Annotated in this window: 94 protein-coding genes, 2 pseudogenes and 1 riboswitch (1 of these 97 running past the window's edge); of the genes and pseudogenes, 40 read left to right on the top strand and 56 right to left on the bottom strand. The window is 51.8% G+C overall.

Going from position 1 to position 99,461, the window contains the following annotated elements; all coding sequences use genetic code 11:
- The 20 genes and pseudogenes from OGY10_RS16360 to OGY10_RS16265 form a co-directional block, all read right to left on the bottom strand.
- Window positions 1-524 (bottom strand): formylglycine-generating enzyme family protein (locus OGY10_RS16360; RefSeq protein WP_286577038.1); only part of this gene is annotated, 524 nt, incomplete at its 3' end.
- A gap of 14 nt (window positions 525-538) precedes the next feature.
- The gene (locus OGY10_RS16355; RefSeq protein WP_188110111.1) at window positions 539-859 is read right to left on the bottom strand and encodes a hypothetical protein; all 321 of its coding nucleotides are present in this window, start codon (window positions 857-859) and stop codon (window positions 539-541) included.
- A 223-nt stretch (window positions 860-1,082) separates the two neighbouring features.
- Window positions 1,083-1,835, bottom strand: coding sequence for a hypothetical protein (locus tag OGY10_RS16350; RefSeq protein WP_191226779.1), 753 nt, complete (start codon window positions 1,833-1,835; stop codon window positions 1,083-1,085).
- Window positions 1,832-2,266, bottom strand: a complete 435-nt coding sequence (locus tag OGY10_RS16345; protein WP_149608020.1) for a hypothetical protein — start codon at window positions 2,264-2,266, stop codon at window positions 1,832-1,834. The genes OGY10_RS16350 and OGY10_RS16345 overlap by 4 nt, the downstream gene beginning before the upstream one ends.
- Before the next feature lie 175 nt (window positions 2,267-2,441).
- Window positions 2,442-2,678 (bottom strand): annotated as a pseudogene (locus tag OGY10_RS16340) (hypothetical protein); the annotation flags it as partial.
- Complete coding sequence (locus OGY10_RS16335; protein WP_191226778.1) at window positions 2,675-3,556, bottom strand: formylglycine-generating enzyme family protein; 882 nt, start codon at window positions 3,554-3,556, stop codon at window positions 2,675-2,677. The pseudogene OGY10_RS16340 and the gene OGY10_RS16335, both read right to left, overlap by 4 nt.
- Window positions 3,557-3,570: 14 nt before the next feature.
- On the bottom strand, window positions 3,571-5,850 hold the full coding sequence (locus tag OGY10_RS16330) for a hypothetical protein (RefSeq protein ID WP_249418640.1): 2,280 nt from the start codon (window positions 5,848-5,850) through the stop codon (window positions 3,571-3,573).
- Window positions 5,851-5,878: 28 nt separating this feature from the next.
- Window positions 5,879-8,389, bottom strand: coding sequence for a type VI secretion system Vgr family protein (locus tag OGY10_RS16325; protein ID WP_191227198.1), 2,511 nt, complete (start codon window positions 8,387-8,389; stop codon window positions 5,879-5,881).
- 53 nt (window positions 8,390-8,442) lie between these two features.
- Window positions 8,443-8,844, bottom strand: coding sequence for a hypothetical protein (locus OGY10_RS16320; RefSeq protein ID WP_191226777.1), 402 nt, complete (start codon window positions 8,842-8,844; stop codon window positions 8,443-8,445).
- Window positions 8,845-8,850: 6 nt separating this feature from the next.
- The gene (locus tag OGY10_RS16315; RefSeq protein WP_149608066.1) at window positions 8,851-9,543 is read right to left on the bottom strand and encodes a hypothetical protein; all 693 of its coding nucleotides are present in this window, start codon (window positions 9,541-9,543) and stop codon (window positions 8,851-8,853) included.
- Window positions 9,544-10,035: 492 nt separating this feature from the next.
- Window positions 10,036-10,683 carry an Ssp6 family T6SS pore-forming effector gene (locus OGY10_RS16310; RefSeq protein ID WP_286577030.1) on the bottom strand — a complete coding sequence of 216 codons (648 nt, stop codon included), beginning with the start codon at window positions 10,681-10,683 and terminating at the stop codon, window positions 10,036-10,038.
- A gap of 76 nt (window positions 10,684-10,759) precedes the next feature.
- Window positions 10,760-13,384: a type VI secretion system ATPase TssH gene (gene tssH / locus OGY10_RS16305; protein ID WP_286577028.1), complete on the bottom strand. Its 2,625-nt coding sequence runs from the start codon at window positions 13,382-13,384 to the stop codon at window positions 10,760-10,762.
- 161 nt (window positions 13,385-13,545) lie between these two features.
- A complete protein-coding gene (gene tssD, locus OGY10_RS16300; RefSeq protein WP_003024437.1) occupies window positions 13,546-14,037 on the bottom strand; it encodes a type VI secretion system tube protein TssD in 492 nt (163 codons plus the stop codon).
- Window positions 14,038-14,053: 16 nt separating this feature from the next.
- Window positions 14,054-15,718, bottom strand: a complete 1,665-nt coding sequence (locus tag OGY10_RS16295) for an OmpA family protein (RefSeq protein WP_286577026.1) — start codon at window positions 15,716-15,718, stop codon at window positions 14,054-14,056.
- A gap of 3 nt (window positions 15,719-15,721) precedes the next feature.
- Entirely contained in the window at window positions 15,722-16,363 is a 642-nt protein-coding gene (gene tssL, locus OGY10_RS16290) for a type VI secretion system protein TssL, short form (protein ID WP_003828335.1), read from the bottom strand.
- Window positions 16,364-16,368: 5 nt separating this feature from the next.
- Complete coding sequence (tssK, locus tag OGY10_RS16285) at window positions 16,369-17,706, bottom strand: type VI secretion system baseplate subunit TssK (RefSeq protein WP_079934133.1); 1,338 nt, start codon at window positions 17,704-17,706, stop codon at window positions 16,369-16,371.
- 23 nt (window positions 17,707-17,729) lie between these two features.
- Window positions 17,730-19,259, bottom strand: coding sequence for a type VI secretion system contractile sheath large subunit (gene tssC / locus OGY10_RS16280; protein ID WP_048225521.1), 1,530 nt, complete (start codon window positions 19,257-19,259; stop codon window positions 17,730-17,732).
- 65 nt (window positions 19,260-19,324) lie between these two features.
- Window positions 19,325-19,822 (bottom strand): type VI secretion system contractile sheath small subunit, encoded by a 498-nt coding sequence (gene tssB, locus OGY10_RS16275; RefSeq protein ID WP_267454941.1) that lies wholly within the window; start codon window positions 19,820-19,822, stop codon window positions 19,325-19,327.
- Window positions 19,823-20,289: 467 nt separating this feature from the next.
- Complete coding sequence (gss, locus tag OGY10_RS16270) at window positions 20,290-22,152, bottom strand: bifunctional glutathionylspermidine amidase/synthase (protein WP_286577022.1); 1,863 nt, start codon at window positions 22,150-22,152, stop codon at window positions 20,290-20,292.
- A gap of 153 nt (window positions 22,153-22,305) precedes the next feature.
- The gene (locus tag OGY10_RS16265; protein ID WP_286577020.1) at window positions 22,306-24,594 is read right to left on the bottom strand and encodes an FdhF/YdeP family oxidoreductase; all 2,289 of its coding nucleotides are present in this window, start codon (window positions 24,592-24,594) and stop codon (window positions 22,306-22,308) included.
- Window positions 24,595-24,812: 218 nt separating this feature from the next.
- On the opposite strand from OGY10_RS16265, the gene yghU reads away from it, so the two are divergent.
- On the top strand, window positions 24,813-25,679 hold the full coding sequence (yghU, locus tag OGY10_RS16260; RefSeq protein ID WP_286577018.1) for a glutathione-dependent disulfide-bond oxidoreductase: 867 nt from the start codon (window positions 24,813-24,815) through the stop codon (window positions 25,677-25,679).
- Window positions 25,680-25,773: 94 nt separating this feature from the next.
- Here yghU and hybG read toward each other — a convergent pair whose 3' ends face one another.
- The 11 genes from hybG to yghX form a co-directional block, all read right to left on the bottom strand.
- Complete coding sequence (gene hybG, locus OGY10_RS16255; RefSeq protein WP_003024459.1) at window positions 25,774-26,022, bottom strand: hydrogenase maturation factor HybG; 249 nt, start codon at window positions 26,020-26,022, stop codon at window positions 25,774-25,776.
- 30 nt (window positions 26,023-26,052) lie between these two features.
- Window positions 26,053-26,394 carry a hydrogenase maturation nickel metallochaperone HypA gene (gene hypA, locus OGY10_RS16250; RefSeq protein WP_003828349.1) on the bottom strand — a complete coding sequence of 114 codons (342 nt, stop codon included), beginning with the start codon at window positions 26,392-26,394 and terminating at the stop codon, window positions 26,053-26,055.
- Window positions 26,387-26,875, bottom strand: a complete 489-nt coding sequence (gene hybE / locus OGY10_RS16245; RefSeq protein WP_008785804.1) for a hydrogenase-2 assembly chaperone — start codon at window positions 26,873-26,875, stop codon at window positions 26,387-26,389. The genes hypA and hybE overlap by 8 nt, the downstream gene beginning before the upstream one ends.
- The gene (locus OGY10_RS16240) at window positions 26,868-27,362 is read right to left on the bottom strand and encodes a HyaD/HybD family hydrogenase maturation endopeptidase (protein WP_008785805.1); all 495 of its coding nucleotides are present in this window, start codon (window positions 27,360-27,362) and stop codon (window positions 26,868-26,870) included. Before OGY10_RS16240 ends, hybE begins: the two co-directional genes overlap by 8 nt.
- A complete protein-coding gene (gene hybC / locus OGY10_RS16235) occupies window positions 27,362-29,065 on the bottom strand; it encodes a hydrogenase 2 large subunit (RefSeq protein WP_003828353.1) in 1,704 nt (567 codons plus the stop codon). Before hybC ends, OGY10_RS16240 begins: the two co-directional genes overlap by 1 nt.
- Complete coding sequence (gene hybB, locus OGY10_RS16230) at window positions 29,062-30,240, bottom strand: Ni/Fe-hydrogenase cytochrome b subunit (protein WP_003828354.1); 1,179 nt, start codon at window positions 30,238-30,240, stop codon at window positions 29,062-29,064. The genes hybC and hybB overlap by 4 nt, the downstream gene beginning before the upstream one ends.
- The gene (gene hybA, locus OGY10_RS16225) at window positions 30,230-31,216 is read right to left on the bottom strand and encodes a hydrogenase 2 operon protein HybA (protein WP_003828357.1); all 987 of its coding nucleotides are present in this window, start codon (window positions 31,214-31,216) and stop codon (window positions 30,230-30,232) included. Before hybA ends, hybB begins: the two co-directional genes overlap by 11 nt.
- 2 nt (window positions 31,217-31,218) lie before the next feature.
- Window positions 31,219-32,337, bottom strand: coding sequence for a hydrogenase 2 small subunit (hybO, locus tag OGY10_RS16220; RefSeq protein WP_003024486.1), 1,119 nt, complete (start codon window positions 32,335-32,337; stop codon window positions 31,219-31,221).
- Window positions 32,338-32,525: 188 nt separating this feature from the next.
- Window positions 32,526-32,813: a DUF2623 family protein gene (locus OGY10_RS16215; RefSeq protein WP_003024490.1), complete on the bottom strand. Its 288-nt coding sequence runs from the start codon at window positions 32,811-32,813 to the stop codon at window positions 32,526-32,528.
- Window positions 32,814-32,897: 84 nt separating this feature from the next.
- Window positions 32,898-34,538, bottom strand: a complete 1,641-nt coding sequence (locus OGY10_RS16210; RefSeq protein WP_191226768.1) for a methyl-accepting chemotaxis protein — start codon at window positions 34,536-34,538, stop codon at window positions 32,898-32,900.
- 215 nt (window positions 34,539-34,753) lie between these two features.
- Window positions 34,754-35,641, bottom strand: coding sequence for a YghX family hydrolase (gene yghX, locus OGY10_RS16205; RefSeq protein WP_111464937.1), 888 nt, complete (start codon window positions 35,639-35,641; stop codon window positions 34,754-34,756).
- A 155-nt stretch (window positions 35,642-35,796) separates the two neighbouring features.
- Here yghX and OGY10_RS16200 point away from each other — a divergent pair, with 155 nt between their 5' ends.
- Window positions 35,797-36,837 carry an aldo/keto reductase gene (locus tag OGY10_RS16200; RefSeq protein ID WP_048215540.1) on the top strand — a complete coding sequence of 347 codons (1,041 nt, stop codon included), beginning with the start codon at window positions 35,797-35,799 and terminating at the stop codon, window positions 36,835-36,837.
- 68 nt (window positions 36,838-36,905) lie between these two features.
- On the opposite strand, the gene OGY10_RS16195 is transcribed toward OGY10_RS16200, so the two are convergent.
- The gene (locus tag OGY10_RS16195; protein WP_008785809.1) at window positions 36,906-37,409 is read right to left on the bottom strand and encodes an ESA_00282 family adhesion-associated protein; all 504 of its coding nucleotides are present in this window, start codon (window positions 37,407-37,409) and stop codon (window positions 36,906-36,908) included.
- A 104-nt stretch (window positions 37,410-37,513) separates the two neighbouring features.
- Between OGY10_RS16195 and OGY10_RS16190 the strand changes: the two genes are divergently transcribed.
- Entirely contained in the window at window positions 37,514-37,918 is a 405-nt protein-coding gene (locus OGY10_RS16190; RefSeq protein ID WP_008785810.1) for a hypothetical protein, read from the top strand.
- A gap of 1 nt (window position 37,919) precedes the next feature.
- Entirely contained in the window at window positions 37,920-38,327 is a 408-nt protein-coding gene (locus OGY10_RS16185) for a hypothetical protein (RefSeq protein WP_008785811.1), read from the top strand.
- A 77-nt stretch (window positions 38,328-38,404) separates the two neighbouring features.
- Here OGY10_RS16185 and exbD read toward each other — a convergent pair whose 3' ends face one another.
- Window positions 38,405-38,830 (bottom strand): TonB system transport protein ExbD, encoded by a 426-nt coding sequence (gene exbD / locus OGY10_RS16180; RefSeq protein ID WP_008785812.1) that lies wholly within the window; start codon window positions 38,828-38,830, stop codon window positions 38,405-38,407.
- Between the two features lie 6 nt (window positions 38,831-38,836).
- The gene (exbB, locus tag OGY10_RS16175) at window positions 38,837-39,571 is read right to left on the bottom strand and encodes a tol-pal system-associated acyl-CoA thioesterase (RefSeq protein WP_003024507.1); all 735 of its coding nucleotides are present in this window, start codon (window positions 39,569-39,571) and stop codon (window positions 38,837-38,839) included.
- 250 nt (window positions 39,572-39,821) lie between these two features.
- Here exbB and metC point away from each other — a divergent pair, with 250 nt between their 5' ends.
- Entirely contained in the window at window positions 39,822-41,009 is a 1,188-nt protein-coding gene (gene metC, locus OGY10_RS16170; RefSeq protein WP_008785813.1) for a cystathionine beta-lyase, read from the top strand.
- A 131-nt stretch (window positions 41,010-41,140) separates the two neighbouring features.
- Window positions 41,141-41,800, top strand: a complete 660-nt coding sequence (yghB, locus tag OGY10_RS16165) for a DedA family general envelope maintenance protein YghB (protein WP_003024510.1) — start codon at window positions 41,141-41,143, stop codon at window positions 41,798-41,800.
- 70 nt (window positions 41,801-41,870) lie between these two features.
- On the opposite strand, the gene OGY10_RS16160 is transcribed toward yghB, so the two are convergent.
- Window positions 41,871-42,770, bottom strand: coding sequence for an AraC family transcriptional regulator (locus tag OGY10_RS16160; RefSeq protein WP_071445531.1), 900 nt, complete (start codon window positions 42,768-42,770; stop codon window positions 41,871-41,873).
- Between the two features lie 194 nt (window positions 42,771-42,964).
- Here OGY10_RS16160 and yqhD point away from each other — a divergent pair, with 194 nt between their 5' ends.
- The 4 genes from yqhD to OGY10_RS16140 all read left to right on the top strand — a co-directional run bounded on the left by yqhD (window position 42,965) and on the right by OGY10_RS16140 (window position 47,323).
- Complete coding sequence (yqhD, locus tag OGY10_RS16155; protein WP_191227197.1) at window positions 42,965-44,128, top strand: alcohol dehydrogenase; 1,164 nt, start codon at window positions 42,965-42,967, stop codon at window positions 44,126-44,128.
- 224 nt (window positions 44,129-44,352) lie between these two features.
- A complete protein-coding gene (dkgA, locus tag OGY10_RS16150; RefSeq protein ID WP_032945014.1) occupies window positions 44,353-45,180 on the top strand; it encodes a 2,5-didehydrogluconate reductase DkgA in 828 nt (275 codons plus the stop codon).
- 188 nt (window positions 45,181-45,368) lie between these two features.
- On the top strand, window positions 45,369-46,823 hold the full coding sequence (locus OGY10_RS16145) for a DASS family sodium-coupled anion symporter (protein WP_003828381.1): 1,455 nt from the start codon (window positions 45,369-45,371) through the stop codon (window positions 46,821-46,823).
- A 44-nt stretch (window positions 46,824-46,867) separates the two neighbouring features.
- A complete protein-coding gene (locus OGY10_RS16140) occupies window positions 46,868-47,323 on the top strand; it encodes an HIT family protein (protein WP_008785817.1) in 456 nt (151 codons plus the stop codon).
- A 103-nt stretch (window positions 47,324-47,426) separates the two neighbouring features.
- Here OGY10_RS16140 and OGY10_RS16135 read toward each other — a convergent pair whose 3' ends face one another.
- Window positions 47,427-49,598 carry a YgiQ family radical SAM protein gene (locus tag OGY10_RS16135; RefSeq protein WP_111464931.1) on the bottom strand — a complete coding sequence of 724 codons (2,172 nt, stop codon included), beginning with the start codon at window positions 49,596-49,598 and terminating at the stop codon, window positions 47,427-47,429.
- A 199-nt stretch (window positions 49,599-49,797) separates the two neighbouring features.
- Between OGY10_RS16135 and OGY10_RS16130 the strand changes: the two genes are divergently transcribed.
- Window positions 49,798-51,273 carry a TrkH family potassium uptake protein gene (locus OGY10_RS16130; protein WP_020996330.1) on the top strand — a complete coding sequence of 492 codons (1,476 nt, stop codon included), beginning with the start codon at window positions 49,798-49,800 and terminating at the stop codon, window positions 51,271-51,273.
- Window positions 51,274-51,289: 16 nt separating this feature from the next.
- Here OGY10_RS16130 and ftsP read toward each other — a convergent pair whose 3' ends face one another.
- The 4 genes from ftsP to OGY10_RS16110 form a co-directional block, all read right to left on the bottom strand.
- Entirely contained in the window at window positions 51,290-52,702 is a 1,413-nt protein-coding gene (gene ftsP, locus OGY10_RS16125) for a cell division protein FtsP (protein ID WP_008785819.1), read from the bottom strand.
- A 71-nt stretch (window positions 52,703-52,773) separates the two neighbouring features.
- Complete coding sequence (plsC, locus tag OGY10_RS16120) at window positions 52,774-53,511, bottom strand: 1-acylglycerol-3-phosphate O-acyltransferase (RefSeq protein ID WP_003024540.1); 738 nt, start codon at window positions 53,509-53,511, stop codon at window positions 52,774-52,776.
- A 195-nt stretch (window positions 53,512-53,706) separates the two neighbouring features.
- On the bottom strand, window positions 53,707-55,965 hold the full coding sequence (gene parC, locus OGY10_RS16115) for a DNA topoisomerase IV subunit A (RefSeq protein ID WP_191226767.1): 2,259 nt from the start codon (window positions 55,963-55,965) through the stop codon (window positions 53,707-53,709).
- A gap of 118 nt (window positions 55,966-56,083) precedes the next feature.
- Window positions 56,084-56,482, bottom strand: coding sequence for a YgiW/YdeI family stress tolerance OB fold protein (locus OGY10_RS16110; protein ID WP_003024544.1), 399 nt, complete (start codon window positions 56,480-56,482; stop codon window positions 56,084-56,086).
- Window positions 56,483-56,632: 150 nt separating this feature from the next.
- Here OGY10_RS16110 and qseB point away from each other — a divergent pair, with 150 nt between their 5' ends.
- The 4 genes from qseB to OGY10_RS16090 all read left to right on the top strand — a co-directional run bounded on the left by qseB (window position 56,633) and on the right by OGY10_RS16090 (window position 59,674).
- Window positions 56,633-57,292: a quorum sensing response regulator transcription factor QseB gene (qseB, locus tag OGY10_RS16105; protein ID WP_003828394.1), complete on the top strand. Its 660-nt coding sequence runs from the start codon at window positions 56,633-56,635 to the stop codon at window positions 57,290-57,292.
- A complete protein-coding gene (gene qseC / locus OGY10_RS16100; protein WP_191226766.1) occupies window positions 57,289-58,638 on the top strand; it encodes a quorum sensing histidine kinase QseC in 1,350 nt (449 codons plus the stop codon). The genes qseB and qseC overlap by 4 nt, the downstream gene beginning before the upstream one ends.
- A gap of 109 nt (window positions 58,639-58,747) precedes the next feature.
- Window positions 58,748-59,329, top strand: coding sequence for an NAD(P)H-dependent oxidoreductase (locus OGY10_RS16095; protein WP_003828397.1), 582 nt, complete (start codon window positions 58,748-58,750; stop codon window positions 59,327-59,329).
- Window positions 59,330-59,359: 30 nt separating this feature from the next.
- The gene (locus OGY10_RS16090) at window positions 59,360-59,674 is read left to right on the top strand and encodes a putative quinol monooxygenase (RefSeq protein ID WP_003024557.1); all 315 of its coding nucleotides are present in this window, start codon (window positions 59,360-59,362) and stop codon (window positions 59,672-59,674) included.
- Window positions 59,675-59,780: 106 nt separating this feature from the next.
- On the opposite strand, the gene parE is transcribed toward OGY10_RS16090, so the two are convergent.
- The 5 genes from parE to nudF are packed head-to-tail and all read right to left on the bottom strand — an operon-like array spanning window position 59,781 to window position 64,186.
- On the bottom strand, window positions 59,781-61,673 hold the full coding sequence (gene parE / locus OGY10_RS16085; protein ID WP_003024571.1) for a DNA topoisomerase IV subunit B: 1,893 nt from the start codon (window positions 61,671-61,673) through the stop codon (window positions 59,781-59,783).
- A 28-nt stretch (window positions 61,674-61,701) separates the two neighbouring features.
- Window positions 61,702-62,283, bottom strand: coding sequence for an esterase YqiA (gene yqiA / locus OGY10_RS16080; protein WP_003024575.1), 582 nt, complete (start codon window positions 62,281-62,283; stop codon window positions 61,702-61,704).
- Entirely contained in the window at window positions 62,283-63,110 is an 828-nt protein-coding gene (gene cpdA / locus OGY10_RS16075) for a 3',5'-cyclic-AMP phosphodiesterase (protein WP_008785825.1), read from the bottom strand. Before cpdA ends, yqiA begins: the two co-directional genes overlap by 1 nt.
- A 24-nt stretch (window positions 63,111-63,134) precedes the next feature.
- Entirely contained in the window at window positions 63,135-63,557 is a 423-nt protein-coding gene (locus OGY10_RS16070; protein ID WP_003024582.1) for a DUF1249 family protein, read from the bottom strand.
- Window positions 63,554-64,186: an ADP-ribose diphosphatase gene (gene nudF / locus OGY10_RS16065; protein WP_032945031.1), complete on the bottom strand. Its 633-nt coding sequence runs from the start codon at window positions 64,184-64,186 to the stop codon at window positions 63,554-63,556. Before nudF ends, OGY10_RS16070 begins: the two co-directional genes overlap by 4 nt.
- Window positions 64,187-64,385: 199 nt before the next feature.
- Between nudF and tolC the strand changes: the two genes are divergently transcribed.
- From tolC to OGY10_RS16050, 3 genes are all read left to right on the top strand, one after another.
- Complete coding sequence (tolC, locus tag OGY10_RS16060) at window positions 64,386-65,864, top strand: outer membrane channel protein TolC (RefSeq protein WP_100247260.1); 1,479 nt, start codon at window positions 64,386-64,388, stop codon at window positions 65,862-65,864.
- Window positions 65,865-66,011: 147 nt separating this feature from the next.
- Window positions 66,012-66,689 carry a DUF1190 family protein gene (locus OGY10_RS16055; protein ID WP_003024591.1) on the top strand — a complete coding sequence of 226 codons (678 nt, stop codon included), beginning with the start codon at window positions 66,012-66,014 and terminating at the stop codon, window positions 66,687-66,689.
- A 5-nt stretch (window positions 66,690-66,694) separates the two neighbouring features.
- On the top strand, window positions 66,695-67,855 hold the full coding sequence (locus OGY10_RS16050; RefSeq protein ID WP_079934119.1) for a glutathionylspermidine synthase family protein: 1,161 nt from the start codon (window positions 66,695-66,697) through the stop codon (window positions 67,853-67,855).
- An 85-nt stretch (window positions 67,856-67,940) separates the two neighbouring features.
- Here OGY10_RS16050 and ygiD read toward each other — a convergent pair whose 3' ends face one another.
- A complete protein-coding gene (ygiD, locus tag OGY10_RS16045) occupies window positions 67,941-68,729 on the bottom strand; it encodes a 4,5-DOPA-extradiol-dioxygenase (RefSeq protein ID WP_032945034.1) in 789 nt (262 codons plus the stop codon).
- 147 nt (window positions 68,730-68,876) lie between these two features.
- Between ygiD and zupT the strand changes: the two genes are divergently transcribed.
- Entirely contained in the window at window positions 68,877-69,650 is a 774-nt protein-coding gene (zupT, locus tag OGY10_RS16040) for a zinc transporter ZupT (RefSeq protein ID WP_003024600.1), read from the top strand.
- Window positions 69,651-69,715: 65 nt separating this feature from the next.
- Here zupT and OGY10_RS16035 read toward each other — a convergent pair whose 3' ends face one another.
- Window positions 69,716-69,892, bottom strand: a complete 177-nt coding sequence (locus OGY10_RS16035; RefSeq protein WP_071446370.1) for a hypothetical protein — start codon at window positions 69,890-69,892, stop codon at window positions 69,716-69,718.
- Between the two features lie 396 nt (window positions 69,893-70,288).
- Between OGY10_RS16035 and assT the strand changes: the two genes are divergently transcribed.
- Genes assT through dsbI form a run of 3 tightly spaced genes read left to right on the top strand, consistent with a single transcriptional unit; the run spans window position 70,289 to window position 73,469 of the window.
- Window positions 70,289-72,085: an arylsulfate sulfotransferase AssT gene (gene assT, locus OGY10_RS16030; protein WP_008785832.1), complete on the top strand. Its 1,797-nt coding sequence runs from the start codon at window positions 70,289-70,291 to the stop codon at window positions 72,083-72,085.
- Window positions 72,086-72,108: 23 nt separating this feature from the next.
- A complete protein-coding gene (locus OGY10_RS16025) occupies window positions 72,109-72,777 on the top strand; it encodes a thiol:disulfide interchange protein DsbA/DsbL (protein ID WP_008785833.1) in 669 nt (222 codons plus the stop codon).
- A 14-nt stretch (window positions 72,778-72,791) separates the two neighbouring features.
- A complete protein-coding gene (dsbI, locus tag OGY10_RS16020; RefSeq protein ID WP_048236780.1) occupies window positions 72,792-73,469 on the top strand; it encodes a protein-disulfide oxidoreductase DsbI in 678 nt (225 codons plus the stop codon).
- A gap of 84 nt (window positions 73,470-73,553) precedes the next feature.
- On the opposite strand, the gene ribB is transcribed toward dsbI, so the two are convergent.
- Window positions 73,554-74,207, bottom strand: coding sequence for a 3,4-dihydroxy-2-butanone-4-phosphate synthase (gene ribB, locus OGY10_RS16015; RefSeq protein ID WP_003828424.1), 654 nt, complete (start codon window positions 74,205-74,207; stop codon window positions 73,554-73,556).
- A 106-nt stretch (window positions 74,208-74,313) separates the two neighbouring features.
- A riboswitch (FMN riboswitch) is annotated at window positions 74,314-74,463 on the bottom strand.
- Window positions 74,464-74,595: 132 nt separating this feature from the next.
- On the opposite strand from ribB, the gene ubiK reads away from it, so the two are divergent.
- A complete protein-coding gene (gene ubiK, locus OGY10_RS16010; protein ID WP_020996337.1) occupies window positions 74,596-74,892 on the top strand; it encodes a ubiquinone biosynthesis accessory factor UbiK in 297 nt (98 codons plus the stop codon).
- A 33-nt stretch (window positions 74,893-74,925) separates the two neighbouring features.
- Here ubiK and glgS read toward each other — a convergent pair whose 3' ends face one another.
- Window positions 74,926-75,132: a cell surface composition regulator GlgS gene (gene glgS / locus OGY10_RS16005; protein WP_008785836.1), complete on the bottom strand. Its 207-nt coding sequence runs from the start codon at window positions 75,130-75,132 to the stop codon at window positions 74,926-74,928.
- A 128-nt stretch (window positions 75,133-75,260) separates the two neighbouring features.
- Between glgS and OGY10_RS16000 the strand changes: the two are divergent.
- Window positions 75,261-75,389: pseudogene (locus OGY10_RS16000) on the top strand (hypothetical protein); the annotation flags it as partial.
- Between the two features lie 111 nt (window positions 75,390-75,500).
- Here OGY10_RS16000 and hldE read toward each other — a convergent pair.
- The 3 genes from hldE to OGY10_RS15985 all read right to left on the bottom strand — a co-directional run bounded on the left by hldE (window position 75,501) and on the right by OGY10_RS15985 (window position 81,262).
- Window positions 75,501-76,934 (bottom strand): bifunctional D-glycero-beta-D-manno-heptose-7-phosphate kinase/D-glycero-beta-D-manno-heptose 1-phosphate adenylyltransferase HldE, encoded by a 1,434-nt coding sequence (gene hldE / locus OGY10_RS15995; RefSeq protein WP_048215525.1) that lies wholly within the window; start codon window positions 76,932-76,934, stop codon window positions 75,501-75,503.
- A 59-nt stretch (window positions 76,935-76,993) separates the two neighbouring features.
- A complete protein-coding gene (gene glnE / locus OGY10_RS15990; protein ID WP_191226764.1) occupies window positions 76,994-79,834 on the bottom strand; it encodes a bifunctional [glutamate--ammonia ligase]-adenylyl-L-tyrosine phosphorylase/[glutamate--ammonia-ligase] adenylyltransferase in 2,841 nt (946 codons plus the stop codon).
- A gap of 126 nt (window positions 79,835-79,960) precedes the next feature.
- Window positions 79,961-81,262 carry a CYTH domain-containing protein gene (locus tag OGY10_RS15985; RefSeq protein WP_191226763.1) on the bottom strand — a complete coding sequence of 434 codons (1,302 nt, stop codon included), beginning with the start codon at window positions 81,260-81,262 and terminating at the stop codon, window positions 79,961-79,963.
- Window positions 81,263-81,504: 242 nt separating this feature from the next.
- Between OGY10_RS15985 and OGY10_RS15980 the strand changes: the two genes are divergently transcribed.
- Together OGY10_RS15980 and OGY10_RS15975 are read left to right on the top strand one after the other, a co-directional pair.
- Window positions 81,505-82,125 (top strand): TIGR04211 family SH3 domain-containing protein, encoded by a 621-nt coding sequence (locus tag OGY10_RS15980; protein ID WP_003828434.1) that lies wholly within the window; start codon window positions 81,505-81,507, stop codon window positions 82,123-82,125.
- Between the two features lie 62 nt (window positions 82,126-82,187).
- Complete coding sequence (locus OGY10_RS15975; protein ID WP_286577010.1) at window positions 82,188-83,423, top strand: multifunctional CCA addition/repair protein; 1,236 nt, start codon at window positions 82,188-82,190, stop codon at window positions 83,421-83,423.
- A gap of 109 nt (window positions 83,424-83,532) precedes the next feature.
- Here OGY10_RS15975 and bacA read toward each other — a convergent pair whose 3' ends face one another.
- Both bacA and folB read right to left on the bottom strand, forming a co-directional pair.
- The gene (gene bacA, locus OGY10_RS15970) at window positions 83,533-84,351 is read right to left on the bottom strand and encodes an undecaprenyl-diphosphate phosphatase (RefSeq protein ID WP_048236785.1); all 819 of its coding nucleotides are present in this window, start codon (window positions 84,349-84,351) and stop codon (window positions 83,533-83,535) included.
- 86 nt (window positions 84,352-84,437) lie between these two features.
- Window positions 84,438-84,806 (bottom strand): bifunctional dihydroneopterin aldolase/7,8-dihydroneopterin epimerase, encoded by a 369-nt coding sequence (gene folB, locus OGY10_RS15965; protein WP_003024659.1) that lies wholly within the window; start codon window positions 84,804-84,806, stop codon window positions 84,438-84,440.
- 106 nt (window positions 84,807-84,912) lie between these two features.
- On the opposite strand from folB, the gene plsY reads away from it, so the two are divergent.
- Window positions 84,913-85,530: a glycerol-3-phosphate 1-O-acyltransferase PlsY gene (gene plsY / locus OGY10_RS15960; RefSeq protein WP_003828443.1), complete on the top strand. Its 618-nt coding sequence runs from the start codon at window positions 84,913-84,915 to the stop codon at window positions 85,528-85,530.
- Window positions 85,531-85,561: 31 nt separating this feature from the next.
- Here plsY and ttdR read toward each other — a convergent pair whose 3' ends face one another.
- Window positions 85,562-86,503 (bottom strand): L-tartrate utilization transcriptional activator TtdR, encoded by a 942-nt coding sequence (ttdR, locus tag OGY10_RS15955; RefSeq protein ID WP_286577008.1) that lies wholly within the window; start codon window positions 86,501-86,503, stop codon window positions 85,562-85,564.
- Window positions 86,504-86,716: 213 nt separating this feature from the next.
- On the opposite strand from ttdR, the gene ttdA reads away from it, so the two are divergent.
- The 10 genes from ttdA (at window position 86,717) to ureG (ending at window position 94,792) form a co-directional block, all read left to right on the top strand.
- On the top strand, window positions 86,717-87,625 hold the full coding sequence (ttdA, locus tag OGY10_RS15950) for a L(+)-tartrate dehydratase subunit alpha (RefSeq protein ID WP_003828445.1): 909 nt from the start codon (window positions 86,717-86,719) through the stop codon (window positions 87,623-87,625).
- Window positions 87,622-88,227, top strand: a complete 606-nt coding sequence (ttdB, locus tag OGY10_RS15945) for a L(+)-tartrate dehydratase subunit beta (protein WP_003828447.1) — start codon at window positions 87,622-87,624, stop codon at window positions 88,225-88,227. The genes ttdA and ttdB overlap by 4 nt, the downstream gene beginning before the upstream one ends.
- A 48-nt stretch (window positions 88,228-88,275) precedes the next feature.
- Window positions 88,276-89,739 carry an anion permease gene (locus OGY10_RS15940; protein WP_008785842.1) on the top strand — a complete coding sequence of 488 codons (1,464 nt, stop codon included), beginning with the start codon at window positions 88,276-88,278 and terminating at the stop codon, window positions 89,737-89,739.
- 123 nt (window positions 89,740-89,862) lie between these two features.
- Complete coding sequence (locus tag OGY10_RS15935; protein WP_286577096.1) at window positions 89,863-90,687, top strand: urease accessory protein UreD; 825 nt, start codon at window positions 89,863-89,865, stop codon at window positions 90,685-90,687.
- A 10-nt stretch (window positions 90,688-90,697) separates the two neighbouring features.
- Window positions 90,698-91,000, top strand: a complete 303-nt coding sequence (locus OGY10_RS15930) for an urease subunit gamma (RefSeq protein WP_286577006.1) — start codon at window positions 90,698-90,700, stop codon at window positions 90,998-91,000.
- Between the two features lie 9 nt (window positions 91,001-91,009).
- Window positions 91,010-91,330: an urease subunit beta gene (locus OGY10_RS15925; RefSeq protein ID WP_003828455.1), complete on the top strand. Its 321-nt coding sequence runs from the start codon at window positions 91,010-91,012 to the stop codon at window positions 91,328-91,330.
- Window positions 91,323-93,026, top strand: a complete 1,704-nt coding sequence (gene ureC, locus OGY10_RS15920) for an urease subunit alpha (RefSeq protein ID WP_286577004.1) — start codon at window positions 91,323-91,325, stop codon at window positions 93,024-93,026. Before OGY10_RS15925 ends, ureC begins: the two co-directional genes overlap by 8 nt.
- 9 nt (window positions 93,027-93,035) lie before the next feature.
- Window positions 93,036-93,494 carry an urease accessory protein UreE gene (gene ureE, locus OGY10_RS15915; protein WP_048236793.1) on the top strand — a complete coding sequence of 153 codons (459 nt, stop codon included), beginning with the start codon at window positions 93,036-93,038 and terminating at the stop codon, window positions 93,492-93,494.
- A complete protein-coding gene (locus OGY10_RS15910) occupies window positions 93,494-94,165 on the top strand; it encodes an urease accessory protein UreF (RefSeq protein WP_003828461.1) in 672 nt (223 codons plus the stop codon). The genes ureE and OGY10_RS15910 overlap by 1 nt, the downstream gene beginning before the upstream one ends.
- Before the next feature lie 9 nt (window positions 94,166-94,174).
- Window positions 94,175-94,792, top strand: a complete 618-nt coding sequence (gene ureG, locus OGY10_RS15905; RefSeq protein ID WP_128611677.1) for an urease accessory protein UreG — start codon at window positions 94,175-94,177, stop codon at window positions 94,790-94,792.
- Between the two features lie 48 nt (window positions 94,793-94,840).
- Here the strand turns inward: ureG and tsaD are convergent, their stop codons facing one another.
- The gene (tsaD, locus tag OGY10_RS15900) at window positions 94,841-95,854 is read right to left on the bottom strand and encodes a tRNA (adenosine(37)-N6)-threonylcarbamoyltransferase complex transferase subunit TsaD (protein WP_003024694.1); all 1,014 of its coding nucleotides are present in this window, start codon (window positions 95,852-95,854) and stop codon (window positions 94,841-94,843) included.
- A gap of 236 nt (window positions 95,855-96,090) precedes the next feature.
- Between tsaD and rpsU the strand changes: the two genes are divergently transcribed.
- The 3 genes from rpsU to rpoD all read left to right on the top strand — a co-directional run.
- Window positions 96,091-96,306 carry a 30S ribosomal protein S21 gene (rpsU, locus tag OGY10_RS15895; protein ID WP_001144069.1) on the top strand — a complete coding sequence of 72 codons (216 nt, stop codon included), beginning with the start codon at window positions 96,091-96,093 and terminating at the stop codon, window positions 96,304-96,306.
- Between the two features lie 237 nt (window positions 96,307-96,543).
- Window positions 96,544-98,289 (top strand): DNA primase, encoded by a 1,746-nt coding sequence (gene dnaG, locus OGY10_RS15890; protein WP_286577002.1) that lies wholly within the window; start codon window positions 96,544-96,546, stop codon window positions 98,287-98,289.
- A 164-nt stretch (window positions 98,290-98,453) separates the two neighbouring features.
- Window positions 98,454-99,461, top strand: partial view of an RNA polymerase sigma factor RpoD gene (rpoD, locus tag OGY10_RS15885; RefSeq protein WP_003024699.1) — the 5' portion only. 840 nt of this gene lie beyond the right edge of the window; 1,008 of the gene's 1,848 nt are visible here — the first part of the coding sequence; it begins with the start codon at window positions 98,454-98,456; the stop codon falls past the right edge of the window.

Below are 99,461 nucleotides of genomic sequence, written 5' to 3'. Positions count from 1 at the left end.
ACTCCGCGCTCTATTTTTCCGTTACTGGTGGCATAGGGCAAATACTGTCCCCGGGAGCGGGCCGCGTATTCCCACTGCGCCTCGGTGGGTAAATCCACCCGTTTACCCGACATTTTACCCAGCCACAGGCAGTAGTCTTTGGCCATCTGCCAGGGGACACTGACGGGAACGTCATCCGCCAGTAATTTTCCACCAAATACATACGTAAGCTTTTTGCTATGGGTGATTTTTATATACTCATTATAATCTTTATGCGTGACCTTATATTTGCCAATCATAAAGTCACTCAGCCTGACCTTATGCAGGTATTTATCATCCTGGTTCGAGCTGAAGGGCAGTTTTTCCCAAATCAGCGGACCGAAGTCCCCCATTAAAAACTCACCGCCCGCGACCGGGACCATATTATCCAGCGAACGCTTCACCAGCGCCTGGGTGAGCTGCTGGCTTTCCGCACTGGTGCCGTTATCACAGCCATTACAAAATGCTATTATTACTAATAGCACGGCGCAGTATTGCCTATTCATTATGATATCCTTAATTAAGCCGTTCTGGTCTGTCCATCATCACTCATGGGGTCATATGTCTGTTGCTGGTCAATCAACGCTAAATACTGGTCCATTAATTTATCGGGAATAGGCTTGAACGGTTCCTCTGGTGAAACCCTCTCCGGAAGATTGTTATATAACTCAGGTAGCTTCTTACCGTAATGGGTAAAAAACACAGAATCATTCTCACCGTCGGAAAGGAATGTAATTACCGTCTGCTCATTTTTAATGCGGTCACCTTTCACCTTTCCAGGACTTTCAGTAATATGCTGCATAACATTGTCGTAATCGGCTTTGCTTTGTACCCATTTCAACGACCACCGTGCCCAATTGAGTATCTTCTGGGAGAGATAATGTCCAGTTCCGCTCTGAAACGCAGCCCGATAACATTACCAGCGGTGCGAAAAAATATGTCCATATCATATACCAATCCCTCGACAAAGTTTTTAATCCATGAACAACTAGTTAACCTAAATCAGTTGAAATGAATAAAGAGATTTGTATTTATAATAATATGAGCGATTGCTCTGTCCTTCATCACTTTATAAATTTCTTCAATACGTCAATATCAGGAAAGGCTTCAGTTATCGGAATCGTCGTACCATCAGGATAAATCAACGTCCTATGAGCTCCTTTCTCTTTCTTTTTCGGGCCTATGCTCTTTATTAATTTATCTGAATGCAATAGGGGATAAAATGTAATCGAATTTATATTTAACGCAGAGTACCGCTCGTCCATTTTTCCATTATATATCCATATAATTTTTTCATAACCACCAATAAAATCCTCAGTTAAATATGGAAAATAATCTTTTGAAATCAAGCCATCTCTGTTGATTCTTTGATGCCAACCACCTTGATTCGCCGCAAGGTAATCAAATTCCAGCCTGATGCTACTTTCTACCGACTCTGTACCCTGACCAAACTGTAGGGTATTTTTGTATTGCAACCGTATATCAGCCACAGACAGATGCCATTGACAACGCCCTCCGCCTTGCCGGGCAAGTTTCACATCATAGAAATTCTTTGTACTATCTTTTTGGGATACTGGAAATTCCATTGAGTTATACCCGGGAACTTCATAAGCTTCCCCGGACGAATTATGCCGAGTGCGTTTACATATTTCTGAACGATAAATTACCGCCAAAGGAAGCACCATAAGTTCTTCAGGGACATTGACTCCTACTGTGACCCATTGGGTATCCTCTGGAGGAGATAATGTTCGATTCCGCTCTGAAACGCAGCCCGATAACATAATCACCAGGGTTAAAATAAAGCATTTTTCAATCATAGCTCAAACTCCTCAAAGTTAAGTGGCTTTATATATTCCAAGGCTTCATTTCCTCCCTTAACTCCACGCGTCATATCCAGCGTCGATGCGACTACATCATGAATCTCAATGAAAGCACTATTTCTTGTAAACTCTTCCACCGGGGAACTACTCTCATACGTTTTCATTTGCTTTAAAAATTTCTCTCTGTTGATTCTCCTCATCATGGTCAATGTTGGCTGAGTACATTCTTTTAGTTGGTTATTAAGATAACTCAAATATTGATCTGGCATGGAATGCCTGCCAACGTTCGTCGCATGATCTAAATCAGGGTTAGTATAAGGAGGAAACCAGTCTTCTTTATCCATCTTTGTTAATAATTGAGTGAATCTTTTTTGTGCTTCATTCGCCTTTTGACTGGCCTCTAAAATAAGTTCAGGAACCAAATACAATCTGGTCTCGATGGGAAGCCGTTTACGAATCCTGCGGCATGAAGAAGGACTGTTAGGTACCTTACACTCTTTCCATTCCGTCGTTTGGGTGGTGTTAAAAAATACGGCAATACTTCCATGATGCCAAAAACATTCCAAGAACTTCAATTCTAGCGCCTAAGGCATGAGTTCTACTGACCTTATGCAGGTATTTATCATCCTGGTTCGAGCTGAAGGGCAGTTTTTCCCAAATCAGCGGGCCGAAGTCCCCCATTAAAAACTCACCGCCCGCGACCGGGACCATATTATCCAGCGAACGCTTCACCAGCGCCTGGGTGAGCTGCTGGTTTTCCGCACTGGTGCTGTTATCACAACCGGTCAGCGCCAGAAAAAATATTCCCGGGGTAAGAAGTTTCAGAATATGCGCCGTCATCCGTTATTCACCACACAGCGAAAGCCAAAATTGGGAGGAAATTGGTCATCTTCTGCTTTATGCCCGTCAAAAAGTGGGGAAGGGAGGTTCGACTTGCGAAACATGGTCAGGGCATACTGATAATCTCCTCCTGAATATCCCCTCATAACCTTCCTGTCGCCGGTCCCCGGTCCCTGCGGGTTATCAACCGGCGAGTGTGCATAGTAGTCCGCCGCATACCAGTCATTAGCCCATTCATCACCGCTTAGTCCCATGTCATACAACCCCAGTGGATTGGGGGGATATTTCCCGACCGGGTAAATCGATATCCCTACACCATTCATTTTTGCTCTTTCATCAAAGGTGGGAACGTTGACTCCGCGCTCTATTTTTCCGTTACTGGTGGCATAGGGCAAATACTGTCCCCGGGAGCGGGCCGCGTATTCCCACTGCGCTTCGGTGGGTAAATCCACCCGTTTACTCGACATTTTACCCAACCACAGGCAGTAGTCTTTGGCCATCTGCCAGGGGACGCTGACGGGAACGTCATCCGCCAGTAACTTCCCACCAAATACATAGGTAAGCTTCTTTCCATGGGTGATTTTAATATACTCATTATAATCTTTATGCGTGACCTTATATTTGCCGATCATAAAGTCACTCAGCCTGACCTTATGCAGGTATTTATCATCCTGGTTCATGCTGAAGGGCAGTTTTTCCCAAATCAGCGGACCAAAGTCCCCCATTAAAAACTCACCGCCCGCGACCGGGACCATATTATCCAGCGAGTGCTTCACCAGCGCCTGGGTGAGCTGCTGGTGTTCAGTACTGGTGCTGCTATCACAGCCATTACAAAAACTGATTGTTACTAATAGCGCGGCGCAGTATTGCTTATTCATTATGACATCCTTAATTAAACCGTTCTGGTCTGTCCGTCATCACTCATGGGGTCATATGTCTGTTGCTGGTCAATCAACGCTAAATACTGATCCATTAATTTATCGGGAATAGGCTTGAACGGTTCCACTGGTGAAACCCTCTCCGGAAGATTGTTATATAACTCAGGTAGCTTCTTACCGTAATGGGTAAAAAATATAGAATCATTCTCACCATCAGAGAGGAATGTAATCACTGCTTGTTCATTTTTATTACGGTCACCTTTTGTCGCCCCCGGATTTTCAGTAATATGCTGCATAACATTGTCGTAATCCGCTTTACTCTGCACCCATTTCAACGCCAGGAAGATGGCCTGCTTACGGCGTTTCATTGGCCCTAACTTCCAGGAGTTAAACGTGAGCGGGTTATTATTTTGGTTTCGCGGGTCGAGAGGGTCCGCCCAACTGATATCCATTAGCTGCGCAATCAGCGCGCCTTTGGTTTCCGGTGGCGAGTATTTAAACTGTTCCGGATTATTCAGCACACTTTCCATCAGCTTAACCCGGTTATTTTCATGTTTTAAATCATACGCTAATTGAGCAATGATATCCTTTGTCTCTTCGACCATAGCGACCGCCGCATGGACGCCACGGGCCGCCATAATTAAGGGGATCGCGCACAATGCCTGAAAGGCATCTAGTTCCATCATGTCGGCTAACTTCTGATAATCAACGTTGCGCAGCATATACATAAAGCTTTTCATAAAGGCTAAATAGCAGCCGCCATCAACCTCAAACCCCAGACTCCCCTTTGCACCGACTCCCCAGCAAAATGCCGCTTTGCAATAAATACGAAAACGCCCCTGGATGTAGGTGACGTAGAAAACCGCGCTTCCCCCGGCACCCGCCTGTAGCGATACCCCCATTTCCAGCTTCGCAATTGCCGCAAATTTCCGTTCTTTACTGACGATGGTTTTATCGTCCGTCTTCCCGACGTTAGCGGGAGGCGTGTCGTCAGGATGCGGGTCGAACCATTCTATGGCGCCGCTGATATTGCCCCCGAACTGGGCACCCACAAAAGCGCCAATTTCTCCTCCGCCCTGTGCTTCAGGTGTTTCCGGAGTATGTAAATTAATTGTTCGTTTGCCCGGTAGCGGCGGGGGAGGAAGCTCCGCTGGACGGCCTTTAATACCGTAACCTTTGCCCATTTCACCGCTCCAGTCGAGCGTTGCGCCAACCTCAACTGCCACACTGGCTCCGACACTGCCGGACAACACCATTTTCAGGGCAAAACGCAGCGCCCCCATATTACAGATACCGCCTGGCGTTTGCGGGGTATCGGCTTTTGCCGGAAACAGCAGACTGATGCCTAGCCTGTCCGGAACATATAAAGTGCTTTCTGCTTTCGCTTCACCTAACGCAAAACTGGCGTGCCCCTCTAATTTCCCTTCAACCTTACCCTTTAGTGGATTAAATTCCGCGGATATCCCTGCGCCATGGCTAAATCGCATGAGCTGGGCCTGAGCGCTAATATCAACATACTGATGATAGACGGACTCATCAGCATTCCCCCCCTTCGGCCAGGACAGCGATTTATTCATCTCTTTTGCCCAATCGCTGACAATAATGTTGCTATCTTCACAAATATCAAACTTGAACTTAACAGAGGCTTCTTTCAGCTGTTTTTTTAGCTCCTGGGGGTCTATTTTCGCCTGACGTACAGTTTTATTAACAGTTTTACCATTTTCATCTTGCACGGAAATGTTTTTGTCATGGTACTTAATAAAGCTGGCTTCGCCTGTTTTTTTGTCAACATTGCTAAGCTTATATCTACGCCAATCTTCTTTGATCTTTTCAGAACGAATATAAGTTTTTTTGAATCCAGTGACAGAGTTTTTATTAAGGGGAATTAACTCCATAATGCCAATAGCACTCTCCTTCATTTTTTCATCCAAAAGTTCCCCTTCAGGGACATTGGCCGTGAGAGTCATTAATTCCTGGCGAAATGCTTTATTGGCTTTATTGAGTGCGGCGTATGCTTCTGTTACCTTACTCTGAAGCTGTCTTTCTGGTACAGTATCAGCCTGTAAAATTGCCGCATAATTGGCTTCATCAAGATCTTTCTGTGCCTTTAGCTGTTTTTCCAGTAACCCTGATAAAAAGTAATGCTCCTCCTTAATTGTTTTTTCAGCAGTTGCATCAACACAAAGTACTGTCGCGCTGCCAGGGTGGAGATAAATTTCTGGATCGTGTTTACCTTTAACAACTTTTCCTGAGCCTTGCGCAGACGTTTTAGTTTTCTCTTCACCTGTTGCCATAAATACCTCCCTGTTTAAAATTAAAAAATCAAAGTAATTCGATATCTAAAGATTCAGGCTGTGCGGTATATACGGTAATGGTTTTACCTTCAGCATCCGTTACCCCCTCATATACGTTTCCCTCTCCTGTTTTAATTCGATAAGGTACGAAAGGCATAATCTCCCCAGAATCCTCATCTTTGGCGATAAAGAAATCATTAAATCCTTTCGGTAGCTCTGGCTTTGGCAGATCATAATCAGCAGCCATTAATTTCTGCACGCTGATAGATTTGAGCAGAATATTTTTCGGACAGCCTATCTCCACATTACCTCCGCTGAGTTTGATATAGGCTCCTCCGCAGTTCAGCACCAGTTCGTCGGCTGCCGTCACTAACACTTTGCCCTCCACGCTTGTGATGGTAATGTCCTTTTTCGCCACGGTATCTATCCCGTCATCCTGGGCCTGGATTTCAACCTTCCCCTTTGCGGCAAATAAACGTATACCCAGCTTCAGGGCCAGCAGACTGATGGCTTCCCCCGCCACGGCAGTAAATTTCTTCATCACGCTGATATCTGTATTACCACCCGCGACCAGCCCCACGCTTTCACTGCCTGAGGACAGACGCACCGACTTCGGACTACTGATGCTTATGTGCTCCGGTGCATTGAGCACAATCCCTGGCTGAGTAAGATTGTTTAACGCTGTATTCAGTGCCTTTGCTGTATCTGAGTCTGCCGGCCACGCCTGTGCGATATCGGCAGCATTCGCCAGGGCATCACTCACAGACAGCGCCTGAACCATTTGCGCGGCAGCATTTTTCATCTCCAGCATCCTGTCCGAAGCTTCACTCTGCCTGTCCGAAGTGATAAAAACCCCTTTACCGCCGCGTACCGCCACCCAGTCGTCTGTGCGCAGCTCGGCCCCCTCTCCCCGCAGCGCACGCCCCGCATCCACGTTATGCCCCAGGTTCAGCTGCGTTTTCCCGCCATACTCGGTACTGAGCTTGACGTGCTCCTCACCTCGTTTGTCCTCCATGCGCAGCTTGTTGTTCGCAGGCGTGCGGATGACGTTGCGGGTATGGTTTGCCTGTGTCACGTGGTCCGGATGCCGGGAGTCATGCAGCGCATGGGCGATATAGGGCCGGTCCGGGTCCCCTTCATGGAACGCCACCGCCACTTCTGTGCCCTGTATCAGCGGGAAGTGAATACCATAAGTGTCGCCGCCGTAGGGTTTGGCAAGGCGTACCGGCATACTTTCGTAGCCCTGTTGTTTTTCATCGCGATCCGCATCAAACTTAACCCAATAAAGCCCGCTCTGATTTAAATGAGCATATTCATCATTCTTTTTCGGGCTTGAAACACGTGCCATTAGTGTGCCGCTAATCACTGGTCGCGGTTTGAGTGGAGGTCTCCAACAGCGCGTTTCACTGTAAATGGTCGCCATCAACACCACTTGTAGCGCTTCCTTTCGGCTTGCGCTGAATGAAACCGCCGTAACCAGCAAGCTGTTACGCACACTGGCAGGAAGCGTTGGGACAGGTGTGGATTCCGTAATATTCAGGACCTGAGCCGGGCTGAGGCTTACATCGGTTGATAATCCAGAGATTGTCGCTTGTGAGGAGAGATAACGCTCATGTTCCAGACGCGCCCAAAAATTCCCTGTCTCAGGCGCCGGCGAAACCTTATCACCCGTTTCAAGATGGCGTGGGCGATAGTGGTAAACATCCCCGTAAGTCACCTCGTCACCTTCACCGTAAGTCATATCGGTTTGTGCAGAAAATAATATTTTCTGAGCCTGGCGATGGTTATAATCCCCGGCAGTAACCGATGCCTGCACCGCAGACTGTTGGAACTGAATATCCCAGACTGAGTCGATGCCATTGTCATTCATTCCGGAGGGACTATTCAGCGGTAATGTTTTGCCAAACTCCCATGCGCTTTGTTTGTCAGCAAAATAGATCACCTCAGTGCCAGCATCAGGCTGAAGCCTAAAGAAGAAGAAAATCCCAACTTCAGAGAGCAGGCGTTCAATAAAAACCAGATCACTCTCCTGATACTGATTAATTTGCTCTCTTTTGGGATATTCCATTACTAAATCAAAATTATATTCCCAGTCTTTTAAACCATGCTCTTGTAAAATTTGAGTAACAACTTCCGGAACTGACATATTAATAAAGAAACGGTGTGTACGAAATTGGTTTTTCAGCAACGCGACAAAGGGTTCAATGATTATCTGATAAATTGTCTGGTCTTTTGAACCACTGATACGATGGAAAGATGTCACAATACCATGTACCATTTTACGGGCAGTTAACTCACTTAACTTCCCCATTCCCATAGTCAATGTCGTTGATTTTCTAAGTATTGATTCGGCCGCAATATCTTTATCCTGGCTGGAAAAGTGTACTACGTATCGATACAGCGAACTCATTTCCTCTGTACCATTAAAGTTAATAACATCCAGTATCGATTTACATGAAGGGATATACAATTGATAGCGATTCAGCGTATTTTCAGATATAAATGACATCCCACCGTCAAGTGATTCACTCATTCCCATATATTTACCCCCTGTAATATTATAAAGAGTCACTTCTAGAACAAAACCTACCTTCAACGCATTGTTTTTATTAAACTGACCAAATCTTTTTTCTTGTTAGTGACAATAGAAAAAGTAAATCGACGATTATCATTTGATATCCAAAGTTCTTCTCTTCCATTATCACTATAATCATAAAGATGAAAACCAAGACATGTTAGATAATCACGAATAATTCCCACATCACCACCGTAAAAAACAACAAGGTTTGTTTCCCGTGTACTTCCATCAGGAGAAATATATTCAAAGCGATAATTATTTGATATCCTTGGAGTCTGTTTGATATCAACATCAGTATAGAAATAGTAGTCAAAAAGATCGCTTTCCCGATATTCTAATTTATCTGGCCAGGGTATTAACAGCGGTGACAAGAAAATCAAAATAATCATCACCAGTATTATTTTATAGTAGCTCATTACCATTCACCTCGACAAAAATGAATAATAACCGCCATCCCCGGGGATAATTTCTACCCGACCAGAAGTGAAATCACTCCACGGTTGCACCCATGTCATAAATGAAGGCAGTTGCCCTTTATAGGGTTTATGGACAGCACAGTTATCCTTGGGGGCTGGAAACAGTAATGGTAAAAATCCTTTATTTTTATAATTGCCTATCGGCCCATAATAATCCCATCTACTCAGGGCCTGCTCTTTACTGACAAGCCTCAGTCTTGACTGATAGTCTGAAGGAAGGATTGCCCGGTAGAAGCCTAAAAGATCGGAGGTAAGATCCTCACCGCTAAACCCACTGTCGGTATACCAACTAAAACACCAATTAGATTGCAAACTTTCAAACAAGCGTGCCGTCGTCGTCATCATGGCTAACGCAACGCTATTTTTCTCACATGCAGATAAACCTTGTTTGATACGCCACTTAACAAACTTTCCTGTACCAAACTGGCGATGATATACAAACATCTTTTGGCTATAGGTGACGTCATAATAACCATCACGACTTGATTCACCTCGTTTTATATCTGACAGTAGGTTTTTAATATCACTTCCCTGTGCATGGCCTATATCTATCCATCCCAATATTTCGCTGTAAACAAGCCCTGTTTTACGATCCGATGTCCACTCGGAAGGTTCAATAATATCGTTACGTTTACTCATCATTAAACTCCAGAGTCATTCGCTCTTCATAACTCAAACTCAATACTACTGATGAAACGGACTGAATAATGGTAGAGAACACTTAACTGCTCCAGTCCCTCAAAACGCAACACATCCAGTGCATACGGGCATGAAGAGATCGTTAAGCTGTAGCGGTTAAGCGTAGGCCCTGATATTGTTAGTTCCATATTCATGGAGTTAACGCTATTTAATAAACTATATTTACGCGCTTATGAAATAATAATAAAAACTGATCGACACAGTTTTCCATTAAATAAAAAAATTACAGATAATCATCCCAATTACTACGCACATGAGGCCAGCCAAATTTCATCACAAAATACCCTAAAACAATCAATAAAAAATTACCCATGCCCCATAAATATCTAAACTCATCGTCTGAAATGAAGAAAAACCAAATAGAAAAGGCAATACCAAACATGCATAAGATATTACCTAGAAGATATGAAAAACAATACATTAAATATATAGCTATTTCTCTAAACTTCCCAAGCCGTCCAGAAAACATTGGCAAACCTCATTAAAAAACACTTCATTTGCATTGTGAAGTTCAATTGCTTTTTCAAAAGGTGAAACAAGATCTTCTATCAGAAAATAAAGCAAATCCAGATCCCACATATCTTTCAATTTCTGATAACAACCCGGACTCCTTGCAGCCAGATAGCGAGATGTATAGATTGCTCTGGATACTTCCGCTCCCAACGTAAGAAGCGAGCCTATAAGAGCACCTGAAAAAAATGCTGTGACTAACCGATTAGAAATAACAGCCCCAATTTTAACGCCAGTTAGCTCTGAGAAAATTATCCTTCCAGCACTACTCCCAACAATTTTCTCCGTCATTAAAGCAACGTCCAGTCGCGAAGAAAAATCTCTAATAAAGATATCAATAACCTGACCTATCAACTCCTTATTTAGCTTTGCTTTATTAAGAAGCCTGGCAAACCTGTATTTATCATCTTCATTCGTTCTGCGATGTTCTGTATCCATAAAATCGTAGGCCAGATATCCCATACTCACAGGAAATGATATAAGCCCTTTAGCCAAAGCAGCTATAAACCCAGAATCATCAACGTTAATAGCTTCGAGCATATCTTTTGCAAGATCTTTAGCACCATCCATATTTAGTCCTTTAGCGCAAAGCATATCCCGATACAAAGTAAAACCCAGCGCTAGTATTATCACTGAGTTTTATTTTTCACTCGCTATCAATTATCAGTTCAATTCCCTCTTCATCACTCCAACTTAAAGTGAGTTGCTGAGGTTTTTGCTGCCGGGAAAGATACGTTAACAACTGCTGGCTAAGCACAGGCAAGATTTGTTGGTTGAGCAGACTATCAATATTCCTTGCCCCCGTATCCGGTAGCAGGCAAGCGGCGGTCAGGGCATCAAAAAGGCTCTCGGATATCGTCGTGGTGATGCCGTAGTGACGCAGTAATCGCTGGCTAACCTGATCCAGTTTCATTTGTACAATCGTACGTAGCGCAGATTCACTGAGCGGATGGTAGATAATCGTCTGGAAGCGGGCCAGTAGCGCTGGCTGGAAGTGTTCGCGCAAAAGTGGGCGCAGCAGTTCGTGCAACTCAGACTCTGTGGTTTCCGGTTGTTCTTCCAGCATCTGCATTACAGCGTCGCCGCCAAGATTGGAGGTCATCAAAATAACGGTATTGCGAAAATCAATTTCACGACCTTCGCCGTCACGCATGAAACCACGGTCAAATACCTGGTAAAACAGATTCATGACGTCGCGATGCGCTTTTTCTACTTCGTCCAACAGTACCACGCTATAGGGGCGTTTTCGCACCGCCTCGGTCAGGATCCCTCCCTGACCATAACCCACATATCCCGGAGGTGAGCCTTTTAGCTGGCTCACAGTGTGCGGCTCCTGATATTCAGACAGATTAATCGTGATCAGCGATTTTTCACCACCAAACAGAATGTCAGCCAGGGCCAGCGCCGTCTCCGTTTTGCCGGTTCCACTTGGTCCAGTAAGCAGGAACACACCCTGTGGGCCGTTTTCCGGCGTCAGTCCTGTTTTTGATGCCCGCAACCGCTGTGCGATCGCATTCAGCGCGTAATCCTGGCCGACAACCCGGTTTCCCATCTGGGTTTCAAGCGTCAGTAAGTCTGCCTGGGAGTCCTTCATTAATGAAGACAATGGTATACCGGTCCAGTCGGCGATCACCGTAGCCACGGTGCGCGCATCTACATCCGGAAACAGTAACGGATGGTCCTGCTGAAGCACACTAAGCTGCTGCTGCAATTCAACCGTTTCCGCCTGACGAGAAATATCACGGCGGCTGGCCAGCAGTTGCTCTGTGAGCGCTAATTCCTGACCATACTGAGTTTCTCGTTCATCCAGTTCGACAAGCAGAAGATTTTCACGCTGTTCAATGGTGGCCAGCCTTTCACCATGCTGACCATTTCCTACCGTGAGGTCTGCAAGCAATGCCTGCTTTTCCATTTCAAGCGCGGTGATCTCCGACTTCAAACGCGTCAGTGATTCCGGAACGGTATCAAGGCTCATCCGCACTCTTGCACCTGCGGTGTCCAGCAGATCGACGGCTTTGTCGGGTAATTGTCGCCCGGTAAGATAGCGGCGAGAGAGCGTAACAGCAGTTTTAACCGCTTCGTCGGTGATGTGAACGCCATGGTGTTCTGCATAGCGTGATTTCAGACCACGCAGCATTAAACAGGCAGTGTCATCATCCGGCTCATCCACTTTAACCATCTGAAAACGCCGCTCCAGCGCAGCATCACGCTCAAAATACTGTTTATATTCACTCCATGTGGTCGCCGCGATAGTTCGTAATTCACCTCTGGCCAGAGCGGGTTTTAGCAGATTGGCTGCATCAGCGCCTCCCGCCTGATTACCGGCCCCAATGATGGTGTGTGCTTCATCGATAAAGAGCAGAACAGGCGTTGGCGATTGTTGAACGGCATCAATGATATTTTTCAACCGCTGCTCAAACTCACCTTTCACCCCGGCACCTGCTTGTAACAGCCCAAGATCCAGCGTGCGTAATGTTACTGATTTCAGGCTATCCGGCACATTACCTTCAGCAATACGCAGCGCCAGACCTTCCACCAGAGCGGTTTTGCCGACACCGGGTTCCCCGACCAGAATGGGATTATTTTTTCGCCGACGGGACAACACATCCACCATTTGCCGGATTTCATTATCGCGACCAAATACCGGGTCGATATCGCCGGCACGCGCTTTCGCGGTCACGTCCAGCGTAAATTTATCGAGCACGCCTTGTAATGCTGGCGATAACGTCGATTCAGCCAGGCCAGGACGCGGTTCATCATCAGGAGAAACCTGTGCCAGAGCGGCTTCTTGCTGTCTCTCAGGACGTTCATCCGACTGGACATTTAATAGCGGCAGGAGGCGTTCCAGTTGAGTATGTCCGGCGCTCAGAAGAGGCCACAGGCCATCACACTTCAGTAGCGAAGGCTTTCCCACCAGGGCCATCAGTAGATGCACACCACGTATCTGCGAATTTTCATCCGTTGCGGCACACAACCACGCTTGTTGCATTACAGAAAGGAGCGCATCAGACAACTGGGGGCGGCTTTTCACGGAACGCGGCTGAACATCCAGATGCGCCAGCAGTGACTGCCAGAGATTATCGATATCCCATTCATAACGACGAGCAATGACAGTAATATCGCCCTCCCCCTGCTCCAACAGCTTCAGCAACCAGTGTTCTGGAGTGATTTCTGCATGCGCGCGCGTCTGACATAACGATGCCGCTGCTTCAAGCGCCTGAGCACAATAGGGGTTGAGACGTCGTAATAGCACTGCTGAATGGTGTTCCATTTGCTTCCTGACTCCCTGTATTCAGGCACGCTACCGCCCGTAGCCGTAATCCAATGCCCATAAGGTAATAGTGATGTTGATACTCTCTGCTTAACCCCCGCCCCGGAAGCTCAGCAGAGGGCATAAAAAAACGGATGAGGAAATCCTCATCCGTTAGCGCATTACGCGGTGGTACGCTCGTTCCAGGCGTCAGAATGGATAATGTTGCCATCCTTATACGTCCAGACGATCTTCTCGTAGCGCAGTTCAATTTGTTCCAGGTGGTTATGCTTCTCTTTTGCGGGATCTTTGATGTCGTACATCACAGGGTTTACTTTCACCACTTTCACGTTGTGTAACGTGGTGTTGAAGTATTCCACTTCCTGACCCGCGTCATTGATGCGATACCATTTGAACTCTGCCTGGCGCAGGGTCTGACCGGTGGTTACAGCCTTGTACAGATATGGACTGGAGGCATCGATTTCCTTAGTGAAAAGGAACGGGGTATGGATGCGCGTACCGGTCAACTTACCTGTATTGTTATCGGTAGGGATGTACAGGTTATGTTCCTGTGCCACCACTTCGATACTGCCTACACGGTCTTTTACGTCAACAGAACCTTTAATATCCGCGCCGCCATCATCTTTCAGCCAAAGGTAGACTGGAATTGCCATAACTCTTTCTCCATTTTTACTTCGCTAATGCGTCACCACCTTGCGGTGACGGTTCCTTCATGCCCGGCAGCCGACAGGCATCAGCCTGCGGTACCAGACTGATCTCTACACGGCGGTTGGCAGCCCGACCCTCCGGCGTATCGTTGTTTTTGTAGGGGCGTAATTCGCCGTAGCCCTGAACGGCAAAACAGCTCTCCGCGACATCACCGGTATCTCGCATCCAGTCACGAACAGATTCCGCGCGTTTGAGAGAGAGCAGCTGATTAGATTTATCGTCACCCACATCATCGGTATGTCCGGCGATGACTATCAGCCACCCGGGTTTGGCTTTGATATTGACCAAAGCCCCAATGAGTACTTTTGTTGAACCCGCTTTTAGCGCCCACTTACCCGTATCAAACAGCGACATACTGTCGAGACGTACAGTTTGCGGGGCAGTCACTTTCGGTTTTTCGGGTGACCCCCAGTCACTTATGGCAACCTGCAAAGGGGGGATCAATCTCATTCCTTGATACAATCCCATTGAAAGAGAAAGTGGTTCGCCACGCTGATACCAGCGCTCAAGGAGTTGTGCATCACGACGAAGTTGATCCTGGGCCAGGATCTTTGGCTCGGCAGGATTACCGCTAAGTTGGCGGTATAGCATCAGGTGATCGTTTGTGATCCTGATGAGATGTTGGTTATTGATAAAGCTGCATGCCATCGCCATTCCGATGAAAATGCCGCATAGCAGACCACTTACGCCCACCGTCCGTTGAAATGCTGTCAACGCCCGACGGCGGGATAAGAATGGCAATGCTAAATCTGGAAAAGGCAGCAGTGCGGGCGCTACTGACGCCGCAGGGGAAAGCGTTGTTTGAGCAACGATATGCCGTTGCCAGAGGTTATTTTCGCAGACCGCTGATGAGGTGAAACACACAACCCGTAATGCAAAGAAAACAGGCAGAGCATGGTGTTCAGTATCGCCTTGTACCTTCTTCAGCCAGCCCAGTAAATTATCTAACCACACTGCATGTGTAAGATGAGAATGGCGGGCTGGGCTCTCTTGCGAAGAGAAAGGAGCAAAGTCGTCTAATCCCGTAGCCGACTGCACTTCTGCATCCTGAGGGGTTCGAATAAACCAGCGTACAGCCTCATTACATTGAGGAGAATTCAGCCAACAGCACAACCAAAACGGCGGTACACCTGATAACCAACGCCGACTCTGGGTCACCACTCGCCGCCAACTGAGCAGTATGTGCTTAAGCGCATCTTCATCAGTATGCCGTTCCGGAGTTAATGCCAGCATTACGGAGACGCGCATAAGAAGCCCAGGACGCTGAGCAGCTATCTGACGAACCAGAGCAATGTAATGCTCAGGGGACTGGACAGATAAATACCAGCCCTGCGAGCTCTCGCAAGAACCGCTGCGTCCGGCAAACAAGGGGGCATTATCGCCACACACGAGCACAACTGGCCCACTGAAACTCTCCGGAGGGAGCGGAACTTCATGCTCGGAATGCGCTGATCTCAACTGGCCATATTGACGCCAGCCGTAAACGATCCCTGGAATGGAAAACAATAAAATAAAGACGGTCAGGCCGCCCCGGACACCCGTACTTAACGGACTGAATCCCCAAACCAGCAACAAAGCCAGGACAGCTGTCAGCACATAGTTAACGATCCCTCGCAACTGAGCCATGTTTTAGCCCTGCCCAATAAGCTGAGCAACCAGCCCTTGTAAGACATGAGAAAATGTTAACCATAAAGCCCCCAACGCCACCGCGCCGACAATCCATGCCTGCCACCAGCGACGCTTACTGCCAGAGAAACCGGACGCCTGCATGATTACGGGCGCATCGTGCGTTAACTTAAAAGGCTTCGCCTGAGCCGCCAGCGCCTCAAGAACATCTTCACGACGTTCGTCACCTTGCTCACGATAGCGCCCAACAAAACCGAGCGTGATTGCGCGATAAAAGCAGGTTATTACGGCGGTATCAGGAACGGGCTCACGCAGCACAGACCGGATGCGTTCCCAGAACTCTTCCCCTGCGTTGGTGGTATTGAAATAACGGGCCTGTAAGGGTGTCGCAAGCCAGGTGATATAACCGCTATCCTGCCGGTTGCGGTTCAACACGCTTTCATCCAGTAACGCACATTGCGTGTAGAGCATATGTTCAACGCTGTGTTCGCTGTACCCCATATCACGCAATGCCTCACGTGCAGATTCAACCCATTGGCTGGCCCGACGATAAAGAACAGCTCCGTCGTCGACTTCTGCCCCGTCACGTAGCTGGCTTACAGCAAGCCATGTTGGCCAGAAAACCTGATCAATTTCCTTATTCATTTATTTCAATCCCTTAATACTGCAAACAGCTCAAGTTGAATCTCTCCCAGCGTTCCCGGCACATAGAAAGCACAATTACCGGCGTCCAACATGGCCTGGGCTGCTGGATGATTAATTTCAAGAGCAAAGTATTGATTTTCCAGTCGTAACGGGATGGCTGCGGGTACATGTGTCAGCGGTTTTAATGGAATACCGCTGAGTGCCACATTGACGACATCTGACACATCCGCCCGGCTCCCTGCTTTACAGAGCTGTGGAAATTGCGCCAGGAGGACATGTGCGGGGAGACCCGAGCGAACGGACAGGTAAAAATCAGCACCTTCACGCAGTCGGGCATCCGACAGAGCGCCATACCAGAACTGTCGCTCCTGCGTCAGTTCAATAGCGACAACACGAGACGGCAGGCTGGCTTCCAGCAGTTCCACCAGCAGAGCAAACAGCGGCGGGAATACCTGCTGCGGATTTGCATGCTGATATGGAGGTACAACGCTGACATCATTTTCTAACGAGAAGGTCAGCAGGCTGCCCGCTAACCGCGCCAGCTCACGCCACAAAAGTTCGGGATGACGGCCTGGGTTTTGCAGCATTTCTTTCAGAACAGGTTCCGAACTATTAAGCGCATTCAGCAGCCAAAACAACGAAACATCTGCTACTGCAAAATCCGCCATTCGTTCGTTACTTTCTCGGCGCAAGGACATCAGGCGGCGACAACGAGCCTGGATACGATGCACCAAATCACTGAGCGAGTTGATTAATAAGGGGCTGGCTGAGAGTGAAAGCGAGGGGGGTAAAAAATCACGTCCCAGCTCCCATTGCCCCTGAGCATTACGAATAAGGCAAGCTACCGGACAAGTCAGGTAAGCGCTGTTATCGTCATGGGCATACCGGAGGGTGATAGCATGCCGCAGCACTGCCATATCAGTCCGTTCCTGACCGGAGAGATCCTGAACTGGCAGCCATTCCTGCTGCCAGCGACACGGACGGCTGACACCGTTGCCTGATGAAAGATTGCCGCCATTAGCTGAAAGCAGCGGCAATGCCAGCACGATATCAACGCTGTTGTAGCCAGTAAGATGCGATAAATCACACGCTGGAGGCAGGTTATCTGAAATACCTGTATCCACTAACGTACCGTCAGGAAAGCGCACAACCAGATTAACGGGATTCAAACGGGAAACCGTTAGCGCACTTTCATCAAACTCCGCGCTGATGACGCCCCACGGTGATGAAAGTGACATGTGAGCAACAACGTCAGCAACGTAAGCATCCCAACGTGTCTGTTGCTGAAACTGTTGGGGAGCCAGAAAAGCCCCCTCGCTCCATAACGGACGATAGATCTTCATCGCACCTCCTGTGCATTACGCCGTTAAGATTTCGACTTAGGCATCTGTGAAACTAACGACAAGCTGACATCCATACCTTCAACCTGGAAATGCGGGATGGCGTACAGGCGCACGCGGAAGAAACCCGGGTTATCCTCAATGTCCTCCACCACGACACGCCCATCACGAAGCGGATGTGAAGCCTGCAAATCATCGCCAGGATCGGTCATTTCGGTTACCAGACTGCGTAACCAGTTGTTTAGTTCAAGCTCAAGCAGGCGGCGATCTTTGGTCGTACCAATGTTTTCTCGCTGCAAGATTTTCAGGTAATGAGCAATACGAGAAAGCAGGAAGATATACGGCAAACGCGAGTTAATCCGGCTGTTAGCTGTTGCTTCCGGGGTATCAAACTGCGCAGGTTTTTGAGCCGAGTTAGCAGAGAAGAAGCAGGCATAATCACGATTCTTATAATAAGAAAGCGGAATAAAACCAAGGTTGGCGAATTCAAATTCACGAGTTTCCGGGATCATCACTTCAGACGGGATTTTCACCTGATTACCCGTCCCCAGATCGTACAAATGGATAGGTAAATCTTTAACCGCGCCACCCGCCTGTGGTCCACGGATCTGGACGCACCAACCATTCTTGATAAAACTTTTCACCATATTCACAGCGAAAGAGAAAGATGCGCTGGTCCACAGATATTTTTCGTGATCCGGGCCCTTAACTTCTTCGACATAGTTAAAGCTGCGCACAGGAATGGTATCAGGGCCGTACGGCAAACGCCCCAGTACACGCGGCATAGTTAATCCGATATAGCGTGAATCATCACTATCACGAAATGCTTTCCATTTGATGTATTCAGCACGTTCGAAATAATCATTGATATCTTTTATGGCTGCGACCTCTTCCATATTTTCTTTCAGGAAGAATTTCGGCCCAACTGAACCAATAAATGGCATATGACAGGCTGCCGATACGCCAGAAATATTGCGCAGCAGCGCAATATCCTGCGGGCTGTTATCAAATTCGTACGCTGAAATCATTGCCGCAATAGGTTCGCCACCTGGCTGGTCATATTCTTCAATATAAACATGACGATATAACCCACTCTGGATAAGTTCCGGCGCGTCATCAAAATCATCACGCAGCGCATCCTTACTGACATCCATCATTTCGACACGGACATTTCGGCGAAAATCGATACCAGAGATCATTGAATGCAAACCACGCCAGAGCGATTCTTGTTTTTGAAATTCAGCATGATGCATAACTTCATTAACCTGATCGCTAATCTGCTTATCCAGACGAGCAATCTGCTCATCGAGTAGCGTTTTATCCAGGCGTTCTAAGGGTTGTGCGGCATCCGCCAGACATGAGACCAGAACCTGAATAGCAGCGGTCACACGCTCCGCCGGAGCGGCATCAGAAAGCGCTTCATCACTCTGCCACGCATCTACATTTTTTAATGACGCGACGGGGGAAAGATTAATTTTGTCAAAGAGGGACTGATAAACACTGCGTTCACTGGTCGTGGTGGTCGCGGCTGAAGAGGTATGTTCCTGAACAGACATCAACATATTCCTTTTATGTTCCTTTACTATTCCTGCCGATTTAGCGGAGGAAACCCTGTAGAGCGTTAAATCTCTTCTGGCATCATAGTTGCCAGCTCATTACGCAATTCCTGACTCAGGGCTGGATCCTTAAGGATTGTTTCCAGCTCGCGACGAAAAGCAGCGTTATCGAGTAAGTTAGATTTCAGGTCACGTAGTAAGTTACGCATAGCCAACAGAACACGTAATTGCGGGATATTTCGTGCGACCTGCTCAGGTTCAAAATCGCGGATATTCTTAAAGGTAAGGTTAATATCGTCCTTTCTGTCATCATCAGCTAACGTATTTTTAACACTTAAATTAACCGCTGGTGAAAACTTGGCCAACACATCGTTAAAATTATTTTTATTAATATCTATCTTTTCACGCTCAGATAATGGTCGCTGCTCTCTGCCATTACTGAAATCACCGACAGTTAGTAGTTTTAAAGGCAATTCAACTTTCTTTTGAACGCCTCCGGTGTGTAAATCTAACTTAATATTAACGCGTGCCGTCGGCACTTCATTCTGAAAACTGTCACCCATACGTCCCTCTCAGACCGGCGATTCCTGCCGGTATTTTGCGTTTCCTAATGGAGCACGTTCCAATCGCTCAACATGTTTCTTACAACGTCATTTCTGCAGGCAGTTAACAATGGCTGTTGATGACAATTAACTATTATAATTATCACGCTAATGCAATCCGATATATTCCATAGGTAAAAACATGATCAATGTCATTAATTAATCGAATAATACATTATGTTTTTATATTTAAAATGACAATCAAGAAAATATTTATCTAATACAAACAAAAATATTTATTTAATGATTAATGCATTCATTTAACGAATGCATTAATCATTAAATAATTATTTACCATGAGAATACTTGCTGTCATTTATATAAATATAGACACTCATTTAAATATAAGTACTATCAATCTAATCATAAAAAAAAAACCGGAGAGATACTCCGGCTTTTCATATCTCACTCGTGAGCGAGCAGAAAGATTAGTCTTCCTTCAACACAATCAGCGGTTCAATATCGCTCTCTTTTTTAATCACCAGCGACTCGTCACCGCGCAGGCAGGTACCGCCGTAGTTACCACCTACGGTAAAGGTACAAACCTGGATATATTTACCGGCAACTTTTGGCAGACACCAAAGCTGCTGATAAATGTTCTTCTGCTCGGCAAACTTACCGCTGGTTTTATCCAGTAGCTCTTCCTGATGACTCACAAGATCGATGTTGCTGCCACAACGTCCTGCAATAGGTTTCACCGCATAACCGGTTTGCGCCAACTCTTCATTAACAGTGAAATCCGTATCAAGCAGATAACGGTGGTGCGGGAACAGTTGCCAGAGGATCGGCAGAATCGCTTTGTTGCCAGGGATAACCGTCCACAGAGGTTCGAAGACCAGCACTTCCGGGCGCAGCAACACATCGATTAAGCGCACTTCCTGATTCGTATGCCCGGTACGAATTGGCACCGCGGCGTACTCCGTTTCGCTGACCTCGCGCACCTGTTCAATTGCGGTTTCCCACGCCCAGGTCTTCCAGACGCAGTTCACCAGACGGCCGTCCCCGTCAATCAATTGACCGGCGTCATCCCAGCGCAGTTCATCCAGACCTCGCAGAATTTTGCTGTCAAACCCGGCCTGACGCAGCGCCTGCTGCATAAACTGCGCGTGATAGTTTTCCTCGATATCCTTATCCTGCATGATGTGGACAAACGGACGTGCACGGCTGTGCTTCCAGGCCCCCGCCAGTTCGTTGATCAACCCTTCAGCCGGGTTGTGTCCCTGCCCTGTGTAGCCCCGTTCGGCCCATCTTTCGAGGATCAAACCGGCTTCGGTATGGCACGATGCGGAATCGGCGTTGTACTCATACACCTTCAGTCCACGTTCATCCATACAGAAATCCATACGCCCCGTAATCATATGATGCCGACGACGCTGCCAGGAAAGGCGCAGGCGCGGCCAGAGGATTTTCGGGATATCAAACAGCGCCAGCAGGTTGTCGTCTTTCAGCACCTTGTCGGTCGCATGCAGATACATCAGGTGCAGCTCGTTAGTGGCTTTAATCAGCTCCTGCTCGGCGCTCTCGGTAATGGTGAAGTATTGATGCGGGTCCTGATTAATCACATGGCCATTCGCCAGAACGTAGGCTTTTTGCAGCGGGTCCTGCTCATTCAGCCATTTACCATCAAATTGCCCGTTATCTTCCAGTCGCGCGCCGCCAATTTTCAGCGAGTCATTGGCGATCTCCGGCTGCGGCAGGCTGAAACGGGTATCATCGGTCTGGATCATCCAACCAAGAATAGTCGTATCGTCAAAGGTATCACGCAGGGTGTAACAACCGTTCTCAACCACCATCTCCAGTTCGCGGGTCCACTGCTGTCCGGGAGGCAGCGGCGTATGGAGCACGTTCTGTTCGGCAATACGGATTTTGTTTTCCAGCAACTGGGTGACGACCGCCACATGCCCGGTATCTTTAAATTCACCGCCTTTTTGCCAGATAAGCAGAGCCCCTGCTACCGGCGCGCGGGGCGAACCATTCGGAAATGCCTGTAACGGTAGGATGTTGTCATTCACTACTTCGCGCAGGAAGCGTAAGGAGAAGATCTCCCAGGCCATACCCACATCGGTGAAGACCATGCCATAGTTAAGGAAGAGAAAGCGGCGTGCGAACTCTACGCACTGCCATTTGTGGCCCATGTATTCATCGTCGATATAGCTGCGAAATGCTGCATCATCGTCGTAGTCCCGTGGGTCGAGGGAGCTGTAATCTGAAGAGTAGATTGCTACGCCACCTGGGGCATAGCCCAATAATGTCCCGAATGGGGCATCCTGACTGGTCGTTCCTTTGCTCATGCACCTTACCTCAAAACAATACAGCCTGAGCAGGTTGGCGTGAATTTTTCGCTCTGATTGCCTGCTCTGCGACACTAACCGGACAGAGGTCGACATCATCATACACCTCAACGCAGCGGCTGGCGCTCAGAGGCGAAAAATTCACAGCAGGATCTACGCTTTGGTCAGGGTGACCGGTACGCTTTTATACGCCGGAGTCAAACTTTGTGTATCTACTGCATCCAGCGAAAGCAGGACATTCGCTTCAGGCAGATAAGCGCCAATTGAGCCAGCCGCCATGTTGTAAATCACCACCGTTAAGCCGTACATGATGCGATCCGCGCAGGGCTGACCGTTGTCGTCCAGCGCCTGAACGTTGACCACATCACCCTGGCTCAGACCGCGGCTCGTCGCTTCTTCGGCGCTTAAAAACACCACATCCCGACGGCCAGTAATGCCACGATAGCGATCGTTCATCCCATAAATCGTGGTGTTGTACTGATCGTGGCTACGCAGCGTTGCCAGAACCAGTGCATCAGCAGGCTGATGTTCCCGCTCTACCGCCCGCTGATGGCTGACGATAAAGTTGGCTTTGCCATTCTCCGTTCGCCATTCACGGCGCGAAGCAGGTGTATCCATACGAAATCCGCCCGGCTCGGCAATACGTGCGTTGTAATCGTGGAACGCCGGGATCACGGCTTCAATGGCGTCACGGATCAGCGCGTAGTCCCCGGTAAATGCTTCCCAGTTGATAGGAGAATGCGGCAGCGTGGCACGCGCCATGCCCGCCACAATCGCGGGCTCCGATTTTAGCCAGCGGGAAGCCGGCTTCAGCGCGCCACAGGAAGCGTGAACCATCGACATAGAATCTTCGACGGTCACTGACTGGATCCCCGTCGCCTGCATGTCGCGCTCCGTTCGGCCTAATACAGGTAGCAGGTAGTTATGCTTTGCCATCAGCAGATGCGATCTGTTCAGTTTGGTCGCCACATGGACCTGCAGATCCAGATTTTTCATCGCCGCAAAGGTACGCTGCGGCTGGGGCATCGCTACCGCCAGATTGCCGCCCATGCAGATGAGCGCTTTTGCGTCTCCCCGCTCGATGGCCCGAATGCTCTCCACGCTGGAGCGTCCATGTTTGCGCGGAACGCGGATAGAAAAATGCTTCTCAAGGCGTTGCAGGAAGTCTTCGGACGCCGCTTCGTTGATCCCCACAGAACGATCGCCCTGCACGTTAGAATGGCCGCGTAACGGGCAGATCCCCGCGCCGGGCTTACCCATATTGCCTTTCAGCAACAACAGATTTACCAGCTGCTGGACGTTCTCGGTGCCGTTTTTATGCTGAGTGATGCCCAGACCATAACAAACAATCGTGGCGCTGGATTTACTGTAGCTGTGCGCCAGATCTTCCATCTGACTGCGCGTCAGGCCCGAGTCCTGTTCCAGCTCAGCCCAGTTATGCTGACGTAAGTCGTCATACAGCGCTGCATATCCCGCGGTATGTTGGTCGATAAACGCATGATCGAGCGTCGGCTGCTGATCCAGTAGGATCCGCGCTTCGTCCATTTCGATCAGCGCCTTCATTATGCCTTTGAGCAACGAGGCGTCACCGCCCATTTTGACCTGGTAGTAGTCGTTGCTCAGCTCCGTAGCCTGACCGGTGAACATCTCTTTCGCGCTTTGCGGGAAGCTAAAGCGCTCAAGCCCCCTTTCGTTCAGCGGGTTGATGGAGATAATTTTGGCTCCACGTTTGGCAACGTCGCGTAAGGTGGTCAGCATGCGTGGATGGTTAGTACCAGGGTTATGCCCGATACAAATCACCAGATCGCAGTGGTCAAAATCATCAAGTTCAACGGTCCCTTTCCCAAGGCCAATGGCCGGCGTTAGCCCTGCGCTGGTCGGTCCGTGGCACATGTTTGAGCAATCAGGAAAGTTGCTGCTACCATATTCGCGGGCAAACAGCTGATACAGGAACGCCGCCTCATTTGACGTTCTGCCGGAGGTATAAAACTCAACCTGTTGTGCTGAGTCATAGCTGCGCAGACGCTCGCCGATCTCCCGAAAGGCGATATCCCAATCCACCGCCTGCCAGGTGTCTGACACTGCATCGTATTTCATTGGATGCGTCAAACGACCAATGTTTTCCAGTTCATAATCGCTGTAGTGCCAGAGTGTGGAAACCGGGTGACGACTGAAAAATTCCGGTGACGCTTTCTTACTGGTTGTCTCCCAGGAAACCGCCTTAACGCCATTTTCGCACAACTCCATTGGCGCACGATGCCCGGGGTCCGGCCACGCACAGCCCGGACAGTCGAACCCTTTCACCTGGTTCATTTTGAACATCGCGATAATGTCGCGCGCGACAGCCTTTTGCGAAAACACCGAAGCAGTGACGGCTTTTACCGCACCCCACCCACCCGCAGGGCCCTGATAACCGCTTACTCCTGGAACACCATTTTTCATTATTACAGCTTATTCACCGCCAATTTTTGATGGTGAATACGGTAGCAATTTCCGTCCAACATTGATTTCCTCTTCATGGAGTACGGGCCAGGTACAATGAACGGGTTAGATTTATCTTCCCCTTTCAGCACAAAGCGACATAAAGTCCCAATCTGTTAAATTGAGTTCTACCTAACTGCTACACTGCATCAACACAACCACTCAGAAGGCAGGTCAATATGTCAGACAATACCTATCAGCCCGCGAAAGTCTGGACGTGGGAAAAATCGAACGGCGGCGCATTCGCCAATATCAACCGCCCGATTTCCGGCGCCACCCACGAGAAGACGCTGCCGGTTGGCAAGCATCCGCTACAGCTCTATTCGTTGGGGACGCCAAACGGGCAGAAAGTGACGATTATGCTGGAGGAGTTACTGGCGCAGGGCGTGAAGGGCGCGGAATATGATGCCTGGATTATTCGCATTGGCGACGGCGATCAGTTTTCCAGCGGCTTTGTTGAGGTGAATCCGAACTCGAAGATCCCGGCACTGCGTGACCACTCGCAAAACCCACCGGTTCGCGTATTCGAATCTGGCGCAATCCTGCTCTATCTGGCGGAAAAATATGGTTATTTCCTGCCGCAAGATTTGGCAAAACGTACCGAAACGCTGAACTGGCTGTTCTGGCTACAAGGCGCGGCGCCGTTCCTCGGCGGTGGTTTTGGCCACTTCTATAACTATGCGCCGGTAAAAATTGAGTACGCTATTAACCGCTTCACCATGGAAGCCAAACGCTTACTCGACGTACTGGATAAGCAGTTAGCACAAAATCAGTTTGTGGCAGGAGATGAATACACCATTGCCGATATGGCGGTTTGGCCGTGGTTTGGCAATGTGGTGCTGGGTAACGTGTACGACGCGGCAGAGTTCCTCGATGCAGGAAGTTACAAGCACGTGCAACGCTGGGCAAAAGAGGTTGCCGAGCGTCCGGCAGTTAAGCGAGGTCGTATTGTAAACCGCACTAACGGGCCGCTAAACGAGCAGCTTCATGAACGTCATGACGCCAGCGACTTCGACACCAATACCGAAGATAAGCGCCAGGGTTAACGCAAGATGCCGGATGGCGGCATAAATGCCTTATCCGGCCTACATAGAAGGTGTAGGCCTGATAAGCGTAACGCCATCAGGCACTAACCGATTGTCACGCGCTGGTGACGTCGTACTCCATGCGGCGAAGTGCGTCTAACGTGGCTTTAGCTTCATCTTCATCAATGATGCTCATGGCGAACCCTACGTGCACCAGCACCCATTGCCCGACCAGCTCAGCGGTATCACCTTCACAAATCAGGGCAATATTGACATCACGTTTGATGCCGCACACTTCAACCTGCGCAAGCTGGTGAATATCTTCACCAACGGCCAGAACCTGACCAGGGACTCCAATACACATATCTGACTCCGCCCCATAGCAACCTATGGGTTATTCGACTTCAATACTTTTCACTTTCAGTGAATCGCCTGCATCAACCCGCAGACGATCGCCCTGACATAGTGGACACTGCGCATCATGCTGGGTGATTTCCACAACCTGACTGCAATCCCAGCACCATGCCTGGGCTGGTTTGTAATCAATATGCAGCTCACACCCTTGCGCCAGCGTGCCCTGACAGACGATGTCGAAGCTGAAACGGACGGCGCTCTCTTCAACGCACGAGAGCGCTCCGATTTCCAGCCAAACACCGGTTACACGTTTGACACCGTGCTGCTCTGCCTGCTGTTGAACAATCTCAACCGCGCTCTGACAAAGGGACAGCTCATGCATTTTCGCAGTTCCGACGACCCAGCAGCAGCGCGCGGCGATTTAGCTGCGGCGCATTCGGATCGCTCACCGGCAGCGATAACAGCATGCGCGCGCAATCGTCAGTCAGACGCACACCTTCTTGCGCCGACATACTGTGCGAAAGCGGCGACATCAGTGAACAGGAAAGGTATTGCGATACGCCCTCCAGTTCACCAACGGTAAAGGTCATCTCGCCATACGGCAGACGCAACCCGATTTTTTCACTGACTTTACGCACCGGCCAGATCTGGTCCGGTCCGGGGAAAATCAGTGCGCTGAGCATCCAGGGTGTGATAACACACCCCGTCCACTGTCCTTCAAACAGCGTAAAATCAGAGACATATACCGGCATATTCGGATGCAAGAACGAGAGGTCGTGCATCGAACGCCGGGCAACCTCTTCAAACGCTGCCTGAATCTGCGTCTTCGGGGCCGTCTGAAAACCGACAAACTCCTCAGACATGAGCCGCCTCCCGAGGGATCGCTTCAACGCCTGATTCGCGAAGCGCGGCAAGAATCTGCTCCAGCGCAGGTTCAATCATCGCTTCAACCGTTGGCGTTAGCCCGATATGCGGTTCCAACGATTCCGGAATAACGCCGACTAAGGTCAGCTTTTTCGGAAACTCGCCGGTAAAACGCAGGGCCGACAATACGTCGGCCAGGCCAAGCTGGTGCGGTGAGATTTTGTTGGTAAACAGCGCCGGGATCTCTTCATCCCGCAGGACCATCATCGTTCCTGGCGTGTTTTTCTTCGACACAATGGCGTCAGCAATGATCAGATGATCTCTGTTCGCCATATCGCCGAGAAGCTCCATCCCAGCCGTACCACCGTCCAGAACATCAACAAAGTCTGGCAGGATGTACCGTTGCTCTAATGCCTCAACGATACGTACCCCGATGGCTTCGTCGGTCAGCAAAATATTGCCGACCCCTAAGACTAATATCCGCATTACAGAACCTTAACTGAGACCACTTCGTTCCCGTCAACGTCCACCACATGCACCGCACATGACATACAAGGGTCGAAGGAGTGAATGGTACGAACCACTTCCAGCGGTTTGTTTGGATCGGCAATCGGCGTACCTACCAGCGAGCGCTCATACGGCCCCACTTCATCATTAAAGTTACGTGGGCCAGAGTTCCAGGTTGACGGTACAACCGCCTGGTAGTTGCTGATAATGCCGTCTTTAATCACCATCCAGTGAGACAGCATACCGCGTGGCGCTTCGAGGAAACCAACACCTTTGAATTCGCCTGTTGCCGGAATATCCGGTTTCACGAAGGTGGTGTGGTCGCCTTTACCGATGTTCACAATCAGCGCATTGTACTGATCCTGCAGAACGTTCTGCAGTTCACAGCAGTGAACGGTACGGCCAATAATACGGCCCAGCGTAGAGTGCAACTGCGACACTTCGATAGTTTTACCGGTCAGCTTGGTGTAAATAGCGATGATTTCATTCAGCTTGGCATGGGTAGACTCGCGTTTGGCCGCCAGTTTACACAGCATGTTGGCCAGCGGACCCACTTCAACCGTTTTGCCGTAGAAGGTCGGCGCTTTAACCCAGGAGTATTTGCCGTCATCTGACCAACCGGTGTAATCAGGAACCGTTGTGCCTTCCCACGGAGCCTGCGGCGCTTCGTCTTTGTACCACGCGTGTTTCGCACTCTCCTGAATTCCTTTGATCAGGTACTCATCGGAGTGAGAGGTGATCGGACGATAGGTCGACAGATCAGCATCGGTGATATAACCGCCCGGGAACAGGAAGCTACCGTTTTTACCGTCTGTCGGGAATTCCGGCGCACTCAGATAGTTAACCGCACCCTGACCACGTTCCAGCCACTCAGGATAGAACGCAGCAATAACCGCAGTATCAACCTTGTACACCTGCTCAACGAAGTCGCTCAGCTTATCGATGAAGGACTTGATGTACATCAGGCGTTCAAGGTTCAGCACGCCGAGACCGTCAAGGTTAATTGGGTTAGCAACCCCACCTACCGCCAGGTTCTGGATGTGCGGCGTTTTACCGCCCAACAGTGCCACAACGCGGTTGGCATCACGCTGGCATTCCAGCGCTTGCAGGTAGTGTGCGACCGCAATCAGGTTCACTTCCGGCGGCAGTTGCATTGCCGGGTGACCCCAGCAACCGTTAGCAAAAATGCCTAACTGACCGCTGGCAACAAGATCTTTGATCTTGTTCTGAACCTTGGTGAACTCTTCTGCGCTGTTCAGGTGCCAGGAGGACACGCCGTTCAGCATGGCAGACGCTTTCGCTGGGTCAGCTTTCAGGGCAGAGGTGATATCCACCCAGTCCAGCGCAGACAGCTGATAGAAGTGAACAATGTGGTCATGCGTGGTGTGCGCGGCCAGAATGATGTTACGGATATACTGTGCGTTCACCGGAACATCAATATTCAGCGCGCTTTCTGCTGCACGAACGGAAGAGATAGCGTGAGTGGTAGTACAAACGCCACAGATACGCTGCACAATCATCCAGGCATCGCGCGGATCGCGGTTTTTCACGATCTCTTCCATGCCGCGCCACATGGTACCGGAAGCCCATGCTTTAGATACCACGCCATTTTCGATTTCGCAGTCGATGCGTAAATGACCCTCAATACGGGTTACCGGATCAATAGTAATTCTCTGGCTCATGCTTTGCTCGCCTCATGACGATTTTGATCGTTTTGTTTTAAAGGAGGAAGTATCGGCAGTAGACGAATGAGTACGATGTATGCACAAATCTCAATAGCCACAAAACCAATAGAAATCAACAGCTCTTCCCAGGTCGGGAAGTAGTGGTAGCCACCACCAGGATTGAACGCCACCAGCGAATAGGACAGACGCCATGTTGCACAACCCAGCAATGCGCTCAGCGCAGACAGATACAGCATGCGCGAGTCATTACGCAGCTTAGTGACGCGCAGCACCACCAGCGGGAAGACCATCAGCACGACTTCAAGCCAGAACATCAGGGAGTAAAGATCGCCTGAGAACGCATAGGACAGCTTGTCGCGATAGATCAGTTCGCCAAAGCGCAGAACGACGAAAATAGCCAGCAGCACGCTGATGGTATTCGTCAGCTTGATGAACAAACTTTTCTCGTCCGGACCGTTACCTTTCAGACCGGCTTGTACCAACGAGCCTTCAAAGATGACGATCGAGAAGCCCATAATAAAGGCGGTTAATACCGAGAAAAGCGGCAGCATTTCATAAGCTTGCCATAGTGGATGCACCTTATAACCCGCAGAAATCATCAATGAACCCATTGAAGACTGGTGCATGGTTGGCAGCAGCGCGCCGAGGGCAATAATAAAGAACATCACTTTATTCAAACGTTTGAGGGAAACTTTCCACCCCAGACGTTCAAACAGAGCCGGAGCAAATTCCAGCGCCATGATGCCGATATAGATGGTCATACAGACCGCCGTTTCGAACAGTACCGAGTTCACGTTGAAGTGGCCCGGAATGTAGAAATACGGCAGGTTCCAGTAACGACCGACGTCAATGGTGATCGACAGACCACCCAGCGAGTAGCCAAACAGGCTCGCCAGCAGCGCCGGACGAACCAACGGATGGTATTGGCCTCTGTTGAAAACATACACCGCCCACGCCAGCGCCCAACCACCGCACGCGAAGCCAGTACCAATCAACAGGTCAAACGCGATCCATACACCCCATGGGAAACCGCCGTTCAGATCGGAGACTGAGCCCAGTCCGAAGACCAGACGTTTCACGATCAGGAGCATACACAGGACGATAAGCGGCCCAAAAATAATGACCGGTTTGCTGATTATTTTTCCGCCCAGCGGTTTAGGATCATGACTCATGATCGTCTCCTCCATCGTGATGGTCGTTTTTCGTGTTACGACGAACCAGCACGGTTAAGCCCGCCAGCGCAGCCAGGGGTAATATCATGCCCTTGTACAGGGAATGTTGAACATGTTCGGAACGCGCACCAGTTGAAAGATCATCCAGCTTCGGCAGATCCAAATCCTCGTAAGGAACACCCGTCAGTACCATAACCTGCGTACCACCGCCTTCTTTCTCACCGTACAGGTGCGGGTAGTACTTCGGTACCGTATGCAGATAGGTATCGCCTGCTTTCACCGTCTGACGCGGATAGTGGTATTCGCTACCAGGCTTCAGCGCGAGACGTTTTTTCGCCTCAGCCATCAGCTCTTCACGCGTACCAAAAATCACCGCACCGGCTGGGCACACTTCAACACAACCCGGTAAACCACCTTTGTCCAGACGCTCAACGCCTTTCTGGTTACACAGTTCACATTTGTGAAGTGCACCAAACGGGTTGTTGTAGTCGTACTTAGGCACGTTGTACGGGCAGGCGACCATGCAGTAACGACAGCCCGTGCAGACATCTTTGTCATAATGGACGATGCCGGTTTTCGGATCTTTCTTCAGCGCGGAGACCGGGCAAACGGAAACGCAGTTCGGATCAACACAGTGCATGCACTGTTTCTTGATGTATGCATAACCATTTTCTTCCTGGTCTTTGTTAACGCCTGTTCCGCTACGCCACACCTGAATGATGTTATTGGTATACGGCGACAGTTTGTCGTTGTTCGACCATGTTTGCTCGCCTTCCGGGTTACGCGCCGGGAAGTTGATATCCTGACACTTGGTTACACAGGCCTGGCAGCCTACGCACAGCGTCGAGTCATAGAGCATCCCAAGAGAACCTGGGATCGGCGGACGGTTTTCTGCAGCCGCATGGCTGATGGACGGCGCTGCGCCCAACAGCAATGCCCCGCTGGAGGCTGCTTTAATAAAGTTACGTCTGTTCACGGTTATTCTCCCCGTGAGTCAGCGTTATCTTTCTTCTGCTGACGCCCCAGTTCACGAACCGCCATCACGCTGACACCGGCAACCAGTCCTACTACGCCACCCAGCAGTCCAATCGCTCCGGCAGAAACATTGCCGCCTTCTTTCATGTTGACGTCAGGTTTCTCGGAACGCGGCGTTTGGTTTTCCACGTGAGCAAGCTGGTGAATACCTTTATGGAAGCCGACGCCTTCTTCGTTACAGCCGTAGCAAGGGTGACCGATAGCCACCGGCCACACGCCGCCCACATCGCAGAATTGCAGCGTTGAGCAGTTGCCGTAGGTTTCTGGTCCTTTACAGCCCAGATGGTAGAGGCACCAACCTTCGCGGTGGCCTTCATCACCAAACTCTTTAGCAAAACGACCAGCATCGAAGTGCGGGCGACGTTCGCAGTGTTCGTGAATCAAACGGCCATAGGCGAATGTCGGACGGTTTTTGGTATCCAGCTTCGGCGGCTTACCATAAGTGATGATATGCGCGACCGTTGCGAGGAAGTTATGCGGGTTCGGCGGACAGCCGGGAATGTTGATGATGGTTTTGCCTGGCAGAACTTCTTGCAGGCCGACGGCACCCGTTGGGTTAACGCCAGCGGCAGCAACACCACCCCACGCGGCGCAAGAGCCGATGGCAATGATAGCGGCTGCGCCTTCTGCGGCCCGGCGGATGTGATCCACGATCGGCTCACCGGCAACCATGCAGTAAATACCATTATCTTTCAGTGGGATAGAACCATCTACTACCAGAACATATTGCCCTTTGTACTTCTCCAGAGCGTTATGTTTGTTCTCTTCAACCTGATGGCCGAAGGCGGCAGAGAGCACCTCATGGTATTCCAGAGAGATTGTCTCCAGAACGAGGTTTTCCACTGTAGGGTGTGTCGCGCGAAGCAGCGATTCAGTACAACCCGTACACTCCTGAGCACCAATCCAGATAACCGGTGGGCGCTGAGGACGAGAAACTGATTCGGCCATTTCTGCGGCGGCTTTGCTACTGAGCCCCATGGTAGCGGCCAGTGCTGCACAAAGCTTCATGAAATCACGGCGATTAATGCCGCTCGAATTGATGAGAGAGTTATCTCCAGTCATTTTATAGTTATTCCGTTGCGAAGACCTGGCTTTTATTTTGCACCATTCGCATGTTGCATATTGCGATCGGCGCGCCATTACCACACTTTTTATATGGTTATGTGCATTATAATACTTCGGCGGAGCAACAAAACGAAGGCGTAGGTCAATAGTGTAATTAATTAAAGCAAGATAATACCCCTTTCGGATCAAGCTTCGAGTCGATAGCCAGCCATGAAAAACCGAATTGTTGTACTGGACTGGTTCTCTTTAAAGAAATCCATCACCATCTCTTTATCCAGCCCATAACGGCGCGTCAGGATCCCCGCTTCCCACGCGCTGAGCTGTCGATCGCCCGTTTTTTCAAACATTCGATGTGAAAATCCCAGCACAAAACCACGCTTATAATCCGCACAAAAATTCGCCACTGAGCGTGCACTGTCCGCACTTGAGGCGTTTAATCCGGCCATCAGACCTTTACCAAAATGGTTGTCCATGCATAACCTCCAATCGCTATATAATAAATTATATAGCGATTTTTTAAGCAAAGACCAGAGGTATCACGAACTTTTTATAACGGCTTAAAAGGACACCCACTCATCCGTTTTAGCGGCCGCAGACGTTTTGCTGTCTGCTGAAGAGGAAGTGGTTTGGCTGGCTGCGTATTGCACATCATTAGCGGAAAGGCGGAACTGTTGCACCGAGCGTTGCAGCTCCTCTGTTTGTCGTTCCAGCGCCACTGCCGCGGCGGAAACTTGTTCTACCAGCGCAGCATTCTGTTGCGTTACGCTGTCCATCTGCGTGATCGCCACGCTCACCTGCGAGATACCCTTATTCTGTTCTTCCGAGGCAGAGGCAATTTGCTTCATGATGACAGTCACTTCGGTGGCGCCGCGCAGAATCGCCTCCATGGTTAATCCTGTTTCTTTAACCAGACGAGCGCCCTGATCAACACGACGCGATGACTCGCCAATCAGCGTCTCAATCTCTTTCGCCGCCCCGGCGCTGCGACTGGCAAGGTTGCGTACTTCACCGGCGACGACGGCAAAACCGCGCCCCTGCTCGCCTGCCCTGGCTGCTTCAACCGCCGCGTTCAGCGCCAGAATGTTGGTCTGGAAAGCAATGCTATTAATAACTGACGTGATTTCCGCGATCTGTTTAGAGCTGGCGGCAATGCCGTCCATCGTCTCAACCACTTCCGAAACCAGCGTGCTCCCTTTGCCTGCCGTTTCTGTGGCCGTATCGGCAAGCTGGCTAGCTTCACGCGCATTTTCTGCGTTCAGTTTTACCGTTGCGGTCAGTTGCTCCATGCTGGCAGCGGTCTCTTCCAGAGCCGCAGCCTGCTCTTCAGTACGTGAGGAGAGATCGTTGTTCCCGGTGGAAATTTCCGTCGCCCCTCGCCAGATGTTGTCACTACCTGAACGGATGGTACTGACGGCTTCACGCAGGCTATCCTGCATCGCGCACAATAACGGCACCAGTTGACCCACACAGTTACGACCAAAATCTTCGATGGGATGGCTAAGATCGCCCTGCGCAATCTGCTGGAACTGTTGGCGAATACGTCCCAGCGGTTTCACCATCATGGAAACAAGGTAGCGGTCGGTAAAGAAAAGGAGGGCAATCCCAAGAATAACGGCGGTGATAATTAGCGTCCGGATGATAGAGGTTTTGCCATCGACCATCACGCGGGTGGTATCGAGTCGCTCACCTGCCGTGGCGTTAAAACGCTCGGCACTGGCGCCAAATTCACGGCTCAACGCGGGTGTAATAGTGCTGGCATGCTCCGCAAAGGCCGTAAGCGTGCCCTGCTGCGCCAGTTGCATTTGCGGGATCACGCCGTTGTCCAGCAGCGCCTGCCACTTCGTCAGTACTGCGTTAGCGATGTCAGGATCCATTGGTCCCGGAGACAACGTTTTCATCTCCTGGAGTTTTTTGCTCATATTCTCCAGGGACTGTTGCGCTGGCGCAAAATCAGGCGTTCCGCCACTCATTTTGACATCCATGGCGCGACTTAAGCGCGTTACGAAGCGAAAGTACTGATCGTTACCCTGACTGAGAACCGTCATCTGATGGACAAGATGACGGTCAATATCATTGCCTTCAGATATTTTTGATAACGAATGAAGACTGAATAAACCCACGCCCGACCAGAGCAGGCAAAAAAGTCCCAGTATTGCCAACATGACAATACGAATAGTGAAGTTTTTCAGCAAACGCATAATAATTTCCTTGCCGTTGATGAGGAATTCGCCATCAGGCGATACTTATCCTTGTTATCGGCAGGCAGTAGAGAAGATATAATGCGTTCTTTATTTTTTTACTTTCTTAAGTACATCCACTATCTCTCCACACTATATCAATATGAATGCTAATGAAATTAGGTAGCATTATTATTCAGGTAATTAGTTATAAGCATTAAATAATCTATTGTTTTCTATCGCAAATATTTGTTAAACCACGCAAGAGTACGTTCCCAGGCTAAATCAGCGGCAGCTTTATCATAACGGGGGGTCGAATCGTTGTGAAAGCCATGATTAACACCGGGATAGATATAGGCTTCATAGACTTTCTTATTGGCCTTAAGCGCCGCTTCATAGGCAGGCCATCCCTCATTAATACGTGTGTCTAATTGCGCATAGTGCAGTAATAAAGGCGCGTTTATTTTAGGGACATCTGATGCAGGAACCTGCCGCCCATAAAAAGGCACCGCGCAGGCCAGTTCAGGGAAAGCCACAGCAGCGGCATTCGACACACCACCACCGTAGCAAAATCCGGTGATACCTACCTTTCCCGTCGTCCCTGAATAATGTTGCATAAATTCAATGGCGGCAAAAAAATCATTCATCAACTTTACGGGATCAACCTGCTGCTGCAATTCCCGACCTTTATCATCATTGCCAGGATATCCCCCTACCGAACTTAATCCATCCGGCGCAAGTGCCATAAAGCCCGCCTTCGCCACCCGTCTCGCCACATCTTCAATATACGGATTCAGCCCACGATTCTCATGCACTACCACCACAGCCGGAACATTCCCTGTCACCTTCGCAGGTTTAACTAAATATCCCCGCACATCACCATGCCCTTCAGGCGAAGGATAAGTAATATATTCCGCCAAAATATCGGGATCGGTAAATTCTACCTGCGTTGCGAGGGCATAATTGGGTTTCAATAAATTGAATAAAGCCAACGCCGTCATGCCACCCACTGCATATTTCGCTGCCAGATTGAGAAACTCGCGTTTCGTTATTTTGCCATGCGCGTAATAGTCATAGTAGTCGAGCAGTTCTTGCGGAAAATCTTTGGCAGTCAAACGCGGCATCGTCGCACTCCTGATTGGTGTTTTTTTAAGCAAAGCACAGTGACCTGTTTTTGCCCAGTTTTTCATCTCAGTGTGACCTGGTGAACGGGATATTCACCGTGAACCCGCTAGAATAGAAACGTTGTTTCGAAATTCACCTGCACTAAGGAGATCTCATGGCCTGGTTTGCCAATCCTGAACGTTACGAGCAGATGCTCTATCGCTACTGTGGGCGCAGCGGTTTGCGTTTACCCGCGCTATCGCTGGGTTTATGGCACAGTTTTGGGAACGTTCAGGCGCTGGATTCACAGCGCGCCCTGTTGCGTAAAGCGTTTGATTTAGGCATCACGCATTTTGATTTAGCCAATAACTATGGGCCGCCACCAGGCAGCGCAGAAGAGAATTTTGGCCGATTGCTGCGCGAGGATTTTGCACACTATCGCGATGAACTGATTATCTCCACCAAGGCAGGCTATGACATGTGGCCTGGGCCATACGGTTCTGGCGGTTCGCGCAAATACCTGCTCGCCAGCCTCGACCAGAGTCTGAAACGCATGGGTCTCGACTATGTCGATATCTTCTACTCTCACCGCGTTGACGAAAATACGCCAATGGAAGAGACCGCCTCGGCGCTGGCCCACGCCGTGCAAAGCGGTAAAGCGCTGTATGTCGGCATCTCATCCTATTCTCCGGAACGTACGCAGAAAATGGCCGAGTTGATGCGGGAATGGAAAATTCCATTGCTGATCCATCAGCCGTCTTACAACCTGCTTAACCGCTGGGTAGACAGCAGCGGCCTGCTGGATACGCTGGAATCCAACGGCATGGGCTGCATCGCATTTACGCCGCTGGCTCAGGGACTGCTGACGGGGAAATACCTTAACGGTATTCCGGAAGGTTCACGCATGCAGCGTGAAGGGAAAAAAGTTCGTGGGTTAACGGAAAACATGCTGACGGAAGAAAACCTTACCAGCCTGCGTTTGCTTAATGAGATGGCGCAACAGCGTGGACAGTCGATGGCACAAATGGCCTTAAGCTGGCTGCTAAAAGACAACAGGGTAACGTCGGTATTGATTGGCGCCAGTCGACCGGAGCAACTGGAAGAAAACGTTCAGGCGCTGGCGAATCTGACGTTCAGCGCCGAAGAACTGGCGCAGATCGATAAGCACGTCGCGGACGGTAAGCTGAACCTGTGGCAGGCCTCATCTGACAAATAGCCGTAGGTAATACCGTGCCGGGTAGCAACGTTGTTCTTCCCGGCACATAATACGGGCCAGCCAGCTCCTCACACCTCTTCTGCTTTGATTTCTGGGCGCTGATATTCAGGCCACACCAGCGCGACAAGTGCAGGGTAGGCTTCCAGGCTGAACTCCCTGAAGCACTGACGTAAGTTAAGCACGTCCAGATCGGCATGCGGGACTTTCTCGCCACTCAGACAGCGTTTTTTAATATTGTCGTAATATTTATACACTGCAGAGTTGAGATCGCTGCAACGCCGCTGTGCATCAAATAGCCCTGGCGTCTCATTCAGCTCCACCATTGTCATCCGTTTGATCGTCGAGTGGATAAAATCGATATATTCGTGATTGACGCGCCAATACCAAACAGGAGTAATCGAATTCATCAGTACCGAGAAATGATCTTCACCCTCTTCTTTACTCAGTATTTCCGGCTGGTTTTCAGCGTATCCATTTTCTGCATTACGGTTTTTATTTGCACTGCGCATCAACAAAAGTACCCCGCAGGTCAGCAATAGCAGGGTAATAACAGAATAAAATATACTGTTCATATACTGGCTCCATTTTTTTTGATTTTAAAATTACGCCATGCTATTGTCAACGCGGCATGGTTTATTTAAAACAACATATCATTGGCATCAAAGGATATTTCAACATGCTTCCCGAGCATCTTGTTCCCTCGCGTTTTCACTTATCCAGCTCACCTGACAATACCACCTCCACAGATAATAGTGAAAATTTGACTCAGGGGAAGATAACATTAAGCGATTACGAATCCGATATTTTGATTAGCTCTGCTGCTACCGGCCAGTCACGAAATATGCTATTTGAAGAGTGCGACCGCCATTTAAAAGAGCGCCTGTTTCGTGCAGCAAAAATTGAGTCATTCTCTCGTCTACTCAATTCACTACAGGCAGAAGGCGACATTAATGCACAAGAATTAAGTAAAATTTTGACTCAAAAAACAGCCATCATAAATGAACAGGGCAACAAAATTTGGCTTAATTTAATTACCCGTGAAACCAGCGACCCTATTTTTTATTCTCTGGAAGAGAAATAAAATGAAAGATGTTGAGGATAATAATGTTTATTTGGCTTTAGATAACCATAAAAGCGATGAGTTTGTCTTAAAGCAAAATTTAGCCGTGTTGATTGCCAATAAAAACGCGACACTGGAAAGCGTTGCTCAGGAGATAGTCTCTATTCCCGCTGCACTGGTGCGGATGAAATGGCAAAATCGCCGTGAAATTTACTCGCTACAGGCTAAAGAAGAGATCTACGGTGCCGCGATCGAAGCCATTATGGAGCAGCAACCAGAACTGCGGGACAAAATCATGGCCCGACTGGAAAGCACCTACCAGCATATACTCGCGCGGGAAACGGCCACCTTACGCCTGACGCGAAAGCTGTCTGAAGGGAACTACGAACCCACCAGGATAACCACGGTCGCGTTAGATGAGAACAGATAAGAACAAGTGTGCAAGGGAGTTGAATCAGGAGAGACACGCCGGGTAAGGCGGCAACCATTACCCGGCAATGATGAGGATTACTTCGCTTTCACAGTCTCTTCGCCAACCAGACCAATCTTCAGGAAGCCCGCCTGATGCAGCGTATCCATCACCTTCATCATGGTCTCATAATCAACGGTTTTATCTGCCCGGAAGAAAATCGTGGTGTCTTTCTTCCCGTCAGTTAACGCATTTAGCTCGTTAATCATGGTTTCATCCGTCACCTGATTGTTGCCAATAAACATACTCTTATCGGCTTTAACTGACAGGTAAACCGGTTTTTCCGGACGCGGCTGCGGCGTGCTGGTGGAGGCAGGGAGATTCACCTTCACATCTACGGTTGCCAACGGCGCGGCAACCATAAAGATGATCAATAAAACCAACATAACGTCGATAAACGGCGTCACGTTGATTTCATGCATTTCACCGTTATCGTCCAGGTTTTCATTAAAGCTCATTGCCATGGAACATTATCCTACACGTAATTTCTGCGCTGCACGTACCGGATGCGCGGATGCGCTTGCATTCAGGTCCAGATCGCGACTTTGCAGCAACAGCACCTGTGCCGCGACGTCGCCCAGCATCGCTTTATAGCTGCCAATCTGACGTGCGAAAATGTTGTAGATAACAACAGCTGGAATTGCTGCGACCAGACCGATTGCGGTCGCTAACAGCGCTTCTGCGATACCCGGCGCAACAACGGCGAGGTTGGTCGTTTGGGTTTGTGCAATCCCGATGAAGCTATTCATGATGCCCCATACGGTACCGAACAGACCGACGAATGGAGAGATAGCCCCGATGGTGGCCAGGTATCCGTTACCGCGGCCCATATGACGACCTACCGCCGCCACACGACGCTCCAGACGGAAGCCGGTACGCTCTTTAATGCCTTCGTTATCGTCGCTGCCTTCTGACAGTTCCAGCTCGTTCTGCGCTTCGTTAATCAACTGTGCGCCCAGGCTTTTGCCATCGAATCCTGCGGCAATTTCACTTGCCTGATCTAAAGAGCGGGCTTCCGCCAGCAGTTGCTGTTCACGCTTAAGGCGGCGTTTCTGAGTAAAGAACTCAAGGCTCTTACTAAAGAAGATAGCCCAGGTGACCACTGACGCCAAAATCAGCCCAATCATCACGCACTTAACCACGATATCGGCGTGCTGATACATACCCCAGACGGAAAGATCCGTCTGCATCAAATTATTACCCACTCTGTATCTCCAGGACGCAAATCACAAAATCTGAGCGTAATCATATCAAAACGACGTCGAATTGATAGTCGTTCTCATTACTATTTACATATTGCCGCACCTTTGGTTTCTTTTCCTTGCGCTTACGCAGTAAAAAAGTCACCAGAAGCATTTTGAGATTATTTTCTACTGTATGGCCGTTCTGCAGGATGCGTCATCTTTGATTCATGGTAGTTTAGACATCCAGACGTATAAAAACAGGTAAGACAACATGGCAGATAAGCAACTTGAAACCAAACTCGTTCACGCAGGACGCAGTAAAAAGTACACGCTGGGCTCGGTAAATAGCGTGATCCAGCGCGCTTCTTCGCTGGTTTTTGACACCGTAGAGGCTAAAAAACAGGCTACGCACAACCGGGCGAACGGTGCGCTTTTCTATGGGCGTCGCGGAACCCTGACGCATTTCTCTCTTCAGGAAGCGATGTGCGAACTGGAAGGTGGTGCGGGTTGCGCGCTGTTCCCCTGCGGTGCGGCGGCCGTTGCCAACACCATCCTTGCCTTTGTGGAGCAAGGGGATCATGTGCTGATGACCAACACAGCCTATGAACCCAGTCAGGATTTCTGTACCAAAATTCTCGGCAAGCTCGGCGTGTCCACCGGCTGGTTCGATCCGCTGGTTGGCGCCGATATCGTTAAGCACATACAGCCGAACACGAAAGTCGTATTTCTGGAATCTCCCGGCTCTGTCACTATGGAAGTGCATGATGTTACAGCTATTGTTGCCGCCGTCAGAAGCGTCGCGCCGGATGCAATCATCATGATTGATAACACCTGGGCTGCCGGGGTGCTGTTCAAAGCGTTGGATTTTGGCATTGATATCTCTATTCAGGCAGGCACCAAATATCTGATTGGTCATTCTGACGGCATGGTCGGCACGGCGGTATCTAATGCCCGCTGCTGGGATCAACTGCGCGAAAATGCCTATCTGATGGGGCAAATGCTGGACGCCGATACCGCCTATATGACCAGCCGTGGACTGCGTACGCTGAGCGTTCGCCTGCGTCAGCACCATGAAAGCAGCTTAAAGGTCGCCGAGTGGCTGGCCAGCCATCCGCAGGTCGCCCGCGTGAACCACCCGGCACTGCCCGGCAGTAAAGGGCATGAATTCTGGAAGCGTGATTTTACCGGCAGCAGCGGCCTGTTCTCCTTTGTATTGAATAAGAAGCTCAATAATGAGGAGCTTGCTGCGTATCTGGATCACTTCAGCCTGTTCAGCATGGCCTACTCCTGGGGCGGTTTTGAGTCGCTGATTCTCGCCAACCAGCCGGAACACATTGCGGCAATCCGTCCGCAAGGCGAGGTGGATTTCAGCGGAACGCTCATCCGTTTACATATCGGTTTAGAGAATGTTGACGATCTGATTGCCGATTTGGCCGCAGGATTTGCCCGAATCGAGTAAAATTGCCACAGATGGACATATATGCAGACACTTCTGGTGGAAAAGTCTGCAATTGTTGCGTCCGGGATCAAGGCATCCCGGGCAATTCAGGAGTACAATCCACACATAAATGCTGTTCCACAGGAAAGTCCATGGTAGTCATTCAAGATATTGTCTCCGCGCTCTGGCAACACGATTTTGCCGCACTGGCGGATCCGCACGTTGTGAGCGTGGTGTACTTCGTCATGTTCGCCACGCTGTTTTTAGAAAATGGCCTGCTGCCCGCCTCCTTTTTACCCGGAGACAGCCTGTTATTACTGGCAGGAGCGCTGATCGCTCAGGACGTGATGAGTTTTTTACCTACCATAGCTATTCTGACGGCCGCAGCCAGTCTGGGCTGCTGGCTGAGTTATATTCAGGGACGCTGGCTAGGCAACACGCGCACGGTGAAAGGCTGGCTGGCGCAATTACCGGAAAAATACCATCAGCGCGCCACCTGCATGTTTGACCAACACGGTCTGATGGCGCTGCTGGCAGGGCGTTTCCTGGCGTTCGTTCGCACCTTGCTGCCAACGATGGCGGGCATTTCAGGGCTTCCTAACCGTCGGTTCCAGTTTTTTAACTGGCTGAGTGGCCTGCTGTGGGTCACCGTCGTCACCAGTTTCGGCTATGCGCTGAGCATGATCCCGTTCGTTAAACGCCATGAAGATCAGGTGATGACCTTTCTAATGATCCTGCCGATTGCCCTGTTAACCGCAGGATTGTTGGGAACATTGTTCGTGGTGATTAAAAAAAAATACTGTAGCGCCTGAGTATTATCCGTAGCCGGGGTAATTCCCGGCATTATGCCTGATGGCGCGCGGTTTTAAGGCCTACAAGAAATCAACTCCCCTGCATCATACGAATTCTTGCCGCATCTTCCCCCGGCGTTACGCCAAAGAAACGTTTGAACTCCCGACTGAATTGCGATGCGCTCTCATAGCCAACGCGCATGGCAGCCGCACTGGCCTTCATTCCATCGTGAATCATCATCATCCGTGCTTTATGCAGGCGATAGCTCTTAAGATATTGCAGCGGCGACGTGCTGGTCACCGCTTTAAAATTATGATGAAACGCCGACACGCTCATGTTCGCCTCTGCCGCCAGCTGTTCTACATTGAGGTTTTCGGTGTACTTGGTTTCAATCCGCTTCAGCACCCGGCTTATCAAACTGAAATGCGTCTGGCGACTGACCAGAGCAAGTAACGCGCCGCCGCGCGGTCCGGTCAGCACATGGTAGAGGATCTCGCGAATAATCTGTTTCCCCAGGATGCGCGCATCCAGCGGTCGCTCCATCACATCCAGCAGGCGCTCAGCAGCGCAGAGAATTTCGTCAGAGAGCGTTGCAGAGTTAATCCCGCTGGCCGCCATGGCGGGCTGGAACAGCTCGTCTTCCCCAATGTCCATCAGCAGCTCCTGCAATTGCAGGATATCGACATTCAGATAAATACCGGCCAGAGGAACCTCCGGCGTCGCATAGGTTTCACATTCAAAGGGTAAAGGTACGGTTAGCAGCAGGTATTCGTTGGCGTCATAGCGAAATACGCGCTCATTGATGTAACCAATTTTATGTCCCGAAAAGAGAAATATGATGCCCGGCTGATACATGACCGGTGTACGCGCCGCCGGCTCCGTACCGTGTAGCAGGCGGACATCTGGCAGCAGTTCGTTAAGTCTATTTTCATTGCTTTTCAGCTGCTTAATTTTATCTGTCAGCAGAAGACAGATCTCATCACGGTTCATGGGGCACCATTTCATCATCGGTTTTCGACCCTGACATAATGCGCAGATTTATCCGTTTTCTCCAGCAGTCTGTAGAAATGGGCAAGACATCGGCAGAAATGAGCATTGAGAGCAACGCGGCGGGCGACCACAATGTTCATCATCCGGCAGACACTCACCTGCCCTCTTTTATTACCCACCAAAGGGAACGAGCAATGAACAACTTTAATCTCCATACCCCAACACGTATTTTGTTTGGTAAAGGCGCGATTGCTGAGCTGCGCGATCAAATTCCTCAGGACGCTCGCGTACTGGTTACCTATGGCGGCGGCAGCGTGAAAAAAACTGGCGTCCTGGCACAGGTTCAGGACGCGCTGAAAGGCCTGGATGTGCTGGAGTTTGGCGGTATCGAGCCAAACCCGTCTTATGAAACGCTGATGAACGCAGTAAAAATCGTGCGTGATGAGAAAGTGACGTTTCTGCTGGCGGTAGGTGGCGGTTCAGTGCTGGACGGCACCAAATTCATCGCGGCAGCGGCACAGTACGCTGATGGCATCGATCCATGGCGCATTCTGGAAACCCACGGCAACGACGTAACAAGCGCCATCCCGATGGGCTCCGTATTAACCCTGCCTGCAACCGGCTCTGAATCTAACTCCGGCGCGGTAATTTCGCGTAAAACCACCGGCGATAAACTGGCCTTTATGACCCCGTTCGTGCAGCCAGTGTTTGCCGTACTGGATCCGGTTTACACCTACACCCTGCCGCCGCGTCAGGTTGCAAACGGCGTTGTGGATGCTTTTGTTCATACCGTGGAACAGTATGTGACTTATCCGGTAGACGGGAAAATTCAGGATCGCTTTGCCGAAGGCATTCTGCTCACGCTGGTAGAAGAAGGTCCGAAAGCCTTGCAGGAGCCGGAAAACTACAACGTGCGTGCGAACGTCATGTGGGCGGCAACCCAGGCGCTGAACGGCCTGATTGGCGCAGGCGTACCGCAGGACTGGGCAACGCATATGCTGGGCCATGAACTGACCGCAATGCACGGTCTGGATCATGCTCAAACGCTGGCCATCGTTCTGCCAGCGCTGTGGAATGAAAAACGTGATACCAAGCGTGCCAAACTGCTGCAATACGCAGAGCGTATCTGGAATATCACCGAAGGTTCCGACGGCCAGCGCATCGACGCTGCCATTGCCGCTACCCGTGCTTTCTTCGAACAAATGGGCGTACCCACTCGCCTGTCTGACTATGGCCTGGACGGTAGCTCCATCCCGGCATTGCTGGAAAAACTGGAAGCACACGGTGGTACGCAACTGGGCGAACATCAGGACATTACGCTTGAAGTCAGCCGTCGGATTTACGAAGCTGCCCGCTAAGGTTTTTTAACCTCCGCCTTTCGTTTTTGGGTATTTATACCAGGCTTAAGTCACACCTAACTCACCGGGGGCTGCCCCGGTGAACTCAATTTACACCCAATCATTCATGGTGCATCGAGGCGGCAATTAAGTGAATCCCCGGGAGCGTACATAAGTACGTGACCGGGGTAAACGCAAGCAGCCAACAAAGAGGCAGCCTGAAGGATTAAGTGTGGGGGGGAATTATGACCAGTCCAACCATTATCAAGCTACAGGATGGTAACGTCATGCCACAACTGGGCCTGGGGGTCTGGAAGGCAAGCAACGAAGAAGTCATCACCGCCATTCATAAAGCGCTGGAAGTGGGGTATCGCTCAATTGATACCGCTGCGGCGTACAAAAACGAAGAAGGTGTCGGCAAAGCAATACGCGATGCTGGCGTACCACGGGACGAGTTATTCATCACCACCAAGCTGTGGAATGATGACCAAAAACGCCCCCGGGAAGCCTTGCTCGAAAGCATGGAAAAACTCCAGCTTGATTACCTCGATCTATACCTGATGCACTGGCCGGTTCCGGCGATCGACCACTACGTTGAAGCGTGGGAAAACATGATCGACCTGCAAAAAGAAGGGCTGATTAAGAGCATCGGCGTGTGCAACTTTCAGATCAATCATCTCCAGCGGTTGATGGATGAAACCGGCGTACCTCCGGTGATTAACCAGATCGAACTTCATCCGCTTATGCAACAGCGCCAACTGCACGCCTGGAACGCAACGCATAAAATCCAGACCGAATCCTGGAGCCCGCTGGCGCAGGGCGGCAAAGACGTCTTTGATCAAAAGATCATCCGCGACCTCGCTGAGAAATATGGCAAATCACCGGCGCAGATTGTCATCCGCTGGCATCTGGATAGCGGGCTGGTGGTGATTCCAAAATCGGTCACCCCTGCGCGTATCGCAGAAAACTTTAACGTCTGGGACTTCCGCCTGGATAAAGACGAATTAGGCGAAATCGCGAAACTCGATCAGGGCAAACGTCTGGGGCCAGACCCGGATCAGTTCGGCGGTTAACCCCTTCCCTCCAGCCCGACACTCTCGTCGGGCCTTTACTGATTTGAAATATCAGGAAACAATTCACACACATATATTGATGTATTTCTTGCAGTCGCTGGAGCAGCATTACGCAACATAACCTGTTAATTATTAAATAAATATATTTATTTGATGAATATATTCACCATATCCATAGGTGCGTAAACGTGACTGAGAAAAAAAGCAGCGGAGTCAAATGGCTCCCATTAATTCTTATAATATTCATTTCTGCCGGACTGTGGCAGCTTACTCCACCTTCCGGGCTAAGTGCGCCAGCCTGGCATTCGGCAATTATTTTCGTCGCCACCATCGCCTCTATTGTGGCTAAAGTATTACCCATCGGCGCGGTCGGCATTATTGGTATTACGGTATTCGCGCTCGCCTATGCTGCCGGAGATAAAACCGCCAGCGGCGCTATCACCACGGCACTGAGTGAGCTGAACAGTTCACTTATCTGGCTTATCGTCGTGGCTTTTATGATTGCCCGCGGGTTTATCAAAACCGGCCTCGGACGACGCATTGCGCTGCAGATGATCCGTCTGCTCGGCAAGCGCACGCTGGGACTCGCCTATGGTCTGGCCTTTGCCGATCTGATCCTCTCCCCGGCAATGCCGAGTAATACAGCACGCTGCGGCGGCGTCATCTATCCGATTGCTGACTCTCTGGCACGCAGTTTCCATTCGAACCCGGAAGACGAGTCCCGCAGTAAAATCGGTACCTTTCTTATCACCTGTATTGGCAACGTCAACGACGTCACCGCCGCGCTCTTTATGACCGGCTATACCGGCAACCTGTTGGCGGTGAAGCTGGCGGCCAATGCGGGCGTCACGCTGACCTGGGGCGGCTGGTTTATGGCGGCGCTGCTGCCATGCCTGGTGTCCTTACTGCTGGTTCCACTGCTGGTCTACTGGATCGTGCGCCCGGAAATTAAACACACGCCGGATGCCCCTAACCTGGCGCGCAAAGAGCTGGCGGAAATGGGCAGTATGTCTCGCGGCGAATGGCTGATGCTGGCTACCGTCGGCGTGCTGCTGGTGCTGTGGATTTTTGGCGATACGTTAGGCGTCGACGCCACCACTGCTTCGTTCGTGGGACTGTCCATTTTATTGCTAAGCGGCGTTCTGAGCTGGGAAGATGTGAAGAGCGAGAAAGGCGCATGGGACACACTGATTTGGTTTGCCGCGCTGTTGATGATGGCGAACCAGCTGAAAAAACTGGGCTTCACCACCTGGTTTGGCAATCTGATCGGCGATAGCCTGAGCAGTACTATGCACGGTACCAGTTGGGTGATCGTCCTGCTGCTGCTGAACGCCGCCTACTTCTATACCCACTACTTTTTTGCCAGCGGTAATGCACAGATTGCCGCGCTGTACGCCGTTTTCCTTGGTGTCGGTCTGCATCTGAATATTCCCGCAGCCCCCACGGCATTAATGCTGGCCTTCACCAGCAGTTTGTACTGCTCGCTCACCCAGTACACCCATGCTCGCGGTCCAATCCTGTTTGGTGCCGGGTACGTTCCAACGGGCGTCTGGTGGCGTACAGGATTTATCATCAGCTTGTTTAACCAGGCGGTGTTTATCACCGTGGGTCTGATGTGGTGGAAGGTGTTGGGTCTGTACTAAACTGACTGCGTCCTGACGAATCACCTTACCTGCGGAGAAAAGGAATGACCTGTATTTTCTGTCAAATAGTTGAAGGTAAAGCACCCTGCCATAAGGTCTGGGAAGACGAGCATCATCTGGCTTTTCTGTCGATTTTCCCGAACACCGACGGTTTTACCGTGGTGATCCCGAAAAAGCATTATCCCAGCTATGCCTTCGATATGCCGCCGCAGGCACTGGCTGATCTGATGCTGGCGACCCAAAAAGTGGCTAAGAAACTGGATAAGGCTTTCCCGGATGTCAGTCGTACGGGTATGTTCTTCGAAGGTTTCGGCGTAGACCATGTGCACAGCAAATTAAGCCCCATGCATGGCACTGGCGATCTAACCCACTGGAAACCGATTGAAGCGCGGCAGAACAAATTTTTCGAGCAGTATGAAGGATATCTTTCGTCACACGATCATGAACGGGCGGATGATGCAAAACTGGCCGCATTAGCGGCCAGAATTCGTGAAGCATAAATACTGTGTCTCTTTGCCGGATGGCGGTTCAAGCACCTTATCCGGCCTACAAAACTGTTCTATTCGTAGGCCTGATAAGCATTTCACCACCGGGCAAGGCAGATTAGCGCCCTGCCACTTTCCCGCGTTTTTTGTTCGCGGCAGGCGTCTGGCGCTGATGCGCCACCGGTGTGTGCTTGGTCAATGCCGGGCGAGTATAACGGTTCTGGCGACGCGCTTCGCGCATCTCTTCCAGCGTAGGCGCCGGGACCAGACATTCGCGACGACCGCCGATCAGATGCTTTTTACCCATATCTTCCAGCGCCTGGCGGATTAACGGCCAGTTGGCTGGATCGTGGTAACGCAGCAGGGCTTTATGTAAACGACGCTGCTTATCACCTTTCGGCACCACCACATCTTCACTCTTATAACCAATTTTACCCAGTGGGTTTTTCCCGGTGTAATACATGGTTGTGGAGTTCGCCAACGGCGATGGATAGAAGTTCTGCACCTGATCCAGACGGAAACGACGTTGCTTCAACCACAACGCCAGATTCACCATATCTTCATCACGCGTACCCGGGTGCGCGGAAATAAAGTACGGGATCAGGTACTGCTCTTTACCCGCTTGCTTAGAGTAGGTATCGAACAATTCCTTAAAGCGATCGTAGCTGCCCATCCCCGGCTTCATCATCTTCGACAACGGGCCTTCTTCGGTATGCTCTGGCGCAATCTTCAGATAGCCGCCAACGTGGTGGGTCGCCAGTTCTTTGATATAGCGCGGATCTTCAACCGCGATGTCATAACGCACGCCCGAAGCGATGAGGATCTTTTTAATGCCTTTCAAATCACGCGCACGACGATAAAGGTTAATCGTCGGTTCGTGGTTGGTGTCCATATGCGGACAGATATCCGGGTAGACGCATGACAGACGACGGCAGGTCTGCTCCGCGCGCGGTGACTTACAGCGCAGCATATACATGTTCGCCGTTGGGCCGCCGAGGTCGGAAATCACGCCGGTAAAACCTGGAACGGTGTCGCGAATGGCTTCGATTTCATTGATGATCGAGTCTTCAGAGCGGCTCTGGATGATGCGACCTTCGTGCTCGGTGATCGAACAGAACGAACAGCCGCCAAAGCAGCCACGCATAATGTTGATCGAGAAACGGATCATCTCATAGGCCGGAATGCGGCTGTCGCCATACGCCGGATGCGGCACGCGTTTGTACGGCAGCGCAAAGACGCTATCCATCTCTTCGGTAGAGAGCGGAATGGCTGGCGGGTTGATCCAGATGTAGCGATCGCCGTGCTTTTGCATCAGCGCACGCGCGCAGCCTGGGTTGGTTTCGTGGTGCAGGATACGCGACGCATGCGCATACAGCACTTTATCGCCCTTCACTTTTTCGAAGGACGGCAGCAGCACGTAGGTTTTTTCCCACGGTTTCGGGCGCGGCGGCTGTACGGTTACCGCTTTCGCTTCCTGCTTTTTCGGTGCGACCGGCTTGTTGTCAGCACACGGCAGATCTTCACCATACGGATGCGGGATCGGGTCAATCTTACCCGGCGTGTCGAGGCGCGTGGAATCCACCCCACTCCAGCCCGGCAGCGCTTCTTTAACCATAATCGCAGTGTTACGCACGTCGCGGATCTGATCGATGGTTTCGCCCATCGCCAGACGATGCGCCACTTCCACCAGCGGACGTTCGCCGTTGCCGAACATCAGCATGTCGGCTTTGGAATCCACCAGAACAGAGCGACGAACGGTATCAGACCAATAGTCATAGTGCGCGGTACGGCGCAGGCTGGCCTCAATACCGCCGAGAATAACCGGCACATCTTTCCATGCTTCTTTACAGCGCTGGGTATAGACCAGCGTGGCGCGGTCCGGACGTTTGCCCGCAACGTTGTCCGGTGTGTAGGCATCGTCATGGCGCAGTCGGCGATCGGCGGTGTAACGGTTGATCATCGAGTCCATGTTGCCTGCGGTCACACCAAAGAACAGGTTCGGTTTACCCAAACGCATAAAATCGTCTTTGTTGTTCCACTCCGGCTGGGCGATAATCCCTACGCGAAAGCCTTGTGCTTCCAGCATACGTCCGCAAATTGCCATGCCAAAGCTGGGATGATCGACGTATGCATCGCCGGTAACCAGAATGATGTCGCAGCTATCCCAGCCAAGTTGGTCCATTTCGTCGCGTGACATCGGCAAAAACGGTGCCGGGCCAAAACAGGCAGCCCAGTACTGCGGCCAGGAGAAAAGGTCTCTGTCCGGCTGGATCAGGGATATTGCGCTCATAATGCTTCCAAAAATGGTAAAAAAATAATCAAAGGCCGAGGATTATACGCTGTATGTCGGCAAGAAATGAAGTGGAGTCTGAACCAGACCAGTAGAAAGTTATATAAATTGTTAAATTTTACGACGATCATTTTTATCAATCATAATTAACACCATGCCAGCCAGCTGAGATAACTCTTTTTCGGCGGGGGATTTTTCATTGCGACTCAACGATTCACTGCATATTTCCCAGTTACGGGTTGTTGTTCACCTGTGCGGATTTCTGGTTCTTCTCTACAGCTTTTCTATGCTGCCACCGATGCTCATCGCTTTGTTAAACAAAGAGCGGAGCTTGTTCGCCTTTTTCAGCACGTTTATGACTTTCTTCACCCTCGGCGGCGGGGCGTGGTTGGCAACCAAACATGCGGGGATTCAACTGCGCACCCGGGATGGTTTCGTCATTATCGTCCTGTTCTGGCTGTTGTTTTCGTTTATCAGCGCGATGCCGATGTGGATGGACGATGGCTTAAACCTCTCTTTTGCGGATGCCCTGTTTGAAGGAGTTTCTGGGATTACCACTACAGGCGCAACGGTGATTGATGACGTCAGCGCCTTGCCGAAGTCGTATCTGTACTATCGGGCTCAGCTCAATTTTATTGGCGGTCTGGGTGTTATCGTCCTCGCCGTGGCGGTATTGCCGCTGCTGGGTATTGGTGGCATGAAGCTGTATCAGTCTGAAATGCCGGGCCCTTTTAAAGAAGAACGCCTCACGCCAAGACTTGCTGATACTGCACGCACGCTGTGGATGACCTATGTCATTCTGGGTCTTATTTGTACTCTGGCCTACTGGGCTGCCGGGATGTCGTTTTTCGACGCCTTATGCCACGGGCTGTCGACGGTCTCTCTCGGCGGATTTTCCACTCGCAGCGAGAGCATCGGCTTTTATAACAGCCATGCCATTGAGCTTGTCGCCGGGATATTTTCACTGCTGTCTGCGTTTAACTTCACCCTCTGGTACGTTGCTATCGTGAAACGTACCTTCAAACCCTTTCGTCGTAATGCCGAATTGCGTTTCTTTTTGCTTATTGCGTTGGTGGTCACTCTGATCGCCACCTGGCAAGTTTGGCGGGCAGGTATGTACGGATTAACGGACAGCCTGGTGCATGCTTTTTTTCTGGCCAGTTCGATGCTGACAGATAATGGCCTGTCGACGGCGGATTACGCGCAGTGGCCTTCGCACACGATCTTCATGCTGCTCAGCGCCAGTTTCTTCGGCGGTTGTGTGGGATCGACCTGCGGGGGGATTAAGGTGCTGCGCTTTTTGATTATGTTCAAGCAGTGCCGTCAGGAGTTACACCAGCTCGCGCATCCCCGTGCCCTGCTGAATATCAAAGTGGGCAATAGCGTGGTAAGCGACCGGGTGGTGCGTTCGGTATGGAGCTTTTTCTTTCTCTACGTTTTGTTCACCAGCTTTTTTATCTGGGCGCTCAATCTGATGGGCTACGATCTCTTCTCCTCTTTCGCCACCGTCGCCGCCTGCATCAACAATATGGGGCTAGGATTTGGCGTCACCGCCACGACATTTGGCACCTTAAACGAGGAAGCAAAGCTACTGATGTGCGCGGCCATGATCATGGGGCGTCTGGAGATTTACCCCATTCTGATCCTGTTCTCGCGCATGTTCTGGCGGGCGTAACGAATACCCCGGCGCATTACGGCGCCGGGTTCACCAACATCTGTCCGATTGAGCCACGATCCGCCATTTCCAGCGTCTGGCTATTAAAGTAGAACGGGAAATGGGCCCAGGAAGGCTGTCCGTAATAAACCAGTAATTCAACCTGGCCATCAACCCAGACAGTATCTTTCCAGCCTCTGTCTTCCGGGAACGGCATCGCGCCATTCACATTACGGATCAGGAACGAAACACCTTCAATATGGAAGGACTGGGGCATATCCGCCCGCACCGTCCAGCGCTCCCAGGAGCCCTGCTGGGCAGTAATATCCATACGATTGACGTCCCACAGCTGACCGTTGATGCCAGGATCGTCGTCCAGGCTGATATCACGGCTGCGAATCGGCGAACCGCTGAGGATTTCCGTTGGCAGCAGGCGCATTGGCAGGCTATCGGTCACCAGCGGCAGAAGGCCCGTTGGACGCAGAGTCAGCACCAGCGTGGAGATGAGAATACTGGAAGGCTCAAAGAACCCGCGGATCCTGTCGACAATACTGGCCGCCTCACCACAGGTGATAGAGACCTCATTACCGTTCGTCATATCCACCAGGATCTCACGACGCTCGCCCGGAGCCAACGAGAGCTGCTTCACCGAAACAGGCGCAGGTAAAAAACCCTGATCGCCGGAAATCACATGCAGCGCACGGCCATCGCTCATTTGCAGCTGGTAACGACGCGAGTTTGAAGCGTTCAGCAAACGCAAGCGCACCCAGCCGCGGGAGACTTCGACATACGGGCTTTGCGCCCCATTGACCAGCAGCGTATCACCGACAAAGCCACCGCTGCCGGGCTCGCTGTATTCCGGCGTGCCAAAGTTGTCCAGCCGCTTGTCCTGGATTATGACCGGAAAATCATCCACGCCATAGTGGTTGGGAATAGACAGTGATTTACTCACTTCATCTTCAACCAGCCACATCCCGGCAAGACCGTTATAGACCTGCTGAGCAGTACGATTTGGCGTATTAGCGTGATACCACAACGTGGCGGCATTCTGGCGAATCGGTAGCACCGGCGCCCAGTCAGCATTCGGGGACATCATGCGCGCCGGGCCGCCCATCAGCGGGCCTGGTACCTGCAACCCGGCGACGGTCATCGAGACATTTTCAGTCAGACGGTTGCTGTAGATAAGCTTGACGTCATCCCCTTTCCAGACACGGATTGTCGGTCCCAGATAGCGGCCGTTAATTCCCCATACAGGTGCGCGCGTGCCTTGCGTAAAGGACCAGTGCGCACGTTGCAGCGTCATAAATAGCGGCTGCCCCCGGCGGGACTCCAGCAGCGGAGGCACGGGTAACGGTTGTTGCTGACCGGCAGCATTAGCCTTCAGCGGAACAGCACCTGCACACAGTGCGATCCCCGATGCCTGAATGAACTGACGCCGACTGAATGACATATAAACTCCATAAAAAACTGGCTATTAACACGCAGGAAGTCATTTCCTGTAAAAAACCCGAATTGCGCGGATTAAACCTTACCGGCGGCTTCCCGCTCAGCAACTTCTTTATCGAGTTCTGCGATTTTTTGTTCCATCAGCGTGCGGCAATGCGCTGCCAGTTCACGAACCTGATCTTTCCCAAAGTGGCTAATATCCACCGGTGGCAACATCTCGACAATTGCCAGACCATTATTGAGTCGATTGAGTTTTATCTTGTTCGAGGTTGTGGAAACGCACACCGGAATGACCGGGACACCAGCAGCAATCGCTGCATGGAACGCGCCGGTTTTAAACGGCAGCAGACCGCGACCGCGGCTACGCGTCCCTTCAGGGAACATCCAGATAGAAATGCGACGTTTTTTGAAATGATTCACCACGGCAGCAATGGTGCTGTGCGCTTTAGCGCGGTTGTTTCTGTCAATCAACAGGTTACCGGTTAACCAGTACAGCTGCCCGAAGAAAGGGATCCACAGCAGGCTTTTTTTACCTACCGTCACCGTCGGCGGCTGAACGATATTCGCAGCGGTAACCATGTCATAGTTGTTCTGATGGTTACAAATATAGATAGCATTACCATAGTTCTGCGCGTCTGCCGGCATGCGGCACTCGACCTTCAGGCCATAAAGGGGAGCCAGGCGGCCAAACATATGGCCGAACGTTGCAACGTGTTTTGGATTTCGTGGGCTGAACAGACAGTATATGCAACCGAAAATACAGACCAGAACGCAGTAAATAACAGTAATAATTAAACGAAAAATATATAGCATAACAACCTCTAAGGCCTAAGAGCCTGGCATTTTACGTCACCTGATTCATCACGCGGTATCAGGTTAGGGCTTTGTTAAGGGCGGCTCTCTGGAAAAGCGTATTGTTAATCGCAACGCACGAATAAACAACGGTTTCACGGGAATTTTTAACGTTGGCTCTCCCTGGGCTTTAACAGGGAGAGCCGGACGGTAGCGTTATTCTTCGCTGTCGCCGTGACTGGCGCGTCGAGGCGAGTCAATCTCAATGCTGTCGATACGCTGCAGACCACGCATTAGCGTGCCGCGACGGCCGCGCTCTCCGGTCACTTTCTGCAACTCTTCAGGACGCAGTTTGATTTTGCGCTTACCGACGTGGATGGTCAGCGTGCTCTGCGGCGGCAGCACGTAAAGTTGCGCCAGGCCATCCTCGCCTTTCGCCGCTTCCGCTGAAGGGATATTAATGATCTTGTTCCCTTTGCCTTTCGACAACTGCGGTAAATCGCTCACCGGGAACATCAACATGCGGCCAGCCTGAGTAATAGCCAGTAGCATGTCGGTTTCATCTTCAATCACCACCGGCTGCATCACGCGCGCATTTTCTGGCAGCGTAATCAATGCCTTACCCGCACGGTTACGTGCGACCAGGTCATTGAAGGTACAGACAAAACCGTAGCCCGCATCGGAGGCCATCAGCAGTTTCTGATCGTCGCCTTCCATCAGCATGTGCTCAACCGTCGCGCCTGGCGGCAGCGTGAGCTTCCCGGTCAGCGGTTCACCCTGACCGCGCGCCGACGGCAGCGTAATCGGGTCGATGGCATAGCTGCGTCCGGTCGAGTCCACGAACACCACCGGCTGGTTGCTCTTACCCTTCACTGCCGACTTAAAGCTGTCGCCCGCTTTATAGCTTAATCCTGGCGCATCGATGTCGTGGCCTTTCGCGCTACGCACCCAGCCACTCTGGGACAACACAATGGTCACCGGCTCAGATGGCAGCATGTCGTGCTCGCTCATCGCCTTCGCTTCTTCGCGCTCCTGCAACGGAGAACGACGATCGTCGCCATAGGCGTCTGCATCGGCCTGCAGCTCTTTCTTCAGCAGGTTACTCATTTTACGATCGGAAGCCAGAATGGCCTGCAACTGATCGCGCTCTTTCGCCAGCTCATCCTGCTCACCGCGGATTTTCATCTCTTCGAGTTTGGCAAGGTGGCGCAATTTCAGCTCAAGGATGGCTTCAGCCTGGGTTTCAGAAATGCCAAACCGCGACATCAGCTCAGGCTTAGGTTCATCTTCATGACGAATAATTTCGATGACTTCGTCAATGTTGAGGAACGCCACCAGCAAACCTTCAAGGATGTGCAGGCGCTTGAGCACTTTTTCCAGACGATAATTCAGGCGGCGACGTACGGTATCGCGGCGGAACGCCAGCCATTCGGTGAGGATCTCCAGCAGGTTTTTCACCGCCGGACGACCATCAAGACCGATCATGTTCAGGTTGATACGGTAGCTCTTTTCCAGATCGGTAGTGGCAAACAGGTGGTTCATCACCTGCTCCATATCCACACGATTAGAGCGCGGGACAATCACCAGACGGGTCGGGTTTTCGTGATCCGATTCGTCGCGCAGGTCGTCTACCATCGGCAGCTTTTTATTGCGCATTTGAGCAGCGATCTGCTCCAGCACTTTTGCCCCGGAAACCTGATGCGGCAGCGCGGAAATCACCACCGCGCCGTCTTCTTTCGTCCATACCGCACGCATACGTACGGAGCCGCGTCCGTTCTCGTAAATCTTACGAATTTCCGCGCGCGAAGTAATGATCTCCGCTTCGGTCGGGTAATCCGGCCCTTGCACGATATCCAGCAACTGATCCAGCGTCGTTTTCGGCTGCTCAATCAGGGTAATCGCTGCTTTTGCCACTTCACGCAGATTATGTGGCGGAATGTCCGTTGCCATACCAACGGCAATACCGGTCGTGCCGTTCAGCAGAATATTTGGTAGACGAGCAGGCAGCATCTTCGGCTCCTGCATGGTGCCGTCGAAGTTTGGCACCCAGTCCGACGTTCCCTGACCGAGTTCACCCAGCAGGACTTCCGCATATTTAGACAGGCGTGATTCGGTATAACGCATCGCCGCGAAGGATTTCGGGTCGTCCGGTGCCCCCCAGTTCCCCTGCCCGTCAACCAGCGGGTAACGGTAAGAGAACGGCTGCGCCATCAGCACCATCGCTTCATAGCAGGCGCTGTCGCCGTGCGGATGGTATTTACCCAGCACGTCACCGACGGTACGGGCGGATTTTTTAAATTTGGCGCTGGCATTCAGCCCCAGTTCGGACATCGCGTATACGATGCGACGCTGAACGGGTTTCAAACCATCGCCAATAAACGGCAACGCCCTGTCCATGATGACGTACATGGAATAGTTCAGATAGGCGTTTTCCGTGAATTCATGCAGCGCCAGGCGCTCTGCCATATCGCTCATTAATCGTGGTTCCTCAACTTTGTACCCCTCTATTGAAGGGCAATATTGCCGCAGATACTACCCTATCTGGCGTGTTGAGTCACAAAGAAAAGGGCCGCGAATGCGGCCCTGATGGGGATTACTTAGCAACTTTGGTAATCTGTTTTACGTCGATTTCAACGGAGTTCCAGTCTTTATCCACTTCACCCTGGATTTCAACCACATCCTGCGGTGTGACGGTTACGCCGTTCCAGCGCTTGTGGTCGATATCCACATTCACCGTGCCGGTCGCATCTTTAAACACGTACAGGTCGTCGGAAATACGCTCAACGATGTTCCCGCGCAGGGTAACCCAGGTGTCATCACGCAGTGATTTGGCGCTTTCTACCGTCGTGCTGCTACCGTTCGGGCCGACAAATCCGCCGTTTTGGCTCTGCGTGGTGGTTGTCGTTGGCCCAGAGAAGCCGCCCTGCTGAGCTGCCAGAACAGGTGCGGAACACAGTGCCATTACGGCAACCATTGCAGCTAATTTTTTCATCGTCATGTCTCCCTTTCATGTTGGTTTACGACTATTAAATAAGTTAATCCTTAACAAGTTCTTAAGGCAAAAAAAGATACTTTTTTTGCTGTACAGAGACTGTAGCCACAGGTTTACTGACTGCAAATGAGTTATCGCAGGGATGAACATATGCGTATTTTACTGATCGAAGATGACACGTTGATTGGCGATGGCCTGAAAACAGGTCTGAGTAAAATGGGTTTCAGCATCGACTGGTTTACCGAAGGTCGCCAAGGGAAAGAAGCACTCTACAGCGCACCTTATGATGCGGTAATCCTCGACCTGACGCTGCCAGGCATAGACGGACGGGACATTTTGCGCGAATGGCGAGCCAACGGAAAGCAGGAGCCTGTGCTGATTCTGACCGCTCGCGACGCGCTGGCAGAACGCGTAGAAGGCCTGCGCCTGGGCGCAGATGACTATCTGTGCAAACCCTTTGCGCTGATCGAAGTTGCCGCCAGACTGGAGGCACTGGTACGTCGTGCCAGTGGCCAGGCCAGCAACACATTGTGCCATGGCCAGGTGACGCTTGATCCCGGCGCGCTGGTCGCCACGGCGGCTGGCGAACCGTTGTCTCTTAAGCCCAAAGAGTTCGCGCTGCTGGAGCTGCTTATGCGTAACAAGGGCCGCGTCCTGCCCCGCAAACTGATTGAAGAAAAACTGTATACCTGGGACGAAAACGTCTCCAGCAATGCGGTTGAAGTACACGTCCATCACTTACGCCGTAAGCTCGGCAGCGACTTTATCCGTACCGTGCATGGCATTGGCTACACCCTGGGTGACGCATGAAACTCGCACAAAGCCTCAGCCTGCGCATCAGGCTAACGCTTATCTTCATGATTTTGGTTTTAGTGACCTGGCTGATTTCCAGCTTTGTCGCCTGGAAGCAAACCACCGATAACGTGAATGAGATGTTCGACACGCAGCAAATGCTGTTCGCCAAGCGTCTGGTCACGCTGGATCTTGATGAACTCAAAGCCTCTGAACGCATCGCGCATACCCCGAAAAAATTCAAGCATGGTCATATTGACGACGATGTACTGACCTTCGCGGCCTACACGCCAGAAGGGAAAATGGTTCTTCACGATGGCGACAATGGCCAATACATTCCCTACAGCTACCGCCGGGAAGGTTTTGACGATGGCTATCTGAATGGCGACAACGATAAATGGCGTTTTGTCTGGCTGACTTCCGCAGATAAAAAGTATCGAATCGTTGTCGGCCAGGAATGGGAATATCGTGAAGATATGGCTTTAGCGATTGTGACAGCACAATTGGTGCCGTGGTTGGTCGCTCTGCCGCTGATGCTGTTAATCCTGATTGTGTTGTTAAGTCTTGAACTTAAGCCACTGAAGAAACTGGCGCAGGCGCTACGTTTACGCGACCCGGAATCAGAAGAACCGCTCAGTTTGAAAGGCATTCCTGGCGAGGTTCGCCCGCTGGTTGAATCACTCAACCAACTTTTCACTCGTATTCATACCACCATGGTACGTGAACGGCGCTTTACTTCAGATGCCGCTCACGAGTTGCGTAGTCCATTGACGGCGCTGAAAGTACAAACCGAAGTGGCGCAACTGTCTGACGATGACCCGCAGGCACGGCAAAAAGCCTTAATGCAGATGCAGGCCGGGATCGATCGCGCCACCCGTCTGGTCGATCAGTTACTGACGCTTTCGCGCCTTGACTCCCTCGACAATCTTCAGGATGTGGCAGAAATCTCGCTGGAGGAGCTACTACAATCTTCGGTGATGGATATCTACCATTCGGCCCAGCAGGCGCATATTGACGTACGTTTGCAGATTAACGCGCACGGCATCACATGTACCGGGCAACCGCTGTTACTCAGCCTGATGGTGCGAAATCTGCTGGATAATGCGATTCGCTATAGTCCACGGGGAAGTATTGTGGAAGTGACGCTCAACGCCCGCAATTTTAGCGTCAAAGACAATGGTCCAGGTATTGCGCCGGAAGTTCTGATGCACATTGGAGAACGCTTTTATCGTCCACCGGGGCAAAGCGTGACCGGCAGCGGTCTCGGCCTGTCGATTGTCCGTCGTATCGCGATATTGCATGGAATGTCAGCCTCGTTTGGCAACGCTCCGGAAGGTGGCTTTGAAGCAAAAGTCAGTTGGTAATTGCGTTATTGTTGCTCATATAGCAAAAGACTTTGCACATTTTGCTAATTTCACCGCACCGCTGGTGGGAGTAAAATCGTCCTCAAACGTATTTCCTTGAGGACACAAAATGAGCAACATTCTGATTATCAACGGGGCGAAAAAATTCGGCCATTCTAATGGTCAACTGAATGACACCCTGACCGAGGTCGCGGACGGTATCCTGCGCGACCTCGGGCATGATGTTAAAGTCGTACGCGCAGACAGCGATTATGACGTAAAAGCAGAAGTGCAGAATTTCGTCTGGGCCGATGCGGTTATCTGGCAGATGCCTGGCTGGTGGATGGGCGCACCGTGGACCGTGAAAAAATACATCGATGACGTGTTTACCGAAGGTCACGGTACGCTGTACGCCAGCGACGGCCGCACACGTTCAGATGCCTCTAAAAAATACGGCTCCGGCGGGCTGATTCAGGGCAAAAAATACATGCTGTCCCTGACCTGGAACGCACCGATGGAAGCCTTCACTGAAAAAGACCAGTTCTTCCATGGCGTTGGCGTTGATGGCGTCTATCTCCCTTTCCATAAAGCAAACCAGTTCCTGGGAATGGAAGCGCTGCCGACCTTTATCACCAATGACGTGATTAAAATGCCGGACGTCCCGCGTTATATCGCAGAATATCGCAAGCATCTGACCGAAATTTTTGGTTAACTGGTAACCTGGAATTAGAAGGAGTTAACCATGCTTACCGTTATTGCAGAAATCCGTACACGTCCAGGTCAACATCACCGCCAGGCGGTACTGGATCAGTTTGCCAAAATCGTTCCGACCGTACTGAAAGAAGAAGGCTGCCACGGCTATGCGCCGATGGTGGATCATGCCGCAGGTGTGAGTTTTCAGACTACAGCACCAGATTCAATCGTGATGGTTGAGCAGTGGGAAAGCATCGCGCATCTTGAAGCGCATTTGCAGACCCCGCATATGAAAGCCTACAGCGAAGCCGTGAAAGGTGACGTGCTGGACATGAATATTCGTATTCTCGAGTCGGGCATTTAAGATTGTCGATTTGCCGGGTGACGCTTAGCTATCCGGCATAAATCGCTTCGTCAGATGAGAGCCGGATAAGGCATTTTACGCCCGTCTCCGGCTTTTCTACATGCAATTACCCTTCGAGATCCGCCAGGTCGCCTTTCTCCTGCAACCAGTTACGACGATCTTCAGAACGCTTCTTGGCCAGCAGCATATCCATCATTGCGTTGGTACGCTGATCGTCTTCATCATCGATAATGAGCTGCACCAGGCGACGGGTGTTCGGATCCAGCGTAGTTTCACGAAGCTGCATCGGGTTCATTTCACCCAGACCTTTAAAGCGCTGCACGTTCGGCTTGCCTTTCTTGCGCTTTAACTGCTCCAGTACGCCCGCTTTCTCTTCTTCCGTCAGCGCGTAATAGACCTCTTTGCCGAGGTCGATACGGTATAACGGCGGCAGCGCCACGTAGACGTGACCGTGTTTCACCAGCGTGCGGAAGTGCTTCACAAACAGCGCGCACAGCAGCGTAGCGATGTGCAGACCATCGGAGTCCGCATCCGCCAGGATACAGATCTTGCCATAGCGCAATTGGCTCAGATCGTCGCTGTCCGGATCGATACCGATCGCCACGGAAATATCGTGAACCTCCTGCGAAGCCAGCACTTCATCGGAAGAGACTTCCCAGGTATTGAGGATCTTACCTTTCAGCGGCATGATCGCCTGATATTCTCGATCGCGCGCCTGCTTGGCCGATCCGCCCGCGGAGTCACCTTCGACAAGGAACAGTTCGGTGCGATTAAGATCCTGTGCGGTACAGTCCGCCAGTTTACCCGGCAGCGCCGGACCGCTGGTCAGCTTTTTACGCACTACTTTTTTCGCCGCACGCAGACGACGCTGCGCGCTGGAAATCGCCATCTCAGCCAGCAGTTCGGCTGACTGCACGTTCTGGTTCAGCCACAGGCTGAATGCATCTTTCACCACGCCAGAGACGAATGCCGCACACTGACGCGAAGAGAGGCGCTCTTTGGTTTGTCCGGCAAACTGCGGATCCTGCATTTTTACCGACAACACATAAGCACAGCGATCCCAGATATCTTCCGCCGACAGCTTCACGCCACGCGGCAGGATGTTACGGTACTCGCAGAACTCGCGCATCGCATCCAGCAGTCCCTGACGCAGACCGTTAACGTGCGTACCACCCTGCATGGTTGGGATCAGGTTCACATAGCTTTCGGTCAGCAGCTCGCCGCCTTCCGGCAGCCAGAGCAGCGCCCAGTCCACCGTCTCCGTCTCACCGCTGAAATTACCGATAAACGGTTTTTCCGGCAGCGTCGGTAGGCCATTCACCGCTTCGCTCAGATAGTCATTCAGACCGTCCTGGTAGCACCAGCGCTGTTCGCTGTTGTTGACCTCATCCTTAAAAGTGATCTCAACGCCTGGGCACAGTACCGCTTTTGCTTTCAGTACGTGCGTTAAGCGCGAAACAGAAAAACGCGGGCTGTCAAAGAAGCTTTCATCGGGCCAGAAGTGCACGCTGGTCCCGGTATTGCGTTTGCCGCAGGTACCGACAACCTGTAAATCCTGCACTTTATCGCCATTCTCAAACGCGATGTTGTATACCTGCCCGTCGCGGCGCACGTTCACTTCCACACGTTTGGACAGGGCGTTAACAACGGAGATACCCACACCGTGCAGACCACCGGAGAACTGGTAGTTCTTGTTAGAGAACTTGCCGCCCGCGTGCAGACGACAGAGGATCAGCTCAACCGCCGGAACGCCTTCTTCAGGGTGAATATCTACCGGCATGCCGCGTCCGTCATCAATAACTTCCAGAGACTGGTCGGCATGTAAGATCACGTCCACGCGTTTTGCGTGGCCCGCCAGTGCTTCATCCACACTGTTATCAATCACTTCCTGCCCAAGATGGTTCGGACGGGTCGTATCGGTGTACATCCCAGGGCGACGGCGTACCGGCTCAAGCCCAGTGAGTACCTCAATGGCATCAGCGTTATAAGTTTGCGTCATGGTTTAAATAAGCAATTCGAATTGATCGTCAGAAACTGTGCAGTCCAAGGAAATCGACAATCGGGTTGAAATAATCTTCGAAGCCCGTGAATGCGTGGTTTCCGCCCTCAATAACTGTCTGACGGCAGGAGGCGTAATACGCCACCGCCTGGCGGTAGTCCAACACTTCATCGCCCGTTTGTTGGAGCAGCCAGATCAAATCCGGCGCTTCCAGCGGGTCAATCTGCATGACTTTAAGATCGTAAATATGGCGTGACTCTAGCACATATTGCTGCCCCGTGTAGGGGTTCTCGTTTTGACCGAGATAGTCGACCAGCAGTTCATAAGGCCGTACGGCAGGGTTCACCACCACTGCCGGCAGCATAAAACATTGCGACAGCCAGGTGGCGTAATAGCCGCCTAAAGAGGAACCGACAATCCCCAGCGACTCTCCGCCGTGTTCAAGAATGATCGATTCCAGCATCTCTGCGGCTTGCGCAGGATACGGAGGTAGCTGCGGCACGATCATCTCAACGTGCGGGTGGTGTTCCGCAAGCCAGTTTTTCAGTAAACACGCCTTCGCCGAACGAGGAGAGCTATTAAATCCGTGAAGATAGAGAAGCGTAGACATCAGTAGCCTTCTGAAGCGGTATCAGGGTGGAACCGATTACCCTGCAGACGACGTACCTGAGTCTGCAACGTCCCGTCGGCAAAAAGCTCCAGCGTCCGCCAGCCTGGGCTGATGGTATCCAATGTGAAGTTGGAACAGTGCGGTTTAAATTGCACGCAGGTCGACGGCGTCGCCAGCAGACGGCGACCGTTCCAGTCCAGATCCAGTTCCTGATGAATATGCCCGCACAATAGATACCTGGCGCGAGGATAATTCACCAGCACGTTATCCAGCTCAGCGGCATTACGCAGACTGTGCTGATCGAGCCAGCTGCAGCCCGCAGGCAGAGGATGATGATGCAGAAGCAGCAAGGTATTACGCTCTGGCGCATCAGCAAGTTTACGCTCCAGCCATTCGAGCTGGAATTCACTTAACTCACCGTGGGGAACGCCGAACACCTGGCTGTCGAGCAGCAAGATTTGCCACTGTTCGCCAATGAAAACGCGTTTGGCCGGGGAAATGCCCGCATCCTGCAGCGCGCTGTACATTGCCGGCTGAAAATCGTGATTGCCCGGTAGCCAAACGCAGGGCGCACGAAAACTTGCGATGCCCTCAGCAAAATGCTGATAAGCCGCAGCGGATTGATCCTGCGCCAAATCACCCGTCGCGACGATCAGATCGTACTCAGGCGACTCTGCATGTATTGCATCCAGTACGGATTGATAGCTGTCCCAGGTGTTCACACCCAGCAGCGTTTCATGCTTTTCGGCAAACAGGTGAGTGTCTGTAATTTGTAAGATCCTGACTCTGGCCTCACCAGCCAAAGGAAGGGTTAACAGGCTTTCCAAATGGTGTCCTTAGGTTTCACGACGCTAATAAACCGGAATCGCCATCGCTCCATGTGCTAAACAGTACCGTAACCAGTCGGCCAAAAACTGATTAATTTGATGCTTTTCGTCGCGTTGATGCAACTTTTTATTTGGATAATCATACCGCGCTTTGAAGCGAAAGATCTGCTGACTTGAACACACTTCAGCCACCCTTGCGTCATGATACAGGCGCACGGTCAATGAAGGCAGGCTCCAGTATGTGACGGCCGGTGCCGTTTGTTCGATCGCAACAAGCGTAGTGTATCGGGTCGATTCCACGATCGTTAACCGATATTGTGCGTTTGCTACCTGATAGCTCACTGTTTCACCGGCTGCATCATTACGTGGCAGCAGGCGGCGCAATTGCGAATAGTTGGTTTCGCACAGACGCATCATTTCAGGGAAGTCAGGTGTGTAACGCTTCATTTTTTCCACTCAGTTTTTAACTCTTGATAGTGCAGCTGTAACCATTGCAAGGCGATGACAGACGCTGCGTTGTCGATTTTCCCCTCTTCTACCCATTGGTAAGCCTGTTCCCGGCTTACCACATGAACACGAATATCTTCGTTTTCATCAGCCAGACCATGGATCCCGCTCGCGGTCGTGGCGTCCACTTCGCCGACTAAAATAGACAGGCGCTCACTGGTGCCACCCGGGCTTGCCAGATAGCTCAGAACGGGCTTCGTCCGCTTAACTTCCAGCCCGGCCTCTTCCATTGCTTCACGACGGGCTACATCTTCAACGGTTTCGCCCTCTTCGATCATCCCGGCCACCATTTCCAGTAACCACGGGCTTTCGCTGGTATCAAATGCCGCGATACGGATCTGCTCGACCAGCACAACTTCATCTCGCTCAGGGTCAAAGGGTAGCAAGACTGCCGCGTGTCCGCGCTCAAAAATTTCGCGCGTTACCTCGCCGCTCATCCCCCCGTTAAACAGGCGATGGCGAAACCGATAAAGATCCAGTGAAAAAAAACCGCGGTATAGCTTTTCTCGTGCAATAATTTCTACATCATTTTTAGTGAAAGTCATTGGCAAGTTGTCTGGTTTACGCATTGTGCTGTCCTGAAACCAATAGTGATTAAAATGTGAATTTCAAGGTCGTTTGACTGATGTTTGAACGCCCTTGTGTTAAATTGATGCAAATTAACGCCGTATGGCACGTAACGCCAACTTTTTGAAGTGGCGGATTCTGCTAGAATCAGCAAATATTTTTACAATTTGATCAGCGCTAAATACTGCTTCACAACAAGGAATGCAAATGAAGAAATTGCTCCCCATCCTTATCGGCCTGAGCCTGTCGGGGTTCAGTACTTTGAGCCAGGCAGAAAACCTGATGCAGGTTTATCAGCAAGCACGCCTGAGCAACCCGGAATTGCGTAAATCCGCCGCCGATCGCGATGCTGCATTCGAAAAAATTAACGAAGCGCGTAGCCCATTACTGCCGCAACTGGGTTTAGGTGCCGATTACACCTACAGCAATGGCTACCGTGATGCAAATGGCGTCAACTCCAACGCCACCAGCGCATCTTTGCAGTTAACTCAGTCTATTTTTGACATGTCTAAATGGCGTGCCCTGACGCTGCAAGAAAAATCAGCGGGCATCCAGGACGTGACCTATCAGACCGATCAGCAAACGCTGATCCTGAATACCGCCACGGCCTATTTTAACGTACTAAACGCAATTGACGTGCTTTCTTACACTCAGGCACAGAAAGATGCGGTCTATCGTCAGTTAGATCAGACCACTCAGCGTTTTAACGTTGGCCTGGTTGCCATCACTGACGTACAAAACGCCCGTTCACAATACGATACTGTACTGGCGAATGAAGTTACCGCGCGTAACAATCTGGATAACGCGGTAGAACAGCTGCGCCAGGTAACCGGTAACTACTACCCGGAACTGGCTTCACTGAACGTTGATGGTTTTAAGACCAACAAACCGCAGGCGGTGAACGCGCTGCTGAAAGAAGCAGAAAACCGCAACCTGTCGTTATTGCAGGCCCGTTTGAGCCAGGATCTGGCACGTGAGCAAATTCGTCTGGCGCAGGATGGTCATTTACCGACCCTGGATTTGACCGCCTCTACCGGGGTATCTGACACCTCGTACAGCGGGTCTAAAACCAACACCTCCCAGTATGACGACAGCAACATGGGCCAGAATAAAATCGGTCTGAGCTTCTCACTGCCGCTGTACCAGGGCGGAATGGTTAACTCGCAGGTGAAACAAGCGCAGTACAACTTTGTTGGCGCGAGTGAACAACTGGAAAGCGCACACCGCAGCGTGGTGCAGACCGTTCGTTCTTCGTTCAACAACATCAATGCGTCTATCAGTAGCATTAACGCGTACAAACAAGCGGTTGTCTCTGCACAAAGTTCTTTGGATGCGATGGAAGCTGGCTATTCCGTAGGTACACGTACCATTGTGGATGTGTTGGATGCCACCACCACGCTGTACAACGCCAAGCAGCAACTGGCGAATGCGCGTTATACCTATCTCATCAACCAGTTAAACGTCAAATCTGCGCTCGGTACGCTGAACGAGCAGGATCTGGTGGCACTGAACAATACGCTGGGTAAACCAGTATCCACGACTCCGGATACGATCGCGCCGGAAAACGCGCAGCAAGATGCCGCGGCGGACGGTTATACGTCCAACAGCGCGACGCCTGCGGCACAGCCGACAGCAGCACGTTCAACCAGCAGCACCGGCAACAACCCGTTCCGTAACTGATGCTGATGACGGGGCTTCGGCCCCGTCTGAACGTAAGACAACGTAAAGATCCGCCCCTTCTTCCGCATTCTCGCCTCTTACCGCTTCAATTTCGACCAGTCATCCTCTATTCTGAGCAGAGTTACCACTGGGTACTGGAAGACATAAATGAAACGGACAAAATCTATACATCACGCCTCGTTCCGCAAAAGCTGGAGCGCGCGCCATCTGACTCCTGTCGCCCTGGCAGTTACCGCTGTGTTTATGCTCGCGGGCTGTGAAAAGAGCGACGAAACGGTTTCGCTTTATCAGAACGCTGACGACTGCTCTGCGGCGAATCCGGGTAAAAGCGCCGAATGTACTACCGCGTTTAACAATGCGCTGAAAGAAGCTGAACGTACCGCGCCAAAATACGCCACTCGTGAAGACTGTATCGCTGAATTCGGCGAAGGCCAGTGCCAGCAGGCTCCTGCGCAAGCGGGTATGGCACCGACCGGTGAAGGCCAGGCTCAGGCACAGAATCAAAGCAGCGGCAGCTTCTGGATGCCGCTGATGGCGGGCTACATGATGGGCCGACTGATGGGCGGCGGAATGGGCGCTCAGCAACCGCTGTTCAGCTCGAAAAACCCAGCCAGCCCGGCTTACGGCAAATACACGGATGCCAGCGGTAAAAACTACGGCGCAGCAACGCCGGGTCGCACCATGACCGTACCGAAAACCGCTATGGCACCGAAACCAGCTACCACCTCTACCGTAACCCGCGGCGGATTTGGTGAGTCTGTGGCCAAACAGAGCACCATGCAGCGTAGCGCAAGCGGCACCACCACACGTTCAATGGGTGGCTGATCGTCATGGAAAGAGTCAGTATTGTTGAGCGCCCGGACTGGCGCGACAAAGCCACCGAATACGGTTTCAATTTTCACACGATGTACGGCGAGCCGTACTGGTGTGAAGACGCGTACTATAAGCTCACCCTTGCTCAGGTTGAAAAGCTGGAAGAGGTCACCGCAGAGCTGCATCAAATGTGCCTCAAGGTGGTGGAAAAGGTCATCGCCAGCGATGAGCTGATGACCAAGTTTCGCATTCCGAAGCATACCTGGGGCTTTGTCCGCCAGTCCTGGCAGACACAGCAACCGTCGCTCTATTCACGTCTCGATCTGGCATGGGACGGCACGGGTGAACCCAAGCTTTTAGAAAACAACGCCGATACGCCAACCTCGCTGTACGAAGCCGCGTTTTTCCAGTGGATCTGGCTGGAAGATCAGCTCAATGCGGGCAACCTGCCGGAAGGCAGCGATCAGTTCAACAGTCTTCAGGAAAAACTGATCGAGCGTTTCACCGAGCTGCGTGAGCAGTATGGTTTTCAACTGCTTCATCTGACCTGCTGTCGTGATACGGTAGAAGATCGCGGTACGATCCAGTATCTGCAGGATTGCGCTGCCGAAGCTGAGATCGCTACAGAATTCCTCTATGTAGAAGATATTGGTCTTGGTGAAAAAGGTCAGTTCACCGACATGCAGGATCAGGTAATCGCTAACCTGTTCAAGCTCTATCCGTGGGAATTCATGCTGCGTGAAATGTTCTCCACCAAGCTGGAAGACGCTGGCGTTCGCTGGCTGGAACCGGCCTGGAAGAGCATTATCTCCAACAAAGCACTGTTGCCGCTGTTATGGGAAATGTTCCCGGACCATCCGAACCTGCTGCCAGCGTACTTCGCCGAAGACGACCATCCGCAGATGGATAAATTCGTCGTCAAACCGATCTTCTCGCGCGAGGGGGCTAATGTCTCCATCATTGAGAACGGTAAAACGATCGAATCCGTGGAAGGACCGTACGGTGAAGAAGGCATGATCGTGCAGCAGTTCCATCAGCTACCGAAGTTTGGCGACAGCTATATGCTGATTGGCAGCTGGCTGATCAACGATCAACCAGCCGGGATCGGCATTCGTGAAGACCGCGCGTTAATCACGCAGGATCTGTCACGTTTCTATCCGCATATTTTTGTCGAATAATTGAGAGTGCCGGGTGGTGGCTTCGCCTTACCCGGCCTACGGCGCGAACTTAATGCCCGATAAGCGCAGTGCCATCGGGCATTCATCATCCAACCTGCACCGACAACATACTTAAACTTCCCATCTCAATACCATCTACCGGGATAGTGACAGACTCTTTACCATCCCAAGCCCCAAGTACATACAGCAGCGGCAGATAGTGATCCGGCGTCGGGTTCGACAACGATCCACCTTCATGATCGAGATAGTTCACCAATGGGTGCTGCTCAACCGGTCCCTGCCATGTCAGGTTTGCCTTAACATAGTCATTGAATGAAGTCGCCCACGGATAAGGCGTGTTCTCACCGTGCCAACGCGCAGTGCGCAGGTTATGCACCACGTTACCACTGGCCACCAGCATAATGCCCTCATCACGCAGCGCCGCCAGCTTACGGCCCATCTCAAAATGCCATGACGCGGGTTTGGTGCTGTCGATACTCAACTGCACCATCGGAATGTCCGCATTCGGATACATCTTGATCAGCACGCCCCAGGAACCGTGGTCAAAACCCCAGGCTTCTTTGTCCAGGGTAACAGGCACAGGAGCAAGCAAGTCAACCAGATGCTGCGCCAGTTCAGGCGAGCCGGGAGCCGGATAATGAGTGTCATACAATGCTTGCGGAAAACCGCCAAAATCGTGGATCGTTTTGGGGGCTTCCATCGCAGTCACACCCGTTCCACGGGTGAACCAGTGCGCCGAGACCACCACAATGGCTTTCGGACGCGGCAACGTTTCCCCCAGTTGCTGCCAGGCACGGGTATAAACGTTATCTTCCAGAACATTCATCGGGCTACCGTGACCCAAAAACAATGCTGGCATACGAGTTGAAGACATGATGATATCCTTACTGAGGGAGTCATTTTGATACCACCATAATACGCTTATTCGGTTGATGAAGAACTCAGATAACCATGATGAAGATCATCAGTTATTTTGACGATCCAACCCGGATAGCAGATTGATAAGGAGTTTTATTTGTCGATGTCAGTACCTTTACTTCTGACTTTACTGGCAGGTGCCGCCACGTTTATCGGCGCATTTCTCGGCGTGTTAGGGCAAAAACCGTCTAACCGCGTTCTCGCCTTTTCTTTAGGCTTCGCCGCCGGGATTATGCTACTGATCTCCCTTATGGAGATGCTACCTGCTGCGCTGGCCGCTGAAGGTATGTCGCCAGTGCTGGGCTACGGAATGTTTATCGTCGGCTTACTGGGCTACTTTGGCCTGGATCGTCTATTGCCGCACGCGCACCCTCAGGATCTGGTACAAAAAACAACGCAGCCTCTACCCGGCTCTATTAAACGCACCGCGATTTTATTAACGCTCGGCATCAGCCTGCACAACTTTCCTGAAGGGATTGCGACGTTTGTTACCGCCAGTAGCAACCTTGAGCTGGGCTTTGGTATTGCCCTCGCCGTTGCATTGCACAATATTCCTGAAGGATTAGCGGTGGCGGGTCCCGTCTATGCCGCCACAGGCTCCAAACGTACGGCGATATTCTGGGCAGGGATTTCAGGTATGGCAGAAATACTGGGCGGCGTACTGGCGTGGTTAATTCTCGGTAGCCTGATATCACCGGTGGTGATGGCGGCAATAATGGCGGCAGTCGCAGGTATTATGGTGGCGCTGTCCGTCGATGAATTGATGCCGTTGGCAAAAGAGATCGATCCCAATAATAATCCCAGCTATGGGGTGTTATGTGGAATGTCGGTGATGGGATTAAGCCTCGTCATCCTCCAGTCAATGGGAATCGGATAATCCAGAGGGCGGATGCCACCCTGCAAATTTACAGCATCCGCTCATCCATAGCAGAATATGAAGGACTAATCCTGTTCCTTAACCGCGCTGTTATCTTCACCAGAGCGACGAAAGAGTTTGTTTCGCGCTTCAAGTAAGGCATCTCTGTCCTGGCGGAATGCCCGACAATAACGTTTCATATGGCAATAATAACCCACCGCAACGAGTGCAATTAATACAATCCAATACCAGGCAATAAACATTCTTCTACCCTTAAAATTTAACATCATTAAACATTTAACGTTAAAATTTTACACAACCTTATTCTGACATACTCATATAGTGGCATATTTCAGAAACAAATATATGATTTCGATCATATAAATCAGCGGCTACGCTATTAGCCAAACTCGTTATAAACAATTAAAACAATGTCGACAAGATCACACTACGCAATAATAAATATTGTTCTTAAAATATCTCACTCATACTATCAAAAAAATAATAAAAATTATTTTCTGCAGAATAATACATTTCATCAATATTAATTAATGCATTACAAAAGTAGTATTAGCAATGCTACTTTATTTTATCAAAACAGTAAAAACATAATATATTCAGCAAGATTATATTTATAGGTAATATAAGGAGATATATCCATGTTTACACAATACCGAAAAACACTTCTGGCAGGGACTCTGGCACTGACATTTGGATTAGCAGCAGGAAACTCTCTTGCCGCTGGTTTTCAACCGGCCCAACCTGCAGGAAAATTGGGCGCAATAGTAGTTGACCCTTATGGAAATGCCCCGCTTACTGCGCTGGTTGAATTAGATAGCCACGTTATTTCAGATGTTAAAGTTACCGTCCATGGTAAAGGTGAAAAAGGCGTTCCGGTGACTTATACCGTCGGCAAAGAGTCACTCGCCACGTACGATGGCATTCCTATTTTTGGCCTTTATCAAAAGTTCGCAAATAAGGTAACCGTTGAATATAAAGAAAACGGTAAGGCCATGAAAGATGATTATGTGGTGCAAACTTCCGCCATCGTAAATCACTACATGGATAACCGCTCAATATCTGATTTACAGCAAACAAAAGTGATTAAAGTAGCACCGGGTTTTGAAGATCGTCTTTATCTGGTGAATACCCACACCTTTACCCCGCAGGGGGCGGAATTCCACTGGCATGGTGAAAAAGATAAAAATGCCGGCATCCTGGATGCGGGTCCAGCTGGCGGCGCACTCCCCTTTGATATCGCACCCTTTACCTTTGTCGTCGATACGGAAGGTGAATATCGGTGGTGGCTGGATCAGGACACCTTCTATGACGGCCATGACATGGATATCAACAAGCGCGGCTACCTGATGGGTATTCGTGAAACCCCGCGAGGCACCTTCACCGCCGTCCAGGGCCAGCACTGGTATGAATTCGATATGCTGGGGCAAATTCTGGCCGACCATAAGCTGCCTCGCGGATTCCTGGATGCTTCACATGAGTCGGTCGAAACAGTGAACGGCACCGTACTGCTTCGCGTGGGTAAACGCGATTATCGCAAAGAAGATGGCCTTCACGTACATACCATCCGCGACCAGATTATTGAAGTCGATAAATCTGGACGTGTTGTTGACGTATGGGATCTGACACAAATTCTCGACCCGATGCGTGACGCACTGCTGGGTGCTCTGGACGCAGGCGCGGTATGCGTCAACGTGGATCTCGCTCACGCAGGTCAACAGGCGAAACTGGAGCCAGATACCCCCTATGGTGACGCCCTCGGCGTTGGTGCGGGCCGTAACTGGGCTCACGTCAACTCCATTGCCTATGACGCTAAAGATGACTCCATCATTCTTTCTTCCCGCCATCAGGGTGTCGTCAAAATCGGTCGCGATAAACAGGTTAAATGGATCCTGGCACCGTCTAAAGGCTGGAATAAGGCGCTGGCAAGCAAACTGTTAAAACCGGTTGATGATAAGGGCAACGCGCTGAAGTGTGATGAAAACGGTAAGTGCGAGAATACTGATTTCGATTTTACCTACACCCAACACACCGCCTGGCTCTCCAGCAAAGGAACGCTAACCATCTTTGACAATGGCGATGGCCGTGGACTCGAACAACCGGCTCTACCAACAATGAAATACTCCCGATTCGTCGAATATAAAATTGACGAGAAAAAAGGAACCGTTCAGCAAGTTTGGGAATACGGGAAAGAGCGCGGTTATGATTTCTACAGTCCTATCACGTCGGTAATTGAATATCAAAAAGACCGCGACACGATGTTTGGATTTGGTGGTTCTATTAATTTATTTGACGTTGGACAGCCAACCATCGGCAAAATCAACGAAATTGACTACAAAACAAAAGAAGTCAAAGTCGAAATTGATGTCCTTTCCGATAAACCAAACCAAACGCACTACCGCGCATTACTGGTTCGCCCACAACAAATGTTTAAATAATTTCGTTAGATTAAGGATTAATTATGTCATCTAAATGGATTACTTCATTATTTAAAAGCGTGGTATTAACGGCAGCGCTGGTATCACCATTTGCAGCATCGGCTTTTACTGAAGGTACTGACTATATGGTGCTGGAGAAACCGATTCCCAATGCTGATAAAACGTTGATCAAAGTATTCAGCTACGCCTGCCCATTCTGCTACAAATATGATAAAGCCGTAACCGGCCCGGTGTCAGATAAAGTTGCCGATCTCGTCGCCTTCACACCGTTTCATCTCGAGACCAAAGGAGAATACGGCAAACAGGCCAGTGAAGTATTTGCAGTAATGATTGCTAAGGATCAGGCCGCAGGAATTTCATTGTTTGATGCCAAATCACAGTTCAAAAAAGCTAAGTTTGCTTACTACACTGCCTACCACGATAAGAAAGAACGCTGGTCTGACGGTAAAGATCCCGCTTCATTCATCAAAACAGGACTGGACGCTGCAGGTATGAGTCAAGCAGACTTCGAGAGCGCCTTAAAAGAACCCGTAGTCCAGGAGACACTGGAAAAATGGAAAGCGGCTTATGATGTTGCCAAAATCCAGGGGGTTCCGGCTTACGTCGTCAATGGTAAGTACCTGATCTACACCAAAAGCATCAAATCGATTGATTCCATGGCTGAGCTTGTCAGAGAGCTGGCGACAAAATAAACAGGGAACCGGCTATGGATTTTATCAAAGGATTGTGGCGAGACTTATGTACCGCACCGGTTAATACCCTGGTGAGATGGCAGGAGCGACGCTTTTTGTGGTTGCTAATGGCTTGTGCCATGGGTGGGTTAATTATTCTGGCGCACTCGTTCTTCCAAATCTATCTCTACATGGCCCCTTGCGAGCAATGTGTATACATCCGCTTTGCCATGTTTGTGATGGTTTTCGGTGGGCTGATCGCGGCAATAAACCCTAAAAACCTCATTCTAAAACTGGTCGGCTGCATTGCGGCATTTTATGGCAGCATTATGGGCATTAAGTTCTCTATCAAACTTAATGGCATTCATTATGCGGTACATAACCCGGACCCGGATTCGCTCTTTGGCGTACAGGGATGTTCCACCGATCCGACATTCCCTTTCAATTTGCCGCTGGCAAACTGGGCTCCAGAATGGTTTAAGCCCACTGGAGATTGCGGCTATGACGCACCTGTCGTTCCTGATGGCGTAGCGCTTAGCAGTATGCAAAAGTGGTTTGTCGATCTGTACCAGCAGTCCGAAGGCTGGTATCTGCTCCCGCCATGGCATTTTATGAATATGGCGCAGGCTTGCCTGCTCGCTTTTGGTTTATGTTTAGTGCTGTTGCTGGTAATGAGCGGAGCCTGGGCACTTAAACTGGCCAGAAAAAAATAGCCAGGTTGTAATAACAAAAAACCGAAGTCAGAAAACTGACTTCGGTTTTTTTATCCCTACCACGGTTGTCGCGGTAGTCAGCAATTAGCTGGCTTTGCGCTCATGCGCCTGACGGTAAGCCACCAGGTCTTCGATAGTCACTACAGCCATATTATGCTTACCGGCAAATTCGATGCACTCTGGCGCACGGGCCATGGTGCCGTCATCATTGGTCAGTTCGCACAACACACCGGCTGGTTTAAACCCTGCCAGCGTCATCAGGTCGATGGTTGCTTCAGTATGACCACCGCGGGTCAACACGCCGCCTGCCTGAGCACGCAGCGGGAAAACGTGCCCTGGACGGTTAAGATCGGAAGGTTTTGCGCCATCCTTAATTGCCGCACGCACCGTTGTAACACGGTCTGCTGCGGAAACGCCGGTGGTTACGCCTTCTGCGGCTTCAATGGTCACGGTAAAACCGGTACCGTAAGCGCTGGTATTATTTTCCACCATCATTGGCAGATCGAGCTGTTTGCGTCGGTCTTCAGTGATGCACAGGCAAACAATACCGCTACCGTGACGGATGGTCAGCGCCATCTGTTCTACGGTCATGGTTTCTGCCGGGAAAATCATATCGCCTTCGTTTTCACGGTCTTCATCGTCAAGCACCATTACACCGCGTCCTTCACGCAGCGCAGACAGCGCATGTTCAACACGTTCGAAAGGCGTACCAAAAGAGGAAAGTAGCGTCTGATTCATGGTAAAAAAACCTCACTAAAATTATGGTTACCAGAATCAGGGCAGTCTTAGGAGTACCGTCTAAGCGGCAAAAAAATAACGTGAGCGGGTCCATGCCCGACTGGATCGTTACTCTCTCCCATCCGGACTCTAACCGTCGGCCCCGGAATTACACCGGATCTGCTGACCTTTTTGCCGTAACAAAAAGCGCTCGCGGGCTTTCAACATCAGTTGATTTACCGCCGGTGGGGAATTTCGCCCCGCCCTGAGAATAAGCGGGTTAACTATAACGCTATTGATTACCTTCATCAACGCCTTTACTCGTCTTAGCTTCACACAATTCTGGTTTATGCCTGTGCCAGTTCGCACTACAATAGGCAGCAACACGTACCAGTTCAGGGAAACCACAATGATTGACCCGAAAAAAATTGAGCAGATTGCTCGTCAGGTTCACGAGTCGATGCCGAAAGGGATCCGCGAGTTTGGCGAAGACGTCGAGAAGAAAATTCGTCAAACGCTGCAGTCACAGCTGACCCGTCTGGATCTGGTAAGCCGCGAAGAATTCGATGTACAGACTCAGGTTTTATTGCGCACGCGTGAAAAGCTGGCGCTGCTTGAGCAACGTCTGACTGAGCTTGAATCACGTGATAAAACGGCAGACGTTAAGCCTGCCCCCGCGATCCCGTCAGTTGATCCGCAAGAGTAAAAACGACAACGGGCCGCAAGGCCCGTTTTTCTGTTAGTGTTCCAGTTCTAGCTTCCTGGCTTCCGTCGCTTGCTGGCAGTACAGCGCATAGCGTTTGCAAAACCAGCTACGATGTTCTTCATCCATATTCCCGGTTATCGCCTGGATATCAATGGGATGGCCCTCAGCCTGCATCCTGGCAAAACTACGGGCCAGGAAATCGAAATTGTTCAGTGAATACATATTGCTGTTCATGAGCATACCCTCCAGTTATTGAATATCTGCTAAGGCCATATGCTTTTTCTAATTTCAGTATTTCCCTGGATACGAAGTTATTCTGTACATATTGTGCGCAAACCTACTGCGCGGGTTCACAGTTTCCGACAACTCTTCCTTATCGTACACAAGCGCCGCTGATTGACTCGCTGTTAAGTGAAATTGGATTGTCCAGCGGTTCGCTGTCAGCACTGGCCGAGCTGTTAAAATCAGTGGAAAGTAGCGCTGTGGCTCAAGAATAAAACGTAAAAATGCCGGATGGCGACGCGAAAGCGTCTTATCCGGCCTACAAACGTTACGTCACGTAGGCCGGATAAGGTGTTCACACCGCCATCCGGCAAACTTTCCAGGTGTTACTTATCGCTGTCTTTCTGGATCTTCTTGATGATATTTGTCGTGGAGCAGCCATCTTCGAAGTTCAGCACCAGCACTTCACCGCCGTTCGCCCACACCTCTTCACTACCCGCAATCTGTTCCGGCTTATAGTCGCCGCCTTTGACCAGCAGATCCGGCAGAATGCCAGCAATCAGACGCTGCGGCGTATCTTCTTCAAAAGAGACCACCCAGTCGACGGATTCCAGCGCGCCCAGTACGATCATACGCTGTTCCAGCGGGTTGACCGGACGCGTTTCACCTTTCAGACGTTTGGTCGAAGCATCGCTGTTGACCGCCACGATCAGGCGATCGCCCAGCTTGCGCGCATTCGCCAGATAGGAAACATGGCCCGCATGCAGGATGTCGAACACACCGTTGGTCATTACCACTTTCTCGCCGCGCTTGCGGGCGCTGGCAACGGCCTGTTTCAGCTCAGATTCACTCATCACGCCAAAGCCAGTATCGGCCCGACCGCGCACGGCGTTTTCCAGTTCAATCGGAGAAACAGTGGAGGTCCCCAGCTTACCAACGACAACACCGGCTGCGGCGTTAGCAAAATAGCACGCCTCTTCCAGTGAGTTACCCGCCGCCAGCGTCGCCGCCAGCACGCCGATAACCGTATCGCCCGCACCGGTCACGTCATACACTTCCTGCGCCTGGGTCGGCATATGCAGCGGCGATTTGCCCGGTTGCAGCAACGTCATCCCCTGCTCGGATCGCGTGATCAGCAGTGCGGAAAGGTCGAAATCAGCAATCACTTTCATGCCGCGTTCAACCAGTTCATCTTCGCTTTTGCACTTGCCCGCCACCGCTTCAAACTCAGACAGGTTCGGCGTCAGCAGCGTTGCGCCACGGTAGCGTTCAAAATCGGTTCCTTTCGGATCGATAAGCACCGGCACCCCAGCCTTACGCGCCAGAGCAATCATCTGCTGCACGCTTGCCAACGCGCCTTTGGCGTAGTCGGAGAGCACCAGAGCACCGATAGAACCCAGCGCCTGGTTAATACGCTCGTGCAGCGGCTGCGGATCCACACCTTCAAAACCTTCTTCGAAATCCAGGCGAATCAACTGCTGGTTGCGGGAAAGCACGCGCAGTTTGGTGATCGTCGGATGGGTCGGCACGGAAACGAAATCGCATTTTACGTTCACATCCGCCAGCGTTTTGCTCAGCGCACGCGCCGCGTCGTCAATACCGGTCAGGCCCACCAGACGCGAATTCGCTCCCAGAGAGGCAATGTTCATCGCCACGTTTGCTGCGCCACCGGGACGTTCTTCGATGGTATCGACCTTCACCACCGGAACCGGCGCTTCAGGCGAAATACGGCTGGTAGGACCGTACCAGTAGCGATCCAGCATCACATCACCGACAACCATGACTCCTGCACGTTCAAACTCTGGCAGCGTTACTTTCATTCCTGTCTCCTGAGAGATTCTCTGAGGGTCTTAAAATTTGCGCGCGATAATAGCACACTTCACTCGGCAACCAGCCACTTCTGCCAGCTGTCACGCACCAGCGTACGTTCAGCGTCAAAGTGCTCCAGCGCCACATGGCCCGGAAGTTCCTGCAACGCAAGATGATGAAGTTCATCACGCAACGTCGTATAAGCACGGGTAAGCGCCAGCGCTTCCTGCTCGTCCATAATGTCGTTTTGCGCCAGTAATTCCAGAATGCGCACGTTATCCGACCAGCGCGTCAGCTTCGGTTTTTCATGCGCATAGCGCAGCACCAGATACTGCGTAATAAACTCAATGTCTGTGATGCCGCCTTCATCCGCTTTGATATCAAAACGATCGCGATGCTTATTGCCCAAATGGGCACGCATTTTCTCACGCATTTCGCGCACCTCGGTCTGCAAGGTTTTCCCATCGCGGACGAGGGTCATGATATCGCGACGAATCGCATCAAACTGAGAGGTCAACTGCGGGTCGCCGTACACTACGCGAGCACGCACCAGCGCCTGATGCTCCCATGTCCAGGCTTCGTTACGCTGATAATCGGCGAAAGCATCAGCTGATGTCACCAGCATTCCCGCCGCTCCTGACGGACGCAAACGCGCATCCACTTCGTACAAAATACCGGACGAAGTACGGGTACTGAAGAGGTGCATAATGCGCTGCGCCAGACGCAGATAGAACTGTCGCCCGTCAATCTCACGCTCACCGTCCGTCATCACGTCCATCGGACAGTCATGCAGGAAGATCAAATCGAGATCCGAGCTGTACCCCAGCTCCCAACCGCCCAGTTTGCCATAGCCGACGACGGCAAAACCACGCCCCTCGCGTTCGCTAAGATGAGTAGGTTGACCGTAGCGCGCGACCATCTGCGTCCACGCCTGCTGGACTACCGCATCAATAATAGCTTCCGCCAGCCAGGTTAAATGATCGCTCACCTTCATCACCGGCAGTGTACCGGCGATATCGGCCGCGGCAATACGCAGTAGCTGCGTTTGCTTAAACTGGCGCAGAGCCTCAAGTTGCTGTTCTTCGTCATCTTCCGGCACGCGCAGCAAATACTGGCGCAGCTCATCACGGTAAGCATCCGTCGCGGTAGGTTGATACAGGGTGTTCGGATCCAGCAGTTCATCGAGCAACAGCGGATACCGCGCCAGCTGGCTGGCGACCATCGGCGAGGCCGCACAGAGCGAAATCAGATGCTTCAGCGCCCCGGGGAATTCGCTCAGCAGTTCCAGATAGGTCGTACGGGTAACAATCCCCACCAGCAGAGGGGTAATGCGCGATAGCGGGACTGAGGCATCGTCACGCGTACAGACATCGCTCAGCAGATGCGGCATTAAATGATCCAGCACCTGGCGTCCGCGTGGACCAATGGTGCGTTTATCCAGCTCTTTGCGGAAATCAGCAATCAGAGACAGCACGCGCCGGCGATCGTCATCCGCCAGATGCGTCAGCACCGGCGTGGTGTCATCTTCCTGTAATGCATCCTGCCACAGTTCGCGCCACTGTTCTGAAAGCGACTCTTCCTGGGTTTCAGCTTCGTCATCGCCAATCAGCTCGTTAAATACCCGGCGTACGTTGTCCATATGATTGGCAAGCACATCAGTTAATTGCTGCCAGTCATCAACGTTCATCCCCCACGCCAGCCGCGCGCGATTCAGTTCATCGCCTGGCAACGTTTGGGTCTGTTCATCATTGATGCTTTGCAGCAGGTTTTCCAGGCGGCGTAAATAGAGATAGGCTGCTCGCAGTTGTTCCGTATCGGTATCAGACAGCAGGTGCAGCGCATTGATGGCGCTAAGCGTCGGTAACAGCGAGCGGGATTGCAGCGACGGTTCACGTCCGCCGCGAATCAGCTGGAATACCTGCACGATAAATTCGATTTCGCGAATACCGCCCGCCCCCAGCTTGATGTTGTCTTTCAGACCACGGCGGCGCACTTCACGCGCAATCATCCCTTTCATGTTACGCAACGACTGGATCACGCTGAAATCAATATAGCGACGGAAAACAAAAGGCCGCAGCATGGCACGAAGCTCGCTGACGTAAGTGCCGTCGGCATCGCCCATAATGCGGGCTTTGACCATCGCATAGCGTTCCCAGTCGCGCCCTTGCTCCTGGTAATAATCCTCCAGCGCAGAGAAGCTCAGTACCAACGGACCGCTGTCGCCAAACGGGCGTAAACGCATATCCACCCGATAGACAAACCCATCCATTGTGGGCTGATCTAATACCTTGATGAGCCGCTGGCCCATACGGGTAAAGAACTGGGCGTTATCCAGCTCGCGGCGCCCGCCCTGCGTACTGCCGTGCTCAGGCCAGGCAAAAATCAGGTCGATATCGGAGGAAAAATTCAGCTCGCCGCCGCCCAGTTTCCCCATGCCTAAAATCAGCAGCGGCTGCGCCACACCTTCAGGATTACAGGGCGTACCCCATTCGCGACAGCAGGCAGCGTATAACCAGTCGCGCGCGGCGACGATCAACGTTTCAGCCAGATGGCTTAGCTGCTGCAAAATACTCTCTTCGGTCACCAGCGACAGCGTCTGTGCCCAGGCGATACGCACCATGATACGTCGGCGAAACAGGCGTAGCTCACGCATCAGCGTGTTTTCATCGCTGACGTCAGCCAATGTTTGCTGTAACCAGTCGGCATAGTGTTGCCATTCATCCGCCAGGGGGGGAGCGCTTTCCAGCTCAGCCAGCCATTCGGGATGGGCAATAATGCTGTCACGGACAAAATCACTGAATGTAAGTACTGACTTCGCCTGAACGCTAAGCGAGGACTCAGATATTGCTGCTGGCAGCCGCTCAACAACGGTCGGCCAGTACTGCTGTAACGGTGAAGAGAGCTGCTTCATTTACGGGTTATCCTTTGAATGGTGCCGGATGGCGGCGTTTAGCCTTATCCGGCCTACATGACAGTTACACACATCGCGTAGGCCTGATAAGCGCAGCGCCATCAGGCATCCCGGCCTCGGCCCTGATTATCGTTTTCCGCTGTGCAGCCAGAACGGTTCCAGTGCAATTGCCTCGTTACGGAAGTGTTCAATTTCAATATATTGGTTGGCCGCAATGGCGTGGCGCAAACCCTGCCAGTTGGCGAGCCATTCTGATGCGACATTTTCGTCGTAGTATCCCGCCAGCATCAGCATGCTATCAATGTTGCGCGTCAAACGAGGAAGCTGATCGGCGTACTGATCGCCCAGCGGCTGCGCAAAAGCGGTCTTCAGCTCAGCGGCATGGCGTGAAAGATGGGTATCAGAGAAACGCTTAAAGGAGTCGGCAATTTTTCCCTGCGCCTTCGCATCAAGGAACGGCTGCCATCCTTTGGTCACCAGCCATTCGGTCAGCGCCAGCTTGGCCATTGCCGTTTGCGTGCTGTAAACCGCCGAAACAGCAGAAACGTCCGACGAAATGATCGCTTCCGACTGGGTCAACAAATCACGTAAGTGAGCGCTCGCTTTTCGCGGCACATTACCGCCAAACAGCATTAGAATGTGACGCACCAGGCCCATAGCCGCCAGCACCTCGGCTTTCGCCCCTTTAACACCGCGCACCCACAGCTCTTCATGGTACTGCCACTGTGATAATGCCAGCTCCAGCGCCGCTTCCAGCCCCTGCTCAATATTCGCTTTCGCCGGAACTTTCAAAATGCGTGTCGGTTTGAGTTCGCGCGGCGCATTCCCCTGAGCCAGGTGATAACCGCGCGCTGCTTTGCTCAAGCTACCCTGGCGTAAACCGGTTTGCGAAACCAGCTGGTTTGCCAGCTTCAGTACCGCACGGGTATCGCCGCTTAGCAGTTCAAGTTCAAGCTCACAGATAGGTTCTGCAAACTCGCCCGCTTTCACCTCCCCCAGATCGAGGGCCATTTCAATCCGGCTGCCATCAACATCAACCAACCATTTCTCACGGTAAAAATCGGTGCTGAACAACGGCTGCACTTGAGAAGCAAGTTCAGCAGGCAGCTCGCCATCAGGCCAGACTTCCGTTGGGAGCAAGGAGAGGTCCAGCTCAGGCGCGTTTAGCGCAACGTTATATTCTGGCCGCTGGTGCAGTCCGCCCGTCACGCGTCCGGCAATTTTCATGGTCATTTCGTAATGACCATTTTCACCGCGAATACGCAGCCCCATATCGTGACCACGCAACCACGCATCCGGTGTTTCGTAGTAGATATTCAGCAACTGGCTGGGCGCATGATGCTCTCCCCCCAGCGTATTCAGACGTTCACGTAGCGCATCTACAGCGTCATTATTGACGATAAATTTTAATTCGATTTCCTGGGCCATGGTCTTGTACTTATGGGTTATGTCACAGTTGAGAAAACTGACTGCGAACTAAGTTCGTTCTTTATGGTCAGTAGATAGTATTTTGCGCCAAATTGCCATGCAACGAGCAATTTGACGGGCGTAAAAGTTTCGAGTGGTGGCAAATAAGGACACAGATGATTCCGATTGATGTCGAATGCTTTGCGTAGAGACACTGATGCCACTACTATCGTTCCACTTTCTATGACAATAACGACAGCCTGATGCCAAAATTACGCCTGATTGGATTAACTTTACTCGCACTTAGCGCCACTGCAGTCTCTCATGCCGAAGAAAAGCGCTATGTCTCTGACGAACTGAACACCTGGGTCCGCAGCGGTCCGGGAGATAATTATCGCCTCGTGGGTACGGTTAATGCCGGCGAGGAAGTCACGCTATTACAGACCGATGCCAACACTAACTACGGCCAGGTGAAAGACAGCACCGGACGTACCGCTTGGATCCCACTGAAAGAGCTGAACAGTACGCCGAGCCTGCGTACCCGCGTTCCCGACCTGGAAAACCAGGTTAAGACCTTGACCGATAAGCTCAATAATATCGATACCACGTGGAATCAGCGCACCGCTGATATGCAGCAAAAGGTAGCGCAAAGCGACAGCGTGATCGACGGGCTGAAACAAGAAAACCAGAAGCTGAAAAACGAGCTTATCGTGGCGCAAAAGAAGGTCAGCGCAGCCAACCTTCAGCTTGATGACAAACAGCGCACCATCATCATGCAGTGGTTTATGTACGGTGGCGGCGTGTTGGGTCTTGGTCTGCTGCTCGGCCTGGTTCTGCCACACATGATCCCAAGCCGTAAACGCAAAGATCGCTGGATGAACTGAATCGCCTTCTCCGCCACACTGACATATGATTAAGGGATCATAGTTTTCAAAAGGAAAGTGGCGTGAAGATTTATCTGGTCGGTGGTGCTGTTCGGGATGCGTTATTAGGGCTACCGATTAAAGATAAAGATTGGGTTGTTGTTGGCGCCATGCCGCAAGAGATGCTCGACGCGGGCTACCAGCAGGTAGGCCGCGATTTTCCCGTGTTTCTGCATCCGCAAACCCGCGAAGAGTATGCGCTGGCGCGTACCGAACGTAAGTCAGGCTCGGGGTATACCGGGTTCACCTGCTATGCCGCCGCAGATGTCACGCTGGAGGCCGATCTTCAGCGTCGTGACCTGACCATCAACGCAATCGCCCGCGATGACGACGGGGAGATTATCGACCCGTACAACGGACGCGACGATCTGGAAAACCGTCTGCTGCGCCATGTTTCATCTGCCTTTAGCGAAGATCCGCTGCGCGTGCTGCGCGTGGCGCGCTTTGCTGCCCGCTATGCGCACCTCGGTTTTCGTATTGCTGACGAAACCATGACGCTGATGCGTGACATGACCACCGCTGGTGAACTGGAGCATCTGACACCAGAGCGGGTGTGGAAAGAAACCGAAGGCGCATTAACCACCCGTAACCCACAGGTATTTTTCCAGGTCCTGCGCGACTGCGACGCACTGCGCGTCCTGTTTCCGGAAGTGGATGCTTTGTTTGGCGTTCCAGCCCCCGCGCAGTGGCATCCGGAAATCGACACCGGCATTCACACGCTGATGACGCTGTCGATGGCAGCCATGTTAAGTCCGGAGGTCGACGTGCGTTTTGCTACGCTGTGCCACGATCTTGGCAAGGCATTGACGCCTAAAGCGCTGTGGCCGCGCCATCACGGCCACGGTCCGGCAGGTGTTAAGCTTGTCGAACAACTGTGCCAGCGCCTGCGCGTGCCGAATGACATCCGTGATTTAGCCAAACTGGTTTCCGAGTTCCACGACCTCATTCATACCTTCCCGATCCTGCAGCCGAAAACTATCGTTAAGCTGTTTGATTCCATCGATGCCTGGCGCAAACCGCAGCGCGTGGAGCAAATCGCCCTCACCAGCGAGGCCGATGTGCGTGGGCGAACCGGTTTTGAAGCGGCAGATTATCCGCAAGGCAGACTGTTGCGCGAAGCCTGGCAGGTTGCGCAGGCGGTGCCAACGAAAGACGTGGTTGAAGCTGGATTCAAAGGTCAGGCAATTCGTGAAGAACTGACCCGGCGTCGCATCGCGGCGGTAGCCAGTTGGAAGGAGCAGCGGTGCCCGAAAGCGTAGACACTGCGTTGCCGGATGCGCTGTACTTATCCGGCCTACAGGTTCGAAACGGATATAACCCGTAGGCCGGATAAGGCAGAACGCCGCCATCCGGCACCACGGTAAGACATCAGAAGAACACGACGTAAACGGCAGCCGCCACAATAAAGCGGTAAATCGCAAACGGAATGAACGAGATGCGTTTAATCAGTTGCAGGAAGGTTTTGATCGCCACCAGCGCCACGATAAACGCCGTCACAAATCCGACTGCAAACATCGGGATATCTGATGCGCTGAGGAAAGACCAGCTCTTGTAGAGATCCAGCGCCGTTGCGCCCATCATCATCGGTACGGCCAGCAGGAAGGAGAATTCAGAGGCCGCGTAACGACTCACGCCCATCAGCATGCCGCCAGAAATCGTCGCCCCGGAGCGAGAAAAACCCGGCCACAGCGCCAGACACTGGAAACAGCCAATCATAAACGCCTGGCGATAGGTCATATCATCCAGACCCGGCGCACGCGGCTCTTTCGGCTTCAGGCATTCTGCGGCAATCAGCAGTACACCACCCACCACCAGCGCATACATCACGTTGATCGGGTTAAACAGCGATTTGATGGTGTCGTGGAAGATTAGCCCCAGTACCACGGCTGGAATCATCCCCAACAGGATATGTCCCAGCGTCAACCGACCTTTGCCAGAGCCTTCATGCGGAGCCTTGCCGAAGTGAATGCCGATCAATCCAAACAGACGTCGCCAGAACATCACCACCACCGCCAGAATAGAGCCCAGCTGAATCACCACTTCAAATGTTTTTGCAGTGTCACCCTCAAAACCCAACAGGTGGCCAACAATAATCATATGGCCAGTACTGGAAACGGGTAAAAATTCCGTCAATCCTTCGACCACACCCAAAATTGCCGCCACCAGCAGCGAGTGCATATCACTCATTAATAAACCCCTAGATAGAGAAACCACGGCAAAAAAGAGCCGACGAAAGGACCCTTTTATACCCGTTTGTTTTAGAAATTATTAAATTAATTATTTTCTTTCAGATTATTGCCACGCTCAATGATAACCCCGACGTTCGCCGCACGGGCTACCGCGCCAGGTTTACTGAGTTTGATCCGTACCCAGGGAGAATTAAAGCGGCTAAGCAGGAGATCTGCCACCTCTTCCGCAACCCGTTCTACCAGCGCAAAGCGCCCACCTTCCACATGATTAACAACCGTTTGAGCAATATCAGCATAGCTCAGGCAATCAGCCACATCATCGCTTTTAGCCGATTTGCGGTTATCCCATGCCATTTCGATATCGAACACCAACCGTTGTTCGATCGTTTGTTCCCAGTCGTAAACACCAATAGTGGTGATTACAGAAAGTTGCTCTATAAATACAATATCCATCACGACCTGCCTGCTTTTTGGCTAACCCGGATACCACTTCCGGCGAAATATGCGTATTATCCACAGAAGTAGCGTTTTACACGACATTTTCAAAACGGAACAGCTTATGAGTGCAATCGCGCCTGGAATGATTATCTTCGCGTACCTCTGTGGCTCAATTTCCAGTGCTATTCTGGTATGCCGCCTTGCTGGATTGCCGGACCCGCGCGACAGCGGCTCTGGGAATCCGGGCGCGACAAACGTGCTGCGCATCGGTGGCAAGGGAGCCGCCGTCGCGGTACTGATTTTCGACGTCCTGAAAGGTATGTTACCCGTCTGGGGTGCCTATGCGCTAGGCGTCAGCCCCTTCTGGCTGGGATTGATCGCAATCGCCGCCTGTCTGGGCCACATTTGGCCGGTGTTCTTCGGCTTTAAAGGTGGGAAAGGCGTTGCCACCGCTTTTGGCGCGATTGCGCCGATTGGTTGGGACTTAACCGGCGTGATGGCCGGGACCTGGCTGCTGACCGTCCTGTTGAGCGGCTACTCGTCGTTAGGCGCTATCGTCAGCGCGTTGATCGCCCCTTTTTACGTCTGGTGGTTCAATCCCCAGTTCACTTTTCCGGTGTCCATGCTGTCGTGCTTAATTTTGCTTCGTCACCATGACAACATTCAGCGTCTGTGGCGTCGTCAGGAGCCGAAGATCTGGACCAAGCTGAAGAAAAAACGCGAACGAGACCCCGAGTGATTTTATTGTCGGATAGCGACGCAACGGCGTCTTATCCGGCGTGGGGGATGTGATACCCCTCCACTGGCTTGCCTAATCGGTTCTGACACCACGTCGCCAGAAACTCCACGCACACGCGCAGCTTCACGCTGCGATACAGCGGCTCCTGATAAACCGCCCAGATATTAGCGCTCTGCGCATAGTCCGGCAGCACACGCATCAGTTCACCGCTGGCCAGAAACGGCTGCACATCCCATTCGGAACGCAACATAATCCCTTTTCCCTGTAGCGCCCACTGCAACACAATCTCACCGCTGTTAGAGGAAAGATGTCCCGCCACCTTGACCGACTTTTTCTCCTGACCATTGTCCAGTTCCCACACCCCGTGAGTCATATCGCGTTCTTTGGTGACCAGACAATCATGACGACTTAATTCCTGTAACGTCATCGGCTCACCGTATTTTTGTAAATACGGTGGGGCCGCACACAATATTCTTTTGTTTTTCGTTAACAAATGCGCAATATAATAATCCGGTATCTCGTCATTAATACGAATATCCAAATCGATATTATCCTGTGCCAAATCAATTTGCCGATCGTAAAGCTCAAAATGCACCTGTAATTCAGGGTAGCTATGCATCAATTCGGTAATTGCCGGCGCAATATAACTGCGCCCAAAGCCAAAACTACAGCCGATACGAATCATCCCTGCCGGGCGCGTTTTGAGTTGCGTGACGTCATCGACCAGATGCTGATAGCCCGCGAGGATCGCCTGCGCATGTTCATAGCAACGTTGACCACTCTCCGTGAGCGCTACACCACGCGCAGAGCGGCTTAGCAGCGTCGTCCCCAGCGTGGACTCTAGGATCTGAATGCGTTTTGTCACAAACGCCGGCGTTTGCCCCAGCGTCGCGGCGGCGGCGCTGAAGCTGCCACTATGCACAATTTCAACCAACACCTGCAGGTCTTTCGCCAGGGGATACGTGTTCAGCATGATCGGTCTATCCGTAATGTTGTTCACCGCAGTGTAATTCTCTCATGCGTCTTAAACCCTGCCTTTGCGCAATTTTTATTGCCTTATCCGGACATCATTCACGAACTGTTAATTAGATATTCACAGTGGCAAATAATATTAATCCACATTTTTAGTGGTAGTTTGTGGCGGAGAATTTATTTCCAGATAAATAAAAGAACTGGAGTTAACAAGATGAGCAATCAAAATAACCAAAATGCGATAAATACGCTGACTAACATTGTCGCTGATTTTACCGCCATGATTTCTACCCGCATGCCCGATGACGTCGTGGATAAATTAAAACAGCTGCGTGAAGGCGAAACCTCGCCGATGGGTAAAATCATCTACCACACCATGTTTGACAACATGCAGAAGGCTATCGACCTGAACCGCCCAGCCTGTCAGGACACCGGCGAGATTATGTTCTTCGTGAAGGTCGGTTCCCGTTTTCCGCTCCTCGGCGAACTGCAAAGCATTCTGAAGCAGGCCGTTGAAGACGCCACGGTAAAAGCGCCGCTGCGCCATAACGCGGTCGAGATTTTTGACGAAGTGAATACCGGCAAAAATACAGGTACCGGTGTGCCGTGGGTCACCTGGGACATCATCCCCGATAACGATGACGCGGAAATCGAAGTCTACATGGCAGGCGGCGGCTGTACGCTACCGGGACGCTCGAAAGTGTTAATGCCTTCTGAGGGCTACGAAGGTGTGGTGAAATTTGTTTTTGAAAATATCTCCACGCTGGCAGTCAACGCCTGTCCGCCAGTGCTGGTGGGCGTAGGTATTGCCACCTCCGTAGAAACCGCCGCCGTTCTTTCTCGTAAAGCGGTGCTGCGCCCTATCGGCTCACGTCATCCGAATCCGAAAGCGGCCGAACTGGAACTGCGTCTGGAAGAAGGACTTAACCGTCTGGGCATTGGTCCGCAAGGATTGACCGGTAATAGCTCGGTGATGGGCGTGCATATCGAATCCGCCGCGCGCCACCCGTCGACTATCGGCGTTGCCGTCTCTACCGGCTGCTGGGCCCACCGTCGCGGCACGCTATTGGTTCATGCTGACCTCTCCTTCGAAAACCTGTCTCACACCCGGAGCGCGTTATGAAAAAGATCCTCACAACCCCGATCAAAGCCGAAGATCTGGCAGACATTCGCGTTGGCGATGTCATTTACCTGACCGGTACGCTGGTGACCTGCCGTGACGTTTGCCACCGCCGCCTGATCGAACTGAAGCGCCCGATTCCTTATGACCTGAACGGCAAAGCCATTTTCCACGCGGGCCCGATCGTACGTAAGAACGGTGAAAAATGGGAAATGGTTTCTGTCGGCCCAACCACCAGCATGCGTATGGAAGCGTTTGAGAAAGACTTTATCGAACAGACTGGCGTCAAACTGGTGGTCGGCAAGGGCGGCATGGGACCGCTGACGGAAGAAGGCTGCAAGCAGTTTAAAGCGCTGCACGTCATCTTCCCGGCAGGCTGCGCGGTCGTGGCGGCAACCCAGGTTGAGGAGATCGAAGAGGTGCACTGGACGGAACTCGGCATGCCGGAGTCCCTGTGGGTGTGTCGGGTAAAAGAGTTCGGCCCGCTGATCGTTTCCATCGATACCCACGGCAATAACCTGATCGCTGAAAACAAAAAGCTGTTCGCTGAACGTCGCGACCCTATCGTCGATGAAATCTGCGAGCACGTGCATTACATCAAATAACCCTCCCGGAGAGGCGCCACGCCTCTCCCCTTTCGTAGGGATACAACAATGGCACCTTTAGCTGGTTGGTGGCGATACCTGGCTCCGCTGGTGGTCATCGCCATTATTGCTGTTCTACCCGTCCCCACCGGTCTTGAGAGCCACACCTGGCTCTATTTTGCCGTCTTTACCGGTGTGATTGTCGGGCTTATTCTGGAACCTGTACCGGGCGCGGTAGTGGCGATGATTGGCATTTCGATCATCGCCGTCCTTTCTCCGTGGCTGCTGTTCAGCCCGGAGCAACTCGCGCAGGACGGTTTTAAATTTACCGCCAAATCGCTGTCGTGGGCGGTATCTGGCTTTTCAAACTCGGTCATCTGGCTGATCTTCGCGGCCTTTATGTTTGGCACGGGCTATGAGAAAACCGGACTCGGTCGGCGAATCGCGCTGATGCTGGTGAAAAAGATGGGGCATAGGACGCTGTTTCTCGGCTATGCGGTGATGTTCTCCGAACTTATCCTCGCTCCCGTCACACCTTCCAACTCCGCCCGTGGGGCCGGAATAATCTACCCGATTATCCGCAACCTGCCGCCGCTGTATAACTCACAGCCCAATAGCGCCAGTTCACGCTCCATTGGCTCATACATCATGTGGATGGGCATTGTCGCCGACTGCGTCACCAGCGCTATTTTCTTAACGGCGATGGCGCCGAACCTGCTGTTGATCGGTCTGATGAAAGGCGCATCCCACACCGCGCTGAGCTGGGGTGACTGGTTCTTAGGCATGCTGCCGCTGAGCATTTTACTGGTGCTGATCGTGCCGTGGCTGGCGTACGTGTTATATCCACCGGAGCTGAAATCCGGCGATCAGGTTCCACGCTGGGCGGATACTGAACTAAAAGCGATGGGACCGCTCTGCGCTCGCGAGAAAAAGATGCTGGTGCTGATGGTCGGCGCGCTGGTGCTGTGGATCTTCGGCGGCGATTATATTGACGCCGCGATGGTCGGATACAGCGTGGTGGCGTTGATGCTGGTACTGCGCATCATTAGCTGGGATGACATCGTCAGCAATAAAGCCGCATGGAACGTCTTTTTCTGGCTGGCCTCGCTGATCACGCTGGCCACCGGGCTCAATAACACCGGTTTTATTACCTGGTTCGGCAAGCTGCTGGCAAACGGGCTGAGCGGTTATTCCCCGATGATGGTGATGGTAGCGCTGATCGTGGTGTTCTATCTGCTGCGTTACTTCTTTGCCAGCGCCACAGCCTATACCTCAGCCCTCGCACCGATGATGATTGCCGCCGCGCTGGCAATGCCGGAAATCCCGCTACCGGTCTTCTGCCTGATGGTCGGCGCCGCCATTGGTCTGGGCAGCATTCTGACCCCGTACGCCACCGGCCCTAGCCCTATCTACTACGGCAGCGGCTATTTGCCAACGGTGGATTACTGGCGACTCGGTGCTATTTTTGGCCTGATTTTCCTCGTGCTGCTGGTGATTACCGGTCTGGTCTGGATGCCCCTCGTTTTACTGTAAAACCCTGGTGGGGCGACGTATTGTCGCCCCTTTATCCATAAGCTTCTCATATGATCGATTTCCCGATGCGCTGAGGCATACTTTTTTGTATGCAAACACCCTCATGCTGATAGGGGAAACGCTCTGGACACGGTTGCGCACGAGACACTCACACGGGGCTGGCAGGCCGAACTGGATCTGCATTTTACCTGCACCGGGAACAAAACGGTGCTCGCCTCGGCGCGTCATCATGGTCCATTGACGGTTCAACGCCCGTTTTACCCGGAAGAGGACGTCTGCCATCTCTATTTACTTCATCCACCGGCGGGGATCGTCGGCGGGGATGAGCTCCATATCGCCGTAACGCTCGACGAAAACAGCCACGCGTTAATCACTCAGCCTGGCGCGGGAAAGTTTTACCGCAGCCGTGGACCGCAGGCATTACTGCGCCAGCATTTTACCCTCACTCCTCACGCGACGCTGGAGTGGCTGCCGCAGGATACGATTATCTTTCCCGGCGCCAACGCCGCTATTCAGACCGTCTTTCATCTGACATCCGCAAGCCGCCTGCTGGCCTGGGATCTGCTGTGTCTTGGCCGACCGGTTATGCAGGAGACCTTCAGTTACGGCACGCTGCAAAACCGCCTGGAGGTATGGCGAGATGGGCAGCCACTGCTGATAGAACGCTTGCAGTTGCAGGAGGGGAATCTGAGCGGCGTCGCACATCATCCCTGGGTCGGCACGTTGCTGTGTTATCCGGCCAGCGAACATATGCTCGAGGGCACGCGGGAGCGGCTTACGGCGCTTGGCGATTACGGCGGGGCAACGCTTAACGATTCGCTGCTGACAATCCGTTTTCTTGCTAGCGACAACCTGGTTGTCCAGCGCGTTATGCGCGACATCTGGCAATTTCTGCGCCCGCTGCTGACACACAAAGCGCCCGTACTCCCGCGAATCTGGCAAACCTAAGAGAACCCTTATGGAACTGACTCCCAGAGAAAAAGACAAGCTGTTGCTATTTACCGCCGCGCTGGTGGCGGAACGTCGCCTGGCCCGCGGGCTGAGGCTGAACTACCCGGAATCGGTGGCGCTGATTAGCGCTTTCATCATGGAAGGGGCGCGGGACGGGCAAACCGTGGCCGCGCTGATGGAAGACGGACGTCACGTCCTGCGCCGCGATCAGGTGATGGAAGGCGTACCGGAGATGATCCCGGATATTCAGGTTGAAGCCACATTTCCGGACGGATCGAAGCTGGTCACCGTCCACAATCCGATCGTCTAAGGAGCAGCAATGATCCCAGGTGAATATCAGATCGCAAAAGGCAATATTGCGCTTAATCAAGGGCGGGAGATCTGCACGATCGTGGTGGAAAATCATGGCGACAGACCCATCCAGGTGGGATCGCACTATCACTTTTACGAAGTGAACCCAGCGCTGCGCTTTGACAGGCTGGCTGCACGCGGTTTTCGTCTGAACATTGCTGCGGGCACGGCAGTACGTTTTGAGCCGGGACAAAAACGCGAAGTCGAACTGGTGCGCGTTGCTGGTGCACAAAGGATCGTGGGTTTTCGCAGCGAAGTGATGGGCGCACTGGAGGCAGATAATGAGTGACATTTCCCGGCAGGCATACGCCGACATGTTTGGCCCAACCACCGGCGATAAAGTGCGCCTGGCGGATACCGACCTGTGGATCGAGGTGGAACAAGACTTCACCACCTACGGCGAAGAGGTCAAATTCGGCGGCGGAAAAGTGATCCGCGACGGCATGGGCCAGGGACAAATGCGCGCCGATGCATACGTGGATCTGGTGATAACCAACGCGCTGATCGTCGATCACTGGGGGATCGTGAAAGCGGATATCGGCATCAAAAACGGCAGGATCTTCGCCATCGGCAAAGCAGGTAATCCCGATATTCAACCCAACGTCACGATCCCGATAGGCGTAGGAACTGAAGTCATCGCTGGGGAAGGTAAGATCGTCACTGCGGGCGGCGTGGATACGCATATTCACTGGATCTGCCCACAGCAGGCGCAGGAGGCGCTGGTTTCCGGGGTGACGACGATGATCGGCGGCGGCACCGGTCCGGCGGCAGGCACTCACGCCACCACCTGCACGCCGGGCCCCTGGTACATCGCGCGCATGCTGCAGGCGGCAGACACGTTACCGGTTAACATCGGTTTGCTGGGCAAAGGCAATGGCTCAAACCCAGACGCCTTGCGCGAGCAAATCAGCGCGGGCGCAATTGGCCTGAAAATCCATGAAGACTGGGGCGCCACGCCTGCCGCTATCGACTGCGCGCTGACTGTGGCCGACGAGATGGACATCCAGGTCGCGCTGCATAGCGATACGCTCAATGAGTCCGGTTTCGTTGAAGATACGCTGGCGGCGATTGGCGATCGCACCATTCATACTTTTCACACTGAAGGCGCGGGCGGCGGCCATGCACCGGATATCATCACCGCCTGCGCGCATCCGAATATTCTGCCCTCCTCCACTAACCCGACGCTGCCCTATACCGTCAACACCATCGACGAGCATCTCGACATGCTGATGGTTTGCCACCACCTCGATCCGGATATCGCCGAAGACGTGGCCTTTGCCGAATCCCGCATTCGCCGGGAAACAATCGCTGCCGAAGATGTGCTGCATGACATTGGCGCGTTTTCCCTGACCTCGTCCGATTCACAGGCGATGGGGCGCGTTGGCGAAGTGATCCTGCGTACCTGGCAGGTGGCGCACCGCATGAAGGTTCAGCGTGGCCCGTTGGCAGAAGAAACCGGTGACAACGACAACCTGCGCGTTAAACGCTACGTCGCCAAATACACCATCAACCCGGCATTAACCCACGGTATTGCCCATGAAGTCGGCTCCGTTGAGCCTGGCAAACTGGCCGATCTGGTGCTGTGGTCGCCCGCCTTTTTTGGCGTAAAACCGGCGACGATCGTCAAGGGCGGGATGATCGCCTGCGCGCCAATGGGCGATATCAACGCCTCGATCCCCACCCCGCAGCCGGTGCATTACCGCATGATGTTCGGCGCGCTTGGCGCGGCGCGGCACCACACCCGGCTGACCTTTATTTCGCAGGCCGCTGACGCGCAAAACATCCCGCAGCAGCTCAATCTGCAAAGCGCTATCGCCGTCGTCAAAGGCTGTCGGACGGTGAAAAAGGTCGACATGATCCACAACGGCCTGCAACCCAATATCACCGTCGATGCTCAGACTTACGAGGTGCGTATTGATGGCGAACTTATCACCAGCGAACCGGCAGATGTTTTGCCGATGGCGCAACGCTATTTTCTGTTTTGAGGAGTGACGATGATCTATCTGACCCAACGCCTTGACCACGCTCACCGCGTTACTGCAAGCGTCACGCTGCCCATTGATGTCCGGGTAAAAAGTCGCGCCAGGGTAGCACTGAACGACGGTCGCGAAGCCGGGCTAATGCTACCGCGTGGTTTGCTGCTGCGTGGTGGCGATCTGCTAAGTACCGACGATGGCAGCGAAGTGATCGAAGTGATCGCCGCACCGGAGTCGGTTTCCGTGGTGCGCTGCGACGATCCTTTCCTGCTCGCCAAAGCCTGTTATCACCTCGGTAATCGCCACGTTCCGCTGCAAATCCTGCCTGATGAACTGCGTTACCATCACGATCATGTGCTGGACGACATGCTGCGCCAGTTCAACCTTGAGGTGACATTCGCCCAGTTGCCGTTTGAACCTGAAGCAGGCGCTTATGCCAGTGAATCACACGGGCATCACCACGGCCATGCGCACTGATGCATAACAGCCAACAGCTACGTCTGATGCAGCTCGCCAGCAGCGCGCTCCCGGTAGGGTCATTTACCTGGTCCCAGGGTCTGGAATGGGCGGTGGAAATCGGCTGGGTGAAAAGCGTCGATGACTTCTCTGCCTGGCAAATCCAGCAGATGGAGCAGAACTTTTTTACCGTTGACCTACCGCTGCTGGCGAGACTGTATCGCGCCTGCGAGCTGGACGATCTCGACGCAGCACGCCGCTGGAGCGCTTACCTGCTAGCCTGTCGCGAAACCCGCGAACTGCGGGATGAAGAACGCAGTCGGGGTGCGGCGTTTACGCGGCTGGTCACCGACTGGGAGTCGGATTGCTCGCGAGAATGGCGCACCCTCTTTGTCGACAGCCAACTCTGCGGCATGGCATGGCTGGGCGTGCGCTGGAAAATTCCACTGACGGAGCTGGCGTTAAGCCTCGGCTACAGCTGGATTGAGAGCGCTGTCATGGCTGGCGTCAAGCTGGTTCCTTTTGGACAACAGGCGGCCCAGCGTTTGATTATTGCGCTCTGCGATCGCTATGCGCAGGGTTTGGCACAGGCGCTGACGTGTCCTGACACCAGCCTCGGCTCCGCAACGCCGTTGGCCGCTATCGCGTCTGCCCGGCATGAAACCCAATATTCCCGATTATTCCGCTCCTGAGGAGAAAAAATGAGTAACTACAAGCATCCCCTGCGTGTGGGCGTTGGCGGCCCGGTCGGCTCGGGCAAAACGGCGCTGCTGGAAGCGTTATGCAAAGCCATGCGCAGCAGCTATCAGTTGGCGGTGGTGACCAACGATATCTACACCAAAGAAGATCAGCGCATTCTCACCGAGGCTGGCGCACTGGAACCGGACAGAATCGTTGGTGTGGAAACCGGTGGCTGCCCGCATACCGCCATCCGCGAAGATGCGTCGATGAATCTGGCCGCCGTAGAAGCGCTGAGCGAGAAATTCGGCAATCTGGATCTGATTTTTGTGGAAAGCGGCGGCGATAACCTGAGCGCCACCTTTAGCCCGGAACTCGCGGATCTGACGATCTATGTGATCGATGTTGCCGAAGGCGAGAAGATCCCGCGTAAAGGCGGTCCGGGGATCACCAAATCCGATTTTCTGGTGATCAATAAAACCGATCTTGCCCCTTACGTCGGCGCATCGCTGGAGGTGATGGAGCGCGATACCTTGCGCATGCGCGGCGAGCGTCCATGGACGTTTAGTAATTTAAAATCTGGAGAAGGCCTGGACAAAATTATCGCGTTTCTGGAAGAGAAAGGAATGTTGCGGATGTAGCGTATTGCCCGGTGGCGCTACGCTTACCGGGCCTACGATATTGTGAGCTTATGCCGCCGGTAATTCCGCCAGCGGCCAGCGTGGACGCACGGTCACGCCAAGATCCGCCGTTGCACCCGCTTTAAAGCGCACCATGCCCGCGTAGGCGATCATCGCCCCGTTATCGGTACAAAATTCCGGACGCGCGTAAAACACTTCGCCACGACGTTTTTGCATCATCTCGGCCAGCTTTGCGCGCAGCGTACGGTTCGCACTCACGCCTCCCGCCATCACCAGACGTTTAAAACCGGTTTGATCCAGCGCGCGTTTGCACTTGATCATCAGCGTATCAACTACCGCGTCTTCAAACGCTCGGGCGATATCAGCGCGGGTCTGATCGTCATTTTCGTTATTACGAATGGTATTCGCAGCGAAGGTTTTCAAACCTGAGAAGCTGAAATCCAGCCCCGGACGGTCAGTCATCGGACGCGGGAAGACAAAACGTTTTTCAACGCCTTGTGATGCCAGCTTTGACAGCATTGGGCCACCAGGATAATCCAATCCCAGCAGCTTGGCGGTTTTGTCGAACGCTTCACCGGCAGCATCATCAATCGATTCGCCCAGCAATTCATACTGACCGATACCGGTGACGCTGATCAGCTGCGTGTGGCCGCCGGAAACCAGCAGCGCGACGAACGGGAACGCAGGGGGATTATCTTCCAGCATTGGCGCCAGCAGATGCCCTTCCATGTGGTGCACAGGAATTGCCGGTACGCCCCAGGCGAACGCCAGCGAACGTCCTACGGTTGCGCCAACCAGCAGCGCACCAACCAGACCAGGACCTGCGGTATACGCCACCGCATCGATCTCTTTTGCCGTCAGTCCCGCTTCTTTCAGCGCGGCCTGGATCAACGGTACGGTTTTACGTACGTGATCGCGCGAGGCCAGTTCAGGCACTACGCCGCCGTAGTCAGCATGTAATTTCACCTGACTATACAATTGGTTGGCTAAAAGACCTTTTTCATCGTCGTAAATGGCGATGCCGGTTTCATCGCAGGATGTTTCAATACCCAGTACACGCATGACTTGTTTTACCTCGCTCTATTACCGCGCAGTGTAGGACCAATGCGGGTTGATGTAAAACTTTGTTCGCCCCAGGAGTTTCGCTCGTGTATACTCCTTGTCCTTATAAAAGTCCCTTTCAAAATCGCGTCGGTGCTTTACAAAGCAGCAGCAATTGCAGTAAAATTCCGCACCATTTTGAAATAAGCTGGCGTTGATGCCAGCGGCAAACCGAATTTATTAAAGGTGAGAGTTACATGCCGGTAATTAAAGTACGTGAAAACGAGCCGTTCGACGTAGCACTGCGTCGCTTCAAGCGTTCATGCGAAAAAGCAGGTGTTCTGGCGGAAGTTCGTCGTCGTGAGTTCTATGAAAAACCGACTACCGAACGTAAGCGCGCTAAAGCTTCTGCTGTGAAACGTCACGCGAAGAAACTGGCTCGCGAAAACGCACGCCGTACTCGTCTGTACTAATCCATTGAGAGCCAAAGCTCTCAATTCAGACTGAGTTGTAGTTGTAAGGCCGTGCTTCCGGAAGGAATGCGCGGCTTATTTTCGTTTATACACGTCATCATTCAAGCTGCCTCAGTGTTGGCTGCAGTCGCTCACCCCAGTCACGTACTGCTGTACGCTCCTGAGGATTCGCTTCCTTGCCGCCTTGATGCATCCTGAATGATTTTGTGTATATGAGTCATCAAAAAACAGGGGCTTATGGCTGGACGAATTCCTCGCGTTTTTATCAATGACCTGCTGGCAAGAACCGACATCGTCGATCTCATCGACGCGCGGGTAAAGCTGAAAAAGCAGGGCAAAAATTATCACGCGTGCTGTCCGTTCCATAACGAAAAAACCCCCTCTTTCACCGTAAACGGTGAAAAACAGTTTTATCACTGCTTTGGGTGTGGCGCGCATGGCAACGCCGTCGACTTTCTCATGAACTACGACAAGCTCGAGTTTGTGGAAACCGTCGAAGAACTGGCCGCAATGCACAACCTTGAAGTGCCCTATGAAGCAGGCAGTGGCCCCAGTCAGATAGAGCGCCATCAACGGCAAAGCCTTTATCAATTGATGGACGGCCTGAACACTTTTTATCAACAGTCTTTGATGCAGCCCGCCGCTACCCCTGCGCGCCAGTACCTGGAAAAGCGAGGATTAAGTAGCGACGTTATCACCCGTTTTGCTATTGGTTTTGCGCCCCCCGGCTGGGACAACGTCCTGAAACGGTTTGGCGGCAATGCTGAGAATCGCAAATCGCTGGTCGATGCGGGGATGTTGGTCACCAACGATCAGGGACGCAGTTACGATCGCTTCCGCGAACGGGTGATGTTCCCCATTCGCGACAAACGTGGTCGGGTCATTGGTTTTGGTGGACGCGTGCTGGGCGATGCCCTGCCGAAATATCTGAACTCCCCGGAAACCGATATTTTCCATAAAGGTCGCCAGCTGTATGGCCTTTATGAAGCCCAGCAGGATAACGCCGATCCACAGCGCCTGTTAGTGGTAGAAGGCTATATGGATGTGGTGGCGCTGGCGCAATACGGCATTAACTACGCCGTTGCATCCCTAGGGACGTCAACTACTGCCGATCACATCCAACTGTTGTTCCGCGCGTCGAACAACGTAATTTGCTGTTACGACGGCGACCGAGCAGGACGTGACGCAGCATGGCGCGCGCTGGAAACCGCACTGCCCTATATGACAGACGGACGCCAGCTACGCTTCATGTTTTTACCTGACGGCGAAGACCCCGATACGCTGGTGCGTAAAGAAGGGAAAGAGGCCTTTGAAGCCCGGATGGAGCAGGCGCTGCCGCTCTCCGCGTTTTTATTTAACAGCCTGCTGCCGCAGGTGGATTTGAGTACCCCGGACGGACGCGCACAGCTCAGTACGCTGGCATTACCGCTGATTACTCAGGTACCAGGCGAAACGTTGCGCATTTACCTGCGACAGGAGTTGGGGAACAAGCTCGGCATTCTGGATGACAGCCAGCTTGAACGTTTAATGCCTAAACTGGCAGAAAATGGGGCTTCCCGCCCTGTTCCACAGCTAAAACGTACGACCATGCGTATACTTATAGGGTTGCTGGTACAGAACCCGGGCCTCGCCCCGCTGGTTCCACCGTTAGGCGCACTGGATAGCAATAAGCTGCCTGGACTTGGCTTATTCAGAGAACTGGTCAACACTTGTCTGGCTCAGCCAGGTCTGACCACCGGGCAACTTTTAGAACACTACCGTGGCACAAATGATGCTGTGACCCTTGAAAAACTGTCGATGTGGGACGATATAGCAGATAAAGATATCGCGGAAAAAACCTTCACCGACTCACTCAACCATATGTTTGATTCGATGCTTGAACTGCGCCAGGAAGAGTTGATAGCTCGTGAGCGCACACACGGTTTAAGCAGCGAAGAACGCCGGGAACTCTGGACACTGAACCAGGAACTGGCCAAGAAATAACAGAAAGACAAAAGTATTTAACGGCTTAACTGCCGAATATCGATCGGGAAGCCCCCGACAGCCGCACGGAGAGGCAGCGGCAAAATATAAGTATGCCCTCGTTTTGCCGTTGGCGGTTTTACCGCCCAACACCAATCAAACGAATTAAGTGTGGATACCGTCTTATGGAGCAAAACCCGCAGTCACAGCTGAAGCTTCTTGTCCAACGTGGTAAGGAGCAAGGCTATCTGACCTATGCCGAGGTCAATGACCATCTGCCGGAAGATATCGTCGATTCAGATCAAATCGAAGACATCATCCAAATGATCAATGACATGGGTATTCAGGTGATGGAAGAAGCACCTGATGCCGATGATCTGCTGCTTGCTGAAACCTCCAACAGCACCGATGAAGACGCGGAAGAAGCGGCTGCCCAGGTTCTGTCCAGCGTTGAGTCCGAAATCGGTCGTACGACTGACCCGGTCCGCATGTACATGCGTGAAATGGGTACCGTTGAACTGTTAACCCGCGAAGGCGAAATCGACATCGCTAAACGTATCGAAGACGGGATTAACCAGGTTCAATGCTCCGTTGCCGAATACCCGGAAGCTATCACCTACCTGCTTGAGCAGTACGATCGCGTAGAAGCTGAAGAAGCACGTCTTTCCGATCTGATCACTGGCTTTGTCGATCCAAATGCGGAAGAAGACATGGCGCCAACGGCGACCCACGTCGGTTCTGAACTCTCTCAGGAAGAGATGGATGACGATGAAGACGAAGATGAAGAAGATGGCGACGACGACAGCAGCGATGATGACAACAGCATCGACCCTGAGTTAGCGCGTGAAAAATTCGGTGAACTGCGTACTCAGTACGAAATCACTCGCGACACCATCAAAGCGAAAGGCCGCAGCCATGCTGCCGCGCAGGAAGAAATTCAGAAGCTGTCTGAAGTGTTCAAACAGTTCCGCCTGGTGCCGAAGCAGTTCGACTACCTGGTAAACAGCATGCGCGTCATGATGGACCGCGTGCGTACTCAGGAACGTCTGATCATGAAGCTCTGCGTCGAGCAGTGCAAAATGCCGAAGAAAAACTTCATCACCCTGTTTACTGGCAACGAAACCAGCGAAACCTGGTTCAACGCGGCAATCGCGATGAACAAACCGTGGTCTGAAAAACTGCACGACGTGGCA

It is taken from the genome of Citrobacter sp. Cpo148 (assembly GCF_030332375.1).
Lineage (GTDB): Bacteria > Pseudomonadota > Gammaproteobacteria > Enterobacterales > Enterobacteriaceae > Citrobacter > Citrobacter portucalensis.
The sequence above is the reverse complement of the archived record's forward strand: the minus strand, read 5'-3'. Positions and strand labels throughout refer to the sequence as shown.

Bases quoted from the DNA above. Each gene is read 5' to 3' on its own strand.
- bacA (WP_048236785.1), bottom strand. From the start codon at position 84,351: ATGAGTGATATGCACTCGCTGCTGGTGGCGGCAATTTTGGGTGTGGTC.
- tssH (WP_286577028.1), bottom strand. From the start codon at position 13,384: ATGGAACACCATTCAGCAGTGCTATTACGACGTCTCAACCCCTATTGT.
- OGY10_RS16035 (WP_071446370.1), bottom strand. From the start codon at position 69,892: ATGTTTATTGCCTGGTATTGGATTGTATTAATTGCACTCGTTGCGGTG.
- ttdR (WP_286577008.1), bottom strand. From the start codon at position 86,503: ATGCTGAACACGTATCCCCTGGCGAAAGACCTGCAGGTGTTGGTTGAA.
- OGY10_RS16135 (WP_111464931.1), bottom strand. From the start codon at position 49,598: ATGAGCGCAATATCCCTGATCCAGCCGGACAGAGACCTTTTCTCCTGG.
- OGY10_RS16295 (WP_286577026.1), bottom strand. From the start codon at position 15,718: ATGGCTCAGTTGCGAGGGATCGTTAACTATGTGCTGACAGCTGTCCTG.
- tssD (WP_003024437.1), bottom strand. From the start codon at position 14,037: ATGGCAATTCCAGTCTACCTTTGGCTGAAAGATGATGGCGGCGCGGAT.
- OGY10_RS16320 (WP_191226777.1), bottom strand. From the start codon at position 8,844: ATGAGCTACTATAAAATAATACTGGTGATGATTATTTTGATTTTCTTG.
- OGY10_RS16190 (WP_008785810.1), top strand. From the start codon at position 37,514: ATGCTTCCCGAGCATCTTGTTCCCTCGCGTTTTCACTTATCCAGCTCA.
- ureE (WP_048236793.1), top strand. From the start codon at position 93,036: ATGATCTATCTGACCCAACGCCTTGACCACGCTCACCGCGTTACTGCA.
- OGY10_RS16210 (WP_191226768.1), bottom strand. From the start codon at position 34,538: ATGCGTTTGCTGAAAAACTTCACTATTCGTATTGTCATGTTGGCAATA.
- ttdA (WP_003828445.1), top strand. From the start codon at position 86,717: ATGAGCAATCAAAATAACCAAAATGCGATAAATACGCTGACTAACATT.
- OGY10_RS16160 (WP_071445531.1), bottom strand. From the start codon at position 42,770: ATGAACCGTGATGAGATCTGTCTTCTGCTGACAGATAAAATTAAGCAG.
- OGY10_RS16330 (WP_249418640.1), bottom strand. From the start codon at position 5,850: ATGGCAACAGGTGAAGAGAAAACTAAAACGTCTGCGCAAGGCTCAGGA.
- yghB (WP_003024510.1), top strand. From the start codon at position 41,141: ATGGTAGTCATTCAAGATATTGTCTCCGCGCTCTGGCAACACGATTTT.
- OGY10_RS16140 (WP_008785817.1), top strand. From the start codon at position 46,868: ATGACCTGTATTTTCTGTCAAATAGTTGAAGGTAAAGCACCCTGCCAT.
- zupT (WP_003024600.1), top strand. From the start codon at position 68,877: ATGTCAGTACCTTTACTTCTGACTTTACTGGCAGGTGCCGCCACGTTT.
- folB (WP_003024659.1), bottom strand. From the start codon at position 84,806: ATGGATATTGTATTTATAGAGCAACTTTCTGTAATCACCACTATTGGT.
- ureC (WP_286577004.1), top strand. From the start codon at position 91,323: ATGAGTGACATTTCCCGGCAGGCATACGCCGACATGTTTGGCCCAACC.
- OGY10_RS15910 (WP_003828461.1), top strand. From the start codon at position 93,494: ATGCATAACAGCCAACAGCTACGTCTGATGCAGCTCGCCAGCAGCGCG.
- OGY10_RS15980 (WP_003828434.1), top strand. From the start codon at position 81,505: ATGCCAAAATTACGCCTGATTGGATTAACTTTACTCGCACTTAGCGCC.
- glnE (WP_191226764.1), bottom strand. From the start codon at position 79,834: ATGAAGCAGCTCTCTTCACCGTTACAGCAGTACTGGCCGACCGTTGTT.
- OGY10_RS16095 (WP_003828397.1), top strand. From the start codon at position 58,748: ATGAGCAACATTCTGATTATCAACGGGGCGAAAAAATTCGGCCATTCT.
- yqhD (WP_191227197.1), top strand. From the start codon at position 42,965: ATGAACAACTTTAATCTCCATACCCCAACACGTATTTTGTTTGGTAAA.
- ttdB (WP_003828447.1), top strand. From the start codon at position 87,622: ATGAAAAAGATCCTCACAACCCCGATCAAAGCCGAAGATCTGGCAGAC.
- parE (WP_003024571.1), bottom strand. From the start codon at position 61,673: ATGACGCAAACTTATAACGCTGATGCCATTGAGGTACTCACTGGGCTT.
- OGY10_RS16055 (WP_003024591.1), top strand. From the start codon at position 66,012: ATGAAACGGACAAAATCTATACATCACGCCTCGTTCCGCAAAAGCTGG.
- tsaD (WP_003024694.1), bottom strand. From the start codon at position 95,854: ATGCGTGTACTGGGTATTGAAACATCCTGCGATGAAACCGGCATCGCC.
- OGY10_RS16050 (WP_079934119.1), top strand. From the start codon at position 66,695: ATGGAAAGAGTCAGTATTGTTGAGCGCCCGGACTGGCGCGACAAAGCC.
- plsC (WP_003024540.1), bottom strand. From the start codon at position 53,511: ATGCTATATATTTTTCGTTTAATTATTACTGTTATTTACTGCGTTCTG.
- OGY10_RS16315 (WP_149608066.1), bottom strand. From the start codon at position 9,543: ATGAGTAAACGTAACGATATTATTGAACCTTCCGAGTGGACATCGGAT.
- hybC (WP_003828353.1), bottom strand. From the start codon at position 29,065: ATGAGCCAGAGAATTACTATTGATCCGGTAACCCGTATTGAGGGTCAT.
- dkgA (WP_032945014.1), top strand. From the start codon at position 44,353: ATGACCAGTCCAACCATTATCAAGCTACAGGATGGTAACGTCATGCCA.
- OGY10_RS16265 (WP_286577020.1), bottom strand. From the start codon at position 24,594: ATGAAAAATGGTGTTCCAGGAGTAAGCGGTTATCAGGGCCCTGCGGGT.
- ubiK (WP_020996337.1), top strand. From the start codon at position 74,596: ATGATTGACCCGAAAAAAATTGAGCAGATTGCTCGTCAGGTTCACGAG.
- hldE (WP_048215525.1), bottom strand. From the start codon at position 76,934: ATGAAAGTAACGCTGCCAGAGTTTGAACGTGCAGGAGTCATGGTTGTC.
- OGY10_RS15930 (WP_286577006.1), top strand. From the start codon at position 90,698: ATGGAACTGACTCCCAGAGAAAAAGACAAGCTGTTGCTATTTACCGCC.
- plsY (WP_003828443.1), top strand. From the start codon at position 84,913: ATGAGTGCAATCGCGCCTGGAATGATTATCTTCGCGTACCTCTGTGGC.
- ribB (WP_003828424.1), bottom strand. From the start codon at position 74,207: ATGAATCAGACGCTACTTTCCTCTTTTGGTACGCCTTTCGAACGTGTT.
- OGY10_RS16325 (WP_191227198.1), bottom strand. From the start codon at position 8,389: ATGGGAATGAGTGAATCACTTGACGGTGGGATGTCATTTATATCTGAA.
- tolC (WP_100247260.1), top strand. From the start codon at position 64,386: ATGCAAATGAAGAAATTGCTCCCCATCCTTATCGGCCTGAGCCTGTCG.
- yqiA (WP_003024575.1), bottom strand. From the start codon at position 62,283: ATGTCTACGCTTCTCTATCTTCACGGATTTAATAGCTCTCCTCGTTCG.
- OGY10_RS16090 (WP_003024557.1), top strand. From the start codon at position 59,360: ATGCTTACCGTTATTGCAGAAATCCGTACACGTCCAGGTCAACATCAC.
- rpsU (WP_001144069.1), top strand. From the start codon at position 96,091: ATGCCGGTAATTAAAGTACGTGAAAACGAGCCGTTCGACGTAGCACTG.
- OGY10_RS16335 (WP_191226778.1), bottom strand. From the start codon at position 3,556: ATGAATAAGCAATACTGCGCCGCGCTATTAGTAACAATCAGTTTTTGT.
- OGY10_RS16195 (WP_008785809.1), bottom strand. From the start codon at position 37,409: ATGAACAGTATATTTTATTCTGTTATTACCCTGCTATTGCTGACCTGC.
- metC (WP_008785813.1), top strand. From the start codon at position 39,822: ATGGCAGATAAGCAACTTGAAACCAAACTCGTTCACGCAGGACGCAGT.
- qseB (WP_003828394.1), top strand. From the start codon at position 56,633: ATGCGTATTTTACTGATCGAAGATGACACGTTGATTGGCGATGGCCTG.
- dnaG (WP_286577002.1), top strand. From the start codon at position 96,544: ATGGCTGGACGAATTCCTCGCGTTTTTATCAATGACCTGCTGGCAAGA.
- OGY10_RS16025 (WP_008785833.1), top strand. From the start codon at position 72,109: ATGTCATCTAAATGGATTACTTCATTATTTAAAAGCGTGGTATTAACG.
- exbD (WP_008785812.1), bottom strand. From the start codon at position 38,830: ATGGCAATGAGCTTTAATGAAAACCTGGACGATAACGGTGAAATGCAT.
- OGY10_RS16215 (WP_003024490.1), bottom strand. From the start codon at position 32,813: ATGGACAACCATTTTGGTAAAGGTCTGATGGCCGGATTAAACGCCTCA.
- tssK (WP_079934133.1), bottom strand. From the start codon at position 17,706: ATGAAGATCTATCGTCCGTTATGGAGCGAGGGGGCTTTTCTGGCTCCC.
- OGY10_RS15940 (WP_008785842.1), top strand. From the start codon at position 88,276: ATGGCACCTTTAGCTGGTTGGTGGCGATACCTGGCTCCGCTGGTGGTC.
- hybE (WP_008785804.1), bottom strand. From the start codon at position 26,875: ATGTCTGAGGAGTTTGTCGGTTTTCAGACGGCCCCGAAGACGCAGATT.
- ureG (WP_128611677.1), top strand. From the start codon at position 94,175: ATGAGTAACTACAAGCATCCCCTGCGTGTGGGCGTTGGCGGCCCGGTC.
- gss (WP_286577022.1), bottom strand. From the start codon at position 22,152: ATGAGCAAAGGAACGACCAGTCAGGATGCCCCATTCGGGACATTATTG.
- yghX (WP_111464937.1), bottom strand. From the start codon at position 35,641: ATGCCGCGTTTGACTGCCAAAGATTTTCCGCAAGAACTGCTCGACTAC.
- OGY10_RS16200 (WP_048215540.1), top strand. From the start codon at position 35,797: ATGGCCTGGTTTGCCAATCCTGAACGTTACGAGCAGATGCTCTATCGC.
- hybB (WP_003828354.1), bottom strand. From the start codon at position 30,240: ATGAGTCATGATCCTAAACCGCTGGGCGGAAAAATAATCAGCAAACCG.
- qseC (WP_191226766.1), top strand. From the start codon at position 57,289: ATGAAACTCGCACAAAGCCTCAGCCTGCGCATCAGGCTAACGCTTATC.
- hybO (WP_003024486.1), bottom strand. From the start codon at position 32,337: ATGACTGGAGATAACTCTCTCATCAATTCGAGCGGCATTAATCGCCGT.
- parC (WP_191226767.1), bottom strand. From the start codon at position 55,965: ATGAGCGATATGGCAGAGCGCCTGGCGCTGCATGAATTCACGGAAAAC.
- glgS (WP_008785836.1), bottom strand. From the start codon at position 75,132: ATGCTCATGAACAGCAATATGTATTCACTGAACAATTTCGATTTCCTG.
- dsbI (WP_048236780.1), top strand. From the start codon at position 72,792: ATGGATTTTATCAAAGGATTGTGGCGAGACTTATGTACCGCACCGGTT.
- OGY10_RS16310 (WP_286577030.1), bottom strand. From the start codon at position 10,683: ATGGATGGTGCTAAAGATCTTGCAAAAGATATGCTCGAAGCTATTAAC.
- hybG (WP_003024459.1), bottom strand. From the start codon at position 26,022: ATGTGTATTGGAGTCCCTGGTCAGGTTCTGGCCGTTGGTGAAGATATT.
- ygiD (WP_032945034.1), bottom strand. From the start codon at position 68,729: ATGTCTTCAACTCGTATGCCAGCATTGTTTTTGGGTCACGGTAGCCCG.
- ftsP (WP_008785819.1), bottom strand. From the start codon at position 52,702: ATGTCATTCAGTCGGCGTCAGTTCATTCAGGCATCGGGGATCGCACTG.
- tssL (WP_003828335.1), bottom strand. From the start codon at position 16,363: ATGAATAAGGAAATTGATCAGGTTTTCTGGCCAACATGGCTTGCTGTA.
- tssB (WP_267454941.1), bottom strand. From the start codon at position 19,822: ATGGGTGACAGTTTTCAGAATGAAGTGCCGACGGCACGCGTTAATATT.
- OGY10_RS16350 (WP_191226779.1), bottom strand. From the start codon at position 1,835: ATGATTGAAAAATGCTTTATTTTAACCCTGGTGATTATGTTATCGGGC.
- OGY10_RS16110 (WP_003024544.1), bottom strand. From the start codon at position 56,482: ATGAAAAAATTAGCTGCAATGGTTGCCGTAATGGCACTGTGTTCCGCA.
- OGY10_RS16240 (WP_008785805.1), bottom strand. From the start codon at position 27,362: ATGCGGATATTAGTCTTAGGGGTCGGCAATATTTTGCTGACCGACGAA.
- nudF (WP_032945031.1), bottom strand. From the start codon at position 64,186: ATGCGTAAACCAGACAACTTGCCAATGACTTTCACTAAAAATGATGTA.
- yghU (WP_286577018.1), top strand. From the start codon at position 24,813: ATGTCAGACAATACCTATCAGCCCGCGAAAGTCTGGACGTGGGAAAAA.
- OGY10_RS15925 (WP_003828455.1), top strand. From the start codon at position 91,010: ATGATCCCAGGTGAATATCAGATCGCAAAAGGCAATATTGCGCTTAAT.
- OGY10_RS15985 (WP_191226763.1), bottom strand. From the start codon at position 81,262: ATGGCCCAGGAAATCGAATTAAAATTTATCGTCAATAATGACGCTGTA.
- OGY10_RS16185 (WP_008785811.1), top strand. From the start codon at position 37,920: ATGAAAGATGTTGAGGATAATAATGTTTATTTGGCTTTAGATAACCAT.
- assT (WP_008785832.1), top strand. From the start codon at position 70,289: ATGTTTACACAATACCGAAAAACACTTCTGGCAGGGACTCTGGCACTG.
- tssC (WP_048225521.1), bottom strand. From the start codon at position 19,259: ATGTCTGTTCAGGAACATACCTCTTCAGCCGCGACCACCACGACCAGT.
- hypA (WP_003828349.1), bottom strand. From the start codon at position 26,394: ATGCATGAGCTGTCCCTTTGTCAGAGCGCGGTTGAGATTGTTCAACAG.
- OGY10_RS16070 (WP_003024582.1), bottom strand. From the start codon at position 63,557: ATGAAGCGTTACACACCTGACTTCCCTGAAATGATGCGTCTGTGCGAA.